Origin of the sequence: Bacillus sp. ILBB4, from assembly GCF_035064545.1 — a bacterium.
GTDB lineage: Bacteria > Bacillota > Bacilli > Bacillales > Bacillaceae_H > Priestia.
Window position 1 is genome coordinate 864,681 of sequence record NZ_JAIQVD010000001.1, and the last position, 115,343, is coordinate 980,023.

At 39.0% G+C, this 115,343-nt stretch carries 115 protein-coding genes, 1 other RNA gene and 4 other annotated features (2 of these 120 cut by a window edge); of the genes, 13 read left to right on the forward strand and 103 right to left on the reverse strand.

Going from position 1 to position 115,343, the window contains the following annotated elements; translation table 11 throughout:
- Positions 1–36, reverse strand: partial view of a YqeG family HAD IIIA-type phosphatase gene (locus tag LAV82_RS04640; protein ID WP_013059263.1) — the 5' end (the start) only. Its footprint begins 477 nt before the window's first position; 36 of the gene's 513 nt are visible here — the first part of the coding sequence; it begins with the start codon at positions 34–36; its stop codon lies beyond the left edge, outside the window.
- A 549-nt stretch (positions 37–585) separates the two neighbouring features.
- Here LAV82_RS04640 and LAV82_RS04645 point away from each other — a divergent pair.
- A complete protein-coding gene (locus LAV82_RS04645; RefSeq protein WP_013059264.1) occupies positions 586–726 on the forward strand; it encodes a sporulation histidine kinase inhibitor Sda in 141 nt (46 codons plus the stop codon).
- A gap of 73 nt (positions 727–799) precedes the next feature.
- Here LAV82_RS04645 and LAV82_RS04650 read toward each other — a convergent pair whose 3' ends face one another.
- Positions 800–1,582: a phosphatidylserine decarboxylase gene (locus LAV82_RS04650; RefSeq protein ID WP_499715689.1), complete on the reverse strand. Its 783-nt coding sequence runs from the start codon at positions 1,580–1,582 to the stop codon at positions 800–802.
- 114 nt (positions 1,583–1,696) lie between these two features.
- Between LAV82_RS04650 and pssA the strand changes: the two genes are divergently transcribed.
- Entirely contained in the window at positions 1,697–2,236 is a 540-nt protein-coding gene (gene pssA, locus LAV82_RS04655) for a CDP-diacylglycerol--serine O-phosphatidyltransferase (protein WP_013059266.1), read from the forward strand.
- A 175-nt stretch (positions 2,237–2,411) separates the two neighbouring features.
- Here the strand turns inward: pssA and LAV82_RS04660 are convergent, their stop codons facing one another.
- The gene (locus LAV82_RS04660) at positions 2,412–2,558 is read right to left on the reverse strand and encodes a hypothetical protein (protein ID WP_013059267.1); all 147 of its coding nucleotides are present in this window, start codon (positions 2,556–2,558) and stop codon (positions 2,412–2,414) included.
- Positions 2,559–2,773: 215 nt separating this feature from the next.
- On the opposite strand from LAV82_RS04660, the gene sigK reads away from it, so the two are divergent.
- Complete coding sequence (gene sigK / locus LAV82_RS04665) at positions 2,774–3,502, forward strand: RNA polymerase sporulation sigma factor SigK (protein WP_013059268.1); 729 nt, start codon at positions 2,774–2,776, stop codon at positions 3,500–3,502.
- A gap of 170 nt (positions 3,503–3,672) precedes the next feature.
- On the opposite strand, the gene LAV82_RS04670 is transcribed toward sigK, so the two are convergent.
- The 6 genes from LAV82_RS04670 to LAV82_RS04695 form a co-directional block, all read right to left on the reverse strand.
- Positions 3,673–3,813, reverse strand: a complete 141-nt coding sequence (locus LAV82_RS04670) for a YrzI family small protein (RefSeq protein WP_013059269.1) — start codon at positions 3,811–3,813, stop codon at positions 3,673–3,675.
- A gap of 389 nt (positions 3,814–4,202) precedes the next feature.
- Positions 4,203–4,433, reverse strand: coding sequence for a YrhC family protein (locus LAV82_RS04675; RefSeq protein ID WP_013059270.1), 231 nt, complete (start codon positions 4,431–4,433; stop codon positions 4,203–4,205).
- Positions 4,434–4,514: 81 nt separating this feature from the next.
- Positions 4,515–5,648, reverse strand: coding sequence for a bifunctional cystathionine gamma-lyase/homocysteine desulfhydrase (locus LAV82_RS04680; RefSeq protein WP_013059271.1), 1,134 nt, complete (start codon positions 5,646–5,648; stop codon positions 4,515–4,517).
- Position 5,649: 1 nt separating this feature from the next.
- Complete coding sequence (locus tag LAV82_RS04685) at positions 5,650–6,573, reverse strand: PLP-dependent cysteine synthase family protein (protein ID WP_499715690.1); 924 nt, start codon at positions 6,571–6,573, stop codon at positions 5,650–5,652.
- A 142-nt stretch (positions 6,574–6,715) separates the two neighbouring features.
- On the reverse strand, positions 6,716–7,411 hold the full coding sequence (gene mtnN, locus LAV82_RS04690; RefSeq protein WP_013059273.1) for a 5'-methylthioadenosine/S-adenosylhomocysteine nucleosidase: 696 nt from the start codon (positions 7,409–7,411) through the stop codon (positions 6,716–6,718).
- A 17-nt stretch (positions 7,412–7,428) separates the two neighbouring features.
- Positions 7,429–8,070 carry a class I SAM-dependent methyltransferase gene (locus LAV82_RS04695; protein WP_013059274.1) on the reverse strand — a complete coding sequence of 214 codons (642 nt, stop codon included), beginning with the start codon at positions 8,068–8,070 and terminating at the stop codon, positions 7,429–7,431.
- A 139-nt stretch (positions 8,071–8,209) separates the two neighbouring features.
- Between LAV82_RS04695 and LAV82_RS04700 the strand changes: the two genes are divergently transcribed.
- Positions 8,210–8,425, forward strand: a complete 216-nt coding sequence (locus LAV82_RS04700) for a DUF2536 family protein (RefSeq protein ID WP_013059275.1) — start codon at positions 8,210–8,212, stop codon at positions 8,423–8,425.
- A gap of 13 nt (positions 8,426–8,438) precedes the next feature.
- On the opposite strand, the gene LAV82_RS04705 is transcribed toward LAV82_RS04700, so the two are convergent.
- The 22 genes from LAV82_RS04705 to cymR form a co-directional block, all read right to left on the reverse strand.
- Complete coding sequence (locus tag LAV82_RS04705; RefSeq protein ID WP_499715691.1) at positions 8,439–9,104, reverse strand: YrrS family protein; 666 nt, start codon at positions 9,102–9,104, stop codon at positions 8,439–8,441.
- Between the two features lie 117 nt (positions 9,105–9,221).
- Positions 9,222–10,988, reverse strand: a complete 1,767-nt coding sequence (locus tag LAV82_RS04710; protein ID WP_499715692.1) for a peptidoglycan D,D-transpeptidase FtsI family protein — start codon at positions 10,986–10,988, stop codon at positions 9,222–9,224.
- A gap of 122 nt (positions 10,989–11,110) precedes the next feature.
- Entirely contained in the window at positions 11,111–11,668 is a 558-nt protein-coding gene (locus tag LAV82_RS04715) for an isochorismatase family protein (protein WP_028410598.1), read from the reverse strand.
- Between the two features lie 119 nt (positions 11,669–11,787).
- Positions 11,788–12,264, reverse strand: coding sequence for a transcription elongation factor GreA (gene greA / locus LAV82_RS04720; protein WP_013059279.1), 477 nt, complete (start codon positions 12,262–12,264; stop codon positions 11,788–11,790).
- 218 nt (positions 12,265–12,482) lie between these two features.
- Entirely contained in the window at positions 12,483–13,118 is a 636-nt protein-coding gene (gene udk / locus LAV82_RS04725; protein ID WP_211077268.1) for a uridine kinase, read from the reverse strand.
- Between the two features lie 7 nt (positions 13,119–13,125).
- Positions 13,126–14,388 carry a peptidase U32 family protein gene (locus LAV82_RS04730; RefSeq protein WP_013059281.1) on the reverse strand — a complete coding sequence of 421 codons (1,263 nt, stop codon included), beginning with the start codon at positions 14,386–14,388 and terminating at the stop codon, positions 13,126–13,128.
- A gap of 39 nt (positions 14,389–14,427) precedes the next feature.
- Entirely contained in the window at positions 14,428–15,357 is a 930-nt protein-coding gene (locus tag LAV82_RS04735) for a peptidase U32 family protein (protein ID WP_057233377.1), read from the reverse strand.
- On the reverse strand, positions 15,354–16,010 hold the full coding sequence (locus LAV82_RS04740) for an O-methyltransferase (protein WP_013059283.1): 657 nt from the start codon (positions 16,008–16,010) through the stop codon (positions 15,354–15,356). The genes LAV82_RS04735 and LAV82_RS04740 overlap by 4 nt, the downstream gene beginning before the upstream one ends.
- Before the next feature lie 181 nt (positions 16,011–16,191).
- Positions 16,192–17,295 carry an endolytic transglycosylase MltG gene (gene mltG, locus LAV82_RS04745; RefSeq protein WP_057233375.1) on the reverse strand — a complete coding sequence of 368 codons (1,104 nt, stop codon included), beginning with the start codon at positions 17,293–17,295 and terminating at the stop codon, positions 16,192–16,194.
- A 411-nt stretch (positions 17,296–17,706) separates the two neighbouring features.
- Positions 17,707–17,991: a DUF1292 domain-containing protein gene (locus LAV82_RS04750; protein ID WP_013059285.1), complete on the reverse strand. Its 285-nt coding sequence runs from the start codon at positions 17,989–17,991 to the stop codon at positions 17,707–17,709.
- 153 nt (positions 17,992–18,144) lie between these two features.
- Positions 18,145–18,561 (reverse strand): Holliday junction resolvase RuvX, encoded by a 417-nt coding sequence (ruvX, locus tag LAV82_RS04755; protein WP_013059286.1) that lies wholly within the window; start codon positions 18,559–18,561, stop codon positions 18,145–18,147.
- Positions 18,562–18,831 carry an IreB family regulatory phosphoprotein gene (locus tag LAV82_RS04760; RefSeq protein WP_013059287.1) on the reverse strand — a complete coding sequence of 90 codons (270 nt, stop codon included), beginning with the start codon at positions 18,829–18,831 and terminating at the stop codon, positions 18,562–18,564.
- 84 nt (positions 18,832–18,915) lie between these two features.
- Positions 18,916–21,549, reverse strand: a complete 2,634-nt coding sequence (gene alaS / locus LAV82_RS04765) for an alanine--tRNA ligase (protein WP_499715693.1) — start codon at positions 21,547–21,549, stop codon at positions 18,916–18,918.
- Positions 21,550–21,739: 190 nt separating this feature from the next.
- Positions 21,740–21,874, reverse strand: coding sequence for a hypothetical protein (locus tag LAV82_RS04770; protein WP_255219740.1), 135 nt, complete (start codon positions 21,872–21,874; stop codon positions 21,740–21,742).
- A gap of 63 nt (positions 21,875–21,937) precedes the next feature.
- Positions 21,938–22,999 (reverse strand): AI-2E family transporter, encoded by a 1,062-nt coding sequence (locus LAV82_RS04775; protein ID WP_057233371.1) that lies wholly within the window; start codon positions 22,997–22,999, stop codon positions 21,938–21,940.
- 114 nt (positions 23,000–23,113) lie between these two features.
- Positions 23,114–23,248 carry a YrzQ family protein gene (locus LAV82_RS04780; RefSeq protein ID WP_013059291.1) on the reverse strand — a complete coding sequence of 45 codons (135 nt, stop codon included), beginning with the start codon at positions 23,246–23,248 and terminating at the stop codon, positions 23,114–23,116.
- 25 nt (positions 23,249–23,273) lie between these two features.
- A complete protein-coding gene (locus LAV82_RS04785) occupies positions 23,274–23,465 on the reverse strand; it encodes a YrzR-like zinc ribbon domain (RefSeq protein WP_013059292.1) in 192 nt (63 codons plus the stop codon).
- Positions 23,466–23,606: 141 nt separating this feature from the next.
- Positions 23,607–25,964 carry an SF1B family DNA helicase RecD2 gene (recD2, locus tag LAV82_RS04790; protein WP_499715694.1) on the reverse strand — a complete coding sequence of 786 codons (2,358 nt, stop codon included), beginning with the start codon at positions 25,962–25,964 and terminating at the stop codon, positions 23,607–23,609.
- Positions 25,965–25,988: 24 nt separating this feature from the next.
- The gene (locus tag LAV82_RS04795; RefSeq protein ID WP_499715695.1) at positions 25,989–26,648 is read right to left on the reverse strand and encodes a tetratricopeptide repeat protein; all 660 of its coding nucleotides are present in this window, start codon (positions 26,646–26,648) and stop codon (positions 25,989–25,991) included.
- Between the two features lie 157 nt (positions 26,649–26,805).
- Complete coding sequence (mnmA, locus tag LAV82_RS04800; protein WP_057233366.1) at positions 26,806–27,918, reverse strand: tRNA 2-thiouridine(34) synthase MnmA; 1,113 nt, start codon at positions 27,916–27,918, stop codon at positions 26,806–26,808.
- Positions 27,919–28,024: 106 nt separating this feature from the next.
- Positions 28,025–29,167 (reverse strand): cysteine desulfurase family protein, encoded by a 1,143-nt coding sequence (locus LAV82_RS04805; protein WP_025750574.1) that lies wholly within the window; start codon positions 29,165–29,167, stop codon positions 28,025–28,027.
- A 23-nt stretch (positions 29,168–29,190) separates the two neighbouring features.
- Positions 29,191–29,607 carry a cysteine metabolism transcriptional regulator CymR gene (gene cymR, locus LAV82_RS04810; protein WP_013059297.1) on the reverse strand — a complete coding sequence of 139 codons (417 nt, stop codon included), beginning with the start codon at positions 29,605–29,607 and terminating at the stop codon, positions 29,191–29,193.
- Positions 29,608–29,833: 226 nt separating this feature from the next.
- Between cymR and LAV82_RS04815 the strand changes: the two genes are divergently transcribed.
- The gene (locus LAV82_RS04815; protein ID WP_057233364.1) at positions 29,834–31,111 is read left to right on the forward strand and encodes a replication-associated recombination protein A; all 1,278 of its coding nucleotides are present in this window, start codon (positions 29,834–29,836) and stop codon (positions 31,109–31,111) included.
- 46 nt (positions 31,112–31,157) lie between these two features.
- Here the strand turns inward: LAV82_RS04815 and pstA are convergent, their stop codons facing one another.
- From pstA to LAV82_RS04855, 8 genes are all read right to left on the reverse strand, one after another.
- On the reverse strand, positions 31,158–32,087 hold the full coding sequence (gene pstA, locus LAV82_RS04820) for a phosphate ABC transporter permease PstA (RefSeq protein WP_211077262.1): 930 nt from the start codon (positions 32,085–32,087) through the stop codon (positions 31,158–31,160).
- Entirely contained in the window at positions 32,084–32,971 is an 888-nt protein-coding gene (gene pstC / locus LAV82_RS04825; RefSeq protein ID WP_057233360.1) for a phosphate ABC transporter permease subunit PstC, read from the reverse strand. The genes pstA and pstC overlap by 4 nt, the downstream gene beginning before the upstream one ends.
- Before the next feature lie 124 nt (positions 32,972–33,095).
- Positions 33,096–33,980 (reverse strand): phosphate ABC transporter substrate-binding protein PstS family protein, encoded by an 885-nt coding sequence (locus LAV82_RS04830; protein ID WP_057233358.1) that lies wholly within the window; start codon positions 33,978–33,980, stop codon positions 33,096–33,098.
- Between the two features lie 423 nt (positions 33,981–34,403).
- The gene (locus LAV82_RS04835; RefSeq protein WP_013059302.1) at positions 34,404–35,168 is read right to left on the reverse strand and encodes a tRNA threonylcarbamoyladenosine dehydratase; all 765 of its coding nucleotides are present in this window, start codon (positions 35,166–35,168) and stop codon (positions 34,404–34,406) included.
- Between the two features lie 162 nt (positions 35,169–35,330).
- Positions 35,331–35,512, reverse strand: a non-coding RNA gene (gene ssrS, locus LAV82_RS04840) — 6S RNA.
- A 118-nt stretch (positions 35,513–35,630) separates the two neighbouring features.
- The gene (aspS, locus tag LAV82_RS04845; RefSeq protein WP_499715696.1) at positions 35,631–37,409 is read right to left on the reverse strand and encodes an aspartate--tRNA ligase; all 1,779 of its coding nucleotides are present in this window, start codon (positions 37,407–37,409) and stop codon (positions 35,631–35,633) included.
- Positions 37,410–37,421: 12 nt separating this feature from the next.
- A complete protein-coding gene (gene hisS / locus LAV82_RS04850; protein WP_016765628.1) occupies positions 37,422–38,690 on the reverse strand; it encodes a histidine--tRNA ligase in 1,269 nt (422 codons plus the stop codon).
- 68 nt (positions 38,691–38,758) lie between these two features.
- Positions 38,759–38,991, reverse strand: a binding site (T-box leader).
- 87 nt (positions 38,992–39,078) lie between these two features.
- Positions 39,079–39,255, reverse strand: coding sequence for a hypothetical protein (locus tag LAV82_RS04855; protein WP_013059305.1), 177 nt, complete (start codon positions 39,253–39,255; stop codon positions 39,079–39,081).
- A gap of 166 nt (positions 39,256–39,421) precedes the next feature.
- On the opposite strand from LAV82_RS04855, the gene LAV82_RS04860 reads away from it, so the two are divergent.
- Entirely contained in the window at positions 39,422–40,306 is an 885-nt protein-coding gene (locus tag LAV82_RS04860) for an N-acetylmuramoyl-L-alanine amidase family protein (RefSeq protein ID WP_375346050.1), read from the forward strand.
- On the opposite strand, the gene dtd is transcribed toward LAV82_RS04860, so the two are convergent.
- The 6 genes from dtd to LAV82_RS04890 form a co-directional block, all read right to left on the reverse strand.
- Positions 40,297–40,758 (reverse strand): D-aminoacyl-tRNA deacylase, encoded by a 462-nt coding sequence (gene dtd / locus LAV82_RS04865; protein ID WP_499715697.1) that lies wholly within the window; start codon positions 40,756–40,758, stop codon positions 40,297–40,299. The genes LAV82_RS04860 and dtd overlap by 10 nt on opposite strands.
- A 15-nt stretch (positions 40,759–40,773) precedes the next feature.
- On the reverse strand, positions 40,774–42,972 hold the full coding sequence (locus LAV82_RS04870) for a RelA/SpoT family protein (protein WP_013059308.1): 2,199 nt from the start codon (positions 42,970–42,972) through the stop codon (positions 40,774–40,776).
- A 185-nt stretch (positions 42,973–43,157) separates the two neighbouring features.
- A complete protein-coding gene (locus tag LAV82_RS04875) occupies positions 43,158–43,670 on the reverse strand; it encodes an adenine phosphoribosyltransferase (protein WP_013059309.1) in 513 nt (170 codons plus the stop codon).
- A gap of 15 nt (positions 43,671–43,685) precedes the next feature.
- Complete coding sequence (gene recJ / locus LAV82_RS04880; RefSeq protein ID WP_499715698.1) at positions 43,686–46,028, reverse strand: single-stranded-DNA-specific exonuclease RecJ; 2,343 nt, start codon at positions 46,026–46,028, stop codon at positions 43,686–43,688.
- Between the two features lie 140 nt (positions 46,029–46,168).
- A complete protein-coding gene (gene secDF, locus LAV82_RS04885) occupies positions 46,169–48,406 on the reverse strand; it encodes a protein translocase subunit SecDF (RefSeq protein WP_499715699.1) in 2,238 nt (745 codons plus the stop codon).
- Positions 48,407–48,543: 137 nt separating this feature from the next.
- Entirely contained in the window at positions 48,544–48,837 is a 294-nt protein-coding gene (locus tag LAV82_RS04890; RefSeq protein WP_013059312.1) for a post-transcriptional regulator, read from the reverse strand.
- A 123-nt stretch (positions 48,838–48,960) separates the two neighbouring features.
- On the opposite strand from LAV82_RS04890, the gene spoVB reads away from it, so the two are divergent.
- Positions 48,961–50,511: a stage V sporulation protein B gene (gene spoVB / locus LAV82_RS04895; protein WP_029320125.1), complete on the forward strand. Its 1,551-nt coding sequence runs from the start codon at positions 48,961–48,963 to the stop codon at positions 50,509–50,511.
- 20 nt (positions 50,512–50,531) lie between these two features.
- Here the strand turns inward: spoVB and LAV82_RS04900 are convergent, their stop codons facing one another.
- A complete protein-coding gene (locus tag LAV82_RS04900) occupies positions 50,532–51,185 on the reverse strand; it encodes a DUF421 domain-containing protein (protein ID WP_029320123.1) in 654 nt (217 codons plus the stop codon).
- A 146-nt stretch (positions 51,186–51,331) separates the two neighbouring features.
- Between LAV82_RS04900 and LAV82_RS04905 the strand changes: the two genes are divergently transcribed.
- Positions 51,332–51,715 carry a TIGR04086 family membrane protein gene (locus LAV82_RS04905; protein WP_013059315.1) on the forward strand — a complete coding sequence of 128 codons (384 nt, stop codon included), beginning with the start codon at positions 51,332–51,334 and terminating at the stop codon, positions 51,713–51,715.
- A 35-nt stretch (positions 51,716–51,750) separates the two neighbouring features.
- On the opposite strand, the gene yajC is transcribed toward LAV82_RS04905, so the two are convergent.
- From yajC to LAV82_RS04940, 7 genes are all read right to left on the reverse strand, one after another.
- Complete coding sequence (gene yajC, locus LAV82_RS04910; RefSeq protein ID WP_013059316.1) at positions 51,751–52,014, reverse strand: preprotein translocase subunit YajC; 264 nt, start codon at positions 52,012–52,014, stop codon at positions 51,751–51,753.
- A gap of 72 nt (positions 52,015–52,086) precedes the next feature.
- On the reverse strand, positions 52,087–53,226 hold the full coding sequence (tgt, locus tag LAV82_RS04915; RefSeq protein WP_013059317.1) for a tRNA guanosine(34) transglycosylase Tgt: 1,140 nt from the start codon (positions 53,224–53,226) through the stop codon (positions 52,087–52,089).
- A gap of 23 nt (positions 53,227–53,249) precedes the next feature.
- On the reverse strand, positions 53,250–54,278 hold the full coding sequence (gene queA, locus LAV82_RS04920) for a tRNA preQ1(34) S-adenosylmethionine ribosyltransferase-isomerase QueA (RefSeq protein WP_013059318.1): 1,029 nt from the start codon (positions 54,276–54,278) through the stop codon (positions 53,250–53,252).
- Positions 54,279–54,301: 23 nt separating this feature from the next.
- Positions 54,302–54,502, reverse strand: a complete 201-nt coding sequence (locus tag LAV82_RS04925; RefSeq protein ID WP_013059319.1) for a DUF2905 domain-containing protein — start codon at positions 54,500–54,502, stop codon at positions 54,302–54,304.
- Positions 54,499–55,500: a Holliday junction branch migration DNA helicase RuvB gene (ruvB, locus tag LAV82_RS04930; RefSeq protein WP_013059320.1), complete on the reverse strand. Its 1,002-nt coding sequence runs from the start codon at positions 55,498–55,500 to the stop codon at positions 54,499–54,501. Before ruvB ends, LAV82_RS04925 begins: the two co-directional genes overlap by 4 nt.
- A gap of 16 nt (positions 55,501–55,516) precedes the next feature.
- Positions 55,517–56,128: a Holliday junction branch migration protein RuvA gene (ruvA, locus tag LAV82_RS04935; RefSeq protein ID WP_013059321.1), complete on the reverse strand. Its 612-nt coding sequence runs from the start codon at positions 56,126–56,128 to the stop codon at positions 55,517–55,519.
- A gap of 321 nt (positions 56,129–56,449) precedes the next feature.
- Positions 56,450–56,962, reverse strand: coding sequence for a BofC C-terminal domain-containing protein (locus tag LAV82_RS04940; protein ID WP_081252168.1), 513 nt, complete (start codon positions 56,960–56,962; stop codon positions 56,450–56,452).
- A 290-nt stretch (positions 56,963–57,252) separates the two neighbouring features.
- Here LAV82_RS04940 and LAV82_RS04945 point away from each other — a divergent pair, with 290 nt between their 5' ends.
- Entirely contained in the window at positions 57,253–58,332 is a 1,080-nt protein-coding gene (locus tag LAV82_RS04945; protein ID WP_499715700.1) for a YsnF/AvaK domain-containing protein, read from the forward strand.
- A 103-nt stretch (positions 58,333–58,435) separates the two neighbouring features.
- On the opposite strand, the gene LAV82_RS04950 is transcribed toward LAV82_RS04945, so the two are convergent.
- From LAV82_RS04950 to nadB, 6 genes are all read right to left on the reverse strand, one after another.
- Positions 58,436–59,095 carry a YhcN/YlaJ family sporulation lipoprotein gene (locus LAV82_RS04950; protein ID WP_013059324.1) on the reverse strand — a complete coding sequence of 220 codons (660 nt, stop codon included), beginning with the start codon at positions 59,093–59,095 and terminating at the stop codon, positions 58,436–58,438.
- 94 nt (positions 59,096–59,189) lie between these two features.
- Positions 59,190–60,155: a phosphotransferase gene (locus LAV82_RS04955; protein ID WP_228541022.1), complete on the reverse strand. Its 966-nt coding sequence runs from the start codon at positions 60,153–60,155 to the stop codon at positions 59,190–59,192.
- Positions 60,145–61,425 carry a SafA/ExsA family spore coat assembly protein gene (gene safA / locus LAV82_RS04960; RefSeq protein ID WP_211077256.1) on the reverse strand — a complete coding sequence of 427 codons (1,281 nt, stop codon included), beginning with the start codon at positions 61,423–61,425 and terminating at the stop codon, positions 60,145–60,147. The genes LAV82_RS04955 and safA overlap by 11 nt, the downstream gene beginning before the upstream one ends.
- A 214-nt stretch (positions 61,426–61,639) precedes the next feature.
- Positions 61,640–62,740, reverse strand: coding sequence for a quinolinate synthase NadA (gene nadA / locus LAV82_RS04965; protein WP_055992468.1), 1,101 nt, complete (start codon positions 62,738–62,740; stop codon positions 61,640–61,642).
- Positions 62,697–63,590 (reverse strand): carboxylating nicotinate-nucleotide diphosphorylase, encoded by an 894-nt coding sequence (gene nadC / locus LAV82_RS04970; protein ID WP_499715701.1) that lies wholly within the window; start codon positions 63,588–63,590, stop codon positions 62,697–62,699. Before nadC ends, nadA begins: the two co-directional genes overlap by 44 nt.
- A 36-nt stretch (positions 63,591–63,626) precedes the next feature.
- Positions 63,627–65,171, reverse strand: coding sequence for an L-aspartate oxidase (nadB, locus tag LAV82_RS04975; protein WP_499715702.1), 1,545 nt, complete (start codon positions 65,169–65,171; stop codon positions 63,627–63,629).
- A gap of 89 nt (positions 65,172–65,260) precedes the next feature.
- On the opposite strand from nadB, the gene LAV82_RS04980 reads away from it, so the two are divergent.
- Complete coding sequence (locus tag LAV82_RS04980; RefSeq protein ID WP_053487747.1) at positions 65,261–66,397, forward strand: IscS subfamily cysteine desulfurase; 1,137 nt, start codon at positions 65,261–65,263, stop codon at positions 66,395–66,397.
- 15 nt (positions 66,398–66,412) lie between these two features.
- Positions 66,413–66,958 (forward strand): transcription repressor NadR, encoded by a 546-nt coding sequence (locus tag LAV82_RS04985; protein WP_013059330.1) that lies wholly within the window; start codon positions 66,413–66,415, stop codon positions 66,956–66,958.
- A 29-nt stretch (positions 66,959–66,987) separates the two neighbouring features.
- Here LAV82_RS04985 and pheA read toward each other — a convergent pair whose 3' ends face one another.
- The 23 genes from pheA to LAV82_RS05100 form a co-directional block, all read right to left on the reverse strand.
- Positions 66,988–67,860, reverse strand: coding sequence for a prephenate dehydratase (gene pheA / locus LAV82_RS04990; RefSeq protein WP_013059331.1), 873 nt, complete (start codon positions 67,858–67,860; stop codon positions 66,988–66,990).
- Positions 67,861–67,888: 28 nt separating this feature from the next.
- Positions 67,889–68,338: a transcriptional regulator ThrR gene (thrR, locus tag LAV82_RS04995; RefSeq protein ID WP_013059332.1), complete on the reverse strand. Its 450-nt coding sequence runs from the start codon at positions 68,336–68,338 to the stop codon at positions 67,889–67,891.
- A 33-nt stretch (positions 68,339–68,371) separates the two neighbouring features.
- Positions 68,372–69,658, reverse strand: coding sequence for a GTPase ObgE (obgE, locus tag LAV82_RS05000; RefSeq protein WP_013059333.1), 1,287 nt, complete (start codon positions 69,656–69,658; stop codon positions 68,372–68,374).
- A 51-nt stretch (positions 69,659–69,709) separates the two neighbouring features.
- Positions 69,710–70,246, reverse strand: a complete 537-nt coding sequence (locus tag LAV82_RS05005; RefSeq protein WP_029320103.1) for a Spo0B C-terminal domain-containing protein — start codon at positions 70,244–70,246, stop codon at positions 69,710–69,712.
- 171 nt (positions 70,247–70,417) lie between these two features.
- Entirely contained in the window at positions 70,418–70,711 is a 294-nt protein-coding gene (rpmA, locus tag LAV82_RS05010; protein WP_013059335.1) for a 50S ribosomal protein L27, read from the reverse strand.
- 16 nt (positions 70,712–70,727) lie between these two features.
- Positions 70,728–71,060, reverse strand: coding sequence for a ribosomal-processing cysteine protease Prp (locus LAV82_RS05015; protein WP_013059336.1), 333 nt, complete (start codon positions 71,058–71,060; stop codon positions 70,728–70,730).
- 9 nt (positions 71,061–71,069) lie between these two features.
- Positions 71,070–71,378: a 50S ribosomal protein L21 gene (gene rplU, locus LAV82_RS05020; protein ID WP_013059337.1), complete on the reverse strand. Its 309-nt coding sequence runs from the start codon at positions 71,376–71,378 to the stop codon at positions 71,070–71,072.
- A 14-nt stretch (positions 71,379–71,392) separates the two neighbouring features.
- Positions 71,393–71,464: a sequence feature (ribosomal protein L21 leader region), on the reverse strand.
- A gap of 78 nt (positions 71,465–71,542) precedes the next feature.
- Positions 71,543–73,012: an Rne/Rng family ribonuclease gene (locus LAV82_RS05025; RefSeq protein ID WP_211077252.1), complete on the reverse strand. Its 1,470-nt coding sequence runs from the start codon at positions 73,010–73,012 to the stop codon at positions 71,543–71,545.
- Between the two features lie 83 nt (positions 73,013–73,095).
- Positions 73,096–73,962, reverse strand: a complete 867-nt coding sequence (locus tag LAV82_RS05030; protein ID WP_053487751.1) for a M50 family metallopeptidase — start codon at positions 73,960–73,962, stop codon at positions 73,096–73,098.
- Positions 73,955–74,737, reverse strand: a complete 783-nt coding sequence (locus tag LAV82_RS05035; protein ID WP_211077251.1) for a M23 family metallopeptidase — start codon at positions 74,735–74,737, stop codon at positions 73,955–73,957. The genes LAV82_RS05030 and LAV82_RS05035 overlap by 8 nt, the downstream gene beginning before the upstream one ends.
- Positions 74,738–74,857: 120 nt before the next feature.
- Positions 74,858–75,658: a septum site-determining protein MinD gene (gene minD / locus LAV82_RS05040; RefSeq protein WP_013059341.1), complete on the reverse strand. Its 801-nt coding sequence runs from the start codon at positions 75,656–75,658 to the stop codon at positions 74,858–74,860.
- 2 nt (positions 75,659–75,660) lie between these two features.
- On the reverse strand, positions 75,661–76,344 hold the full coding sequence (gene minC, locus LAV82_RS05045; protein ID WP_211077250.1) for a septum site-determining protein MinC: 684 nt from the start codon (positions 76,342–76,344) through the stop codon (positions 75,661–75,663).
- A 116-nt stretch (positions 76,345–76,460) separates the two neighbouring features.
- Positions 76,461–76,979 (reverse strand): rod shape-determining protein MreD, encoded by a 519-nt coding sequence (mreD, locus tag LAV82_RS05050; protein ID WP_013059343.1) that lies wholly within the window; start codon positions 76,977–76,979, stop codon positions 76,461–76,463.
- A complete protein-coding gene (mreC, locus tag LAV82_RS05055) occupies positions 76,979–77,860 on the reverse strand; it encodes a rod shape-determining protein MreC (RefSeq protein ID WP_013059344.1) in 882 nt (293 codons plus the stop codon). The genes mreD and mreC overlap by 1 nt, the downstream gene beginning before the upstream one ends.
- A gap of 19 nt (positions 77,861–77,879) precedes the next feature.
- Positions 77,880–78,905, reverse strand: a complete 1,026-nt coding sequence (locus LAV82_RS05060; protein WP_013059345.1) for a rod shape-determining protein — start codon at positions 78,903–78,905, stop codon at positions 77,880–77,882.
- A gap of 229 nt (positions 78,906–79,134) precedes the next feature.
- Positions 79,135–79,821: a RadC family protein gene (radC, locus tag LAV82_RS05065; RefSeq protein ID WP_211077249.1), complete on the reverse strand. Its 687-nt coding sequence runs from the start codon at positions 79,819–79,821 to the stop codon at positions 79,135–79,137.
- 15 nt (positions 79,822–79,836) lie between these two features.
- Positions 79,837–80,406 (reverse strand): Maf family protein, encoded by a 570-nt coding sequence (locus tag LAV82_RS05070; protein ID WP_013059347.1) that lies wholly within the window; start codon positions 80,404–80,406, stop codon positions 79,837–79,839.
- A gap of 110 nt (positions 80,407–80,516) precedes the next feature.
- Positions 80,517–81,590: an SPOR domain-containing protein gene (locus LAV82_RS05075; RefSeq protein WP_211077248.1), complete on the reverse strand. Its 1,074-nt coding sequence runs from the start codon at positions 81,588–81,590 to the stop codon at positions 80,517–80,519.
- Between the two features lie 83 nt (positions 81,591–81,673).
- Positions 81,674–82,465 (reverse strand): prepilin peptidase, encoded by a 792-nt coding sequence (locus LAV82_RS05080; protein WP_499715703.1) that lies wholly within the window; start codon positions 82,463–82,465, stop codon positions 81,674–81,676.
- Entirely contained in the window at positions 82,462–82,656 is a 195-nt protein-coding gene (locus tag LAV82_RS05085) for a hypothetical protein (RefSeq protein ID WP_013059350.1), read from the reverse strand. The genes LAV82_RS05080 and LAV82_RS05085 overlap by 4 nt, the downstream gene beginning before the upstream one ends.
- A gap of 185 nt (positions 82,657–82,841) precedes the next feature.
- Positions 82,842–83,399 carry a DUF420 domain-containing protein gene (locus tag LAV82_RS05090; protein ID WP_013059351.1) on the reverse strand — a complete coding sequence of 186 codons (558 nt, stop codon included), beginning with the start codon at positions 83,397–83,399 and terminating at the stop codon, positions 82,842–82,844.
- Between the two features lie 156 nt (positions 83,400–83,555).
- Positions 83,556–84,854 carry a bifunctional folylpolyglutamate synthase/dihydrofolate synthase gene (locus LAV82_RS05095; RefSeq protein ID WP_499715704.1) on the reverse strand — a complete coding sequence of 433 codons (1,299 nt, stop codon included), beginning with the start codon at positions 84,852–84,854 and terminating at the stop codon, positions 83,556–83,558.
- A gap of 96 nt (positions 84,855–84,950) precedes the next feature.
- Complete coding sequence (locus LAV82_RS05100; protein WP_211077246.1) at positions 84,951–87,593, reverse strand: valine--tRNA ligase; 2,643 nt, start codon at positions 87,591–87,593, stop codon at positions 84,951–84,953.
- An 82-nt stretch (positions 87,594–87,675) separates the two neighbouring features.
- Positions 87,676–87,920, reverse strand: a binding site (T-box leader).
- A gap of 230 nt (positions 87,921–88,150) precedes the next feature.
- On the opposite strand from LAV82_RS05100, the gene LAV82_RS05105 reads away from it, so the two are divergent.
- Positions 88,151–88,348, forward strand: a complete 198-nt coding sequence (locus LAV82_RS05105; protein WP_013059354.1) for a YszA family small membrane protein — start codon at positions 88,151–88,153, stop codon at positions 88,346–88,348.
- A gap of 11 nt (positions 88,349–88,359) precedes the next feature.
- On the opposite strand, the gene ysxE is transcribed toward LAV82_RS05105, so the two are convergent.
- From ysxE to hemA, 8 genes are all read right to left on the reverse strand, one after another.
- Positions 88,360–89,409, reverse strand: coding sequence for a spore coat protein YsxE (gene ysxE / locus LAV82_RS05110; protein ID WP_013085128.1), 1,050 nt, complete (start codon positions 89,407–89,409; stop codon positions 88,360–88,362).
- Positions 89,410–89,486: 77 nt separating this feature from the next.
- Complete coding sequence (spoVID, locus tag LAV82_RS05115; RefSeq protein ID WP_211077245.1) at positions 89,487–90,632, reverse strand: stage VI sporulation protein D; 1,146 nt, start codon at positions 90,630–90,632, stop codon at positions 89,487–89,489.
- A 147-nt stretch (positions 90,633–90,779) separates the two neighbouring features.
- Positions 90,780–92,069, reverse strand: a complete 1,290-nt coding sequence (gene hemL, locus LAV82_RS05120; RefSeq protein ID WP_013059357.1) for a glutamate-1-semialdehyde 2,1-aminomutase — start codon at positions 92,067–92,069, stop codon at positions 90,780–90,782.
- 16 nt (positions 92,070–92,085) lie between these two features.
- A complete protein-coding gene (hemB, locus tag LAV82_RS05125) occupies positions 92,086–93,066 on the reverse strand; it encodes a porphobilinogen synthase (RefSeq protein ID WP_013059358.1) in 981 nt (326 codons plus the stop codon).
- 17 nt (positions 93,067–93,083) lie between these two features.
- A complete protein-coding gene (locus LAV82_RS05130) occupies positions 93,084–93,857 on the reverse strand; it encodes a uroporphyrinogen-III synthase (RefSeq protein WP_499715705.1) in 774 nt (257 codons plus the stop codon).
- A complete protein-coding gene (gene hemC, locus LAV82_RS05135) occupies positions 93,857–94,789 on the reverse strand; it encodes a hydroxymethylbilane synthase (protein ID WP_053487758.1) in 933 nt (310 codons plus the stop codon). The genes LAV82_RS05130 and hemC overlap by 1 nt, the downstream gene beginning before the upstream one ends.
- A gap of 13 nt (positions 94,790–94,802) precedes the next feature.
- Positions 94,803–95,636: a cytochrome C assembly family protein gene (locus LAV82_RS05140; protein ID WP_013059361.1), complete on the reverse strand. Its 834-nt coding sequence runs from the start codon at positions 95,634–95,636 to the stop codon at positions 94,803–94,805.
- 14 nt (positions 95,637–95,650) lie between these two features.
- On the reverse strand, positions 95,651–96,991 hold the full coding sequence (hemA, locus tag LAV82_RS05145) for a glutamyl-tRNA reductase (RefSeq protein ID WP_013085134.1): 1,341 nt from the start codon (positions 96,989–96,991) through the stop codon (positions 95,651–95,653).
- Positions 96,992–97,320: 329 nt separating this feature from the next.
- Here hemA and LAV82_RS05150 point away from each other — a divergent pair, with 329 nt between their 5' ends.
- Positions 97,321–97,806: a LiaF transmembrane domain-containing protein gene (locus LAV82_RS05150; protein ID WP_013059363.1), complete on the forward strand. Its 486-nt coding sequence runs from the start codon at positions 97,321–97,323 to the stop codon at positions 97,804–97,806.
- Positions 97,807–97,899: 93 nt separating this feature from the next.
- Here the strand turns inward: LAV82_RS05150 and yihA are convergent, their stop codons facing one another.
- From yihA to ilvB, 13 genes are all read right to left on the reverse strand, one after another.
- Complete coding sequence (yihA, locus tag LAV82_RS05155) at positions 97,900–98,487, reverse strand: ribosome biogenesis GTP-binding protein YihA/YsxC (protein ID WP_013059364.1); 588 nt, start codon at positions 98,485–98,487, stop codon at positions 97,900–97,902.
- Positions 98,484–100,808 (reverse strand): endopeptidase La, encoded by a 2,325-nt coding sequence (gene lon, locus LAV82_RS05160; protein ID WP_016765665.1) that lies wholly within the window; start codon positions 100,806–100,808, stop codon positions 98,484–98,486. The genes yihA and lon overlap by 4 nt, the downstream gene beginning before the upstream one ends.
- Positions 100,809–101,067: 259 nt before the next feature.
- A complete protein-coding gene (lonB, locus tag LAV82_RS05165) occupies positions 101,068–102,735 on the reverse strand; it encodes an ATP-dependent protease LonB (RefSeq protein ID WP_029320070.1) in 1,668 nt (555 codons plus the stop codon).
- A gap of 152 nt (positions 102,736–102,887) precedes the next feature.
- The gene (gene clpX, locus LAV82_RS05170; protein WP_013059367.1) at positions 102,888–104,153 is read right to left on the reverse strand and encodes an ATP-dependent protease ATP-binding subunit ClpX; all 1,266 of its coding nucleotides are present in this window, start codon (positions 104,151–104,153) and stop codon (positions 102,888–102,890) included.
- A 384-nt stretch (positions 104,154–104,537) separates the two neighbouring features.
- A complete protein-coding gene (gene tig / locus LAV82_RS05175) occupies positions 104,538–105,824 on the reverse strand; it encodes a trigger factor (RefSeq protein WP_016765666.1) in 1,287 nt (428 codons plus the stop codon).
- A 221-nt stretch (positions 105,825–106,045) separates the two neighbouring features.
- Positions 106,046–107,047: a tetratricopeptide repeat protein gene (locus LAV82_RS05180; protein WP_499715706.1), complete on the reverse strand. Its 1,002-nt coding sequence runs from the start codon at positions 107,045–107,047 to the stop codon at positions 106,046–106,048.
- A 101-nt stretch (positions 107,048–107,148) separates the two neighbouring features.
- Positions 107,149–107,739 carry a 3-isopropylmalate dehydratase small subunit gene (gene leuD, locus LAV82_RS05185; RefSeq protein WP_211077241.1) on the reverse strand — a complete coding sequence of 197 codons (591 nt, stop codon included), beginning with the start codon at positions 107,737–107,739 and terminating at the stop codon, positions 107,149–107,151.
- A 14-nt stretch (positions 107,740–107,753) separates the two neighbouring features.
- A complete protein-coding gene (leuC, locus tag LAV82_RS05190) occupies positions 107,754–109,169 on the reverse strand; it encodes a 3-isopropylmalate dehydratase large subunit (protein ID WP_499715707.1) in 1,416 nt (471 codons plus the stop codon).
- 58 nt (positions 109,170–109,227) lie between these two features.
- Positions 109,228–110,337, reverse strand: coding sequence for a 3-isopropylmalate dehydrogenase (gene leuB / locus LAV82_RS05195; protein WP_499715708.1), 1,110 nt, complete (start codon positions 110,335–110,337; stop codon positions 109,228–109,230).
- Positions 110,338–110,356: 19 nt separating this feature from the next.
- On the reverse strand, positions 110,357–111,892 hold the full coding sequence (locus tag LAV82_RS05200; RefSeq protein ID WP_211077238.1) for a 2-isopropylmalate synthase: 1,536 nt from the start codon (positions 111,890–111,892) through the stop codon (positions 110,357–110,359).
- Entirely contained in the window at positions 111,879–112,904 is a 1,026-nt protein-coding gene (gene ilvC / locus LAV82_RS05205) for a ketol-acid reductoisomerase (protein WP_013085141.1), read from the reverse strand. Before ilvC ends, LAV82_RS05200 begins: the two co-directional genes overlap by 14 nt.
- 63 nt (positions 112,905–112,967) lie before the next feature.
- Positions 112,968–113,480 (reverse strand): acetolactate synthase small subunit, encoded by a 513-nt coding sequence (ilvN, locus tag LAV82_RS05210; protein ID WP_013059375.1) that lies wholly within the window; start codon positions 113,478–113,480, stop codon positions 112,968–112,970.
- Positions 113,477–115,204: an acetolactate synthase large subunit gene (ilvB, locus tag LAV82_RS05215; protein ID WP_155660677.1), complete on the reverse strand. Its 1,728-nt coding sequence runs from the start codon at positions 115,202–115,204 to the stop codon at positions 113,477–113,479. The genes ilvN and ilvB overlap by 4 nt, the downstream gene beginning before the upstream one ends.
- Positions 115,205–115,272: 68 nt before the next feature.
- Positions 115,273–115,343, reverse strand: a binding site (T-box leader) (it continues 183 nt past the right edge of the window).

A 115,343-nucleotide genomic window follows, 5' to 3' on the forward strand; every position in this document is an offset into this window, starting at 1 on the left:
GTTTTTCACATGTTCATTTGGTAAAAAAAGTTTCAACACGTATCATGCACCTCGAATATATAGTTACATACTAAAATTAACGCCGTCTATCATTATAACGACTTCTTGTTATTTTCCAACCTAAAATTTTATTCTCTTCAAAAACAGGTCTTTTCTTAGTATAAAGGATATGCCTTGTGAATGCTTTAACTTTATACAGAAAGTTATTGACAAAAGGTAGTAAAACTCCATTTGTTCGTGAGCTTACGATATATTCACCCACTGCAAACTTAAAATAAAAAATAGTGCAGAAAACGTTTATTACTTATCAAATAGGGTAAGTGGTAAACAAATTCCGTTAAAAGTTTTCGACAAAAATTGATAAGCCCGATTATGTGGATAAGGTTATACACATTATCCTCTGTTATAGTTCAGCAATTAATGGTAATTATAAACAACATACCCACATTTTATCCACCGAAAGCTGTGGATAACAGAACGATTGTTCCTTTATTTGATTCATGTTAGATTATAAATAAGGAATTTATTAGCATTTAAATATAACTTTTTAGGATATTTATTTTAGTAGGAGGTGGCGGCAATCTTATGAGAAAATTATCAGATGAGCTGCTTATTGAATCATACAGCAAAGCAACTGAACTGCAATTAAGCCCTGATTTTATAAAATTAATTGAAGAGGAAATTGAAAGAAGATCATTAAAGATTAGCATACAAATTCCTTCTTAACGAATAAAAGAGCCTTCTTAATAAAAGAAAGCTGCATCTTCATTTATCTATCTACTCTTTTATTATATAGGCTCTATTTTTTCAAATGAGCAATTGGTTCTCCACATTTTACGTAAGAACCTGAGTAAACATTAGAAGCAAAAGTGATTGAGTTCTTCTCAAATAATAAAATGACAGTCGAGCCAAACGTGAAGTAAGCCATTTCTTCCCCTTTTTCGACTACTTCTTTTTTAGAAACCGCTTCAATACTGTTGATAAACATGGCTCCTACTTTTACCATCAGCATGTGACCATTTTCAAATGTTAACTCCGTGAGCTTCCGGAAATTTTTCACAAGCGGTTCTTTCCCGTATTTGATTCCTAATGAATTTACTGGATAAGACTTTTGTCCAACGGTCCACGTATCCCCCACCTGGGCTTTAAGAGGGCTGTGAATGCGATGATAGTCTTTCGGACTAAGGTAGAGGATAATAAACTGTCCCTCTATATATTTTTCAAGAACGAGATCATTTGAAACCATTTCCTGTATAGAATAAGGTTTGTTTTTTACAATCATTTCTTTTTGAGGCGTAATGACTCCATATGCTTCTATCTTTGCATCTACAGGACTGACAACGCTGTCTTTCTGATGATCGACCGGACGGGCAGAAGGTTTCAAACGGCGAATAAATAGCTCATGTAAGTTTTGATAGTGATGCAGAGGCTTGTCCATTTCTTCTTTATTTACTTTAAAAACTTTTGTATAGGAGGGTATAACAAACCGACTCCATTTAGAGAAAGTGAATTTTCGAATGAGCTTCGATGATCCTTGGTGATTCGTAAGCTCAATAAACGTTCGATACAGGTGCTGCAACAATAATTTTACCTCCACATACTGAATAGTTCTTTACTAGAATAAGGTTTGCGTCTACAATGAAATTACCATTATTTTTACCTTTAGTTCATTCCATCCTTTAAAGGAGTGAGGAAATTGTTTTTATTAGACTATCTAGATCATACAATTAAAAAGCTGAGATCCCAAGCGGCAAACTCCTTAACGATTGTTAATTTAAGTTTAGGAAGCTTTGCTATTTTATTTGTCATGAAAAATGAACTGAACTTAAGTTTATTACTAATTTTTTTAGCAGCGTTAGCAGACCGATTCGACGGCATGGTAGCCAGAAAGCTGCAAATTGAATCTGAACTTGGAAAACAACTGGACTCCATGTGCGATATTATATCATTTGGCATCGCTCCAGCTCTACTACTTTATCAAAGTATTTTATCTCACTTTGGTGCTGCAGGTTCAATTGTTACCATCTGTTACATTGCTTGCGGAGCACTTCGTCTTGCCCGCTTTAACATCACAGAAAATACTGGGTATTTTACAGGGCTCCCTATTACCGCAGCAGGTTGTTTATTAACTCTTAGCTACTTAGGCGTCCCTTATTTGCCTTCACACTTTTATATGTTTTTAATTATCGTACTCGCTTGCTTGATGATTAGTACTTTCAAGCTAAAAAAAGTATAGAGCTCTACTTACTTTTATTGAGGAATATTATCGTCTTGCTTCTTTTCTTAATTATAGAATAAATCATCTTCTTTAAGAAACAAAGCGAAAATTCCTTAAGAATTCTTAAAAATGAATGGTTCTATTCGGTAGGATATGTCATCTAAAAAAACTCATGCGCATGCATGAGTTTTTTTTAATACCAGCAGCTAAACCAATAGAAGCTTCCGAAAATTAATAACAGGACAAACAGAACAATCAACAATCCAAGTCCCCAGCCGAAGCCTCCTCCACATGGGTAAGCTGGATAATTAGGATAACAGCAGCCTCCGTAACCGTACATACTCTCCCTCCTTACACTATAAACTACTACTAGCGTATGTACATACTTTTCCCCTGTATAGGCTGGTAACTATCTCTAAAGAAAAATCTGTGGACTTTTTCAAACTCTCTTGTCCCCGGGGGAATTTTAAACGTACAGGCAAAGACATCCTTCTTTTTACATATAGTGTAATGTTAGTCTCTCACAGGTTGATATCCCCTTATGGAGGTGAAGAGATGTCTGCATTATTTACCGCACTAGGCTATTTCTTTAAAGAATTGGTTTTCCTTGTTTCCTACGTAAAAAACAATGCGTTTCCTCAACCCTTGTCTGCTGCTGAAGAAAAGAGATATTTATCTTTAATGGAACAAGGAGATCAAGAAGCGCGAAACCTTCTTATTGAACACAATCTCCGGCTCGTTGCGCATATTGTTAAAAAGTTTGAAAACACGGGAGAGGATGCGGAAGATTTAATTTCAATTGGGACAATCGGTTTAATTAAAGCAATCGAAAGTTATTCGCAAGGAAAAGGAACAAAATTAGCTACTTATGCCGCACGATGTATTGAAAATGAAATATTGATGCACTTGCGAGCGCTCAAAAAAACAAAAAAAGATGTGTCGCTCCATGATCCAATTGGCCAGGATAAAGAAGGAAATGAAATCAGTTTGATTGATGTATTAAAATCAGAATCAGACGATGTAATTGATATGATTCAACTAAATATGGAATTAGAAAAAATAAAAGAATACATCGATATTCTCGATGATCGAGAAAAGGAAGTAATTGTTGGCCGCTTCGGTTTGGATCTGCAGGATGAAAAAACCCAGCGAGAAATTGCAAAAGAATTAAATATTTCAAGAAGTTATGTTTCGCGAATTGAAAAGCGAGCGCTGATGAAAATGTTTCACGAATTTTACAGAGCCGAAAAAGAGAAAAAAAAGAGCGGAAAGAAGGAGAATTAATCCTTCTTTCCGCTCTTTTTTTAAAATAATTTCCAAATAATAATCCGTAGCAAACACATCATTACTCCCCCTACTAATCATTTAGGTGGAATCTTTCTCCACAAGCAGCCATACAACGATATATCCTTTTTGATTAATCATCATTCATCCACTCCTTTCCACTGTTCAAATTAGAAATGACGATAAAACTCATACTTGCGGTCTTTTATTTCTTCTTCTAATTGTCTTACATACTGTTCATGCTTAATTTCTGCCTCTGAGTATTGACGGGACTTTATGGTAATAGTTAAAAAGAAAATGTTCAGTGTCATTACAATCACCTCCTTATACACAAAAAAGCCACAGTAATGCATAAGCATCCTGTGGCTGAAAAATAATAAAAACCACAGGGCTACTATTCGCACCTGTGGTGAATTAACGTGTTTTAATGATCAAAGTAAGAAAGTTACTTGATACAGGAACACGGCCGAATAGTATACGTATATAGACGATTTTTGAACATAGTTGAAACTGGATGACCCATAACTGATAAACGTCTTAACATATGACTCGACCTCCTTTTAATAAAGTATTTTCCTTACAATGGTAATTATATCCACGGACTCATAAAAAGTAAACTGTTTTTTTGAAAAATAGGGAATTTTTTTATTTTTTCAACCCTCATAAAAAAAGACGATGTATAATCGCCTTTTTACATCTATTATTCTTTTTCTTTCATTAGTTCTTTTTTCAGTTTTTTAGTTTGATAACTAAAATAAAAGGCAAGGGCGGCAAAAAGAATAACGATTGCTTCCATTATTCCAAGCTGCATATCACTTTTTTCACCTTGGCCAATCATAACACCAATGTACAAGAATGTACTTACGGCTAGAAGGACGTAAATAAAGCGGCTGTAATCTTCAATTTTTGCTTTGATGTGTTGAGCTTTCATACAATCACCTTCTCAGTAGAATGTTATAACTCTACTCTATCATAGATCTATAGGTCTATAAAAATCCTATTTTTACCATAATCATTTCAATGCCTCTTCTAAGTCTTCAATTAAATCTTCTACATCTTCAAGGCCTACAGAAATACGAATTAATCCATCTGTAATTCCTAGCTCTTTACGTCGGTCGCTCGGTATAGAAGCATGAGTCATTTTAGAAGGAATGGAAATAAGGCTTTCAATGGCTCCTAAACTTTCTGCTAATGTAAAATATTTCACTTTGCTCAGTACTTGTTCCGCTTTCTCTTCGCTTCCCACATCAAAAGAAACCATTCCCCCAAAACCTCTTGCTTGCTTTTTAGCAATAAGGTGGTTTGGGTGGGTTTTTAATCCTGGATAATATACTTTTGTAACAGCAGGATGAGCAAGTAAAAATTCTACTATTTTCCCAGTGTTGAATTCATGTTCTTCCATTCGTATTCCTAATGTTTTAATCCCCCTCATCAAAAGCCAAGAATCTTGGGGTCCTAAAATGCCTCCAGTCGCATTTTGAATAAAATGAAGGTCTTCTGCCAATTTAGGCGAATTCACAACAGCTAGCCCTGCTACAACGTCACTGTGGCCGCCTAGATACTTAGTTGCACTGTGCAGAACGATATCCGCACCTTTTTCGATAGGGTTTTGCCAATACGGGGTACTGAATGTGTTATCAACGATGGTAAGTAAATGATGCTGTTTAGCTACTGAAGAAGCCTGCTGCAAGTCAGTAATTTTTAGGAGAGGATTCGTGGGAGTCTCGATATAAATAGCTTTTGTGTTGGGGCGAATTTCTTTCTTAATATTTTCGATGTCGCTTGTATCAATAAAAGTAGCTTCAATGCCAATACGGCTCAGCACTTTTGTAATCACTCGGTACGTTCCTCCGTATACGTCATCTGTAATTAGCACATGATCTCCGCTGTTAAACAGCATGAATACAGCAGTAGTAGCTGCCATACCAGATCCAAACGCAAACCCCGCATATCCTCCTTCAATTTCTTTGATAAGTTCTTCTAAGGCGTGTCGTGTAGGGTTACCGGTTCTCGAATATTCGTATCCCGTATGTTTTCCAGCTCCCTCTTGTTTATAAGTGCTCACTTGATAAATAGGAACAGAGACAGCACCCGTCTGTTCATCGCCAACAATTCCACCATGAATTAATTGTGTTTTACGTTTCATCTTATCTTCCTCCACTGTAAATATTTTTACTTAAGTACCGTTCGCTGCTATCGGGAAAAATGGTGACGATATGAGCGCCTTTTTCTGCATTTTTTGCTTCGAGCAGGGCTGCTTCGAAGGCTGCTCCTGAAGAGCTCCCTACTAGTAACCCTTCTTTTAAAGCCAGCTCTTTCACTCTTTGAAAAGCATAAACATCTTCAACAGTATGAATAGCATTAAAATAAGACCGCTCCATATAATCAGGGATGAACTCCATTCCAATTCCTTCAGTTAAGTGAGGGCCGGATTTCCCTCCGTTTAAAATCGAACCTTCTGGCTCCACAATGACTGTTTTTAGAGAAGGATTTTTTTCTTTCAAAAATTTTGCTGTACCCATAAATGTTCCACCTGTACCTGCTCCAGCTACAAACACGTCGATTTTTCCATCAAGCTGTTCATATATTTCTGGCCCTAAGGTTTTGTAATAAGTCATAGGATTGGCCGGATTAGCAAACTGCTGAGGACAATAAGAACCAGGTATTTCACGCAGCAGCTCTTGAGCCTTGTTTATAGCACCTTTCATACCAGCTTCAGTAGGTGTTTGAACCACAGTTGCCCCCAAAGCCTTCATAAGCTGCTGTTTTTCAATACTGAATTTTTCTGGAACACATAGTATGACGTTTATTTCGTGCTGAAGAGCAGCTAAAGCCAGCCCAATCCCCGTATTTCCAGCAGTAGGCTCAACCACCGTTCCGCCTCGCCTCAGTCTTCCAGAGCTAAGAGCTTCTTGCATCAGTTCTTTTCCTAAACGATCTTTTACACTTCCTCCTGGATTAACATATTCCAGTTTAGCAAATATCCTGATTTCTCTAGGTAAATCAAATTGTGTAATCTCAATCATAGGTGTGTTTCCAATCAATTCATGAATGTTTTTGGCTACCTTCATAATCTTGAACACCTCGCTATCAAATAATATAACTTAACCTATAAATAAAGTCGGAATTAAGGTAAAAATATAGTCTACACCCCATGTTATGATAAACGATGCAGAGTGTAGACGAAAACAAACTCTATATTTTACGAACAGCTTATTTTAATTTTGTAATAAAATTCAATACTAATTTCGTTGAATTAACAGCTGCTTTTTCTAAAAATTGCTCAAAAGAAACATTTGATTCTTTGCCGGCGATGTCAGAAAGAGCACGAAGAATAACAAACGGTACGCCAAATTGATAGCATACTTGAGCAACAGCCGCCGCTTCCATTTCAGCTGCATACAGGTCTGGAAACTTAGAGCGAACAAACTCTACGCGCACAGGATCGTTCATGAACGAATCTCCTGTAGCAATTAGTCCTTTTACAATTTTCATATCCGTTACTTCAAGAGCACTTTCTTCAGCAAGACGAACTAGTTTGTCATCTGCTTTAAAAGCTGCAGGCAAGTTTGGCACTTGACCGTATTCATAGTTGAATACCGTTACATCTACATCATGATGACGAACTTCTGTTGAAATAACCGCATCCCCTACGTTTAACTCTGGATGGAAGCCGCCTGCTGATCCTGTGTTAATAACGTAATCAGGTTTGAACTTCTCTAGTAAGATGGCTGTAGATAACGCAGCATTTACTTTTCCAATACCTGATTTTAATAATACAACCTCCACACCGCTAATTGTTCCTGTTGAGTATTCACATCCTGCGATTACTGTTTCTTGACGATTTTCAATTTTATCGCGTAAAATCGTCACTTCTTCTTCCATTGCTCCAATGATTGCTACTTTCATTTTAAAACCTCTTTCTACTATTGTTTCGTTGCCTCCAATACCCACACAAAGTGATTAAATTGTGTAAAGGTTATGTGAAAACCATTGCTTTCAAAGATTTGCTTTAAGACGGGAATCGTTGTATAGTATTCCCTCTCTAGATCTTCTGCTAGTTGCGTATATCCTTTTTGTTTTGCCTGAACAATGGTATCAGCAAATGAATCCGCTGTTTCAAACATTGTATCAGCAAACACTATTTTACCACCGGTTTGAAGTAACTTTCCATAGTTTATCACAGCTTCTTCTTTTTCTTTATCTGTTAAATGATGAAAAGCATACGTACTAACTAAGCTCTCTGCTGGAAACAATGATGTATCAAATTGTAAAAAGTCTCCTGGTGTGACTAAAACATCTGCCCCTAATTTCTGGTGTGCCAATTGTCTCATTGGTACTGAAGGTTCAATTCCTACTACAGTCAGTTCTTTTTCTAACAGTTTTTTTGTTAAGTTTCCAGTCCCTGTTCCAAATTCTATCACATGCCCTATTGAACGGTCTGCTACATATTCTAAGATTTCATTATAATTGCGAAACACTTCTCTATACTGTTCATCTTTCCCGCTTACCGATGCATCATACTCATTCGCCCACTTTTCAAAGATATCTAAAAACTCTAGACCCATAAAAAACGCCTCCTCATAACTAATAATTCTTATGGATATAGTATGTTTTTAGCTATCGTTTGTTCTTCATTTACAAATTATTTTAAGCTTTTAACTTTCTATTTGCTATACTATAGTAATGAAATAAGGAGGTCGTAAGATGAACTTTGAATTTGAAATGATTGAAGATAAAATAGAATTTTTTGAAGCGCCTGATGTTAAAATACTTGAGAAACAAATTGCTGAAAAAATTGATCAAAATAAAGCGATTTTGCTTGAGGTGCACAGCGTATCTCATCAAATGTCTGTGGACTATGAACAAGGTAAAAAACTGTACTCTGCAGTTGTTCATTTCAAATTAAAAAAGCAGCGCTAGCGCGCTGCTTTTCTTATTGAAGCTTGTCTACCACTGCGGGCTTCCAGCCTTCTCCATCTACCCATTCAATTTGAACGCGGTATTTTGTTGAGGAGTTGCCTTTAGGACTAACCGTAGCTACCGCTTTACCTACACCACCGTTATTCCCTAAACGCCATACGGTCATGTTGCTTGGGCTAATGCCTGACCCTTCGCCTACAGCTTTTAGCATTTCGTTCCAATCCGTTGATCCTTTTTTATATGTTGCTGCAGGTGCATCTTGTGACGTACCTACTGAATCCCATGAAGGATCTACCTTGCGTTCTGCCACGCCAGGCTCTGGATTTTTCTCTACTTCAGCCTGTGAATCTGAGTCGTTTGATTCTTCATCTGTTGCTTGATCATCTTCAGAGCTTTGGTCATCTTCAGAACTTTGATCATCTGTTGCTTGATCATCTGTTGCTTGATCATCTTTCGAAGAATCATCGTCTTTTTTAGCCGTCTTGTCCGTTTTTTGGTCATTTGTTTGCGGATTGTTTTGAGTTGTTTCCGCTTGGTTATCCGATTTATCCTTGTTTCCAAGAATCATCGTACCACCGACAAATACAATTAAAACTGCTACGACAGCAATTAACAGATTATATAATCGGTTTACTTTTTTTTCTTTGCTTTCGTGTCTTGAAGAACGATTGTTATTCATTGCTACAATTTCCTCCAACTTTTATAATGCTTTATTCTAACATGTGTTTTCTTATACATGAAGCATCAAAATTTATTTGAAGTATATTTGTAATATTTTTTACAAATTCTTCTTGTTTTAACGTGTATTTAAGTCATACATCCCTTTAACAATATCATAAAATACGCTGTTTGTGGGAGATATCGCACTTTTTGTATTTAAATCCACTACTACCATTGCATATTTTGGATCATCTGCAGGAAAGTAACCGGCAAACCATTTATCGACGATATCGTCTTTCACACTGATTTCAGCAGTTCCTGACTTTCCTGCCACTTCATAAGGAAGCGTTTGAAATCTTCTTCCTGTTCCTTTTTCGCTCTGTACGACACCTTTTAAAAGCTGCTGCATAGAAGCAGCTGTGGCTTTATTAATGGTATCTCCTTTTAGCTCATGCTCTTTAAACGTATACAATGACGTGTTGTTTTTATACTCTAGCGCATCTACAGCTTTTACCTGTTTCTTTTCTCCTCCACGTGCAATCGTCGCCATCATATTTGCTACTGCAAGCGGAGTCACTTTTACATCAAGCTGCCCAATTGCCGTTTGCGCTACAGCATTTGGTACTTTTTTTTCTCTTGTATTTGTCCAAACTCTTCCCGATTTTTCTCCTAAAAACTGCTTAAAATGTTCAAAGTGGAACACATCACCTGTCCATCCTACAGGCTGAATAAGCCCTAACTTATCAGCATATTGTTCAAGGATATTCGGATTAGATATTATCATTTCTTTTGCTAGCTGGGCAAACGTTGCATTACAACTTTGCGCGAAGCTTTCTTCAAACGTCAGCTGCCCTTTTTGATGATCTTCTTCTACATTATTGCCATAAATACTTTTATCGCAGTTATAGGTCAAAGAAGGCTGAATTTTATTTTGTTCAAGCGCTGCAGCAGCTGTTACGGTTTTAAATATAGATCCAGGAGTTTGTGGCGTCAGCAAACGATTTTCTACGCTGTCTGAACCATTTTGCTTTTTAAATGGATCTTTCTTATTAATCGAAGGCCTGCTGGCCATCGCAATTACTTTATTATTTTTTATATCAATTAAGACAGCTCCTCCGTCTTTTAACTTATAATGATTTAATGTATTCTCCACCAGCTCCTGAGCAGACAAATCAAGCGTCGTACGCACACTGACTGGATAATAAGGGTTAGCTGTACCCGTGTATTTTACATCGATGCCAAACATAGGCCCACCTAGGCGATCAACATGATAAAGGAGCTTAGACTCCTGTTCAGGCAGTAAAAACTCGTCAAAAGCCCTCTGCATCCCTGAGATACCTACAGGCGTAGTTGATTTAATTGCTCCATTTTTCAATTTGTCACTATACTTCTCTTCAATTATTTGTTTGCTTTGTGCCTCTAGTCCGATTAAATGTTCAGCAAGAGGAACTGGACGCTCATCTTTTAGAGGAATTCCAAATACGCCAGGTACCTTTAATGCATTTATTTTTTCGACTTGTGCATGGGATAATTCTTTTGTAATAACAACCGGTGTTTTAGCATTCGCTAGTCTGTTCGTTAGTTCCTTTGGTTGCATTCCCACGATTTCACTTACTTGCTGAACAGGCCACTTCATTTTTTCTAAAAATGGAAACAGGACTAAGCGATTATGCGTGATAGATGTTAAAGACTGTCCATTTTTATCTTCAAATTTCCCTCGCCCGTCATCTACCACCATTTCCTGCGTACGCTGCTTTACGCTTCCTTCAATTAAGTTAATCTTTTTGTCAGTAAAAGATTCTGTGCTGACAAGCTGGAGTTGAACAAGCCGTGCTCCCAGTCCACTAATTAATAATAAAATAAAAATAAGAGTAATATAAATTCGCTTGTGAATTATTTTCATGACTACACCTCACTCTTTACAAGTGTCGACGTTGCCATTACTTTTAAAACCATTATCTTAAGAAATATTCATTCTTTTTTTCATTTCACAAAAAAACTTGCTGATTCAGCAAGTTTTTATTATTAATTTTCTGTTAAAAATTGTTGAGTTGTTCTTAGCTTTCCTATTTTCGGAAAGATGTAAGAAAGAGTTGCTTCATGCTCTTCTTTTGTAAATGTCGCCATGGCATCCGTGATAAAAATTTGGTTATACCCATACTGAAATGCTTCACGAGCTGTGCTTTCCACACCAATATTTGTTGCAATTCCGCAAAGGACAATTGTATCAATTCCTCTTCGGCGAAGCTGAAGGTCTAAATCTGTCCCAAAAAAGGCTCCCCACTGACGTTTTGTCACAATGTAATCATTCTCTTGAACATTAAGTCTTGGATCGAATTCCGCCCAGTCTGCAGGTCTTTCTTGAGGAGCAGATGGCTTTTGATCCGTTTCTGGCGTCAACGCATCTTTTCCATCTTGAAAATCTACTCGTACAAAGCTAATAAATCCATTTTGTTCGCGGAAACGATTCACAAGCTGAACAGATTTCTCCACAATTTCGTCTCCTCCAATTGGAACAATCCCTTTTTGTAAATCAATTAAAACAAGCGCTGTTTTAGTAAAATCGATATCTTTCATTTTCATCTTTCCTTTCTTACATATCTTTTCTATTCTCTCCGCTTTTTAAAATCATATAAAAAAAGCTGACGCGTGTCAGCTTTTTTAATTACGAGCATTCAGTAGAACGCTTCCAACCATATGTTTTACTTAACAGATACAATTTTCACTGACATATCTCCACCAGGAGTTTGAACAGTTACTTGATCTCCAATTTGTTTGCCCATTAGACTTTTAGCAATTGGCGAATCATTTGAAATTTTCCCTTCAAACGGATCTGCTTCTGCACTACCTACAATTGTATACGTTTCTTCGTCACCATCTGGCAACTCTACAAATGTTACAGATTTACCTAATGATACAATAGAAGAGTTTTCTACATCTTCTTCAATAATTTTCGCATTGCGAATCATATTTTCAAGCGTTGTAATACGGCCTTCTACGAAAGCCTGCTCGTCTTTTGCAGAATCGTACTCAGAGTTCTCCGATAAATCTCCAAAACTGCGGGCGATTTTGATACGCTCTACAACTTCTTTACGTTTTACTGTTTTTAAATATTCTAGCTCTTGCTCTAGCTTTAGCTTTCCTTCTTCTGTCATTGGAAATACTTTTTCTTGTGCCATAATCCCTTCACTCCTTCTTGAACTCAAAATCTCTAGTGTATACAGTCCATTTCTGTATGTACAAAAAATTTTCCACTCTGTGGAAAAATCAGTTAATAGAGAAATGACAGCTTCAAAATAGAAGCTGCTCGTTTCTCTATTCTTTATAATGTTTGTGTTTAGTTAGCAGAATATGTCTGCATTGTCTTCAAAAAAATTCCTGCATCTATGCTATGTTATTATAAAATGGCATTTTGTTCAAGAATTGTTTGAATTTTAGTGACCATCAAGTCAATCGCTACGTGGTTTTGACCGCCTTCAGGAATGATAATATCTGCATAACGTTTTGTTGGTTCAACAAACTGATTATGCATCGGGCGAACGACAGATACGTATTGATCAACAACTGACTCAAGCGTACGCTCTCGTTCTTTAATATCACGAAGCATACGACGAATGATACGAAGATCCGCATCTGTATCTACGTATAGCTTGATATCCATTAAATTACGCAAGCGCTGATCTTCTAGTACAAGAATACCTTCTAAAATAATAACATCTTTTGGTTCTTCTCTAATTACCTTTTCAGAGCGCGTATGAATTGCGTAATCATATACCGGTTTGTCAATGCTCTCATAATTTAATAAGTTTTGCAAGTGTTCAATCAGCAAATCATTATCAAATGCTAAAGGATGATCGTAGTTTGTTTGCAAACGCTGTTCAAACGCTACATCGCTTTGATCTTTATAATAATAGTCTTGCTCAAGAAGCATAATAGAATGCCCTTTAAAATACTCATAAATAGCTTTGGTTACAGTTGTTTTACCAGAACCGGATCCACCAGCGATACCGATTACAACGGGCTTTTTCCCCATTTTATATTTAAATCCCCTTTCGCATCATGTTATATGAAAATAGAGGTTGGTCCACTTTAAATTTCACAATTTGCAGCGGATGACGCGCAGCATCTAGTTCATTGCCATCTTCGTCCCAAATTTTATCTATTTTTTGCGTAAAATTTTTAATTTCCGGACCGAAAAATTCCACTTCTTCTCCCGGTTTAAAATAGTTACGCTGTTGCAATGTCACGATGCTTGTTTCTTCATCATAATTCAATACTAAACCAGCAAAATCAAATTTTGTTTTCTTGCCGTGTACGCCGAACATTTGCTCATCCACTCCAGGAACCCCTTCAAAAAAGGCAGGAGCGGTATCGCGGTTTGCACATTTGTCTAGCTCATCAAGCCATTCTTTTTGAATCACAAAATTCTCAGGATCTGCACAGTATGCGTCAATCACCTTGCGATATACGCTCACCACTGTTGCAATATAGTGAATCGACTTCATACGTCCTTCAATTTTCAAGCTATCAATACCCAGCTCAATCATTTGAGGGATAGATTGAATTAAATTTAAGTCTTTTGGACTCATTGCAAACGGATCGTCTTGCTCATCAAATAAAGCCGTTTCCGTTTTACCGTCTTCTACTTTAAATAAATCATAGTCCCAACGGCATGATTGACAGCAGCCTCCGCGGTTTGAATCACGCGCTGTCATATGATTACTTAGCACGCAGCGGCCTGAATAAGCAATACACATCGCTCCGTGAATAAAAGCTTCAATTTCAATATCCACTTTTTCTTTCATTTCGCGCATTTCTTCAGCACCCGTTTCACGAGCAAGTACAACACGTTCTAATCCTTCTTCTTTCCAGAACTGAACGGCTTTCCAGTTTGAAAGTGATTGCTGCGTACTTAAATGTACTTCAAGCTTAGGCGCAACGCGTCGACAGGTTTCGATAATTAACGGATCAGCTACGATGATTCCAGAAACACCAGCGCGCTCTAATCCCATTAAATAATCTTCAAGTCCGTCCATATTTTCATTATGAGCAAAAATGTTTGTTGTAACGTAAATACGTGCGCCGTATTTGTTTGCAAACTGAACACCTTCTGCCATTTCTTCAAATGTAAAGTTATCTGCATTTGAACGAAGGCCAAACTCTTTTCCTCCGATAAATACAGCATCTGCTCCATAGTGTACGGCAACTTTTAATTTTTCAAGGTTACCGGCTGGAGCTAACAACTCAGGCTTCTTAGTAATAACTCGTTTACCTTCTACTACAGTATCGATTTGAACAGCCATCGTTTGTACCTCCTTTGTTTATCTTTCTTTGCAAGCTTTTTAATATACCGTTTCTTTAAAGAAAAACCCTGTGTCTAACGGGCGGTTAATTGGCTGCAAGCTTTCAATGTCTTCTAACAAATCGTCTTTAACGTTTTCGTATTCTTCACGGTCATCTACACATAAATCAATCGCTTGACGATATTTTTTTGTTACTTCTAAAATATATTGCGGTGACTTTAATACGCCTTCAATTTTGAATACATCTACTTCAGCGTCAATCATTTCCGACAGCTCATCGATAATGCACATATCATTTGGACTCATAATGTGCGTTCCATTTTCATCTTCGAAAATTGGATACTTATTGTTTCGCTCATTATCAAGTAAAAACATATCTTTTTCTACTTTACGATTTTCAATTTCCATGACTTTTCCTTGATACTCAAAGTAGTTGCCAAGAAGTGAACGTTTTGATTGGAACATACACGTCATGCCATGCACCTGAACTTCAATTTCTACTTCGGCTTTTTCTTTGATATCAATGATACTATCCATGCTTAGCTCACGGGCAAGAACTGCACGCTTAGCTCCTTTACGCCCCCAGTAGTTACATGAATACCAGTTTGTTCCCGTTGTTTCAGTACTCCAGTGCATCTTCATTTCTGGAGCTGTTTCACGCACTGCCATCAATACAGCAGGATCTCCAAATACAATCGCATCCACGCTTGCTTCTTTTAAGAATAAAATATATTCATTTAGTTCGGCGATTTTATCATTGTGAAATAATCCGTTCATCGCTACGTAGACTTTTGCATTATGCTGATGAGCAATATTTACAGCTTCTACGATATCTTCACGTTTGAATTCACCTGCTAAACGCAAACCGTAGCGCTGTTCACCAACCATAACAGCTGTTGCTCCAGCTTGTAGTAATGATTCAATTTCCGAAACTGCAGTGGGTGTCACTAATAGTTCTGGTTTTTTCATTCTTGGTCACCTCTTTTAATACTAATCGCGATTCCGTCTCCAATAGGGAGAATAGTTGTATAATAATCGGGATGATTCATCAGCCACGTATTGTATGCCTGAATTTTTTTAATTAAGCTGCGGCGTCGACGTGTTTCTACTTCCGCCAAATCGGTCGCTACGTGACCTTTAAATAGTACGTTATCCGAAATAATCATTCCTTTAGAAGATAGCATCGGCTCATAATGTTCAAAAAAACGCTGATACTGACCTTTAGCTGCATCAATAAAAACTGCATCATAAGGACCATGACGTTCAATCTCATCTCTAAGCTCTAGTGCATCTCCAAACAACGACACAATTTTATCTTGTTTTCCCGCCCGTTCAATAAATTCTTGCGCTTTTTGGTAACGCTCTTCATTTCGTTCTACCGTAACCACTCGTGCCTCTGGAAGCGCATGGGTCATTCGAATAGACGAATATGCAATCGCTGTTCCAATTTCTAATATATGTTTTGGCTGATGAAGACGAAGAATTTGCAATAGCGTTTCAACACCAATCAATTCCATAATCGGAACGTGATGTTCTTTTGCATAAGCTTCCATTTCTTCAATAAGCTCCTGGCGCTTAGGAATAAGCTTTTCCACATACTGCTCTACGTTTTGTAAAAGCAAAACACTTCCTCCGTTCTCAGAAGTACATTTTACATTATGTTTTCATAACGTTTCATTACTGCAAAATAGTAAGACAACTAGTCTATTATAAGTTTTTTTCGTTTTTACGTAAACCCGATATATTTTAACATAAAAGATGGGGAATGCGAAGTATCGCGATTCCCCAATTTTAAATTTCCACTTATTTTTCGGTATTTTGCTTTTCTTTACCTGTAATATGCTTGGCTTTTTCTTTGTTATGTTCTTCTAACGTTTTGGTAAAAATAACTTTTCCTTCAGGTGTGGCCAAGAAGTATAAATAATCTGTATTGGCTGGATGTAAGGCAGCTTTGATTGACATTAAACCAGAGCTGGCAATTGGTCCTGGAGGCAACCCTTTTACTTTATACGTATTGTAAGGAGAGTCCACTTCTAAATGCTTATAGAACACGCGGTCTTTATGCTCTCCTAAGGCATATAAGACGGTTGGATCCGTTTGAAGAGGCATATTTTTTTCAAGGCGATTATAAAAGACGCTGGCAATTTTTTCTCGGTCGACTTTCGCAGTCGCTTCCTCTTCAATGAGAGAAGACATTGTTAACAATTTATGAGCACTGAATTTTTTCTTCTTCATTTGCCCACTGTACTGACCTAATACATTATTTGTTTTCCCTACCATTTTATCCAATATTTCATCTAACGACACATTTTCATCATAAAAATCATACGTAACGGGATATAAATAACCTTCTAGCGGATGTTTAATATCTTTTTGCATCACTTCATCCGTTACTAAATCTGGATATTTTTCTTTCATTTTATTGACGAATGCCTTATCGTCTAGCTTTTTCATGACTTCGTCTTTTGTAAACTTTGTATTTTTAGCAATGATATCAGCAATTTCGACAAGCTGGCGTCCTTCTGGAATGGTGACACGAATATCAGGTTGTTTTGAAACCTCGCCTTTTTCCATTTTTTCAACCATTTCCCCTAAGCTCATGGAAGGAGAAAATAAATACGTTCCAGCTTGAAATCCAGACACATGGGTTAATTTTACGTAATAGCGAAATGCACTTTTACTTTTAATTAAATCTTCTTTTTTCAATACCGTACCAATCGATTGGACGGAAGAACCTTGTGGAATGGTCACATTTACTTTTTTATTGCTGTTTCGATCCACGGGCGTTAAGCGGGATTGAGCATAGAAAAATGCACCGCCAGCTAGTAAAAGAAGTACGATAATTGTAATAAAAATAACTCGTTTTTTTCTTGAACGATTAGGTGGTAAAAATGTTTGTTGCGACAAGCAGCTTCCTGGTTAAATCTACTTCTGTAAAAGAAGATACAACCAGTTTCACCTCTTTTCTTCTTGATTTTTTATAAGTATGAACAGAGAGGAGACATGAGATTGCGATTCATTCGTATCGCCTATAGGTGTGAGATGGTATCGCTTCCTTAAACTCTCGCCTCTTCTAAAATTTTTCCATGATTTATGTTATTGTCTGCCCAAAGTCTAGTTTCATCCGTTCAAACAATGAATTCTTTTATTAAAATGCACTCTCACACGCAGGAATTATTATACTACAATTTATCTTATTTTTCGTCATTATCATACAATCTGCCCTAAGAATGCAAGGAAAAACCTTTTTATATCTAAAAAAACAGCTGCTATGTAAAAAAAAGCTGATAACGATTGTCATCAGCTTTTTCACTATAATTATTCGCCTTCTTCGTCAAGGAATGTATTAACCATTTCCTCAACCATGTCCCACTCTTCTTCTGTTTCAATCGGTTGAAGCTCACCGTCTTGACCATCTTCACTTGGTGTGAAAGCAGATGCATGAATTTCAATTTCCTCTTCATCATCTTGGTCTGCTCCGATTGGATAGTAAATTACATATGATTTGTTATATTGATCAGAATCAAATGTGAATAAAATTTCGCATAGCTGCTCATTTCCATTCTCATCGACGATTGTAATTTTATTTTCTTCTACGCTCATGTTTGCACCTCATTTTATATTGTAAGCTCTTAGCTTAACTTTTTCTTCAGCGAAAAGCAAGCTGTTCAGTTATTTCACTTCCCTTTTACGTACAAAAGAATATGCAAAAGGGAAATTCATAACTTGTCAGCTTAAGCAAAGCCTACTCTTTTCTTATTGCTTGCTGTCTAAGTATCCTTGAAGAATCATAACAGCTGCCATTTTATCGATTACTTTTTTGCGTTTCTTGCGGCTCACATCGGCAGACAGCAGTACTCGCTCCGCTGCCATCGTCGACAAGCGCTCGTCCCACATCATCGTTTCAATGTTAAGTTTTTCTTTGACATTGTCAGCAAACTCAATGCACGCTTCACCTCGAGGGCCAATCGTGCCATTCATATTTTTAGGAAGACCCACTACGATTTTCTCTACGGAATATTCGTCAATTAACTGCTGTAAACGAGGATATGATTGCTCCATCTGCTCATCTGCAATTTTAATTGTTTCAATTCCTTGCGCTGTCCATCCCATTTCATCACTAACTGCCACACCAATTGTTTTGGTTCCTACATCTAATCCTAATACGCGCATTTATGAATCCTTTCGATGCTGTTGTAAATAAGATTTAACAAGTTCTTCAATGAGCTCGTCTCGCTCTAACTGGCGAATTGTGTTTCTCGCATCGTTATGACGAGGAATGTAAGCAGGGTCTCCTGATAACAAATACCCAACGATTTGGTTGATCGGGTTGTAGCCTTTTTCTTGCAGTGCATCATAAACCGTAAACAATACTTCATGTACGTTTGTTTCAGCTGGCTCATCTTGAAAATTAAATTGCATGGTTTTATCAAATGAACTCACGGTCCCACCTCACTCTCTTAATTTGTGAACACATTGTGCACTATGCTAAGTCTTATTTATATTGTACACCAAGAAAGAGGAGAATTAAACGGATTTAACCCATTCTTCTACAGTGCCAAGTGCTTTTTCAATTTGGCTAGCGTCTTTTCCTCCAGCTTGCGCCATGTCAGGGCGTCCGCCTCCGCCTCCGCCGCAAATCGTCGCTACTTCTTTAACAAGTTTGCCAGCGTGATGGCCTTTAGCAATTAAATCTTTTGTTACACCTGCAATAATATTTACCTTTTCACCTTGTGGAGAAGCTAATACGATCACAGCGGATTCTAATTTTTGTTTTAAATCGTCAACCATTGCGCGAAGGTTATTCATATCCGTTGCATTCACTTTTGCTGCTAGTACATTCACACCATTAATGTTTTGTACGCGGTCAACGAGATTGCCAGCTTCAATATTGCCAAGCTTTGTAGATAGTGAATCATTTTCACGCTGAAGATTACGAATTTCTTCTAGTAACCCTTCAACGCGCCCTACTAAATCACGCGGGTTGGATTTTACTTTTGCCGCAGCTTCTTTTAGTAAGCCTACTTGATCGTTCATTAACTGATAGGCAGCTTTTCCAGTTACAGCTTCAATGCGTCGAGTACCTGCACCGATTCCCGATTCTGATACAATTTTAAATAAACCGATAACAGATGTATTTGGCACGTGACATCCACCACATAATTCTAAGCTGTAGTCGCCTACTTGTACTACGCGCACGATATCTCCGTATTTCTCACCAAATAACGCCATTGCACCCATCGCTTTTGCTTCGTCAATTGCTTTGTTTTCAATTTGTACAGAGATGCTGTCCCAAATCTTTTCATTAACGATTTGTTCAATTTTCTCAAGCTCTTCTTGTGTCACTTGACCAAAGTGAGAGAAGTCAAAGCGCAAGCGATCCGCTGTTACTAAAGAACCCGCTTGATTAACATGCGTTCCTAACGTATCTTTTAATGCTTGATGCAATAAATGCGTTGCCGTATGGTTTTTCACAATCGCACTGCGGTTTTCTTCATCAAGCGTCGCCGTGTATGTTTCACCTTTTACAAGCTCACCGTTTGTTACAGCTACCGTTTGGACATTTTGGCCGTTTGGCGCTTTTTGAACGTCTTTTACTTCCGCTGTTCCTGAAGCACTCTGGATTGTACCTTGGTCCGCAATTTGACCGCCGCTTTCTGCGTAGAATGGCGTGTGGCTTAAGATGACTTGCGCTTCTGTTCCAGCTTCAGCGCGGTCAACAAGCTCACCGTCTACAATAATTGCTTCAACAACTGTTTCTACTTCATTTTTATCATAGCCAACAAACTCACTTGCAACGGTTACTTCACCAAGTACGCCGCCTTGAACTTGCATAGAACTAGAATCTTGACGAGCAGCACGCGCACGCTTACGCTGTGCTTCCATTTCACGTTCAAAACCTGCATGATCAATTTTCATGTTCTCATCTTCTGCATATTCTTCCGTTAATTCAACAGGGAATCCATACGTGTCATATAAACGGAAAACATCTTCGCCTTGTACCGTATCACTGTTTTGCGCTTTTTCTTTTTTAATAACGGTTGCCAAAATAGCTAGTCCGTCATTTAACGTTTCGTGAAAACGCTCTTCTTCATTTTTTACTACGCGCTGGATAAAATCCGTTTTTTCCTTTACTTCCGGATAGAAATCAACCATGATTTCACCTACTACCGGCACTAGCTCGTACATGAACGGACGATTAATATTTAACTTTTTAGCATAGCGAACTGCTCGGCGTAACAAACGGCGCAGCACATACCCACGGCCTTCATTTGAAGGGAGCGCACCATCACCTACAGCAAATGTTACCGTACGAATATGGTCAGCAATGACTTTAAATGCCGTATCTTGCTCATCATTTGTACGATATTTAGCGCCTGAAATGTTTTCTGTTGCTTCAATAATTGGCATAAACAAATCTGTATCAAAGTTTGTTTGCACGTCTTGAATAACAGAAACCATACGTTCTAAGCCCATTCCCGTATCGATGTTTTTCTTTGGAAGCGGCGTGTACGTGCCATCAGGATTGTGGTTAAATTGAGAAAATACAAGGTTCCAAATTTCTAAATAACGCTCATTTTCTCCACCTGGATATAATTCCGGATCAGTTAGGTCACTTCCATATGCTTCTCCGCGATCATAAAAGATCTCTGTATTTGGACCACTCGGACCTTCTCCTATATCCCAGAAATTACCTTCTAAACGAATGATGCGCTCTTTAGGCACGCCCATTTTTTCATTCCAAATCTTAAATGCTTCTTCATCTTCAGGGTGAACTGTTACAGATAGTTTATCTGCGTCGAATCCAATCCATTTATCGCTCGTTAAGAATTCCCATGCCCATTGGATTGCTTCTTCTTTGAAATAATCACCGATAGAGAAATTACCAAGCATTTCAAAAAACGTATGATGGCGAGCCGTTTTACCTACGTTTTCAATATCGTTTGTACGAATGGATTTTTGTGCGTTACAAATACGCGGATTTTGAGGAATAACACGACCATCAAAATATTTTTTTAATGTAGCTACTCCACTGTTAATCCATAATAAAGATGGATCTTCATGCGGAACTAAAGATGCGCTTGGTTCTACATCATGGCCTTTTTCTTTAAAGAAATCTAAATACATTTGACGAACTTGTGCTGACGTCAGTTTTTTCATGATTGGTCCTCCTTTAATACTCTTCTTATTTATAGACAAAAAAATGATGACATAAAAGCATCTATTTTCTCTGTGTACAAAAGCAATTGCTAGTTATTTGCACACAAAAAAACTCTCATCCCTGTAGCAGGGACGAGAGTTGAACTCGCGGTACCACCCTGATTATAAATGCCAAAAGCATTTATCACCTTCATAGCGTTAACGTTGCTGACACGGCAGGTTTTAGCCTGCACTCTGGACTAGCGTTCAGCTGCTCTTTGTTTAGCGCTTCTTTCAGCCAAGGAAGCCCTTCTCTAAAAACCAGTGTGCAACGTACTCGATCCATCATTGTGTTCAAAATATGTAGCGTTTTCTTATGGCGATATTATGACAAATTAACCGCTCTTTGTCAATGTTTGAGCGTATAAGAGCGGATATGCAAAATAGATATTTTAATGACTGCTAAAATTGGCACAGCCAAAATGAGACCCAATACTCCTCCAAATTCTCCTCCCAAAAGGAGCGCAAGCATGATAAACAAAGGATGAATATGAAGACTCTTTCCTACGATAAGCGGAGACAGCACATTTCCCTCTAGAAACTGCAGCACAAAGATTATAATGACAATGGTAATAACCAACTTTATCGAGATTGTGGCTGCAATAATAGCCGCTGGAACCGCACCAATAATCGGGCCAAAATAAGGAATGATATTCGTTACGCCAATAATGAAGCCTAAAAGAAGTGCATAAGGTACATGAAAAAACCACAGTGCTGCTGTTGCAATCACACCAATAATGAGACAAACAAAAAATTGCCCTCTAATGTAATTGCCGAGCGATTCATTCACATCCGATAAAAAACGTTCGCCTGGTTTGTGCCACTTTTCAGGTGTGACATAAGCTGTTGCTTTCTTAATAGAGGAAAAATCCTTCAGCATATAAAAAACAATAAATGGAATAATGATTAAAATCAAAAAAGAGGTAATCAATGACTTTAATCCTTCCGCCACTTTTGTAAGCCACACGGTGAGCGTAGCCTCTACATCATCAATGCTGCCTTCAATTTTCTCATGTACACCGTTTGGAAGTGAAGTTGTACGATCATGAATCGATTCTACCCAATGTCTATATGTATTCGTAAAATGAGGCAGCTGTTCGTTTAAATCTTTTACTTGTTCCACAAAAATAGGGTACGACTTATAGGCTCCAAACCCGATTCCTCCAAAAAAGATGATGTAGATCAGTAAAATAGCTAGAGGACGAGGCACGCCTTTATCATGCGTTTTTTCAATAAGCGGATGAAGTAAATATGTAATGAATGCTGCAATAAAAAAAGGCAGCAGTGCTTTTAAAAACATGTAAATAACAGGAAGCCATAAAAACTGGACTTTAAAAAAGACTAATATGCACAGCAGCGCTAATAACAGCAGTCCGAATCTATAGAACCATTTGAATGAACTATCTTTCAACGTAAACTCCTCCTCTCTTCTATTTTTTGATAAAGAAAGGAGTTTATACATGCAGTTGTCTCTTCTGTCTGCAAAAAAGCACTATTGCAGCTCAGTGCAATAGTGCTTTTTTTATTAGTGAATAGCTTTCATCATACGTTTACGCATTTTTTTCATATTTCTTTTTGTAAACATCTCTCGATCATCTGCCATTTTAAATGCATAAGCTCCAAGACCGAAAGCGACTACTGACGGAATGATTCTGCCCATTGCTCTTCCTCCCGGTAAAAAAGAATTAGAAATTGATTGTGCGCTCGTCGTCTGAGAACAAATCATCAAGCGAGCTCAATGTTCCATCTTCTTCTACTTGGTGAGTATTAATTTGTCCTTTTGAAATAGTCATTTCAATAAAACAATTCCAGCAGTAATACTGATTTACACCAATTTTGCCAACGTCAATACTTTTACAGTTTGGACATTTAAACAAAGTCGACACCTCTTTATACGTTCTACTTATATAAACGCATTATGTCCACTTCTTTCCATGTCCATACTTTATTTTCTGACAATTAGCAAAGAAGGATGGCAACAAAGGAGTTTATTTAACTCTTTGTTAGCATGCGAAAGGTTACATGAAATCATACGGCGTAACGTTTTCCATCCCAATATTTGCATCTTTCATAAATGGAATTTCGGAATCTTCTATGTCGTTATCCAAGCTTTCTCGAAGCAAGGGCTGTAAATTCGTTTGGCGAACGCTGTCTTCATTTCGGCTGACTCCAAGCTGAAACGCTTCGTCTTCGCCGCATAAAATTAAAAACTGTTTGCTTCGCGTAACGGCGGTATAAAGTAAATTGCGTCGCAGCATCCGGTAATAGCTTTTGACAATTGGAAGCACAACAATGGGAAATTCACTTCCCTGTGATTTATGAATGGAACAGCAGTATGCATGAGTTATTTGATTAAAGTCTTGCTTTGTGTAAGTTACTTCATTTCCTTCATATGAAATAACCAGCATATCCTGTTTTTCCGTATTTTCTTTTGCAAAGAAAACCGAGACGATTTCTCCCATATCTCCGTTAAATACGTTGCTATCCGGCTGATTTACAAGCTGCAGCACTTTATCTCCGACTCGGTACGTAATATCTCCGTGCTTAAGCTCTCTTCTTTGCTCAGAAGCCGGGTTAAATAATTCCTGAAGAACTTCATTCAGTTTATCAATCCCTGCAGGACCTTTATACATAGGAGCTAGAACTTGAATATCTTTAGCCGTATAGCCTTTTTTTAATGCATTCCCGCAAACTTGTTGCACGACGTTCGTGATGTGCTGTCCTTGACAACGAATAAAGGAACGATCTCCTTGCTGCCTCGCTAAGTCTTCCGGAAGCTTTCCTTTTTTTATTTCATGAGCCAAATCAATAATTGACGATCCTTCCGCTTGCCGGTATACATCTGTCAGACGGACGGTAGGAACTACTTCTGAACTCAGTAAATCTTTTAACACCTGTCCCGGACCTACTGAAGGAAGCTGATCTTCGTCTCCAACTAAAATAACCTGTAAATTAGCAGGAAGAGATTTAAACAGCTGATGAGCAAGCCACAAATCTACCATTGATACTTCATCCACAATCAGTAATTTTCCGTCAATTGGATTCTCCTCATTATGATCAAATCCTTCTTGTCCGTTCCATTTTAATAATCTGTGAATCGTAACTGCTGGAAGTCCCGTCGCTTCGCTCATTCGTTTAGCAGCGCGTCCAGTAGGTGCCACAAGTAAAACAGGAAAAGCTTCATCTTTTTTATAATCCCCTGGATTTAACGAACATCCGTGAAGTTCTGCATAGAGTTCGACTATTCCTTTAATAACCGTTGTTTTCCCTGTACCTGGTCCACCTGTTAAAAGAAGCATTGGAGACATTAAAGCGGTTTGTATGCCCTTGCGCTGAGACGGTGCATATTGCACATCTAATCGCTCTTCTAGTTCACCCAGAGCCAATAAGAATTCTGATTCTGGAAACTGCTCTTCGTACTGCGTTTGAGCCATAATTTTTTGAATAGCTTTAACCAGCCCTTTTTCAGCATAGAAAAGGGGAGGAAAATAAATTTTTTCGTCTTGAATGATAAGCTTTTTGTCTGCTTTTAATGCATCCACTTCTCTTGTAAGATCCATTTCAGACAGATTCTCATGCCTGCTTTTTCGAAGAAGCTCTGCTGTTTTTCCATACAGCTGATCTGCCGTGACGTATACATGTCCCATTTGATTGCATTCTTGCTCAATGACATATAAAATACCTGCACGCAAACGATCAGGATGATTGGTTGCCATACCAAGCCTCTTTCCAAGTTCATCGGCCCTGCTAAAACCAATACCTTGAATATCTTCTACGAGCTGATAAGGATTATTTTGAACAATTTCAAGCGCTTCTTGTTTGTACGCTTGGAAAATCTTCATCGAAAGCTGCGGTCCAAACCCGAGGTCTGTCAGCTTTACCATTACTTCTTCTAACCCTTGATGTTCACGAAGCTGCGTGACTAAAGCTTCTGCCTTGTCGGCTGAAAGCCTCGGAACCTCTTTTAGCACAGACTCATTTTGCAAAATACGAAAAATAGCACGTTCTCCTAAAGCGTCCACAATGTTTTCAGCGGTTTTTTTACCGATTCCGTGAAATAAATCGCTAGACAGGTACTGAACAACCCCTTGCCTTGATTGCGGAAGTTCTTTTTTAAACTGTTCAACATGAAATTGCAGACCAAACTTTGGATGCTCTTTGAAGTCTCCATAAAACGTGTATACTTCATCTTCATTGAGCTTAGGAAAATAACCTGTGACGACCGTTTCTTTATCTTCAATCTCTAAATTTGTTTTTTTGATCCGTATCCGCGTAACGTTATATAAGTTTTCTTCGTTATGAAAGACCGTTACAATCGACGTGCCGCTTATATAATGACGTTCTGGCTGTGAAGGGTTCACTTGTTCTTCGTTCATGTTATCCTTCCTTTACCCGCTTTCTTAATGTTCTAATGTAGACAGAACTCGTTTGGCATTTTCTGCCATTACGTGATCTGACTGCACGTTTAAAGCTTCATCTAACATCTCAATCGCCTTGTCTTTGTCATCTTTCATAGCATACGCTACGCCTAAATTATAAAAAGCATCGGCATGTTCTGGCTCTTGATTTACTACCTTAAGAAATTCAGCAATCGCTTCATCTACCATTTCGAGCTGTGCTAAACAAAGACCGTACTGAAATTTTGCTTCTACGTCATGTTCGTTTAGTTCTACCGCCCGCTGAAGATAAGGCATCGCAAAACGAATTTCTTCCATATGAAACAGCGTTAAACCAAGCATAAAGTACGCATCAGATGAATCTAATCCTTTTTTGATTGCTAAATCAAAGTAGTGCTTTGCCTGCTCAAGCTGCTCTGCATTAAAATAAATATTTCCTGCTCCGTAATACGCTGTTGCCGTTTCTTCATCTAATTCAATCGCACGTTCATAAAATTTCAAAGCACGATCCATCTCACTAACAGCCGCTAACAAATTACCAAAATTCACATACACAATTGGATCTTTTGGATTATCTTCAATTGCTTCTGAAAATGTTTTAGCAGCCTCTTCAAATTTCCCTTCCTGCATATACTGAATTCCTAGCTGATTTTTATCTGTCATTTTTTCGTTCACTCCACTGTTTTAGTTATGATTTAAAAGATTTTCACATCATGAAAATCTAGAATATGTAAGTTATTAGTTTACCCAATAAGTAAAGTATATCATAGAAAAACCTCAGCTATATACGGCCGAGGTTTTTCGTTCTTGCTTATATGAATTATACATACCAGATTTGCTCTTCTTCTTGAAATACTTTGTCAATTGTTGCTCCGCCAAGACATTCATCATCTTTGTAAAACACAACTGCTTGACCTGGTGTAATTGCGCGAACAGGTTCAGCAAAAATAACTTTAATTGTATGATCATCGACTTTTTCAACGGTTACTGCTGAATCGGTTTGACGATAGCGGAATTTTGCTGTGCACGTCATTGGTGACGACCAGTCACGGTCGCTTACCCAGCCGACATTGGTTGCTGTAAGAGATGTAGAATAGAGTAGCTCATTGTGAAAGCCTTGATCGACGTACAAAACATTTTTTTCTAAATCTTTTCCGACTACAAACCAAGGTTCACCGCTGCCTCCAATACCTAAACCATGGCGTTGGCCAATCGTATAGTACATGAGACCGTCGTGCTTGCCTTTCACTTCGCCGTCAAGCGTTTGCATCACACCTGGCTGAGCAGGAAGATACTGACTTAGAAATTCTTTGAAGTTGCGTTCACCAATAAAGCAAATACCTGTGCTGTCTTTTTTCGTTGCTGTAGCAAGGCCTGCTTCTTTCGCAATTTCACGCACTTTTGATTTCTCAATTTCACCAATCGGGAACATTACTTTGGACAGCTGATCTTGTCCTAATTGATTTAAGAAATACGTTTGATCTTTATTTCCATCTACGCCTCGAAGCATTTTATACTCCCCGTCGCGGTACGCAACGCGTGCATAATGTCCTGTCGCTAGATAGTCTGCTCCTAACGTCATTGCATGCTCTAAAAAGGCTTTGAATTTAATTTCTTTATTACACATTACATCAGGATTCGGTGTACGACCTGCTTTATATTCATCTAAAAAGTAGGTAAATACTTTATCCCAATATTGTTTTTCAAAGTTGACTGCATAGTAGGGAATACCAATTTGATTACATACGCGAATAACATCGTTATAATCTTCAGTCGCAGTACAAACGCCGTTTTCATCCGTATCGTCCCAGTTTTTCATAAAGATTCCGATCACATCGTATCCTTGTTGTTTTAATAAAAGAGCTGCTACAGATGAATCAACGCCTCCGCTCATTCCGACTACTACACGTGTATCTTTAGGTGATTTTGTCAACTTCGCCACCTCCGTTTTCTTCATTTTAATTAAATTGTTCGCTAAAAAGCGAAAGAAACGACACAAACCATCAGTGAGGGATGAAGACCCTACTGATGGCTGCTATTTACATCGTTAGTCGCTTAACGATGTTTGCTGTTTGACGTGCGGTTTTTTCAATTTGCTCAGCTGAGTTTCCTAGGCCAAAGCTAAATCGAATAGAAGTTGTTAAACGTTCAGAACCTTTTCCAAACATAGCAACAAGCACATGAGAAGGATCGATTGCTCCCGCTGTGCAAGCTGAACCGCTCGATGCCGCAATTCCTGCTAAGTCTAAATTTACGAGCATCGATTCAACATTTGTTTTTGGAAATGATAAATTTAACACATGTGGCAGAGAATTTTCAAGATGTCCGTTAATTTCAAATGAAATACCTTCTTCTTTCAACACAGCTACCATTATTTCTTTGTATCTTCTATATTCATCTGCACGTGTTTGCAGCGTTTGTTGCGAAATTTTCACAGCTTCTTCAAACCCGACGATACTTGTCATGTTCTCAGTTCCAGCTCGTCGTTTGCGCTCTTGTTCTCCTCCAAATAGCAAAGGAGACAGTGAAACGTGAGCAGCTGCATACAAAAAGCCCATCCCTTTTGGTCCGTTAATTTTATGAGCCGAAACGGATAAAAGATCGACACCTAATTGTTGCACATTTAACGGAATTAATCCATAAGCTTGCACTGCATCCGTGTGGAAATATGCTCCATGCTCTTTTAATAGAACTCCAATTTCTCCAATTGGCTGAATAGCACCTACTTCATTATTTCCAAACATCACCGACACAAGAATTGTTTGATCCGTTAGGGCTGATTTTATTTCATCCACAGATACTTGTCCGTACTCGTTAACTGGCAAATACGTCACTTCAAAACCCTGTGTTTCTAAATATTCACACGTATGAAGCACAGCGTGGTGTTCAATTTGCGTGGTAATAATATGATTTCCTTTATGGCGGTTTGCAAGAGCGACTCCGATCAGTGCCATATTATCTGCTTCTGTCCCACCACTTGTAAAAATCAGTTCATTTTCGTGTGCTCCAATACTTGCTGCAATCGTTTGGCGAGCTTCGTCTAAATAGCGTCGACTTTCCCGCCCGTAGTGATGAATACTAGACGGATTTCCAAAGTACTCATGCATAAAAGTCGTCATTTTCTCAACGACTGCTGGATGTATTGGAGACGTTGCTGCATGATCAACATAAATACGTTCCAAAATAAACGCCTCCTAGCTCATTATTAAATATAAAACATATAAGACGCTTGATCATCATCAGAATGATTTGCTAAATCTTCAAGCGTTGTACTATCTAGCACTTCTTTAACTGCATCTCGAATACGAATCCACAGCTCGCGTTTTGCAGGCTCTTCATCTTCAATTCCTTCTACAGGACTAATAGGACCTTCTAAAACAGAAATAATATCGCCAGAAGTAATGTTAGCAGGTTCATGTGCTAAGATGTAACCTCCATAAGCTCCGCGCACGCTTTTTACAAGCCCAGCGTTACGCAGCGGTGAAATAAGCTGCTCTAAATAATGTTCAGATAAGTCATGCGTTTGAGCAATAGTTTTAAGCGAGATGGGACCTTCGCCAAAGCGCTTCGCAAGCTCAATCATAATCGTTAAACCGTAGCGTCCTTTTGTTGAAATTTTCATACGATACACTCCTTCAATACACTTTTTTTATTTATGAAAAAAATAAGACTCTCACGTTGTCACTGAATGCTGTGATGAGTCGTTTTTTACTAAGCTATATGAACTTCTCTATACGCGTTTCTTGCAAATGCAACTGTTGATATTATAACATACTATGCCTATAAGATAAATTTCCACCACCTATTCACCTCTTGTGATACAGTGAAAGAAAAGAAAGGAGAAAAACATGGCTACAAAACCTCTCGCATTTCGAATGCGTCCGACTCATTTAGATGACGTTATCGGGCAGCAGCATTTAGTTGGCAAAGATAAAATGATTTATCGAATGGTAAAAGCAAATCACTTAAGCTCGATGATTTTATATGGGCCTCCAGGCGTTGGAAAAACAACAATTGCCACAGCTATTGCAAAAACAACCAACACGGCGTTTCGTCAGTTAAATGCCGTTGTAAACAATAAAAAAGATATGGAAATTGTCGCCGAAGAAGCCAAAATGTCAGGCAAAGTAATTCTGCTGTTAGATGAAGTTCATCGCCTTGACAAAGCCAAGCAAGACTTTTTGCTTCCTTATTTAGAAAACGGCATGATCATTCTAATCGGAGCGACAACAAGCAATCCTTATCACGCGATTAATCCTGCTATTCGAAGCAGATGCCAAATCTTCGAATTAAAATCTCTTACGCCAGATGATATCAAAATGGCGCTAACAAGAGCACTCAACGACTCATCCAACGGATTTGGGGATAGAAAAATCATCGTAGAAGATGACGCCATGAACCACTTTGCCAACAGCTGTAACGGTGACGTACGCTCGGCTTTGAATGCTCTGGAACTGGCTGTTTTATCAACAAGTGAAAGCGATGGTAAAATCGTTATTACCTTACAAACGGCAGAAGAATGTCTGCAGCAAAAATATTTTTCACATGATAAAAATGGTGACGCTCACTATGATGTATTATCGGCTTTTCAAAAATCGATTCGCGGCAGCGACGTAAATGCCGCTCTTCACTATTTGGGACGGCTACTTGAAGCAGGAGACTTGATCAGCATCAATCGTCGCCTTTTAGTCATTGCCTATGAAGACATTGGACTAGCTGATCCGGATGCTGGCATGAGAACTCTAGCAGCTATTCAAGCAACTGAGCGGTTAGGACTCCCAGAAGCACGTATCCCGCTTGCAAACGCGGTTATTGAGCTTTGCCTATCACCGAAGTCCAACGCTGCTTACAAAGCATTAGATGAAGCGATAAGTGATATTAAAAAAGGGCTGTCCGGCGACGTTCCCCCTCATTTGAAGGATGCTCATTACAAAGGAGCAGAGAACCTTGGCCGAGGCGTTGAATATCAATACCCGCATGATTTTGATAACGGATGGGTCCCTCAACAGTATTTACCGGATCGCATCAAAAACAAACAATATTTTCATCCTAAACAAAATGGACAAGAAAAATACTTTTCAAAAGTTTTCAATCGTTTAGAGACATTAAAAAAAGAAAATGGCTGAAACTGTTGCTCAGTTTCAAAGCCATTTTCTTTTTTGTCTTTATCTATTAAGCTGCACTTTTAACGTCTTTTCGTTTTTTCGTTTTTGTTGAACCTTTAAAGTAGCTGTCTAGAAGTTTTGCTACTAAACGAGCGACTACGTTAAACAACAGAACCATAATGATTAGAATAGCAGCTGACTTTGTTGCAATCAATCTTGCATCAGGTACGATTCCTTCAGAGTTTAATTTCCAAATGTGGACGGCAAGCGTCTCTGCTGGTCGAAAAATATTAAACGGGTTTACAGGACTCGTTAAGTCAGCATTTGAATTTAACATCGGCGTCGTTAGGCCAGCCGTATAAATCAACGCAGCTGCCTCTCCAAAGATTCGTCCCGCTGTTAAAATAACGCCTGTGATAATTTGTTGAATCGCTGATGGAATGACGACTTTGACAATTGTTTGCCATTTAGTCGCACCTAAACCTAAACTTGCTTCTTTTACACTCGCAGGAACAGATGCAATCGCACTTTCACATACGCGCGTTAAACCCGGTAAATTCAAAATCGTAATCACGAGTGCTCCGCCGATAAGCGTATAGCCCCAGCCGGAAAATGTGACAAAAATTAATAATCCAAATAAACCAACTACAATGGACGGTAATGACGCCATTGTCTCAATACATAAGCGGACGAAATTTAAAAAACGACCTTGCTTCGCGTACTCCGCTAAATAAATTCCGGCTCCTAAACCAAGAGGAATAGAAATGATCAGCGTTAAAACAAGCATGTAGAACGAGTTAAACAGCTGCGGTCCGATACCGCCTCCTGCCATCGTATTGCTCGGCTTTCCAAATAAAAAGTTCGGATTCCAAAATCCCCAGCCTTTAGCAATAATTTCAACAACTAAATACACTAATAGCGCCACAACTAGAGCGGCAATGCCATAAAAAATACCTGTCCATATATTATTTACTGTGCGTGCATTTTTGTTTCTCATTGATGTGCACCTCTTTTCCCAATTGCTCGGATAATTAAAATGAACACGAAAGAAATAAGCAGTAAAATCATGGCTAACGTCCACAGTGCGTTATTCCATGCCGTTCCGTTTAACGTATTAGACATATCCATTGTTAAAATACCCGTTAATGTTGCCGTTGGGCTATATAAGCTTTCAGGAAGCTTAACCGTGTTTCCGATAACCATTTGAACAGCTAGCGCTTCTCCAAATGCGCGAGCAAGCCCTAACACGATACCTGTTAAAATACCTGTTTTAGCAGATGGAATAATGACTCGGCTGATTGCCTGCCATCTTGTTGAACCTAATCCATAAGAAGCTTCTAAATATTCAGGTGCTACGCTTCGAACTGCATCGTCAGCAATACTTGCAATTGTCGGAAGAACCATGACGCTTAATACAATAATTCCGGCAATCAAACTAAAGCCCACTCCGCCGAAGTTATCGCGAAGAAGCGGCACTAAAATTGTAACCCCTAAAAGACCGTATACCACTGAAGGAACTCCGACTAAAAGTTCTAAAACCGGTCGTAAAACCGTTGAACCAAATTTAGGCGAAATATAGTTGTTAAAAATGGCGATAGCAATTCCAATTGGAGCACTTATAATAACGGCTCCGATTGATACAAGCATGGAACCCAGAATAAACACAAGTGCCCCGTATTCTTTATTGTTTGGGCTCCATTTTGTTGAAGTCAACATTTCACCGATTGATATATTACTTTGTAAAAATGACTGTATGCCTTTTTCACAAATAAATACGATAATAGCTAACGTAACAAGTACAATTAAAATACCGCAAAATGTAGAAAGCGTACGGCCAATGTATTCGCTTTTTACATAATTGATGGATTTTTTCCCCTTCATCGCTCTGTCTCCTTACATATTCAGTATATATTCGCTTTTCTTTTTATTCGCTATATACTTTATTAACATTCAAATAGAATAAGACTGACTGTGTTAGTCAGCCCTATTCTTTTTAAAAACACTCTTATTTTTTGAACTCATTCATTGGGATATATCCCATATCTTCTACTTGCTTAGCAAAGTCTTTACCAGCTACGTAGTCAATGTACTCTTTTGCACCATCTTTTGGCTCACCGTTTGTAATCATGTACTCATAAGACCAGAACGGATATTTTTTAGAAACAATATTTTCTGTTGTTGGCTCCACACCATCAATATTAAGCATTTTTAAACTTTCTTTTTTATCGCCGATTAAATACGACATAGCAAGGTAACTTACTGCTCCTGGCGTTGAGTTTACTGATTGCTCAACCGCTCCGTTTGAATCTTGAGCTGTACCAACGCTGTCATTTACTTTTGCGTCACCCATTAATGTTTTCTCAAATGTAGCACGTGTACCAGATGATGCTGGACGGTTGATTACGTTAATTTTTTCGTCGTTTCCGCCAACTTCTTTCCAGTTTTTAATTTCACCAGAGAAAATCTTTTGAATTTGCTCTTTTGTTAACGATTCTACTTTTACATCTTTATTTACAACAAGTGCGAACCCAATGCCCGCTACTTTCGTATCGACAAGTTTATCTGCTTTTGATTTATCTTCAATTTTATCGGCTGCTGGAACGTCAGAGTTTCCAATATCAACTGCTCCTGATGCTACTTGGTTAACACCAGTTCCACTACCTCCACCTTGTACCGTTACTGAAAGGTTTGGATATTTTTCAGTAATTCCATTCGCAGCTTCTTCTGCAAGTGGTTGTAAAGCTGTAGATCCCGCCGCTGTTAACGTACCTGACACTTCTTCTTTGCTGCCCGAACCACTGTCGTTGCTTGCTCCCTCTTTACCACATGCTGCTAGTGCTCCCACCATTAAAAAAGCTGCTAATGTTACTTTAAAACTCTTTGTTTTCATTGCATTACCCTCCAATAAATGTATGTGTAATTAGTACTAGTCCTTTGTACTCGAACAACAGGTACAAGACACATTATACGAGTAGATTGTTGTCTTTATATGAAGTGAATTTTAAGTTACTGTAAACTTATTTATTTGGGGTTTATTTTTTCTTATTTCTATCAAAACCCTTGATATATAAGGCTTTCTGAATGTTACTGTATAAGATACAGAAGAAAGAAAGCGAAAACGTAAATTTTATGTAAATAAAGCGTTAAATAAATTTACATAAATCTCTTTTTTTAATACAGTGTAAATTCACCATCAGTCCATATTTTTCAATTTATTAGTACTTTTTATACATATCACATAGAAGATTCCATCCAAAGCATAAATAGAACAGATATTTCCATAAAAAAAAAGAAGGCTACAATGGCCTTCTTTTTATTCATCACCTACGCGACGAATCTTAATATCACTTAATAATTCATTGATAACATGACCGCCCATAATTAATCCTGCTACAGATGGAACAAAAGCATTAGAAGATGGAGGCATTTTCGCTTTGCGAATTTGCGCTTGATCGTTTCCTACTTCTTTGCGAACTTCTTCGCGAATAACGATTGGACGTTCATCAGAAAAAACGACGTTAATTCCTTTGCGAATTCCTTCTTTACGCAGACGAGTACGAACTACTTTTGCAATTGGATCTGTATGTGTCTTTGAAATGTCTGCAATTTTAAAACGTGTTGGATCCATTTTATTCGCAGCACCCATACTTGAAATAATTGGAATATCACGTTTTAAACATTCTTTCATTAAATGAATTTTATACGAAATCGTATCGGATGCATCCACTACGAAGTCCGGTTTATAACTAAAGAACTCTTCATATGTTTCTTCCGTATAAAACATTTGAAGAGAAACGACGTCACAGTCTGGGTTAATATCTAAAATACGCTTTTTCATTAATTCTGTCTTGGGCTGACCTACCGTAGAAAGCAGCGCGTGAATTTGACGATTTACATTGGTAATATCAACATCGTCTTTATCTACAAGAATTAAACGCCCTACTCCTGACCTAGCCAAAGCCTCAGCAGAAAATGACCCTACTCCCCCTATCCCTAAAATAGCAACTGTGCTGCCTTTTAAAGTAGCTAGCCCTTCTTTTCCTATCGCCAGCTCATTACGCGAAAACTGATGCAACATGTTAAAACACTCCTCTATTAAATACACCAACGTGTATGATTAATTCAAATAAACAACGAAATTGACTATACCATATTTTTAGCAAAACGAACATGAGCATTCGTTATTTATCCATAAAAAAACTCTATGCAAATAATTACATAGAGGATTTCTTATATGTATGCTAGTCCCGATCGTGCCGTCTCGAGTGCCTTCGTTTTGAACCCGCTCTCGGCAGGTGGGTGCTCTGCTTTAACCATTGTAAGTCCTCGAGATGAGGCATGTACGCTCGTTAAAAACTCCGAGCTCCCAAGCAAAAAATTGTTCGGTCAAAACTGGATTAAGGACGAACACATCAGGACTATTTAGTTCTTGAAAGTATCTTATCACAGAAAAAATCACTTTGCAATTAATAAGTAAAACAAAAAAATCGAGCCTGTCACGTTCCAGTGACAGGCTCGATTTAACGGACGGTTCAATCGATTACGCTTCTGTTTTTTGCTTTTTTACCTGCAAATGCAGCTCGTCTAATTGCGCTTCACTTACTTCACTAGGTGCGTTTGTTAATAGACAGCTTGCACTTGCTGTTTTAGGGAAGGCAATTGTATCACGCAAGTTTGTGCGTCCTGCTAGAAGCATGACCAAACGGTCAAGACCTAACGCAATTCCGCCGTGAGGAGGAGTACCGTATTCAAATGCTTCAAGTAAGAAACCGAACTGCTCATATGCTTCTTCTAATGTAAATCCAAGCGTTTTAAACATTTTTTCTTGAATATCACGCTCGTAAATACGTAAAGATCCTCCGCCAAGTTCGTAACCATTCAATACTAAGTCATATGCTTGTGCACGGACTTGTCCAGGATCGCTTTCTAACATTGGTAAATCTTCACGAACTGGCATTGTGAATGGATGATGAGCCGCGTAGTAACGGTTGTCTTCTTCGTCATGCTCAAGAAGAGGCCAATCTGTTACCCATAGGAAGTTAAATTTCGTTTCATCAATAATTCCTTGTTCTTTTGCAAGCTTTAGACGAAGAGCGCCAAGTGCATCTGCTACAACTGACTTTTTATCAGCTACAAATAAAAGTAAATCTCCTTCTTCCGTTTGAAGAGCTTCAGCAAATTGCTTTTGCTCATCTTCATTGAAGAATTTTGCAATCGGTCCTTTTAAGCCGTCAGCTTCAACTTTCAGCCATGCTAACCCTTTAGCACCGTAAATTTTCACGAACTCTGTTAGAGCATCGATATCTTTACGTGAATAGCTAGAAGCGGCACCTTTTACGTTAATTGCTTTTACTTCTCCGCCGTTTTCAACTGCTGCGCTAAATACTTTGAACCCGCAGTCTTTCACAAGCTCTGATAAGTTGACTAGCTCCATTTCAAAACGTGTATCCGGCTTATCTGAACCGTAGCGACTCATCGCTTCATCATATGACATGCGCGGGAAAGGCGTCGTTACATCTAAATCTTTTACACGCTTCATTACTTTAGACATCATTTCTTCCGTCATTGTCATGATGTCCTCTTGAGATAAAAATGATGTCTCAATATCGATTTGAGTAAATTCAGGCTGACGATCTGCACGCAAGTCTTCATCGCGGAAGCAGCGAGCAATTTGATAATAACGCTCAACTCCGCTTACCATTAGCAGCTGCTTAAAGATTTGCGGCGATTGAGGAAGAGCATAAAACTCCCCTTCGTGCACGCGGCTTGGCACAAGATAATCACGCGCGCCTTCTGGCGTACTTTTCGTTAGAATAGGTGTTTCAACATCTAAAAAGTCATTTTGATCTAAGAAGTCACGAATTGTTTTTGTAATGTCATTGCGCATTTTAAGCGTGTTAAACATCTCAGAACGTCGAAGGTCTAAATAACGATATTTTAATCGAACATCTTCTGATACTTCCGTTTGATCCGCAATAGCAAAAGGAGGTGTTTTGGCTTTGTTTAATACCGTAATCTGCTCAGCGTGAACTTCAATTTTACCTGTTTTTAAGTTCGGGTTAACGGTTCCCTCTTCACGAGCTACAACAGTTCCTTGCACTTCCAGTACGAATTCATTACGTACATCTTCAGCAATTTTTAGCGCTTCAGCAGATTTTTCAGGATTAAATACAACCTGTACAACTCCGCCGCGGTCGCGTAAGTCAATAAAGATTAATCCCCCTAAATCACGGCGTTTTTGAACCCATCCTTTTAATAGAATTGTTTCGCCAGTTGCTTGTTCTGTTACATCTCCACAGTAGTATGAACGTTTTGTCATCATGGTTCCCCCTTATACTTGTTTTTGCAAATAGCTGACCAATTGATCAATTGATACTTCTTGCTGTTCGCCAGATTCCATATTCTTTACGTTTACAACTTGTTTTGCTAGCTCATCTTCACCTAGAACAACAACAAATTTTGCTTGTACACGATCAGCTGCTTTGAACTGAGCTTTCATTTTTTTATCTTGATAATCTTTATCAGCTACAAAGCCTGCGCGTCGAAGCGTATTTACAATTGAAACGGATTTTTCTTTTGCTTCATCGCCCATGGTTACTACATAGCAATCTACGCCTGTTTCTACCGGAAGCTCAATTCCTTCTGCTTCCAATGCAGATAATAAGCGTTCGATACTTAAAGCGAATCCGATACCCGGTGTTTCAGGTCCGCCGATTTCTTGAATCAGCCCATTATAACGGCCTCCGCCACAAAGAGTTGTAATGGCGCCAAATCCTTCTGCTTCACTCATTAGTTCAAATGCTGTGTGATTATAATAATCTAACCCGCGTACTAGCGTCGGATCTACAACATAGTCAATGTCTAAATCGGTTAAGTACTGCTGTACTTTTTCAAAATATTCTTTTGAATAGTCGTTTAAATAATCAAGAATAGACGGCGCTGTAGCCATCAGCTCATGGTCACGATCTTTTTTACAGTCTAAAATACGAAGAGGATTTTTCTCCAATCTGCTTTGGCAGTCGCTGCAAAACTCTCCAATGCGAGGTGCAAAGTGGTCAATAAGCGCTTGACGGTGAGCTTGACGACTTTCTGTATCTCCTAAACTGTTAACAACCAACTTTAATTTTTTCAATCCAAGCGATTGGTAAAAGCTCATTAACAGGGCAAGAACTTCAGCATCAATAGCTGGATCATTTACCCCTAATGCTTCTACGCCAAACTGAACGAATTGACGGAAACGTCCCGCTTGAGGTCGTTCATAGCGAAACATAGGACCAATATAAAACAGCTTTGTTGGCTGCGTTGGATTTCCAAACATCTTATTTGAAACAAATGATCGTCCAACTGCAGCTGTTCCTTCTGGACGAAGCGTTAAGCTGCGGTCACCTCGATCTTTAAATGTGTACATTTCTTTTTGCACGATATCTGTTGTTTCTCCCACTCCGCGCAAAAATAATTCAGTGTGTTCAAACATTGGTGTACGAATTTCTTGGTAGTTGAACGCACGGCAGATTTCTCTTGCTCGCTGTTCAACAAACTGCCAATATTCTACTTTGCCCGGTAAAATATCTTGTGTGCCTCTAGGTATTTGAACTGACATAACGTGATATGCCTCCTATTTTTAAAATTTACAATACAAAAAAACTCTCGCCTCTACTATTTTTCCATAGTAGGGACGAGAGTTAATCTCACGTGGTACCACCCTAATTGAAACATATGACATGTTTCCACTCATTTCGTTAACGCACGAACACGTTCATCTCCTACTAAGTTTCCCTTTTCAGAGTGAAGCCTCCTGAGTGTTCTTTCATAAAGTCATCATGTAGAAATGCTTTCAGCCTAAGACATTTCCTCTCTAGCCATGTGTCATCTTTACTACTTTTCTCGATCTTTGGCTTATCAATATAAAAATGTTATACATTCATTTTAATTTAGCAATTGCTTTCTATATTACGAATGAAATGAGCAGTTGTCAAGCACCTTTCATGTTAAGAGCGGTCTAATTGTTTTCTTAGTTTCTGAATATCTCGAAGCGTTAAACCAAATTCAGAAGCCAATTCAAGGGATGAAGCTTCACTTTCTCTGTCAATAAAATCATGAAAATGAATGCCAAATACCGGATTTACCTGCTGAAATGATTGTTCACCTTTTTCACTAAACTTCATCGTTTCTTCCTCCCTGCCTACACTTACTTATCCTTTTATTAGCATTGCCCAAAAAAGATGTTTTTACATAAGAGAAAGGATTTTTTTTATTTTCATCGAATACTCTATTTTGTTATAAAAAGGAGGTCTATCTATTCGCCATCTAAACATGAAGTCTGTATCTGTTTTGGCTGCAAGTATCCTTTTATTACTGTGCTCTTCCTCATTTGAGCGCCAAAATGTACCGGTCCATCAACCCATTATTGTAACAGCTGACTCTCTTCATGTACGGAGCGGTCCAGGACGTTCATTTTCAATTACAAATAAATTGACGAAGAATACAAGACTATCCGTTTCAGACCGTCAAGGAGATTGGTATTATGTAGAAAGCTCGGATATTCAAGGATGGGTGTTTAAAAAATTCACGAAAACCGTAGCGCTTCGCAGCGTTCAGCCTAGCATGCAGGTAGCGCAGCGTGAGCCTGTTTATACGCTGAGTAAAAGCTTGCGGCACCTAAAGGGCAAAACAATTATTATTGATGCAGGCCATGGAGGAAAAGACAAAGGAGCCATCGGCACACAGGGCACATATGAAAAAGACCTCACTCTCCGAACAGCACTTATTTTACAAAACAAACTTCAAAAAGAAGGCGCACACGTCATTTTAACCCGCACCCATGATGAGTACCTTCTACTTTCACAGCGCACGCTGCAATCGACTAAAGCAGATGCTTTTATAAGCATTCACTACAACAGTACGAACAGCTCACAGCTAACTGGCCTTATGACGTATTATTACCATCAGCATCAGGACAGTCCACTCACACATTCTATTCATCAGTCCCTTATTAATCATGCAAAATTGAAAGACAAAGGAGAACGTTTTGGAAACTATTATGTTCTTCGCGAAAATACACGTCCGAGTACATTAATTGAACTGGGCTTTTTAAGCAACGAACGGGAAGAAACGTATATTAATTCCATCAGTTATCAGCAAATGATTACGTCCGCTATCGCTGAAGGATTAAATCACTACTTTCAAAGCAAAGAAAAAACGCAGACTCATCTGTGAGCCTGCGTTTTTTCTTTGCTTTCTACAATAAGCGTGACCGGTCCGTCATTTGTAAATGATACGTCCATCATTTCACCAAATGCGCCGGTTTCTACTCGAACATTTTTTTCTGATAATACTTTATTAAAATAGTTGTAAAGCGTTACAGCATGATCTGGCCTAGCAGCTCCCATAAAGTTTGGTCTTCTGCCTTTTCGGCAATCTCCGTACAGCGTAAATTGAGATACCGATAAAATTTCTCCTTCTACATCTAGAAGCGACAAATTCATTTTGCCAGACTCATCATCAAACACTCGCAAATTCACAATTTTATCCGCTACATACTCTGCATCAGCTTCAGTATCGTCATGGGTAATGCCCACTAAAAGCATATATCCGTGCTTAGTCTCACCGACCGTCTCACCTGCAACAGTTACTTTTGCATTCCTTGCTCTTTGTACGACTACTCTCATCTATAACGACCTTTCTTAATGCATAATTCGGCGAACTGAATAAATGTCTCGAAGCTGCTTAATGCGCTCAACCACTTTATGAAGGTGACTGATGTTATGAATAGAAATTGACATATGAATCGTAGCCATTTTGTTTCGGTCCGATTTTCCTGAAACGGCTGAAATATTCGTTTTAGTCTCGTTTACAACCTGCAGAACTTCATTTAGTAAGCCTCTGCGGTCGTATCCGGAAATTTCAATTTCCACGTTAAACTCTTTGCCTTCTTTAATATGTGTTTCCCACTCTACAGGAATAAGGCGGCTTTCAGCATCATCTGTGTGAACGTTTAAACAATCTGCTCTATGAACAGATACTCCTCGCCCCTTTGTAATAAAACCAACAATCTCATCTCCAGGAACTGGATTACAGCATTTAGACAAGCGAATCAGCATGTTCTCTACACCCGGTACGATAACTCCGGAATCTTTTCGTTTATGCTGGCGAACACGCTTAGCCGCAGTATCGCGTGCAATATCATCAATTTGGATCTCTTGTTCTTGATCGCGCTGCTTTCTCCACTTCTCGGTTAAACGATTAGCTACTTGAGCCGCAGTTAATCCGTTATACCCAATAGCTGCATACATATCATCTTCGTTTGAGAAATTAAACTTCTCCGCTACTCGTTTGATATTATCAGCTGTTAATACTTCTTTTAAGTCAAACTCCATTTGACGAATTTCTTTTTCAACCAGCTCTTTGCCTTTTTCAATATTTTCATCGCGGCTTTGCTTTTTAAAGAATTGGCGAATTTTATTTTTGGCTTGAGACGTTTGAGCAAGCTTTAACCAGTCCTTGCTTGGACCATACGAATGCTTAGACGTCAAAATTTCGATAATGTCCCCCGTTTTCAAACGGTAATCAAGCGTAACCATCTTGCCGTTGACTTTTGCTCCAATGGTTTTATTTCCGATTTCAGAATGAATACGATAGGAAAAATCAATTGGAACAGAACCCGAAGGAAGCTCAATGACGTCGCCTTTTGGCGTAAAAATGTAAACCATGTCAGAAAACAAATCAACTTTTAGAGATTCCATAAACTCTTCTGCATCGTTTGCGTCATTTTGAAATTCTAAAATTTCTCTAAACCACGTCAACTTTTCTTCAAATGAAGCATGCTCAGCTGTTTTTCCCTCTTTGTAAGCCCAGTGAGCAGCAATTCCATACTCAGCAATTTGGTGCATGTCAAACGTTCGAATTTGAACTTCTAACGGATCACCTTTTGGTCCGATAACCGTCGTATGAAGAGACTGGTACATATTTTGTTTTGGCATTGCAATATAATCTTTGAAACGTCCTGGCATTGGCTTCCAGCACGTGTGAATAATTCCTAACACCGCATAGCAGTCTTTAATGCTATTTACAATAATGCGCACAGCTAGTAAATCGTAAATTTCATTAAACTGCTTGTTTTGCAGTGCCATTTTACGATAGATGGAATAAATATGTTTTGGACGTCCTGAAATTTCAACTTTAATCGACACTTCATCTACTTGCTCTCGAACTTCATCAATAACTTCAGCCAAATACTGCTCGCGTTCCGCACGCTTTTTCTTCATCAAATTTACAATACGATAATACTGCTGAGGATTTAAGTAACGTAAAGCTGTATCTTCAAGCTCCCACTTAATTTTTGAAATACCAAGACGATGAGCAAGAGGAGCAAAAATTTCAAGCGTTTCATTTGAAATGCGTCGCTGTTTTTCCTGCGGTAAATGCTTTAGCGTACGCATGTTATGAAGACGATCCGCAAGTTTGATCAGTATGACTCGAATATCTTGAGCCATTGCTACAAACATCTTGCGGTGATTTTCAGCCTGCTGCTCTTCTTTAGACTTATATTTAATTTTTCCCAGTTTCGTTACGCCGTCTACTAACATTGCTACTTCTTCATTAAAAGCTTTTTCTAAATCTTTTAGTGTTATCTCTGTATCTTCAACCACATCATGTAGAAATCCAGCTGCAATTGTTGCTGGATCCATATCTAGATCAACTAAAATTCCTGCGACTTGAATCGGGTGGATAATATATGGTTCACCCGACTTGCGATATTGTTCTTTGTGAGCTTCTTTTGCAAAATCATATGCTTTTTGTACAAAAGCCACGTCTTCTTCATTTAAATATCGCTTCGTATTGTCAATGACCTGTTCCGCTGTTAGGACTTGCTCATTTGCCATGAAATCACCTTTTATCAACTAGCATTTTTAATTCATATTGTAACTATTATCTTGAAAAAATCCAAGGATGTAAAGCCTTTGCGTTTAATTTATCAAATTTACATCATTTCCATTTTACGTATTAACGTTTTTTAACGAAAAAAGAGCACCTGTATCAGGTACTCTTTTTTATGTGATCGTTCTTCTTAATACGTCATTAATGTGAATACATCGTAACCGTCTAGTTTGTCCCGGCCGTCAAGGTAAGAAAGTTCAATTAAGAACGCAGCTCCAACAACAATTCCACCTAATTCTTCGACAAGCTTAATTGTCGCTTCAATTGTACCGCCTGTTGCTAATAAATCATCTGTAATCAACACGCGCTGACCTGGCTTAATTGCATCTTTGTGAATCGTTAATACGTCTTTACCGTATTCTAAACCGTAATCTACTTTGATTACTTCACGCGGTAATTTTCCTTCTTTACGAACAGGTGCAAAACCGATACCTAACGCATATGCTACTGGACAACCAACGATAAATCCGCGAGCTTCTGGCCCTACAATAATATCAACTTGTTTATCATTCGCATATTTTACAATCTCATCCGTTGCGGCACGGTATGCATCACCATTGTCCATTAATGTTGAGATATCTTTAAATGTAATACCTGGTTTTGGCCAGTCAGGTACAATTGTAATATAATCTTTAAAATTCATTCTAATGTTGCCTCCTCATTCAATCGAACGCTTAAAAATATCTTGAAATTGATTCTTAAGCTGTACATATGACGTATAAATAAAGTTTTTTTCTATTTCAATCTGCTGCTGCTTTTGGCGATAAGTCGCAGATTCTATTAAATCACGTTTCGCAGAATTTTTCACTAACGAAATTAAGCCATTGTTTATTGTAACAAATTCTAACTCAAAAAACACCTTTGCCATAAAATCAATCGTTTCTTTTGACCAGCCCTTATGAATCGCTAAATCTTCTTTGTAGCGTTTTAAATCAAATGGACCCTTTTTCGCTAAAAAGCCGTAAAACCATTTAAAATGATCGCGAGTTGGGATTGTATCAAAATAATGGTCTTCTTCCGTTAAGAAAATAGCGTATATTCTAGAAGGGATACCTTGGACAAACAAACATTCAAGCCATTTCTGTGAAGGAGGCAAATCTAATAAAACGATCTGTTCCCCTGCAAACATACATGCTTTTGCCTGTTCTTCATCTTGAATAAGAACAACATGCTCCATCGGCACCAGCGACTTGTATTTATCAATTGTTGAAGCGTGAAAAGCAACAACTTTCATTTGATCCGTAAATACCTGCTGAAAGAAACGTTTTACATCAACTGCACTGCGATAATCAAACATCTGCCATTCATCTACAGAAATATCTTCCACCATCAGCTGCGGCTTGCGCATATTATTCCACTCATTAATAGATAGTTCACCTACTAATGATACTTTAGCTATAGGAGATACTTCATCTAATATATAGCCTAACCCAAATCCTACTGCATCAACCGATACACCGCTGTCTTCAAATACGAGTTTTAAATGATTTTTATTAGCACCAATTTTTCGCATAGATGTTGTATGAACATCTTTAATGAGAACTTTTGGCTTCGGGTTATGCATACCAAATGGAGCAAGCGCACTCATTTGTTCAATGTTTTCCAGCGTAATTTCCTCTGTTGTGCATACTGTATCAACTGATGTAATTGGAATAAAATCCTGTTCGGTTAACACGTTGCTTGCTTGTTCATTAAGACGTCTGCGCAGCTCTTCTACATCATCGCTGTTTAATGTCATGCCGGCTGCCATTGGATGCCCTCCAAAATGCGGCAAAATGTCACGGCACTTAGATAAGTTCGCGAATAAGTCAAAACCTTCGATACTTCTTGCTGAACCTTTGGCAATACGGTTTTCAGAGTCAATACTTAGTACAATTGTTGGTCTATAGAATTTTTCTACGAGCCTAGAAGCGACAATTCCAACAACGCCTGCATTCCATTCTTCTCCCTCTACAATAAGAACGCTGTTTTCATCTGGAGGATACATACTCTCAACAAATTCAACGGCTTCCTCTGTAATATCGTTTACGATTTGCTGCCTTTCCTTGTTTAACGCATCAATTTCTTTAGCTAAGCCTTTTGCCTCTTCAGCATTTGTCGTCATAAGCAAATGAACAGCTGGATCGGCATCTTGAAGACGTCCTACTGCATTAATGCGAGGAGCCATCGCAAATCCAATTGTATCCTCATTAATTTCTTCACGTTTTACTCCACATACGCTCAGTAGCGCTTCAATTCCGGTGCGCTTCGTGAGCTTGAGATAATCAAGACCTTTGCGAGCAATTAAGCGGTTTTCGTCGACTAAAGGAACTAAGTCAGCAATCGTCCCAATTACTGCTAGTTCTAACAAATGTTCCGGAAGCTCCCCTAACAGCGCATGAGCGAGTTTAAAAGCCACTCCTACACCTGCCAGTTCTTTAAATGGATATGTACTTCCCGGCAGCTTTGGATGAATAATTGCATAAGCATCCGGTAAAACCGGCCCCGGCTCGTGGTGATCGGTAATAATTAAATCAAAATTTAATTCACGTGCATACGCAGTTTCTTCGACTGCCGAAATACCTGTGTCTACCGTAATCACCAGCTGATAGCCGCCTGCGCTTATTTTATCAAATGCCGCCTTATTCGGCCCATAACCTTCTGTAAAGCGATTAGGAATATAAAAATCAACATCAGCGCCAAGCTGCTGTAAAGCAGATAACATAACAGAAGTGCTGCTGACGCCGTCAGCATCGTAATCTCCATAGATCATAATTTTTTCATTATGATCAATTGCCTGCTGAATGCGAGCTACTGCTTTGTCCATATCGTGCAATAAAAACGGATCGTGGAACGTTTGTGCATCAACGTGTAAAAACTCACGTGCCGCTTCTACTGTTGTCATGCCTCTATTAAGTAATAACGAAGCTACTAGAGGTGTAATATTGAGGTTTTCTACAAATTCATTAACAAGTTGTTCATCACATTCTTGAACATTCCAACGTTTTTTTGACTGTAACATGTCTCTTCACCCCTTAACCCACATTATTATACTAGAGTGGATGAAATGGAGCAACGAAAGAAAATAAGCACATTTTTCTGACAGTACGGCTTGAATTTTAACGCACAAAAAAACGTGCGAACACTTCGCACGTTTTTGAATTATTTGCTTTCTACTTCTTTTTGTTCCTCACGCTTCAACTGTTTTCCTTTCCACACAAGCCATAGCTGAGCAGCAATAAACACAGATGAATATGCACCAAGGATTAAGCCTACTAACAGGGCAATTGAGAAGTTTTGAATCGATTCACTTCCGAATAGAAGAAGTGCTACAACTGCAATTACAACTGTTAACACGGTGTTCATTGAACGAGTAAACGTTTCACGCAAACTTAGATTTACGATAAACGCCAAATCGTCAAACGATTTGGATTTAAATTTCTGCATATTTTCACGAATGCGGTCAAACGTAACGATCGTATCGTTAATTGAGTAACCAACAATCGTCAAGATAGCAGCAATAAACGTTAAATCAACCTCTAACTTCGTTAAACTAAAGACCGTAACGATAAAGAACGCATCATGCAACAGGGCAAGCACGGCTGCAAGCGCCATGTAAAATTCAAATCGAATCGTTACATAAATGATAATTCCGATTGAAGCAATTACAATCGCCATCATTGCATTTTTCGCCAGTTCTTTTCCTACTGTCGGTGAAACGGTGCTTACATTTGGTTCAGAACCGTATTTATCTTTAAAGTGATCTTTTAAATTGGCAATTTCTTTTTTATTCAAGACCCCAACTACACGTACGACACCCGTATCATTACTTTTCCCTGTAATAACTACGTCATCTGTTTTGATATCGAGAGACTTCATTTCGCGCTGTATCTCAGCCTGCGTAACGGTATGATTTGCCGGAATCTCTATGCGAGTTCCGCTCGTAAAGTCAATACCGAGGTTCAGCCTGAACACAGCAACCGAGATAATACCGATAATCACAAGCACGCTTGAGAACGTGAAAAATGCTTTACGGTATTTAACAAAGTCAATTTTATCCCACGCTGTAGGTAAAACGGTTGTGCCGTCATCTTTGCTTAAATCGTGAATTTGCTCTTTCTTCACGCCAAAGTAGCCTGGTTTTTTATCAAACCAGCGGCTGTTTACTAAAAGACTCATTAGTAAACGAGTTCCATAAACAGCAGTTACAAAACTTAGCACAATCCCGATCATTAACGTTGTGGCAAATCCTTTTACTGAACTTTGACCATAAAAGAATAATACAAGAGCCGCTAACATCGTTGTAATATTGGCATCAAAAATGGTCGCAAGTGAACGACGATTCCCTGCCCGGTAAGCCGATATAACAGACCTTCCTGTTTTCAGTTCATCTTTAATCCGCTCGTAGGTAATGATATTCGCATCTACTGCCATACCTACACCGAGAATAAGAGCCGCAATACCTGGAAGCGTCATAACCACGTGCATCCAGTCAAATACCACTAAGTTTAAGTAGATATAAAAACTGAGTGTAATAACGGCAATAAGCCCCGGTAAACGATAGAAAAACAGCATGTAAAGGAAGATAATTCCGATGCCGATAATACCCGCTAATATAGTCGTATGAAGAGCTTCTTCTCCAAACTGTGCTCCAACGGATGTAGAGTATAACTCATCTAATTTAACCGGCAGCGACCCGGCATTTAGCAATTCCGCCAGCTGCGTTGCACTTTTCACTGTGAAGTTGCCACCTGAAATCTCAACATCTGGCTGTGTTAACACGCTGCTAACAGAGGCTGCAGATAGATACTTCGGATTTTGTTTTGTCGCTTCTTTTTGGTACGAGTCTTTTCCTTCTTCATAATCCAGCCAAATGACAATTAAATTGTTAGGTGCTGGTTTTTGAGAAAGCTCTCGCGTGATCTTTTCAAATTTTTTCGCATTTTTTAACTTTAGTGAGACGCTAGGCTGATTGCTTTGGTCAAACGATTGCTTTGCTCCGCCTTGCGCTAAGTCTGTACCATCCATCAGCACCTTATCGTTCACGTCACGGAACGTTAAGTTTGCTTGAGTTGATAACAGATCCCTGGCTTGCTTTTGATTCGTGACACCAGCTAGCTGAACGCGGATGCGGTCGTTTCCTTCAATTTGAATGCTGGGCTCACTAACTCCCAGTACATCGACACGTTGACGGAGCGCTTCAACCGTGCTGTTAAGTGCCTTTTTGTCAATGACATCGCCTTTTTTAGCTGGACTGACTTTATATAAAATTTCAAATCCACCTTGAAGGTCGAGGCCAAGTTTAATATCTTTTGTAATTCCAGTCATCGTTGTTCCGATTGTACTAAACACAAGCAGTACTAAGAGGAAAAAGGCAACGATACGTCCTCTTTTAACCATCGACAGAAAATCCTCCTTCTTATGTAAAAAACATGAAATGATAACAATAGATAAATGACCAATCTAATTATCATTCATAACCTAATGTCTGTCAAATAAAGACCTTATCAAATTTTAATACATGTATTTTACAAGCTCTACTTTAATAATTCTTTCCAGTCTTCTCCATTATTAACACTTGAGAACATATCAGATTTATAAGATTCAATTGTTACATAACTCATCACCTGCGTGATCTTAACAGATAAAATATCATTTACAACTTGATGGAGAGATAGCTCCCTTTCTTTTTTCCATTTTTTCATTTCTAAATAACTCAATAAATCGTTCTCCGTTACTTCTTCATATCCAAGCATATGAAATTCTTCCATTTTGCTGGATAAGACAGGCTGTATAAGTTCTTTCGAAGCTGAAATAAATGGATGTGTCATATCGATCCTCCTTTCCGTTTGACATTTTGCGTAAAATTTCTTTCTCGTATGAGGAATACTTGTCATGCTTGGACACCGGGGGCGCATATATTCACTGTATAAACCTCAAGAAAGAGTGAGTATATGTCTAAATTTTTACAGGGAACTATTATTTTAATAATTGCTGGCTTAATTACACGTGTACTCGGGTTTGTCAATCGAATTGTGGTGGCTCGAATGATTGGAGACGAAGGTGTGGGACTTTATATGATGGCGGTCCCCACGCTGGTATTAGTAATCACCTTAACACAGCTTGGGCTACCGGTTGCCATATCCAAGTTAGTGGCAGAAGCAGAAGCTTTAGGTGACAGGCATAAAATAAAAAAAATACTTGTCGTCTCTTTAAGTATTACGTGTACGCTGAGCATTTTATTTACGCTCGGACTAATATTATTCGCTCCCGTTGTAGCAAAAACCTTCTTTACAGATTCACGTACGATCTATCCGCTGCTTGCGATTATTCCAGTTATTCCAATCATCGCCGTCTCGTCTGTCATCCGCGGATATTTTCAAGGAAAGCAGCAAATGAAGCCTGCCGCTTATTCTCAAATTATCGAACAAGTCGTGCGCATTACGTTAATTGCCGTATGTACAAAAGCATTTTTGCCTTATGGAATTGAGTACGCTGCGGCTGGAGCTATGCTATCTTCCGTATTTGGAGAACTAGCTTCACTGTTTTATATGGTGTTTATGTTCAAGCGAAAGAAGAAAATAACGGTAAGACGAAAATTTTTTGCTTCTTTACATGCGGGCAAAGACACGTTCTTTGATTTAATGCGAATCGCTCTTCCCACGACAGGAAGCCGCATGATTGGGTCAATTTCTTGGTTTTTAGAACCGATTGTAGTAGCTCAAAGTTTAGCAATTGCAGGAGTAGCGACAGCTGTAGCAACGAAGCAGTACGGAGAATTAACAGGCTTTGCACTCCCTCTCCTGATGCTGCCTTCTTTTGTAACGGTGTCTCTATCCACTTCTTTGGTTCCCGCAATCAGTGAATCTCTTGCACAGAATCAAATGAAACAAATCGAATATCGGCTTCATCAAGCTCTCCGCTTGTCGTTTGTAACAGGCGGACTGGCCGTTGTTGTTCTTTATGTATTTGCTAATCCGGTAATGGAATTGATGTATGGTTCTGACAAAGCTGCTATTTTTGTCAAAGTAATGGCGCCTTTTTTTATCTTTTATTACTTTCAAGGGCCGCTTCAAGCTGTTCTGCAGGCGCTAGACCTTGCAAAAGCCGCCATGATTAACAGTTTTATAGGAGCAGCGGTCAAAACATCTCTTATCTTCTTACTCGCAACTCAGCCCAATTTAGGCATTATGGGAGCTGGCCTTGCGATTGTTGTGGGAATGATGCTTGTCACTCTTTTACACCTGTCTACCGTCATGAAACAAATTACGTATAAGCTTCATGTGTTTGAGTATCTTCGCAGTTTTTCTGTAATGGGAATATCAGGTTTTACCGGACACTTCGCTTATATGAACCTTTTCACTTCCATCCCTTTGAGCTTACGAACCGTTTTATCGATTGCACTTACAAGTTTTGTATACGTACTGTTTTTGCTGCTTTTTAGACTGATAACAAGAGAAGAATTAAACCGTTTTTCTGTTTTACGCTATTTTAAACGAAAATAAAACGCGGAGCAATCCGCGTTTTATTGTTTCACATCTACTAAATCTATAAAAAATTTTCCTTTGTCGTAACTACAATATGAAATCTTATCTAAGTTTGAATACCCTAGCTTTGCCAGCTCTGTCCTTAACCATTCCGTCGTTTTATGTTCATGCAGCAGATGCTCTTCTTGAATAATGCCGTCAATGATAAAAGGCAAATTCAAATTGCCTTTTTCACCTGATTGCTGATCTTTTTCAAACACGGATAGCCTTCCTGAAGATTCTAAAATAGCAAATTCAACATCAGCTACATTTTTTATATTTTTATCTCGCAGCTGCACGAGCAAATCATTGAAGTTATATCGCTGCCTTTTCATTTCATGTTCGTTTATTTTTCCATTTTCAATAATAATGCTAGGCTTTCCATCAATAAAATTTCGCATTCGATTGCTTTTAAGAGACCATATAGCTAAGCCAATTTGAATAATAAGAAGCGTTAACATCGGAAGAATTGAATGCAGCAAAGGATCTTTTGGATTTTCAATAGCCATTACTGCCATTTCAGCAATCATAATAAAGACCACTAAATCCAATATGCTCAGCTCCCCTATTTCCCTTTTACCCATAACGCGAAAAATAATTAAAACTACTACATATAAAAGAACGGTTCGCGCAACCATGATCAACAACTCCACCGCAAAGACCTCCTTTATGTATTCCCTTGTAGTTTGTACCATTTATTTTAAAATAGCCTTACTTTTACGCGTCTATTTTGAAGGTCTCTCGAATATGCTCGTACTAAGGGTTCACCTATCTTTTTATTTCATGAGGGGGAAACAAGTTGGGTGCAAAACGAATGAGCAACGCTGTATTTGCAGGAGTGGCAACAGTCTTGGTGATGGGTTTAGCAATTAGCATTATCTTTTCGCTTATTTTAAAATTTACATCGGTTGAAGAACAGTCGGTCCGTTTATTTTTACTTATTCTCTCATTTATCACACTGTTTATCGGAGGATTTATCGCGGGAGGAAGAAACGGCTCAAAGGGACTTCTTGTTGGAGGAGCCACTGGTGTTTCTTATTCTTTTTTAATGTTTTTACTACAATTCCTCGGCTATAGTCACCTGTTTTCTGCACAGCAGCTGTTATTTCACGCTGGATTTATTGGAGTCGCTATTCTCGGGGGAATTGTTGGCGTAAACATTGCCGGTTCACGAGAAGCATAAAAAAACGTCACGTACATGTACGTGACGTTTTTTTATTAATCTACGCTTCTTACTTCACGAATAGCATTGCGATCAAACGTTAATTTTGAACCGTCAGTGCTGCGAACCACAACTTGTGACTCATCAATTGCGTCTACCAAACCGTGCATACCGCCAATTGTAACAACCTTATCACCTTTTTTAAGTGCTGATTGCATTTGCTGTACGTTTTTTTGACGTTTTTGCTGTGGACGGATTAACAAGAAATAGAAAATGACAAACATTAAAAGTAATGGCCAAATATTTTGTAAAACACCCATGAAAACTCCTCCTTTTATTTATATTATCAACAGGTACTCATTCATAAATTTGATGAAAATTCCTGTAGTGACCTAGAAATTCTTTGCGTCCGGGCCGTTAAACCCATATTTTTCAAAGAACTCATCGCGGAAATCGCCAAGTCGGTCTTCGCGAATGGCTTCACGGACTTGCTCCATTAAGTTTAGCAGAAAATATAAGTTATGGTAAGATGTTAAACGAATTCCAAACGTTTCATTGCAACGAATTAAGTGGCGAATATACGCTCTTGAATAATTTTGACATGTATAGCAGTCACAGTTTGGATCAATCGGACCGAAGTCTTCTGCATATTTTGCATTTTTAACAACAAGACGACCTTCGCTTGTCATAAGCGTTCCGTTACGTGCAATACGCGTTGGTAATACGCAATCAAACATATCGATTCCGCGAATCGCTCCATCAATTAACGAGTCAGGTGATCCTACTCCCATTAAATAACGTGGTTTGTCGGTTGGTAAGTATGGCGTCGTAAACTCAAGCACACGATTCATTACATCTTTTGGTTCTCCAACTGACAGGCCTCCCACAGCATAACCTGGGAAGTCCATTGAAACTAAATCAGCTGCACTTTGACGGCGTAAATCTTCAAACTCTCCGCCTTGAACAATCCCAAAAAGACCTTGGTCTTGAGGGCGGCTGTGAGCCTCAAGGCATCGCTCTGCCCAGCGGCTTGTGCGTTCAACTGAACGTTTTAAGTAGTCATATTCTGCTGGATAAGGTGGACATTCATCAAATGCCATCATAATATCAGAACCAAGCGCATTTTGAATGTCCATCGCTTTTTCTGGAGATAAGAAAAGCTTGTCTCCATTCAAATGGTTGCGGAAATGAACTCCTTCTTCTTCAATACGGCGCAAATCACTTAAGCTAAAAACTTGGAAGCCGCCTGAATCCGTTAAGATGGGACGATCCCAGTTCATAAATTTATGAAGGCCTCCCGCTTTTTTAACAATTTCATGACCCGGACGAAGCCATAAATGATACGTATTACTTAAAATAATGCCTGCTCCCATTGCTTTTAAATCTTCCGGAGACATTGTTTTTACTGTAGCTAATGTGCCTACTGGCATAAAAATAGGCGTTTCAAATGAGCCGTGAGGCGTATGGACAATCCCTAAACGCGCTCCTGTTTGTTTACAAGTTTTTATATGTTCGTAACGAATTGCTGTCATTGATGTATTCCTTTCATGTTAAATTACAAAATTAGCATCGCGTCGCCGAAGCTGAAAAAGCGATACTTCTCTGCTACAGCTTGTTCATAGGCAGAAATGACGTTTTCCCTTCCTGCTAAGGCACTTACAAGCATAATGAGCGTAGATTTTGGAAGGTGGAAATTTGTAATCATTCCATCAATTGCTTTAAATTCATACCCTGGAAAGATAAAAATATTGGTCCAGCCTGAAGAAGCAACAAATTTGCCGTTATGCTCAGTTGCAATCGTTTCAAGGGTACGGGTAGAAGTTGTGCCTACTGAAATAATGCGACCGCCTTTTTCGCGTACGCTGTTTAGTAAAGCAGCGGTTCCTTCACTCACTTGATAAAACTCTGAGTGCATATCGTGCTCTTCTAAGTCGTCAACGCTGACTGGACGGAATGTACCCAATCCGACATGAAGCGTTAAAAATGCAATATGCACACCTTTTTCTTTTAACTGTTCAAGCATCTCTTCTGTAAAGTGAAGACCTGCTGTTGGCGCTGCTGCAGAACCTTGTTCGCGAGCAAAAACCGTTTGGTAGCGCTCTTGATCATCCAAGCGTTCTTTAATATAAGGCGGCAGCGGCATTTCTCCCAGTTGTTCCAACACCTCATAAAAGATGCCTTCATAGTTAAATTCTAACAAACGTCCGCCTTGGTCGCTCGTTTCTTTACATACAGCTGTCAGACGTCCGTCACCAAACGAAATAACCGTGCCTTCTTTTACTCGCTTAGCCGGTTTTACAAGCGTCTCCCACGTATCGCCTTGTGTTTGTTTTAAAAGCAATACTTCAATATTAGCACCTGTATCTTCTTTTGTCCCAAATAATCGTGCAGGAAGAACACGCGTGTCGTTTAACACTAAACAATCTCCTTCTTGCACATAATCAAGAAGGTCATGAAACATATGATGCTTCACACTTCCTGTTTCCTTGTTTAATACCATGAGTCTTGACGCATCTCGCTGCTCAAGCGGCGTTTGGGCAATCAATTCTTCTGGTAAATGAAAATCAAATAAATCTACTTTCAAAATGTTCACCTGTTTCTACTTAATTATTTAAATTTGCCAATTACATAAAAAATAAGTGATAACACAACGCTTACTAGAATACATGTCACAATCGGGAAATAAAAGGTTGTATTTCCTTTTTTGATAAAAATATCGCCAGGAAGCTTGCCAACAAACTGCCATAATAGCCCAATGACGACTAAAATGCCCCCTAATGTGATAAGCATCTTAGGCATATCATTCACTGATCAGGCACCTCCAGCTGAAAATGATCATAAACCAAAGGCGTCACAATTCGTCCTCGCGGCGTTCGCTGCAAAAAGCCGATTTGCAATAGATACGGCTCGTATACGTCTTCAATTGTGTGAGACTCTTCACCAATAGTAGCCGATATGGTGTCTAACCCTACAGGTCCGCCCCTAAATTTTTCGATAATCCCTCTTAATAATTTATGGTCAATATGATCAAGACCTAAACGGTCCACCTGCAACATTTCTAATGCTTCGTTGGCAAGCCTTTCGGTTATGGCTCCGTCTCCTTTGACCTGAGCAAAATCTCTGACTCTTCGAAGCAAGCGATTCGCAATACGCGGGGTTCCCCTAGCACGCCTAGCCATCTCAAACGTAGCTTTCTCATCAATCTCTACATCTAAAATAGCGGCTGTCCTTTCTACTATCGAAGCAAGATCTTCTTCTTGGTAATATTCTAAACGGCTTAAAACGCCGAAGCGATCACGCAAAGGAGAAGATAAAAGCCCTGCTCTTGTCGTTGCACCTACTAGCGTAAACGGAGGCAAATCCAGACGGACGGAACGTGCACTCGGTCCTTTTCCAATAACAATATCTAAACAGAAATCTTCCATTGCTGGGTATAGTACTTCTTCAACCGAACGATTTAATCGATGAATTTCATCAATAAAAAGCACATCTCCAGGCTCTAAGCTAGTTAAAACTGCGGCTAAGTCTCCTGGACGCTCAATAGCTGGTCCTGAGGTCGTTCGGATTTGTACGCCCATTTCATTAGCGATAATAGTAGCAAGAGTTGTTTTCCCCAATCCTGGAGGACCATATAAAAGCACGTGATCTAACGTTTCGCTTCGCATTTTGGCAGCTTTAATAAAAATGTCAAGATGGGATTTTACTTTATGCTGACCAATGTACTGCTGTAAGGTTTGCGGCCGCAAACTTTGCTCGATGATTTCTTCTTCACCAAGAACATCTCCCGTTACAATACGATCGTCCATTTTACTCCTCCCTTACTTATTGTTTCAATAATCGTTTTAACGCTTCTTTAATATACTGATCCGTTGTCATCGTTTCCTTCATTAAAGCCGGAACAATTTTTTTGATTTCTCTTTCTGCATAACCTAATACTTTCAGTGCTTCAATCGCTTCATCGAGTGCTTCTGAACTTTGAGATTTGACTTCTTGTGCGTCCAAATCTGCAAATAAAGAAGGAACGGCATCTGGTACAATATCATGCAGTTTTCCTTTTAAATCTAGAATCATCTGTCGAGCTGTTTTTTTACCTACTCCTGGAAACTTAACTAAAAACTTCTCGTCTTCCTCTTCCACAGCTTGGACAACCTGCGCTGGATTACCTGACGCTAAAATAGCTAAACCGCCTTTTGGGCCGATTCCTGACACGCTAATTAACTTCATAAATAAATCCTTTTGTTCTCGGGAAGCAAACCCGTAAAGTGCAATTACGTCTTCTCTTACATATTGATAGGTGTAAACCGTCTTGGGTTGTTCATCAATTGAAAATACATATGGATTCGGCGTAAAGACTTGATAGCCTATCCCGTTGTTTTCGATTACTACATACTCAGGATTTATATATGTAACAGTGCCTTTGATATAATCAAACAATAAGCTCTCTCCTTAATCACGTACGCGCGGGCAGTGATCTTCAACTTTGCCTACGAAGAATCCTGCCCGCATCGTTCTCTATTTTCCTTTAAAGCTGCTTTTTAAAAAGACGTTCAAGAGAACGTTTGCCTCTTTTCATCTTTGTCAACCTATTTTTACAATAGCTGTAAAAAATAGAACCGCCCACTTCTATTGATGAATGACCTTTTAAAATATATACAATACTAGACTGCTGAATACCATTTTAACATATCGCCAAAAGCAAATAGAAGCAATTTAGAATGTTGAATTCAATAATTATTTTACCATACTAAAAAACGGCTACTTGATTGAAAGCGGCCGCTGCTGGAGCTGATAGATTTTATAGAAATTAATGAGAGAAAGATATTCATCTTTTGATTGAACGCGAATACCTTTCTTTAATTGTTCATGCTGATAACTCTCAAGCCTTTTGATGTCAATTTGAAAAAACGACTGTATAATGTGCTGCGACGAAGCTGGCTTGCCTTCAAATGCTGAGAGAATACCGTTAACAGAAAGCCCTACATAACCGTTTTCTTTTAAAATAGGTGAAATATCGTCTATGCTTGTTCTAAAAACTAGCTCTTGATCCGTTTCTTTAAGCAGTCGCCAATTTTTATATTTTTTCATTAATTGTTTTTTCGTCATAGAAGGGCTTTTGATCATCTCTTGACTTACGACTCCATCCACATACACGCACTCAAGAAATAATGTCATCGGCTCCTTTTCATTCGCATCTGCACGGTATGGCATTATACAAAGCACAATACTTACTAGCATTAAAAAAGCTGCTTGATGAATGACTTTCTTCACTCACCTTCACCTCACACGTTAATCATACTCTTTTTAGTATTATCTAAAAAGGTTTTGTGAAAATCTACACTAATAGTTTGACCTACTTATTTTCTTTTATCCTCTTATTTTATGAAGCAAATCCCTTTTACGATATTATGTTAAGAAAACATGGAGTATTTGTTACATTTGCACACTATTTGTAAAATTTTCTCTTGAACGTTTTAATTAAATTTTCGAAGGGTATGTACATAGTGGAAGTAATTGTAAGGACTTCTATTATCTATTTTCATAAAAAGGGAGCTGAAGTAATGAGAATGAATAAACGTGTAGTCGGAACTTTTTTTTCAGAGAAAGAAGCTTTAGATGTTATCCATAATTTAAAGCGTCAAGGTTATCGAGAAACAGACATTATGGTCATTTCTAACAGTAAAAGCAATACATTTCAAATAGGTCACGATACAAATGTAATTATTGAAGCTGGTTCACCTGCCGTAAGTTCATTAGCTGGCGTCATGATGGATAACTTTTTTACCATGATGACAGGCGGCATGGGGCTCAAACAAGGAAACGGCTTGAAATCAAAATTAATCCGCATGGGCATACCAGACTTCTCAGCCGTGCAGTGCGAGACAGATGTAGCTGCTGGTAAAATTCTAATCTTGATAGATGCCGTAAGCTCTGAACAAACTCCAGCGTACGGAACCTATACGGAACACAACGAGCATAGAGCCGTCCAACTACGTGAAGAAAAATTAGATGTCTTAAAAGAACGCGTCCAAGTCGGTGAAGTAAAACTCCACAAAAAAGTAATAGAGGAAGAAAGAACTGTACACGTTCCTGTTACGAGAGAAGAGTTTTATATTGAACGTCGCCCTGTAGTTGACGGAGACTATAACGCTGGGCCACTTACAGAAGATGAAATTATTCGTGTTCCAATCATGGAAGAACGAGTAGAAATAACCAAAAGACCAGTTATTGTTGAAGAAGTAATTATAGGAAAAAAACTTATTCAAGAAACAAAAGAATGGACTGAAACGATTAAGAAAGAAGAAGCAAGCGTAGAACCTGAGGGACTCGCGAGCCCTGAAGTATACGAAAATATGATGAACTATACAGACCATACTTACGCTCAAGTTTCTGCAGCTCTAGCAAGCGACGTGGAAGCTGAATACGAAAATAGTCAGACAACTAACAACGAGAAGCCAAACACACAAGCTAATGAGACAAGCTCTTCTGCAAAAAATGTAAAAAATACAAAGAGTGTCGCTACGGCACCAGCAGATACGAAAAAAAGAGAAGGTCGCCTCAAACAAAATGAAACTAACGCTCAAAAGGAAGAAGCAGAATCCAGAACAACAAACAAATCTGCTTCTAACAAGAAAAATTAATAGTTACATGTTCGAGGAATAGCTGCCTGGCTTCAATGGCAGCTTTTTTATATGTCTTCTCATCAAAAAAACAGCCGTCCTTCACAGACAGCTGCTTCTTCATTTAACGATGTTTATGATTGACATTCTCATCGACTGATTCAAATAGACCATTGAAATTAGTTTGAATCGTATTTCGGTCTTTTCCATTTCGAATATCGTCATCAAGAGAGCGAGCGTTCATAAATACATCATGATCTACTTTTACTTGAACATTGTAGTCCTTTGCAATAGGCTTTACTTTATCGAGCACGTTTTGTTTTAAACGGCCGTTATTTATGTCTTTGGCCGGATCCACAGCAACTAATAGCTGATCTCCACGGACAACGGCGCGACTATTTTCTACACCTTTAACGCTTGCAGCCCGATCAGCCACTTTTTCTGTAAAGTCTCTTGGATAATCTTCACCATAATACATATTAGCAACACCATTTGTACGATCATTTGTATTATTGATGTTTCCATAAGGGTTTGTCGGATTGTCAAAACGTCCATCACTTACGTTTAATGGATAATTAGGTGTTCCATTCCCATCTAAAACTTCAGTCATTGGACCTTTCGGATTATCTACGCGATGTTCATTCGCTTTTTCATTTGTATGATACCCAACAGGCTGTGTCGTATCTGTATAGCGCTGTTCCATACCTTGGTCTTTGTTATTGCAAGCGCCAAGTCCCATCATACATGCAAAAGCTAAAGAAGTTGCTACATACCTATTCAACATAATCGCCCCCTAATTTAAGCTCTATTTACTCTGAGCTTACTATTAGGATTAAAAGACGAGCCGTTTCTTATTCGATGAAGTGTTTATAAACTCTTTACATGTCATGTAGGTTTTGTAAGTGCTGGTAAATCACTCGATAAAAATGTGTACGCTGTGACCATTCTTCGACTGATTGCTGCATTAACCTTTGGCGATTTGCCCATGATAAAGCAGAGACATTTACATTCCAGTTTCTCATCAGCATCGATGGAAATAGTAAAGAAGCAAGAAAAAAACGCTGCTTGCTTAATTCTTTTATTTTCGAGTGTTGAAGTAGTTCTTTCATCGACCACTGGACGTAAGGCAAAAAGCGCTGGACAAGCTGAACATAGTCATAAAGAGCAGGAGCTTTAGCCGATAAGTCAAAATCAATCATAACAATACCCAAGTGGTTTGTTTTCAAGAAATTATGTGAAGCAACGTCACCGTGAATAATGGAACAGTTCAACCCACTATCTTTGAAACGTTCCATTAAGACTAAAGCTTTTTCTCCCCAAGTCACAATGTCTTTATATACATGAAATTGATTAAATTCCCTAAATATATGTGAGGTTTCTCGAAAAGAGGAAAGCCGCTTTTTCCATTTTAAAATAAGATCATACTCAGAAAGCTTTGTATACGCGGCTATTTTCTTTTTATGAACTTCTCCATGATAGCGGATCAATGCTTGTAATACTTCTTCACGATCCTGAAAACTTTCATACGTTACCTCTTTTACTTGCTTAACAAAAGGCATCATCGCCCAATACAAATGACGGTCCTTTATATAAAGTTCCCCTTCTGGGTAAGCTTCGAAATTAACAGCGTACCCTTGTTGAATCTGAGATAAAAAATGATAAACATGTTCAATTTTACCTTTGTCTCTGTATGCTTTTATTACTTTTTTTCCTTTATTCGTATCCGCTATGATGACATGAGGCTTTTTCATACGGTAGGTCTCAACGTGAATATCTCTTTTTTTCAAATAGAGAAAGAGACGATTTAAATTAAAATCGTCTCGTCTATAATAATCAATCTTCATCTTCGTCGTACTCATCATATTCTGGAATACTAAATGCATTTGGGTCAAACGCAGGATACGAAGGTACACCAGTCATGCCATATGGGGCTAGATAGGGTGCCCTTGGGTCCTGAAAGCCATAAGGTACCTGCTGTTGGTACTGTGGATAAGGCTGCTGTGGTGCATAGTCGTCAGGTCTTGGTTCACCGCATCCGCAGTCTCCTTGCTGCTGTGGCGCATATTGCTGCCCATAATGGTAAGGTGCGTTTCCAAAACCATCGGAAGAACTTTCATAATGGCCACCTGTCATAGCTCCTTGTACTTGTGGATACATCGGTGCTTGATGATAGGCCGGATAAACGGGCTGCTGATATCCCCATGGAGGCGGACAAGGAGAACATTGTACCGGTCCATAGCAGCTGTGTGGCATCATTGGATACATTGGCATCGGTGCCATGTGAGCGCCCATTGCATGTTCTTCAAACGATTCGTTTTCATAACCGTGATGATACATTGGAGCCTGTTGATACATTGGCATTGGATATGGCTGCGGTGCATACATTGGCGGATGACACGGCATATAATTAAATCCGTAGCCTGGCATCACAGGCGATATCGGCATGATTGGGTAACATGGCATTTGAGGAGGCATTTCTATACTCTCCATCTCAGGACTTTCTGGCGATTCATGCTTGGGTAGTTCTTTTGGTGCTTCTTTTTTTGGAGCCTGCATCGCCATATTAACGGTGTAATAATTGTTAATATCAATCTCAGGTGCAATTGGCTTTAATTTAGGAAGCTTTGGCGCAACTGGCATTTCTTTTTTAGGCTGCGCAATTGGTGCTTCTTTTTTAGGCTGTGCGACCGGTGCTTCTTTTTTTGGCTGCGCAATCGGCGCTTCCTTTTTCGGTTGAGCAATCGGTGCTTCTTTCTTTGGCTGCGCAATTGGTGCTTCTTTTATCGGTTGCATAAACGGTGTTTGAGCAGGCTGATTAGCTGACTTTTTCTCATCTGGACTTTCATCAATTTCCGTTACTGGATAAGCTTTTGTGGATTGGTCACTATAAGGATGTTGAACTTTAGGCATTTCTTTTATACCAGGTGAAGGAGCTCCTTCTTTTTGAACAGGCACTCCGCTTGTCGGAACTTTAATTTTCATTCCAGGCATGATCATGTCTGGATTGCTTAATTGAGAATTCGCTTTTTTTAACTCTTCAAAATTAACCCCATACTTTTCAGCGATTTTCCAAAGGGTATCCCCTTTTTGAACGATATGGATTTTCAACGTCATTCCCCTCCCGAGTAGAGTCTCTGCCATCTATATGTGCAAAATCAAAGTAAGTTCTGTTTGTTCATCACAAGATATGCCTTGAACCATTTTTTTATTCATTTCGCCCACAGTTTGGTTCAAGTTTTTATGATAAAGAAAAAAAGACTTATCAACACAAACAATATGTCAATAAGTCTTCTTTTAGACCTTCTCTTTTTAATTGTCTTAAAAATTTTTATGCTCGTTCTAACATATTCGTTAGCGCTTTGATCGCCCCTTGCGCTGTATGTTTATCCACCTTGATTTGATTCACTTCTGTTCCTTCTTCGATGCTTTCTAAAGCCCACAGCAAGTGAGGCAAATCAATTCGGTTCATCGTCAAACAAGGACACATATAAGGATTAAGCGAAACAATTTCTTTATCCGGATGACTGTTGATAATCCGTTTCACTAAGTTCATTTCCGTGCCAATGGCCCATTTAGAGCCTGAAGGAGCTTTTTCAATTGTATCAATAATATATTTTGTAGAACCTGCATAATCTGATTTTTGCACCACTTCATAAGAACACTCCGGATGAACAATAATATTCATATCAGGCTGCTTCTCGCGTAAATAATCAATATTTTTAACCGTGAAATTTTCGTGCACAGAACAGTGACCTTTCCACAGAATCACCTTGATGTTGTTTATATCCCCTTCATATTCAAGCATTTCTTCAATAGGATTCCAAATGGCCATTTCATCTAGTCCAACACCTAAATCATAAGCAGTGTTTCTGCCTAAATGCTGATCTGGCAAAAAGAGAATGCGCTCTTTTTTAGAAAATGCCCACTCCACCATATTTTTTGCATTTGACGATGTTACTGTTGCACCATCATGTTCGCCTACAAAAGATTTAATTGCAGCTGTAGAGTTCACATACGTAAGCGGAATAATCGTATCTCCGAAAAGATCCTGTAAGACAGGCCATGCCTTTTCTGTTTGCTGAATAGTAGCCATATCAGCCATTGAACAGCCAGCGCGCATATCGGGTAAAATGACTTTTTGATTTTCAGCTGTTAAAATATCAGCTGTTTCTGCCATGAAGTGAACGCCGCAAAACACAATATGCTCAGCTTCTCTATTTTCAGCTGCTATTTGAGCCAGCTGTAAGGAGTCTCCTACCGCATCTGCAAATTCGTACACTTCGTCTTTTTGATAATGATGGCCGAGCAGAAACAATTTGCTTCCGAGCTTTTTCTTGATTTCTAATACTCTTCTTTTCATTTCATTTTCTGTGAGCTGCGTATATTTAGCGGGCAGCGTTTGCTGCTGAAGCGTTTGTAATAAACTCATGATTTCCTGTTCCCCTTTCTGTTAGTAAGTCCAAGCTGATATCGATAGACCCTGCTGAATGCGTTAAAGCTCCAAGTGAAATATAGTCCACTCCGCTGTCTCTAAAAGAATGGAGCGTGCCAAGCGTAATTCCACCGGATGCTTCTGTGACAATATGAGCGGGAACCAGCGGTATCCAATCTTTAATGACTTCTGGAGAACAGTTATCGAACATAATGACATCTGCTCCTGCCTCTATTGCTTCTAGCAATTGACTTTTGTTTTCAATTTCTACTTCCACCTTAACCATATGTCCAACCTGCTCTCTTACTTTCACAACAGCGTCTAGAATAGATCCTGCATGTGCAATATGGTTATCTTTTAACATGACGCCATCGTACAATCCAAAACGATGATTATAACCTCCTCCAGCACGAACAGCATACTTTTCTAACATTCGCATACCAGGCGTTGTTTTTCGCGTGTCACATATGCGCGTATGTGAGCTGCCAAGCAGCGCTACGGCTTTGTGCGTCATCGTGGCAATGCCACTCATTCTTTGAAGTAAGTTTAAGATTACCCGTTCACCGGTCAAAATAGATCGCACGGGTCCTGAAACGGTAGCTATTTTATCGCCAGGCTTAAGAACATCTCCATCTTTTTTCTCGAAATTCACTTTCACGTCAGGGTCTATTAAATGAAATCCTTCTTTAATCAATTCCACTCCTGCGATAATACCTGATTGCTTTGCCGTGAACACAGCTTTCCCTTGGTCAGACGGAGAAAAAATAGCTTCACAGGTTATATCTCCATCTCCAATGTCTTCTATAAAAAAAGACTGCAATATTTTTTGTAATTTCAACGTGTTCATTGTGCTACCTTCACCTTTCTTTTTAAATTTCCTTGCTTATAAAATCAATGACTGTTTTGTTGAAGCAGTAGACTGCTTAATAATTCGCTTATGCTCCCATTCTTGGTTTTCATGCGGAAAGTCACTTCGGTAATGTCCTCCTCTACTTTCTTTTCTTGCAAGAGAGGACTCTGCAATAAGCAGACCTGCAGTTAGCATATTGCAGATGGTCGCAGCTTCCCTCGAATATATAACTTCTTGATCAAGAGGTATTCCATCCAGAAAATTTGTGAATTCATGCACAATAGTAGCCAATTCGTTTTCATGACGAATGATTCCTACACAATCCATCATTTTATGCTGAATTTGTCTTGTGGCAGGCAGTATTTTAGGCATGCCTTTATAGACGTAATGGACGGGGACATAACGAGATACCGTTCTCGCTTTATGTAAAATATGACGCCCTGTCCGTTTTCCAAATACAAGACACTCTAACAATGAATTGCTTGCTAGACGATTTGCTCCATGAACGCCTGTAGAAGAAACTTCCCCCACAGCATACAATCCTTCAACACTTGTTTGTCCGTAACTATCTACTTCAATTCCACCCATTAAAAAATGTGCGCCGGGAGTAACAGGTATTCGTTTTTTGTCCAGTTGAATTTTATACTTTCGACACAGTGCCGTAATCGTAGGAAATTTCTGTTGGAAATGAGCCACTTTTTCAATGTCTAAAAATATGGATCTTCCTTTTTTCATTTCATTAAAAATTGTCCTTGCTACAACATCTCGCGGTGCTAAATCCTTAAAGGGATGAACGCCTTCCATTATGCGTTCATTCCATTCATTTACCAGCACGCCACCTTCCCCTCGAACCGCTTCGGATACTAGACCTTTCGCTTCCTTTTGATACAAAAGCGTCGGATGAAACTGAACAAATTCTAAGTCCGCTAATTTTGCTCCAGCCCTGTACGCAAGCGCTAGCCCATCTCCTGTCGCAAGCGGCTGGTTAGATGTATGCTTGTACAAAGCGCCGATTCCTCCGGTAGCAATAACCGTTTGGCGAGCATGATATATAGTAATTTTGTTGTTTTCACCTTGTCCGATAGCACCTCTGCACGTTCCATCTACAGTTACTAAATGCTGAATCATTTCGTTTTCAATCACTGTAATATATGGCAGTACTTCTTTTTTCAAAAAAGCGAACAGCGCTTGTCCTGTTGCATCGCCACCTGCATGCAGAATACGATTCATACGATGGGCTCCTTCTTTTCCAAAATGCAGCGTACCATCTGGATTTTTATCAAACTTCATTCCTTTATGAATCAATTCATTTACTACAGCCGCACCTTCTTCCACTAAAGTGCGTACCGCTTGTTCATTGCAATGCTTACTGCCCGCAACCAACGTATCATAGAGATGTTCACTCCAGTGATCGCTGCTTCCAATAGCAGCTGCTACTCCGCCTTGAGCAAGAACTGAGTTATTGCGGTCAATTTTCCCTTTCGTTACCATTACAACTCTGTTATGACGACACAGTTCATAAGCTGCAGAAAACGCTGCTAATCCGCTTCCAATAATTAAAACATCCGTCTCTAACATTTTACACCTCTTTATTTACATGTGTCTTGACACCTATATTTACATATTATTAAATGAAAGACAAGAAGTTTTTTTATCGGAGGGAGAAAATGATTTATCTGGACTATGCAGCAACAACGCCAATGAGACAAGAAGCAATTGAAGTATATACTGAAGCGGCAACAAGCTATTATGGAAACTCCAGCAGCCTTCACACACTTGGAACACAAGCAGAGAATTTACTTACGCTATGCAGAAAAAAATTAAGCCTGTTAGTAAATTGTCGAGAGGATGATCTTTTTTTTACAAGCGGGGGAACAGAAGCTAATTACTTAGCTATTCATTCTCTTTTAAAAGGAAAAAATGACGAAAGAAAACATATAGTGACAACGAAGCTTGAACATTCTTCGGTTCTTCATACGTTGCAGCAGCTTGAAAAAGAAGGATTTTCCCTATCTTACGTACCTGTAGATCAAAACGGAGTTGTGTCTGTAGACGACTTAAAGAAAGCTATTCGACCTGACACTGTGCTAGTAGCCATTCAGCATATCAATCATGAGCTCGGTACAATTCAGCCAGTTGAGGATATTGGTCATTTTTTATCTAAAAAAGAAATTCTCTTTCACTGTGATTGTGTTCAATCTTTCGGTAAGCTTCCTATTGATGTTAAAAAGCTGAAAGCTGATAGCATCTCAGTCTCTAGTCATAAAATTTACGGACCAAAAGGTGTAGGAATGGTATACATGAATTCAAGTTCTTCTTGGAAGCCTATTTACCATAAAGCAACTCATGAAAAAGGCTTTCGCCCTGGGACTGTAAATACAGCGGGCATTGCTGCCTTTACTGAAGCAGCTGAATGCGCATATGCAGAAATGAAGACCGCCCGAAGCCATTATGAGCGCTTAAAATCGTACTTACTGGAAAACCTAGAGCCTCTTGCTCCTTTTATAGAAGTAGAAGGTCTTGGGAACTCTCATTTTCCTGGAATTATTGGACTGACGTTTTCAAACATACAGGGTCAATATGTTATGTTACAATGTAATCGTCACGGAATTGCTATATCTACGGGAAGTGCCTGTCATGTAAATCAGCAGGAACCATTAGCTTCTCTACTTGCGATTGGGAAATCGACTGCGAATGCTAAGAACTTTGTACGTATTTCATTCAGTCAACATTCAACGTTTAAGCATATTGATCGACTCATATCCGTTTTTCATTTATTACAGCAAGAATTTATGACAGTGTAAAAGGAGGGATTAAAGGTGCCAGGAACTCAAAAGAAAATTCTTGGAGAAGAAAGAAGAGAACTTATTCTACAATGGTTACAAACAGAGAATAAACCAATGACAGGCAGTGAGCTTTCGAAACGAACAAACGTTAGCCGCCAAGTCATTGTACAAGATATTTCACTGCTTAAAGCTAAAAATGAGCCCATTATCGCAACAAGCCAAGGATATATTTATATTCAAAATCCATCTCAAACTACCGTGCATCAGCGAATTATTGCCTGTCAGCATACGCCAGAAGATGCTGAAAAGGAGCTTCTCCTGCTTGTTGACCACGGCGTTCTCGTAAAAGATGTAACCGTTGAACACCCTGTGTATGGTGAATTAACGGCTTCCGTTATGATTCAAACCCGAAAAGAAGTAGAAACGTTCATAGAAAAAATTCAAGAAACAAACGCAACTTATTTATCTCAGCTAACAGATGGGATTCACCTTCATACGATTGAAGCAGATACAATTGAAAAACTGAATGCTGCCTGCTTAGCTCTTGAAGAGGAAGGCTATTTAGTTTCGAATGAATAAAAAGGTGTTATAACAAAAAAAATCCCGCTTTAAAGCGGGATTTCTGTTTCAAGTAGTGTATGGGGATAGCTTCCTAAAAGCTCTACGCTACAGCCTAGTGCCTCAAGTTCAGCCATAGCCCCAGGGATTAATACTTCATCCATTTTTTGTTCAATATCAACGATAAAGAAATAGTTTCCAAGCCCTGTTTTCATAGGACGGGATTCAATTTTAGACAGATTTAGCTTACGCCAGGAGAAGGCTGAAAGCACTTGATGAAGCGCTCCTGCCTGATCAGATGGAAGTGTAATCATTAACGTTGTCTTGCACCCGTTTCCAGCTAAAAATGGCACCTCTTGCCCTCCATCTTTATGCAAAATAACAAATCTTGTTGTATTATGATCATAATCATGAATGTTCGGGCAGGCAATATGTAATCCATATTCATGGGCTGCTAACCCATTCGCAATAGCTCCAATATTAAGCTCAGGGTGTTCGCTTACATACTTCGCAGCAAACGCCGTTGATGTCATCTCTTCTACTGCAGTTGACGTACATTCTCCGTGTAAAAATTTATGACACTGCGCAATTGCATGAGGATGAGAATAAATCGTTTCAATGTTTTTCCACTGTTTTGCACGAGATGGATGAACCATTAAATGCTGACGAATTGGAAGCACAATTTCCCCAACAATCGGCAGACGACGTTCATGAATAAGATAATCAAGTGTTAAATTTACAGATCCTTCAAGTGCATTTTCTAACGGTACAATTCCATACTCAATTTCTCCGTTATCCACTGCATCAATGCATGCTGGAATTGTTTTGTATGGAATATGGTCGTGCTGTTTAAATACGCCTTGGACGGCTACATGTGTAAATGTTGCCTTTGGTCCTAAATATCCTACTTTCCCCACAATCATGCCTCTCCTTATCTATATCTGTTTGCCATTATGCCCCTGAACCAAGCACGTCCACTTTATCTACAAACTCTAAGCTTTTCAGTCTTCGCAGCATTTCATTTAATTCAACATTCATGCTTGCTGTATCTAATGAAAGAGTTACGTTGGCACGCCCTTGTAAAGGGATGGTTTGGTGAATCGTTAACACATTGCATCCCGATGATGCAACGGTGCTCAATAAATGTGATAAAGTTCCTGATCGATCTTCAATATGAAAAAATAGTGAAATAATTCGCTGTTTGACAACCGTCTGAAACGGAAAGACCGTGTCGCGGTACTTATAAAAAGCACTGCGACTCAAGTCTACGGCTTGTACAGCATCTGCTACCGATTCAGCTTTTCCCCGTTCAATTAACAGCTTCGCATCCAATGTTTTTTTCATCGCTTCTGGTAATACATCTTCGCGAACTAAATAAAACTGCTTATCGCTCTTATGCAAGTAAAGCCCCTCCCCTTATCCTATGAACAACAATTAGTCAATAAATTCAAATTCATATTCAAACAGCTTTACAATATCGCCATCTTTTGCTCCTCGTTCACGAAGGGCTTCATCGACGCCCATGCCTCGAAGCTGGCGCGCAAATCGACGAACTGATTCTTCACGTGAGAAGTCAGTCATCTTGAATAATTTTTCGATTTTTTCACCGCTTAATACGTATGAGCCATCACTATCACGCGTAATAACAAATTCCACTTCTTTCTTTTCATGCTTGTACAGTACGCGGTGCATAGATAGATCTTCCTCTTCTTGCATTGGGAATTCCGGCGTAGTTTCTACAAGATCAGCTACTGTAAATAACAGTTCGCGGATTCCATCACGTGTTGCTGCAGAAATTGGAAAGACTTTCACTTCGTCTCCTACTTTTTCTTTGAATGCAGCTAGATTCTCTTCAGCTTGCGGGATATCCATTTTATTTGCTACCACTACTTGCGGACGTTCTGTTAAACGCATATTATATTGACGCAGCTCTTCATTAATGGTTAAGTAATCTTCATATGGATCACGGCCTTCTAAACCTGACATATCGATTACATGGACAATAACGCGGGTACGTTCAATGTGACGTAAAAACTGATGACCTAATCCTACCCCTTCATGTGCACCTTCGATTAGCCCTGGTAAATCCGCCATCACAAAACTGCGATTATCTTCTGTTTCAACTACTCCTAAATTCGGATTAATTGTTGTAAAATGATATTCAGCAATTTTTGGCTTTGCAGCAGACGTTACGGATAATAACGTTGACTTTCCAACACTTGGGAAACCAACTAATCCTACATCCGCTAATACTTTTAATTCAAGAATTACATTTCTCTCTTTACCTGGCTCTCCATTTTCTGAAAGCTCCGGTGCTGGATTTGCAGGTGTAGCAAAACGCGTATTCCCACGCCCTCCGCGTCCACCTTTAGCAATCACTGCGCGCTGGCCGTGCTCAACTAAATCAGCAATCGTTTCGTTCGTATCTTCATCTAACACAACCGTACCTGGTGGAACTTTTACAACCATCGGCTCAGCGTTACGTCCGTGCTGTCCTTTTGACATTCCATGTTCACCGCGGCTTGCTTTAAAGTGACGCTTATAGCGGAAATCCATCAGCGTACGTAATCCTTCTTCTACTTCAAAGATGACATCTGCACCGTGACCACCGTCACCACCTGCAGGACCTCCTTTTGGTACGTACTTTTCGCGACGAAAGGCAACCATTCCATTTCCTCCGTCGCCACCTTTTACATATACCTTGACCTGATCTACAAACATTTCTTTTTCACTCCGTTCTATATCTTAGCTCCTGCAATAGCAAAAGCGCTGTTAACTTATTGTGAGCATAAGGCTAAATTCATCTTCAGACATATGCTGTTCAACCAATGCAACTCCTTGAGCGCACTCATAACATTGTAGCTTGTTTTGTAGCTTCTGTATATCTGTTAGTATTCCACTAAAGTCAAAAAAGAAACGAATTCCCCGTTCTTCAATGCATACTGAAATACTCAAATAGTTTTCTGCATGATAATCAACATATTTTTCGAGTGCTTCTGTCAAATAGCAACACCAGTTGTATACGAACTCATCGTATTGTGATAAATCCTTCAATTCTCCGAGCACTTCCACATCTAAGCGAACAGCATGGTTATTCCAATGATAGGTCATAACAAAGCCCGCAAACAGTCGCATATTGATGTTTGTTAACTTGGATTCATGTTTGGATTCATTTACAATTTCTTCAATGATTTCATTCGCTCGATCAAGCCGATTCAACGCTAGATTGCCTTTGATTAATTGCAGCTTATTTAACCAATCATGCCGCGCGTATCTTAATACCTCTACGACATCCCATTCTTTTTCCATCTTAGCACTCCTAACTTTGACTCGAGCATAAGTATTTCACAACGCTGACAAACATCTCGTATCAATCTTCTTAGATATGTTCGATTATAACAAATTCCAATGGGTAATAGGTGAAATATTCTACAAAAAGAAAACTCTAACCTACTTGGGTTAGAGTTTTCTTTTTGTATCTTATGCTTCTTGAGCAACAGGGTATACAGATACTTTTTTACGGTCACGACCGAAACGTTCAAATTTAACGATACCGTCGATTTGCGCGAATAAAGTATCATCTCCACCACGACCTACGTTTGCACCTGGGTAAATTTTAGTACCGCGTTGACGGTATAAAATTGAACCACCAGATACGAATTGGCCATCAGCACGTTTAGCACCAAGACGTTTCGAGATTGAATCACGACCGTTTTTAGTACTACCTACTCCTTTTTTAGAAGCGAAGAATTGAAGGTCTAATCTTACTAACATGACATCCACCTCCTGTTTAGTTGTCGTTAATTTTTATATAATTACTGTAATCTAATTCGATCGTTTTCAGTGAAACAACCATACCTTCTAATAGCAATTGAATCTGTTCCAATGTGAACGAATCCACATCTTTTGGAATCTCACAACGGAGATACCCACCATCTCCACCTTGCTCTAAGTGCGGTTCAACCCCACTTATTGAAAAGATAGCATTAATTGTCCCAAATGAAACTGCAGATGCTCCCGCACAAACAAGATCTTTTCCGTGTTCGGAAAAGTCAGCATGTCCACTCATCGTGAACCCGTCAACTTTCTTATTTGCATCACGAGAAATCGTCACCTTAATCATTTGTTATAATTACGCGTTGATAGCGTCGATTACAACTTTTGTGTAAGGTTGACGGTGACCTTGCTTACGACGATAGTTTTTCTTTGCTTTGTATTTAAATACAGTGATCTTTTTAGCGCGACCTTGTTTTTCAACTTTAGCCGTAACTGTTGCACCTTCTACGAAAGGAACACCAACTTTCACGCTGTCGCCACCTACAAATAATACTTTGTCAAAAGTAACTGTTTCGCCTTGTTCACCAGCAAGTTTTTCAACGTAGATTGCTTGACCAGCCTCTACTTTAATTTGCTTACCACCAGTTTCAATAATTGCGTACATTCTCTGCACCTCCTCTAAAAACTAAGACTCGCCATCACAGGTGTTCAAGTGAACTTAAAACCTGTTCTGAGCGGTTGTAGCACGGGTGCTACAAACCAACATATTAAATCTTACTACAAATCAAAGGTTAGTGTCAATTGGAATTCATGTTTTCTTCTAAAATTTTATATAGAAGCAGAGACCCTTTTTTGGATCTGCTCATTCGACCCCAATTGACGCAAAACAAATGCGTTTGTATAATCATCGCTTGGTGTAAGGTATATGGTTTTTTTTACCATTTCCTCTAAAGCGTTGAGAAATCCTTGAGCCTTCATTTCATTTATAACATCACTTCGCGTCTCAATCCAAATAGCCTCTTCTTCCGCGCCGCGATGTTCCCAAATTACACGTTCAATTTGAAAAGCAGCCGTTTTGGAATCAATCATTTTACCGGTTCCTTCACATACTTCACAAGGCATAGTTAATGTTGATCCAATACTATTGCGCACTTTCTTCCGCGTTAATTGCAATATGCCAAGCTCTGTAAAGCCAACTATATTCGTCCGCACTTCATCTTGTTCACATAGCTTTTTCATGTATCTTTCTACTTCTGTCCGATCTTCTTTATGAGGCATATTTATAAAATCAATTAAGATCATGCCGCCTAAGTGACGTAATTGCATCTGTTTGGACAGTTCATACGCAGCTTCCATATTTGTTTGAAGCATTGTCTTTCGAATATTATCTTTTCCTGAAAACTTCCCCGTGTTCACGTCCACGACCGTCATCGCTTCCGTTTCGTCAATAACGATATAGCCTCCGCTTTTGAGCCACACGATTCGCTTTAAAAGCTTCTCTATTTGCCGTTCCAGATCGTAAAAAGAGAAAATATTTTCATTTCCTTTATAGTACTCTATTGACAAGTTAGAGTAGGTAGTTTGAAGATGCTGATATAGGTCGAAGTCATCTACTACTATCCCATCAATTCCTTGTTGAAGTGCAGCTTGCACTCTTGTTTCGAGAAAATCTTGTCCTTTGCTGACTAGGGCAGGAGCTTTCATTCCCTGTGTCTGTCGTTCAAGGCGCTCATATTTTTTCTGTAGCTCTTTTATTTTATGTTGGACCGCGGCTTCTGATTTTTCTGCAATCGCTGTTCGAAATAAAAAGCCTTCCATCCCCTGTTTTAACCGCTCACCAAGCTGTTTCCACTGTTGTCGTTTTGGCTCAGCTATTTTTTTGGATACAGCGACATAGTTTCCGTGCGGTAAATATACAAGCTCATCAGAAGAAAATTCAATGATACCCGTCAGCTTGGGCCCTTTTGTCCCAATGCCTTCTTTTACAACTTGAACCAATACTTTTTCTCCTTCACGAATAAAAGCAGACATCGGCTGCTGATCTTTGTGAGGATTCTCTGACTGCTGATAGGATACAAGTTCATTTCGATGAATAAATCCGTTCATTGATAAACCGATATCGATAAAGGCTGCTTGCATATGCGGCAGTACTTTTACTACTTTACCCCAATATATATCACCAATAATTTGATTCTCGCTTTGTTCTTCTAAATAGATTTTTTCTAGTGCTTTATCGTTTATCACGGCTATACGTTTTGAAGAAGTAGCCGCGTTAATAATACATGCCTTCACATACATTGCCTCACTTTAATCTAAATTCATAGGAAAAAGTTCGGTCAGTGCAACCTAACTTTTTTCATTCTATTCTATGTTACTAGAAATCAGTAAACTGTTACAAGTTCGTCTAGTTGGCTATTTGTTCTTTTTTCTACAAAGTAAGCGTGTAAAAGTTCATTTTCATCAATCTGTACATGCTCGCCTGTTTGAGATGTAGCAATAATCATATGCTTACAACCTCTTTGGAATTTTTGCAGAACTTGATGGAGCGTCTCACTGGTTGATACACTTAACGTTTTTAACGCTCCAATTGGATGCTCTTTGCCATGATATCTCTCCAACAAAAAGCGCATGTAGACAAATTGCCTGCTCTTCCATTCCAAATATCCGGATATAATTAAAAATGAAATAACAATCCATAAGTGCAGCTGAAAAGGATACATAATGACGGCGTAAATAATACCGACAGCTAAAAAAAACGTTGATAACCGGAGCGCGAGCTTATGCGCTTCTAAAAATGGTAAAGACCGACTGCAAATTAAAAAAAGCAGCTTCCCTCCGTCCAATGGCCAAATGGGCAAAAGATTAAACAGTAAAATCACCGTGCATTGAAACATAAATTGCTCATACGTTTCCAAAGACAACACATTTATTTTCATTAATAAGAAAGCAGCTCCAAACATCCAGAGATGCTGAAGAGGTCCACTTATTGTCACAATAAACTCTTCTCGAAATGGACGATTCCCATGTTCATCTACTTCTGCTACTCCCCCAAAAGGTAAGAGCATAATTCTGCGAATCCGCCAAGAAAAACACTGAGCCGCTACGGCGTGGCCCAGTTCATGAATAATTACAATAATAAATAACAAAAAAAGCTGCTTTACCGTAGCCGTTAAGATACCAATTACGAAAACCCCCCAAAACAATGGATGAATGTGAATTTTCATCAATAACGAAAAAGCACTATTCAAATTGAATCACCTGACTAGGATCCACAAACTTATCGCCTTTTTTAATAGCAAAATAGAATGTTCCAGCATCGCCTTTTTTACTGTTTTCCACAATTCCTACTTCTTTGCCTTTATTTACAAAATCATACATACTAACATTGATTTTTTTGAGCTGTCCATACCAAGTTTCGGTTCCATCGGCATGTTGAATAATAACGGTATTCCCAGTATCATCACGTTTTCCTACATACCTTACGATACCTTCACTCATTGCTTCTACAACCGAATCCACTCCTGTTTGAACCGTCACGCCTTGCTTACTTTGAGCAAATGTTTCCGTTACTTTCCCTGAAGCTGGAGTAGCATATTCTCCGCTTACACTTTGCTCCGTTTTGCTAGACTCTTTATTCGGCAATAGCGTTAACGGCTTCCCAAACTTATCTTCGTACCAGGAGGAAACAGCTGCAAACTGAAATTCTTTATCCATTGTTTGTTGAACCACCACTCTGGCCTGTTCAAAAGTAGGAGAAGCGTTCTTGAACATAATCCCTACAATTAACACTAAGCAGGCTGAAGCTAAGATTTTAAATAAAAAGCGTTCTTTTCGAAATAACGGGTGATATTCCTCTGCTGATGGTGTGTATTCAACCGCAGAATAATCCATCGATCCATATTTTTCTTCTTCGCTCATTAAGGACGTATGAAGAGGTTCTTGAGGAAGACGCTTCGTTGTATTTAATTGTTTTCGCTTACGCTCAGCAATTCGTTTACGGATTTCATCAGCACGTCGATTCATGATTCATCATTCTCCTTGTTCTTATCGTATAATCAACTATATGACTTGTCCGTGGAGCTTATGACAGCTTGACTCTACAAAATCACACAAATAAAAAAAGCTTCCTCTATCGGAAGCTTTTTAAGAACGAACACCAAAGAATCGTTTAATACGTGCAAACATTCCCTTATCTTCTTCATCTAACGATTGAAGAGGAACCGTTTCACCTAGAATACGTCTTGCAATATTACGATATGCAATTGATGCTTTGCTTGATGGGTCCATGACAATTGGTTCACCGTTGTTAGAAGCACGAATAACATTTTCATCGTCAGCAACGATTCCAATTAAATCAACAGCCAGAAGCTGAGAAATTTCTTCCACGTCCAGCATGTCTCCATTTTTCATCATATGACTACGGATTCGGTTAATAACCAGTTTTGGAGACTCGATATCCTCTTGCTCCAATAATCCAATAATACGGTCAGCATCACGAACAGCTGAAACTTCCGGTGTTGTCACAACGAGTGCCTTATCAGCGCCAGCTACGGCATTCTTATAGCCTTGTTCAATACCAGCTGGGCAATCAATAACCACATAGTCATAGTCTTGCTTTAACTGAAGAACTAACTCTCTCATTTGTTCTGGTTGAACAGCTGTTTTGTCACTCGTTTGAGCAGCAGGAAGTAAGTACAAACATTCAAAACGCTTGTCCTTAATCAAGGCTTTTTGCGGTTGGCATCGACCTTCTACCACGTCTACAAGATCATAAATAATACGATTTTCAAGCCCCATTACAACATCCAAGTTGCGTAAGCCGATATCAGTGTCTACTAGACACACGCGCTTTCCAGCTAATGCTAGAGCAGTACCTAAATTGGCTGATGTCGTTGTTTTTCCAACTCCACCTTTACCAGACGTAACAACAATAGCCTCTCCCACTGTCAAATTCTCCTTTCTACCCTGGTCAAATTCGGTCTTAGATGCGGTAAAGTTTGCACGCGATCTATCACCATTTGATCATTATCATCTAAGTATGCACATTCCATTATATTCTCTTCCTTCTCACTGCGCTCTTCTTCTGATCGGGTAATGATATCAGCAATGCGCAGCTGTGAAGGTTTCATTAACGATGCAGCAATAACGGCGTTTTTATTGCCTCGATATCCTGCATGAGCAATTCCTTTTAAAGCACCTAATACAAATAAATTTCCTCCAGCTACAATGGTTCCTCCGGGATTTACGTCTCCGACTAGAAGCAAATCGCCTTCTACATGGAGAACCTGTCCTGAACGAACTACCTTTGTAACAGATACTAATTCACTTTCTTCTCTTACTCGGACTGCATCTTGCTTTAAAATAACGTTACTATCAATTTGTTTAACTACTAAATACTGATTTTCTTCTATGAGCGCCTTCAATTCGGTTTCCTGCTCTGTAGTTAAATAACGATTTCCGATTTTGACATACACTGTGACGATCTGATCGGCATCGCCATGCTTATTTGTCAAAAGCTTCGTCTTAAGTTCCGTCAAAAGCTCTGCAAATGAACATGTATCATTGAGATGCAACGTTAATCCATCTTTTGTTCCTTTAATTGTCACATTTTGTTGCTTTTGTTTATTCAAGACGCTCACCTCAACGAATATATAATTTCGACAGAGACTTACTCAATTCCTTTTTTTCGTTTCTTCAATCAGCATTTTTATCCTATCATGAACGAGAAGCGTAATATATGTTCCGATCAGCGTTCATCGATAAATTTAGCGAAATATTGAAAACATCTTTGAAGCGGAAATGCAAAAATGAGTGCAAATATGGCATTTAAAATGATGGTTGCGTAAAATCGCTCTTGCAAGAAGCGACCAATGGTCATATCAGATATATTAATAATGCTATTAATTCCATATACATAAAACTCAATAATGGCTACAGCTAATAGCGACATGCAGATTACGATAAGCGTATTTTGCTGAAAAATCTTCATTAGTTTTGATACGATATAGCATACGGCCGGCAATCCAAGCGCGTATACTCCTAAGACATCCGTAAAGGCAATATCGTACATGAATCCAAGGATTACCCCATATAGCATCGCTTGCTTTGGGTGATAATACACTGACATAAAAGCCAGTACCACTACAACAAAATGAGGCGATAGAATCCAGTCTCGCCATGGTGATGCCATGGCGACAAAATTAACAAAGATACTTTCAAACATAAAAACGACAAGCACGAGAATAGGAAGGACAAACCGCTTCATCAGTTAGCCTCCTCCGCCCCTAAATCGTCTTCAGCAGCGGGCGCACTTCTTTTAGCTACAACTACGTTATCTAAGTCATACAAGTCAGCAGCAGGTTTGATATAAGCTTTTTTCGTTAATCCATATTCATCAGGCTCAATTTTTGTGATAACGCCAATTGGAAGATTGCTAGGGAAAATACCGTCTTCTTGTCCTAGACCAGACGTTACTACTTTTTGCTTTTCTTTAATATCAGCATCAAATGGAATACGACGCATAACAAGCGCCTGTTCTTTATCATCATAGCCTTCAATTAAACCAAACACTTCTTTTTTAGCCTGAATTTTAGCAGATACACGGTTTGTACGATCTGATGAACTAATTAACTGCACAGTAGATGTGAACTTAGATGCATGCTTCACTTTACCAATCAGCCCTTCAGGAGTCATAACAGCCATATTTTCCTGCACATTATGAACCGTCCCTTTATCAATGGCAATTACCTCATGCCAACGGTCTGGATTACGAGCAATAACTGTTGCTTCGATTGGGTTGTATTGACTTAAATCCGTTTTTTTGTCGAGCTGTGCTCTTAATTTTTTATTTTCTTGCTGCAAAGCGTTGGCTTTCGTTTCTAATTGCATGCGTTCGTCTAAACGGGCTTTTAATACCTCGTTTTCTTCGTATGTACGCTTTAAGTCACCTACATTCTGAAAGAAACCCGCTACAAATTGTGCGGGTTCATTAAAGGTAGCCTGAACAAGACCAACCGTATCTTTGACAAACTGTTCAGGCCACGTTACATTTTTACGACCATTTAACGAAAAACCAATCAATGCCACTAATACAATAATACTGACTAATAAAATAACTAAACGTTTATTTAAGAAAAATTGTGGCACGATCTACACCTCTTAATATTTAGCGATATGAATCGCTTGTACGATTTTTAAATAAATCAATGTGTTCTAACGCTTTACCAGTTCCAATTGCAACACAGTCAAGCGGATCTTCTGCGATGACAACCGGCATATTTGTTTCCTCACTAATAACTTTATCTAAATTACGTAGCAATGCGCCACCGCCTGTTAATACAATACCGCGATCCATAATATCCGCCGCAAGTTCAGGTGGTGTTTTTTCTAATGTACTTTTTACTGAATCTACAATAGAAGCCACTGTATCTTTTAGCGCTTCTGCAATTTCTTCTGCTGAAATTTCGATTGTTTTCGGTAGACCTGTTAGTAAGTCACGTCCGCGAATTTCCATGTTTTCAATACCTTCTGGAATTCCGGCAGAACCGACTTCTACTTTTAATGCTTCTGACGTACGCTCACCGATCATTAAATTGTAATTCTTGCGAATATATTGAATAATCGCTTCATCCATCTCGTCCCCAGCGATACGGATTGACTGACATGTTACGATTCCTCCTAAAGAAATAATCGCAACTTCTGTTGTTCCTCCGCCAATATCTACTACCATACTTCCCGTTGGCTCCCAAACCGGTAGATTGGCGCCGATTGCTGCAGCAAACGGTTCTTCAATTGTATACGCATCACGCGCGCCAGCCTGACGAGTCGCATCAATAACGGCACGTTTCTCAACAGCTGTAATGCCAGAAGGTACACAAACCATTACATACGGCTTACCCGCAAACAAACTTTTTGTTTTTTGAGCTTGATTGATGTAATATTTCATCATCGTCGCAGTTGTTTCGTAATCTGCAATAACTCCATCTTTCATTGGACGAAGGGCTACTACGTTCCCAGGTGTACGACCAATCATATTTTTTGCATCGTTACCTACCGCAACGATTTGTTTTGTATCAGTTTGCAAAGCCACAACAGACGGCTCACGCACAACAATTCCTTTTCCTTTTACATAAACGAGCGTATTTGCAGTACCCAAATCTATTCCAAGGTCTCTAGTACCGATTCCAAACATGTGTCTCTTCCTTTCTCTTACCAAAATGCAAAGGTAAAAATTCCATAATTCAATTTCTTCATTTCATAAGTAACATTTTTTATTTTCTATACTTTTTTCATAGATGTCAACGCCAAATATTGTATGATAAAAAGTCATACTTTGTCTATTAATAACGAATGATTGTAAAGAACTTGTCATTTAAAATCATGACTACTATTATAACCCAAGGATTTTAAAAAGCATAGCCTTACATGTATCCTTTTTCTTTTAAACTAATATATTTTCGATCTCCGATAATTAAATGATCTAACAATTCAATTCCTATGATAAATCCGCACTCTTTTAAGCGCTTCGTTACCTCTATATCTTCTCTGCTGGGAGTAGGGTCGCCGGAGGGATGATTATGAATACAAATAAGGGATGCAGCTGAACGACGAAAGGCTTCTTTAAATACTTCTCTTGGATGGACAATAGATGAATTGAGGCTTCCGATAAAAATGGTTTGCTTGTGGAGAACTTGATTTTTCGTGTTGAGGTATAAACAGACGAAATGCTCTTGAGACAGCACGCGCATTTCTTCCATCACATAATTAGCTCCGTCTTCAGGGCCATGAATGGTATATCGCTGACTAGATTTCCGCTGTACAATCCTCTTACCTATTTCAATAGCCGCTATAATTTGAATTGCTTTTGCAGATCCGATACCTTTAATATTCATCATTTCATCAAGCGATGCATGCTGCAAAAGTTGAAGACCTTCAAAATGCGTTAATATGCGATTGGACAGCTGAAGAACAGATTCATCTTTAGTTCCAGTGCGCAGCAAAATAGCAATAAGCTCGTGGTTAGAAAGACTAGAAGCACCCATTGACACAAGGCGCTCTCGAGGTCTTTCATCTTGAGGGAAATCTTTAATTAACAATGATTGATCCAATTTCGCCACTCCTTTTTAGTAAACGAAACCGTATTGTTTTAGCTCACGTATTGTTCGGGAGAGCGGCAAGCCCACCACGGAGAAATAGTCTCCTTCAATTTTTTTAACTAGCGCAGCACCGAGACCTTGAATTCCATAAGAACCCGCCTTATCCATAGGCTCTCCTGACTCTACGTACTGTACGATTTCATCTTGTTCAATCGGCCAAAACTCTACATCTGTTTGTTCATAAAACGTATGAACTTTTGCATTTGATACGAACGCTACTCCAGTTAATACCTGATGTTTTTGACCTGACAGCATCGTAAGTGTTTCAATCGCTTCTTGTTTCGTTTTTGGCTTTCCTAAAATACGATTGCCATATACGACAACTGTATCGGCACCTAGGACAATATCCTCTTTATGATGCGAAGCAACGTCCACTGCTTTTTGCCTAGCTAAATCCATTACTACCTCGGACGGAGTGTATGATGGATTGACGATTTCTTCAATTGTACTAACGTGAACGGTAAAGGGAATGTGAAGCTGCTGAAGTAATTCTTTTCGACGAGGAGAGCCTGAGGCTAAAATTAATGTTTGTTTCATACATCTCACCTTTGCATTTTGATTTAAAAAAGAAGGACACACCGTTATTTTAGCAATTTCATCTCCAAAAGACAATAAACAAGTGAGGCAGCATTGCACTACCTCACTTGTTAAGACGTTACAAGGCTTTCATACTGCTGAAGAGCTTTTAACACGTATCGCTGAGCAAGCCAAGCATCTTTACTGCTTTTATTGTCTTCATATGAAGAAAGAGAAGCAGCAGCTTTTTGAAGGGTGCTCACCATGGTTTTAATGTCTTCATTTGACGCTTCTTTCTGAACTTTTGTCAGCTCTTTTTTCAGAGATTTGATATCGGCTACCCGCTGTCCTTCAATCGCTTTAGCAGATTGATCTAAGAGATTAGCCATAAACGGCTGCGCTGTTGTTATAACCGTTTGATCTTTTTTCCCTAATTCGCTAGTGGGCTTAATTTCATAAGACTTTACATATACATCTTTACCTTGTTGTTTATACGTTTTACTAAGTGCGTTCGCTTTTTCTTCTCCAGTGGCAGCACCAACGACAAGAGAATAGGTTTTAGGTGAAAAGATCTCGCCTGCTTCGTTCTCTTCTTTCCATTTATCCATTGCTTTATTTGCAGCAGTTTTTGATGAAAAAGCACCTGCTTGAACAATGTAAAAGGAAAAAGGTTCTAAAGTAGAAGCAGCAGCTGATGTCCCCTTCGATTCCTGTTCGCTTTTCTTTTCAGCTTCACCAACACTTTCAGTGGTAGACACTGTTTGAGAAGCTTTTTCTTCTTTCGTTTGCTCACTTGTTTGTGCTTTGCTTACAGGCTGTTCGCTTCCTGTCATCATTTTCACACCAACCATACCGATGCCGCTGCCTATTCCGACTGCTAGCAGTACAATCACAGCTGTTCGTTTGATCACACCGCCGTTTACCGTTTTAATCGAAACATTTTTAGGATGTAATCGCGGCTTTTTCTTTTTTTCATTTCTTACATCTTCAATAAACACCACTTTATTTTCTTCCACATGAGAATCTGTGGATCCCGGTTCCGGAAGAACCCACGTAAACTCGTCTTTTTCTGGCGCTTGTTCTTCCTTGGATTGACCGTTGATTTTAATTGAAATTTTTCGTTCCTGCTTGTCCACTGCCCCACCGCCTTTAGTTAACGTAGTCTTAGTACCGGTTGCAAGCTGAGGTAAACCGACATAAAACATACACTTTTTTCCATGCTATCATAGAAGAAAAAAAAAATAACAAGACATTTGTCGTCTTGTTACAAAAGGTTTTCGCTATTTAGTTACAGAAATTTTAAATTTGTCGAAGACTTGAAGCTCAATAAAAAATAGTTGCTAACATACCAATCTATCAATTCGTTTCCATGAAAATAAGCAGCGATTGTGCCTATAAAAATAAATGGAACGAAAGGAATTGGTACACCTACCTTTGCCTTTTTCATTAATAACGCTCCTATACTAACGGTTCCGCCTATTAATATAGCTAAAAAAAGCGATAGCAAAACAAGCTTTACTCCAAGCACAATACCAATCAAAGCATACAATTTAATATCTCCTTCTCCAAGCCCTCCTCTGCTGAGAAATGCGATTAGAAAGAGGAGAAAAAATGCGATTCCTCCTCCCATTAAGGAATCACTCCACGAATTTAATGGAATGAAAAGACGCTCAAGTAGAAAGATAGGCAAAAAGAAAAGCAGCACCTTATTTGGGACAATCATATAGGCTATGTCTGAGACAACTATAATTGTTAAAAAAGAAACAAAGGTTAATATGACAATCAGTTCTAACGTCATATTCAATCTAAAAAAAGCATATACAAATAAACTTCCTGTCGAAAATTCTATGAATGGGTAGATGAAGGAAATTTTTTTGCGACACATACTACATTTTCCTGCATTTTTAATGTAGGAGACTATGGGAATTAATTGTTGTGGAGAAAGAACGTATAAACAGTGTGGGCAATGAGATCTTGGAGATAAAATAGATTTTTTCTGAGGTATTCTAAGTCCTGCTACGTTATAAAATGAACCTAACGTGATACCTGAAACAAATGCATAGAGGTAAATTAAACTCATACTATTTCTTCCATCTCAGGCCTGCTGCTTACTAATTGTAGGTTTTCTTTTGAGTGAAGGAATGTATCTCGTTCCCTTAAATAGCTGCCAATAAACGGAATGAGAAAAGCTGCTAGAAGACCTATTACGATAACCAGTATGATCACTTTCATTAGAGAAATTCCTTTATTCCTCGTTGACAGTTTATCCATTTCAATATCTCTCCTTTATGGATTAGTATCAAACAGCACCTTCGTTAATAAACTGAATCATAATACCCATAAAAGTCATATTCTGTATGCCTCCTTCCTTAAAACACACTTTTTATAGGTAATAAGGATTATACCACTAAAAAACAAAAACAACATAAAAAAACGTCTGCAAAAGCAGACGTCTTTTAATAGTAAGGAGCCATAAATAAGTAGACAATTACACCTGTAAGACTTACATAAAGCCAGATTGGCATTGTCCATCGCACAATTTTTTTGTGTTTTTCAACTTGCATTGTCCAGCCCCACACAAGTGCAAACAGTGCCAGCGGAACAATAATCGCTGCTAGGAAACTGTGTGTGATCAAAATAAAGAAGTAAATGGGACGAACGATTCCTTCTCCACCAAACGTAGCTGTTTCTGTGGAAATGTAATGGAACGTTAAATATGAAACTAAAAAGAGCAGTGTGGAAGTGAATGCTGCTAAAATAAAACCTTTATGAGCATTAATATTTTTCCTGAAAATTGAAATCAACGCTGCAACTAAAAAAATAAACGTAAAACTATTCAAAATAGCATTTAACCGTGGAAAGATAGTCAAATCAAAACTTACTTTTCCTTGATAGCCAATATTCGAAAAGAATAGCAGTAAAATAATAACATTCGCTATCACTGAAAAGGTAAGAATAATACCAGTAAAGTTTTTATTACTTTTCGGTACAATTTTTTCATTATTCTTACTCATGTTAACAATCTCCTTATTTAGTGATGTACATGTTTATTATATATCACTTACCTAAGGGGTGAAAGTGACAATACTTTGAACTTAGTGCTTCCTTATTATCCGTATCCCTTCCTCACATTATGTTAAAAGCAGCAAGATTTCACTTGCTGCTTTTGCTCATTTTAGAAGAAAAGCCCGCACTTCTGATATAAAATACAGAGACCCTGTAATCACGACCATGTCTTGTTCACCTGTCGCCTTTTCTTTTACGTAAGCAATTGCTTTTTTCCACTCCTCGTCCATATGCTTATTATGATGAGTACTCATCTCATAAAGCTCTTGAGCTGGGCGAGCACGAGGAAAGTCAAACGACGTAAATGTAATACTTGCAGCGATTGTTTCAAGTTCTTGGACCATTCGATCAGCGCTTTTATCATTTAAACAGCTGAAAACTAAATGAATGCTTCGATCTTCATAATGAAGGCGTAAAGTAGATAACAAGCTATCAATGCCTTCTGCATTATGAGCCCCATCAATAATCGTTAAAGGATGCTCATTTACTATCTCAAAGCGGCCGTTCCACTTTGTATGCTGAACCCCTTTTATCATTTGCTCCTTGGAGATAGAAAGCTTTTTCTTTTCTTTTAAATAACAAACGGCCATGACAGCCAAAGCTGCATTTTTTACTTGATGATAGCCAAGCATATTTAATTCTAAATGTTCAAATGTGCCATACGGCGTTTTTAACGCAAAGCCTTCCCCATTTGCTAAGGGCTCATAGTTTTTAATGTCAAAATCTTTTCCTAACACAAATAACGAAGCCTGCTTTGACTTTGCTTCTTCAGTAATGACATCAAGCGCCTTTACTTGCTCTGCACCGGTAATAATAGGGACTTCTTTTTTAATAATCCCCGCTTTTTCTGCTGCAATTTCTTCTACCGTATCTCCTAGTATTGCCATGTGATCAAATCCAATGTTTGTAATAATACTCACCATAGGATTCACAACGTTTGTTGAGTCATATCGTCCTCCAAGACCTGTTTCAAACACAGCATAGTCAACTGACTCATGATAGCCGAAATAAAGAAAAGCCATGACTGTAATCACTTCAAATTCCGTTGCTGATCCTAAATTTGTATGTTCTAGTCGCTCCACAACAGGCTTTATTTCCTGAACAAGAGCGGTCATTGCTTCATTTGAAATAGGCTTTCCATTCACGCTGATCCGTTCATTAAATGTTTCGATATAAGGAGAAGTAAAGGTTCCAACTTTATACCCTGCTTCTTCTAACATGTTTCGCAAATAAGAAACGGTAGAACCTTTACCGTTCGTACCAGCAACATGAATAGCATTTAAATTTTGCTGCGGAAAATCAAGCTGCTCTAGCATCCATTCCATTCGTTCTAACCCCGGCTTGATTCCAAAGCGAAGCCTGTTATGAATCCAATCAAGCGCTTCTTCATATGTCGTTATCATCTTTTATTCACCTTTCTTTTCCATCGCTATTATTATGTAAAGAAAAAGCGTCGCTATACAAGCCACGCTTTTTCTGTTGGTTCATTAACCCATTGATTATCCGCGTAATTCAGCAATACGAGACTGAACAGCTTCGCGTTTTTCAACATAATCCTGCTCTTTTGCACGCTCTTCTTCTACTACTTTAGCAGGCGCTTTTGCAATAAAACCTTGGTTGTTTAATTTCTTTTGTACACGTTCTACTTCTTTGTTTAACTTGTCGTATTCTTTTTCTAAACGCGCGATTTCTTCTTCGATATTAATTAAACCTTCAAGAGGTAAAATTAATTCTGCGCCTGTTACAACAGCAGTCATCGCTTTTTCATCTAATGAAACATCTGTTGAAATCACAAGCTCACTTGGATTACAGAAACGTTCTACATACGCACGGTTCTTTTCGAGCTGGCTTTGAATATTTTCACCTTTAGCTTTGATAAATAATTTTACTTGTTTGCTCATCGGCGTGTTCACTTCAGCACGAATGTTACGAACAGCGCGGATAATATCTACAAGTAAACGCATATCGTTAGCAGCTTCTTTATCAGAAAGCTCAGGGCGTACTTCCGGCCATTTAGCTACTGTAATTGATTCGCCTTCATGCGGCAAGCTTTGCCAAATTTCTTCGGTAATAAACGGCATGAATGGATGTAAAAGTCGCATTGTATTATCAAGTACATAAGCTAAAATTGAGCGAGTTGTCTTTTTAGCTGCTTCATCTTCTCCGTAAAGAGGAAGTTTAGCCATTTCAATGTACCAATCGCAGAAATCATCCCAAATAAAGTTATAGAGAATACGTCCAACTTCACCGAATTCATATTTGTCAGCTAATTTTGTTACGTGCTCAATCGTTTCATTTAAGCGCGTTAAAATCCATTTATCAGCAACAGACTTTTCGCCTGATAAATCAAGCTCTTCAAATGTGATGCCGTCCATGTTCATTAATGCAAAACGAGAAGCATTCCAAATTTTATTTGCAAAGTTCCATGTCGCTTCGACTTTTTCAAAGCTGAAGCGTAAATCTTGTCCTGGTGAGCTTCCTGTAGATAAGAAGTAGCGAAGAGAATCTGCACCGTATTTCTCGATTACTTCCATTGGATCTACACCGTTACCAAGTGATTTACTCATTTTACGACCTTCAGCATCTCGTACAAGACCGTGAATGAGTACATCGTCAAACGGACGTTTACCCGTAAATTCAAGACCTTGGAAAATCATACGAGATACCCAGAAGAAAATAATATCGTAGCCTGTTACAAGCACATTTGTTGGGTAGTAGCGTTTGAAATCAGCTGCATCCACATCGGGCCAGCCCATTGTTGAGAATGGCCATAGCGCTGAACTGAACCATGTGTCTAATACATCTGAATCTTGTTCCCAGTTTTCGATATCTGCTGGAGCCTCATGATCTACGTATACTTCTCCAGTTTCTTTATGATACCAAGCTGGAATGCGATGTCCCCACCAAAGCTGACGCGAAATACACCAGTCGCGAATATTTTCCATCCAGTGTAAGTATGTCTTTTCAAAACGATCAGGCACAAAGTTTACTTTTTCTTCTTGTTTTTGAAGATCTACTGCTTTATCTGCTAACGGCTGCATTTTTACAAACCACTGAGTTGATAAATAAGGTTCAACAACGGCACCGCTTCGTTCACTGTGACCTACTGAATGCATGTGGTCTTCAATGTTGAACAATACACCGTCTTCTTGAAGGTCTTTAACAATTTGCTTACGGCAAGCAAAACGATCCATTCCTTCATATTTACCTGCTTTGTCGTTCATCGTACCGTCTTGATTCATCACTAAAATACGCTCTAAATTATGGCGGTTTCCAATTTCAAAATCGTTCGGGTCATGAGCAGGCGTGATTTTCACCGCACCAGAACCGAATTCCATATCTACATAATCATCGCCTACGATTGGAATTTCACGCCCTACAATCGGAAGGACAACCTTTTTGCCAATTAAGTGCTTATAGCGATCATCTTCAGGGTGAACAGCTACAGCCGTATCTCCTAGCATTGTTTCAGGACGAGTTGTTGCGATTTCAATATGTCCAGAACCATCTGCCAACGGATAGCGCATATGATAAAACGCACCTTGTACATCTTTGTAAATAACCTCGATGTCTGAAAGAGCTGTTTTTGTAGCTGGATCCCAGTTAATAATATATTCTCCGCGATAGATTAACCCTTTTTTGTAAAGCGTTACGAATACTTCGCGCACTGCTTTAGAAAGGCCTTCATCAAGCGTGAAGCGCTCGCGTGAATAGTCTAAGCCAAGTCCTAGCTTCGACCACTGCTGGCGAATAAAGCTTGCATATTCTTCTTTCCATTTCCACGTTTCGGCTACAAAATTTTCGCGGCCTAGATCGTAGCGGCTTTTCCCTTCGCTGCGAAGCTTTTCTTCTACTTTTGCCTGCGTTGCAATCCCCGCATGGTCCATGCCAGGAAGCCATAAAACGTCATAGCCTTGCATGCGCTTCATACGCGTTAAGATGTCTTGTAACGTTGTATCCCAAGCGTGGCCTAAATGCAGCTTGCCCGTTACGTTTGGGGGTGGAATTACAATTGTATATGGCTCTTTTTCAGGGTCATTTGTTGCTTCAAAAAACTTCCCGTCTAACCAATACTGATAACGATTTTCTTCAACGGCTTTTGGATCATACTTCGTTGGAAGAGTCACTTCTTTTTCAGACATAATGTATACCTCCATAATATAAAGTTTCAGTCTTTAGAAACTGTGTAAAGCTTTTATAAACATAAAAAAACTCCTTTCCTAATAAAAGGACGAAAGGAGTTGATTTCGCGGTACCACCTTTTTTTATAGACGTATCCCGTTTGATAAGCCTATACACTTCATTTCATAACGGTTGATTAACCGGCTTTTTCTACTGAGCTATGCAGCTGTTCAAAAAAGCTACTCATAGGCGACATTCCGAGTGCACATTCTTAAGAAATCTCACAGCAACTGATTTCTCTCTCTGAAAGACGAACATCCCGTACTCTTCCTATTCACTGTATTTATGTATGAATTTCTCTTAATTATACTATATGAAAAAATGTTGAATCGTCAATAATCTTCTCCATTTTTTTATGATTATATTCATAATTTTTTTGTTCTGCTCTTTATTTTTTCATTCGCTCGCTAATTTTGGAAATAAAATGAAGAGCCCACTCAAAAAAATGTCACCATTTCTTTCTTTTTTCATATACTTACTTTAACCTGGGCACGTGGATTGAAAGGGGCATGTACAAATGAAGAAACGAATAAATGTAAATTCGTATCAGCTGCAGCGGTGGCTCAAAACAGCAGGAGCGGCTTGTGGACAGTTTATTGTTCCTTTAACAATTTTTCAAGGTATACGTACACTATTTTTCCCTACAACCTTTGATGTACTGTTGTTGGCATTGCTTGCCATACTAGCGGTTGCTTTATATTCCGACTGGATTTAAAAACCCAAGCGCTATTCGTTCGCTTGGGCTTGTGCAGCTGCTTCCGCTGCCATTTTTTTTTGCTGATCTACTTCAAATATTTTAATATTGAGCTGTTCAATGTTTTTCGTCAGCCAGTATGCTCGAATAAATGACTGCATATGTTCAAGCTCTGTTTTACTTTCTTTATGTTGCCTATATTGAACGATACACTGATACAAGGGTTCTGGAAACGCCAAATAACTGTGTAAAAGCAGCCGTTCCTCTTCTCTGAGAGCAAAATGTTTTTCATACGTACTAAACCACTCATAGCTGTCATAGGTAGTTACTGGGTATGTGCGAAGAGTACGGAAATAAAATGAGACCAAATCATAAATCGGTGAAGCATCTTTTGCATGTTCAAAATTAATAAAAAAACCATTTCCCCGCTCGTCATAGATAAAATGTTTAGCCGATAGCTTTCCATGAGAAGTAACCAGCCGGATCTTTTCCTTTTCTTCCATTTCATCGTTCCACTGATCGAGCTTTCCAAAACCAAATTCAAGCGCTCTTGTCATTTCATAATAAAATGTACAGTAATGCAATTCAAACGGGGACATATAAACTTTCTTCTCGCATTCTACTACGTACTGCTTCAGCTCTTCCTGACGTTTTTCCCACGTTTCTTTCATCGATGTATAATGATTTTCTATATCTTCTTTTTTCACTTCTACTTCCTGCGCCGAAGCGCCGTGAAGCTTAGCAAGCTCTTGAAATAATTTATGATATCGAATATCACGCTCTTCGGTCGGATTATTTGGGAGCCACGGCATTAAGTAATACGAGCCGCTTTCATCTGAAACAATGGGCTGAGAACGCTTCGTTTGATAAATAGGGACAAATCCCATCCATCCTTTTTGATACACGTTCTGCAGCTTTTGAATGAAGTTTTGATTTCGTTCTTGATGATTCGCCATTTCTTTAAGCGCAAACACGCCGGTTTTCGTATAGACTTTTTTTACTTTTCCGTAGTCTTCGATAAAGTCAACATCTAAGTCATATTCTTTTAACAATACTTTGTAGTCTGCTACTGTCCGCTGCATCTATATTCTCCTTCCTCATAAAAAATAAAGAAAACAGTTAAGACATTATATGCGTCAAAACTGTTTTCTTTCCGACTTTAACGAACGGGAATATTTAAGATGCTTCCTTCTTCCAGCTCATATTCATCTTCTAAATTATTTACTCGTAAAATGTTTTGTACATTCGTATTATAGCGGTTTGCTATCGTATCAAGCGAATCTCCGTCTTGAACAATACAAAGCTTCCACGTTGAAAAAGCTTCTTCTTGCCGCGAAAAGAGCTTTGTTAAATAAAGGGCGTTTTCATTTCGGCCGCTTTCATTTTCTTCTTTCCGAAATTCAACAATAATCTTTTCCTCTTCTTGTTCAGCTTCTTCTTGCTCAGTCTCTTGTTGAACGTCAGCATACGTATTCAATTCACTAGCTTGCGATTCTTCGAAGCTTTCTTGCTCTTGACGAAGCTGAAAGAGCTCAATCACGTTGTCTTCTCTTTCTTCCTCGATTTGGGCCTCTTTTTTCACTTCGACTTCAAATGGTTCATATGCTTCCTCTTCATATTCCACGACCGGCTCAGCACGAGATTCTTTTTTAAATACAGATGAAAAATAACTAGGGGGCTCTTCTGAATGCTCTTCTTCAATAGCCTCTGCTTCTAAAAGTGCGGGAGCTTCACGATAGCTTACGTCAAACTCTTGTTCTTCTTGTTCCTCTTCTTGAGCAACGTTTTCAGTATATACTTCTTCAGCATCGTCCACTTCTTCATAGGAGACGATGTGCTGTTCCTCCGAAAACTCTTCCTCTTCTTCTCGTTCTTCATGCTGTTCTCCGTACAACCCTGTGATGGACAAGTCAGCCATTAGCTGCAGCTGATTTGTGCCCGGCAATTCATAATCAAATAAATCAATAGATACATATACGTCTTCAATACTTTGAATACGATTTTTAGGAATGGTAATATCAACAGGAAATTGATGTGATAATTCAGCCGTTCCGTCTTCACGGACAGAGATAGATTGCACTTGATTCTCATTTGTATATTCGCGTAACGAGTGCTCTCCCTCGTACGTTTCGTATTCACCTGTTAATTGTAATGCTCCTCGAATAGACACGTATTGGTCATATTCTTGAATAGATACTTGAGGCTCTAAGGAGATAGACAAAAGTTGTGAGACTTCCTGTCCTTTTTGAAACCATACTGATTCTTCTACGGAAAAACGCAGACATGATAAATTATCCTGCGACAAATTGTTCTCCCCCTTCCAACACCCGCCAGGTAATAGCGCGGTCATTAAAGATGTATGAACAAATAAATTAAAATATGTCTTTAAAACTAAAAAAGCTTACGGAATACTCCGTAAGCTTTGATATAAAAGTCAATCTTATTTATCTGTTTATCCACGTAACTTCGAAAAAGCTTTTTCAGCTGCTGCAATTGTATGTTCAATGTCTGCATCTGTATGAGAAGTTGATAAAAACATTCCTTCGAATTGAGAAGGAGGTAAAAACACGCCTTCATTAGCCATTTCACGATAGTAAGCTGCAAAATAATCTAAATTCGATGTTTTCGCTGTTTCGTAATTTATTACCTGTTCGTTTGTAAAGAAGAAACCGATCATTGAACCAGCTCGGTTCACCGTAAACGGCACATCATATTTTTCAGCTGCTGCCATCAATCCTTCTTCTAAGCGATCTGCTTTACGAATGAACTCATCGTAGGATTGAGGTGTTAGCTGCGTTAACGTCTCGTATCCAGCTGTCATCGCAAGCGGATTACCTGATAATGTACCTGCTTGATAAATCGGGCCGCTTGGTGCAACTCGCTCCATAATTTCAGCTTTACCACCGTAAGCACCTACTGGTAAACCACCACCGATTACTTTTCCTAAGCAAGTTAAGTCAGGCGTAATGTTATAGTAGCCCTGTGCACAGTTGTACGCTACGCGGAACCCTGTCATTACTTCATCAAAAATGAGCAGTGAGCCATATTCTGATGTGATATCACGAAGCCCTTGTAAGAAACCTGGCTGAGGCGGTACCACACCCATATTTCCTGCTACCGGTTCAACGATTACTCCGGCAATGTCATCTCCGAATTCTTTAAAAGCATATTGTACGCTTTCTAAATCATTGTACGGCACTGTAATCGTGTTTTTAGCGATTCCTTCAGGCACTCCCGGGCTATCTGGTAGGCCTAACGTTGCAACGCCTGAGCCAGCTTTAATTAGAAGAGAGTCACCGTGTCCATGGTAACAGCCTTCAAATTTTAAAATTTTGTTGCGGCCCGTATAGCCACGTGCTAAACGCAGTGCGCTCATCGTTGCTTCCGTACCTGAACTCACCATACGGACGATTTCGATTGAAGGAACGCGCTCAATAACAACCTTAGCAAGCTCATTTTCAATTAATGTTGGTGCACCAAAGCTTGTACCAGATTCCGTTACTTTTTTTACTGCTTCAACTACTTGATCGTTGGAATGTCCGTGAATTAAAGGTCCCCATGATAAGACGTAGTCAATATATTTGTTGCCGTCAATATCGTAAATCGTAGCGCCTTTTCCTCGTTCCATAAAAATAGGATCCATATCTACTGATTTAAATGCACGAACAGGACTGTTTACTCCACCCGGCATTAATTGCTGCGCTTCTAAAAAAGCTGCTTTTGACTTTTCATAACTTCTCATGTGTAAGCCTCCTTAATTACTTGTCAGATAACCAGCGTGCTGCGTCTTTAGCATGATACGTTACAATTAAATCCGCTCCTGCACGCTTCATGCTAATTAATTTTTCAAGAACAATCTCTTTTTCATTTACCCAGCCGTTTTGAGCTGCCGCTTTAATCATTGAATATTCACCGCTCACATTATAAGCCACTACCGGTAAATTAAACGTATTTTTCACATCGCGCATAATATCTAAATATGATAGAGCTGGTTTTACAATTAAGAAATCTGCTCCTTCTTCGACATCAGATTCCGCTTCTCGAAGTGCTTCTAAGCGATTGGCTGGGTCCATTTGATATGTTTTACGGTCTCCAAATTGAGGAGAAGAATGCGCTGCATCGCGGAATGGTCCGTAAAAAGCAGATGCATATTTAACAGCATAAGACATCACGGGCACATCTTCAAATCCACCTTCGTCTAGACCGTGGCGAATAGCTGCCACGAAACCGTCCATCATGTTTGAAGGCGCAATAATATCCGCTCCTGCTTTAGCTTGACTAACCGCTGTACGCGCTAATAAGTCAAGGCTAGGATCGTTTAAGATTTTTCCGTCTTCAATTACACCACAGTGGCCATGATCTGTGTATTGACATAAGCATGTATCTGCGATAACAACAAAGTCTGGAAAATTTTCTTTAATTTGACGAATACCTTTTTGGACAATTCCGTGGTCATGGTATGCCTGTGAGCCCACCGCATCTTTTTCAGCGGGAACACCAAATACCATAGCTGACTTGATTCCTAAATCGACTAACTCTTGGATTTCATCATTCAAGTAGTCTAAAGAAATTTGATCCACACCTGGCATTGATTTTACAGCATTTCTTTTTTGTTCACCTTCTACAATAAAAATAGGATATATAAAGTCTTCAGGATGTAAATGTGTTTCGCGTACAAGCGCACGCATATTTACAGAATTACGAAGACGACGATGACGTGTAAATTGTAAGTCTTTCATGTTAAAATCCTCCTTTATTATTCAAAACAACTAACCAACATATCTATCATACCATTTATTGTGTATGTGTTAGGAACAAGATGCTTAATTCCATACTCGCTCGCTGTCTGACTCGTAATAGGACCGATGCAAACAACTTTGGTTCTATTTATAAGCTCAAGCCAATTCGGAATATCTTTAACTGACTCGACAAAAAATCTCACTGTAGAAGAACTTGTAAAAGTAATGGCATCAATTCCTGTTTCTAAATGTTGCTTAACCAAGCGTTCAGATTCTTGATTTTGAATGGTATGATATACAACTAGATCCGTTACCTCACACTCTTTTAACCCATCTTTTAAAACAGAGCGGGCTAATTGTCCTCGTACAAGGAGAACTCGCTCGTGATGTGACACATTTGCTTTTAACGACTCAAGAAGTGATTCCGCAACGTATTCTTTTGGAACAAGTTGCACATTAACATCGTGTTTTTCTAGCAATTTTGCGGTTTTTTCTCCAACCGCAGCCACTTTTAATCTTTTTAAAACACTCCAACTGATATTTAACTCTTTTAGCCATTCAAAGAAAAAAGAAATGCCGTTTTGACTTGTAAAAACAATCCAATCAAAACAGTCAATCGACAGCAGGACATCTTCCACTTCTTTTTCATTGTTAGAACGTACGAACGTGAGGACTGGTAAGCTTAAAGGTATGCCTCCAAGCTTTTTAACCTGCGCTGCAAATGAATGAGCCTGCTTCGCTTCTCTTGTAATCAAAACTTTTTTCAAAAAAAGAGGAGCCTCATGACTCATTATTTGTCCAGCTCCTCTTTTACACGGTCAATTAAAAGCTTAGCTCCTTGAGATGTTAAGCGCTCAGCAGCTTCTGAACCGATAGCAACGGGGTCTTTTCCCGTAATGTGCTCTTTGTAAATCGTTTTGCCATCAGGAGACGCAACTAGCGACGTTAGCTCAATGTTTCCACCGTCCAATATACGCCCATAACCCGCAATCGGCACTTGGCATCCGCCTTCCATCTCTTTTAAAAATACGCGTTCAGCTCTAACAGCACGAGCGGTTTCATCATGATTTAGAGCTTGAAGAAGCGATAATAATTCATGGTCATTTTCTCGGCATTCGATAGCTAAAGCTCCTTGTCCCACAGCGGGAACGCTTATTTCCGGCTCTAGGTACTGAGTGACCGTATCTTTCGACCAGCCCATACGAGATAACCCTGCAGCTGCCAAGATAATCGCATCGTAATCTTCATTTTTTAATTTCTCTAGGCGTGTATCGATATTTCCTCGAATCCATTTAATTTCGATATCTGAACGCATAGATAGAAGCTGTGCCCCTCGACGCAAGCTGCTTGTCCCAATCACAGCACCGCTTGGTAGCTCCTCAAATCGCTCACCATTTTTTGAAATAAGCGCATCACGATGATCTTCTCGTAAAGGAATACATCCAATCGTTAATCCTTCTGGCAAAACAGCCGGCATATCTTTCATACTATGAACGGCCATATCAATTTCTTTATCTAACATGGCTTGTTCAATTTCTTTTACAAAAAGACCTTTACCGCCTACTTTGGACAGCGTTACATTTAAAATTTGGTCCCCTTTTGTAACCATTTCTTTAATTTCAAACTCAAAAGGAAGACCTTGTTTTTTTAACTGTTCAATGACCCACTTGGTCTGTGTTAACGCAAGTTTGCTTCGACGAGAGCCGACAATAATTTTTCGCATGTTGTCCTCCTAATTACGAACCCCAAAAGTGAAAATTCGATAAACTGCCAAATAAAAAGAAATTAATAAGTAAGACTAAGAACAATCCAATATTCCACATTGCGATTGCCTTTCCTTGAATACCTCTACGCAGTCTAGCATACAAGTAAGCGCTGTATGCAACAAACATTAAAAATGAACCTAACACTTTTGTATCGTACCAATGAAAATCTACGTATTTAATATAAGCCCATATGATTCCTAAGATTAACGAAAGCAATAACAGCGGTACACCAATTAAAATTAATACATAGGACATGTAATCTAGCTTTGTTAAATCTTCAATTCTTAGCAAGCGCTTGCCCCACTTCTTCTTTTTCAATAAATTATACTGAACAAGATACAGGGCGGAAAAAACAAAAGAGACTGAAAAAGCGCCGTAAGATAAAATAGCCATAGTAATATGAATGATTAATAATTCTGACACAAGGCGCTCCGACTGGACAGCAGTGTATGTTTCAAGTGGAGCAAACGTATGAATAGCCATAATTAAGAAACCAATCACATTTGTAAAAAACACCATAAAATCAACGCGGAACAGGCGATTAATCACAAGTGAAAGAGTAATTAAGACCCACGCGTAAAAATACAGCCCTTCAGAAACGGTCAGAATAGGAAACCTTCCCGTCTCAAACATTCGTAAAATTAAAAAGGCTGTTTGCAAAACCCACACAATAGAAAGTAACCAGAAGGCTATCGAGTTTGCCTTCCGGTTATTTTGTACAAAATCAATAAAATATAATAAAACGCTCACCGCGTATAAAATCACAATCAATTCATAGATTCTGGTTAATTCCATATCAACCATTATTCAATCCTCACTTAAGACTGATAAGCTACTGAATGAGACGTAATCGATGTATGAAGCTGCTCTTCTTTTTCTTTTTGTAAAGCAACTTCCTGTTCAATATTAAAAATCTTCATGAACAGCTCTAAAGACTCTTCAGCATGTTTCTCTCCAGCCAATTCTTTCGCGTGTAAAATTGGATCGCGAAGAAGTTGATTAATTATACTTTTTGTATGTTTATTTAAAACTTTACGCTCACGCTCAGATAAATCTGGAAGCTTACGATCAATGCTTTTCATCGTTTCAGCTTGAATGGTAAGTGCTTTTTGACGAAGTGCAGAAATAACAGGCACAACGCCTAATGTACCAAGCCAAGACTTGAAAGCAACAATTTCAGCTTCAAGCATAATTTCAATTTCATCCGCAGCTTTTTGACGCTCTTGCAAATTGGATTCTACAATCCCGTTTAAATCGTCGATATCATATAAAAAGACCGTCTCTAGCTCGTCTAGTTCTGGATCTAAGTCACGCGGAACGGCGATGTCTACCATAAACAATGGACGACCTTTACGCGTACGCTCGGCTTCACTCATCATTTGTTTCGTTACTACATAGTCATTAGCCCCTGTTGAACTAATTAAGATATCTGCTTCGCTTAAAGCATGTTGAAGATCAGCAAACGGTTTGGCTTCTCCAGAAAAACGGTTTGCTAGCTCTTGTGCCTTTTCAAATGTTCGATTCACTACCGTTACTTTTTTAGCTCCGCTGCCATATAAATTCTGTACGGCAAGCTGACCCATTTTTCCCGCACCAAGAATCAACACATGTTTGGATGATAAGTCTCCAAAAATCTTTTTAGCAAGCTCTACAGCTGCATAGCTGACAGAAACTGCATTCGCACCAATTTCTGTTTCATGATGAGCTTTTTTGGCTAATGTCACAGCTTGTTTAAACAGCTGATTAAAAACCGTTCCAATTGTTTCTTCTTCTTGAGCAAGCAAAAAGCTTGAACGCACTTGTCCAAGAATTTGTGTTTCACCAATCACCATTGAATCTAATCCACATGCTACTCGGTATAAATGTTCGATGGCTCCATCATTTTCATAGATGGTTAAATAAGGCGAAAACTCTTCTTTATCTATTCCGAACCATTCAGCTAAAAATGCTTTTACATAATAACGGCCCGTGTGTAATTGATCAACAACAGCATAAATTTCCGTACGATTGCATGTTGAAACAATGATGTTTTCCAAAATACTTTTTTGGCCGCTTAACGTTTTCATGGCAGATGCTAGTTCTTGCTCATTAAAACTAAGCTTTTCTCTTATTTCAACAGGGGCTGTTCGAAAGTTTAAGCCGACTGCTATAATATGCATTTGTACATACCCCCTATAATTGAAATGTGCTTATTTATCCGAATTTGACGGGCAGTAACCCCTAAAATTCCAAAGAGCTACAGTGAGATAACTGCCCGTAAAATCCGGCGTTCTTCATTCTACTATTCGTAAAAAGCGGCGGACATTACACAGGTGTAAGCTTCGCCTTATCTCTAACTATTATAACATGTTCTATAAGTCATTCGAAAAAAAAATGTGAACAGTCTTTGAAAACATGTGTTAAGATATTAACTGTTATTCCGTAATAAATTGTATCAAAAAAGCAGCGTTTTATCACGTTTTCTGTTTTGAAACACCTGGAGGTTACTATGAAAAAGCAATCAATGTTTTTTGGTGTCTTACTAGTTGGATTTGGAATCTTTTTCTTACTGAATGAACTACATATGAGCATTGCAGCAAAGGTATACACGTGGCCTGTACTGTTAATTTTAATAGGAGCAGCCCTGTTAACTGAGTCTGCTTTATCTCAAGATCATTCAAACTTGCTTGCAAGCTACATATTAATCACTTTAGGTATTCATTTCTATGTAAGTGAACAAATTCCCTTTTGGCCTACGAATATTAGCATGGTCGTTTTTATGGTGGCCATTAGCTTTTTACTCAGTGCTAGAAAAGCCAAATCAGGCTTTTTCCAAGGCGGCACCCTTTTAATTATTGCCATTTTAATGATGTTTTCAGACCGTCTTAAACTATTTTTGCCAAAAGTTGAAGACGGCGTAAATTATTTAACAACCTTCTGGCCTATTTTATTGTTACTAGTTGGGCTATATTTATTATTTTTCAAACGCAAGTAATCTATGTAAACAAGTTAAAAAAATGGAACGTTTGACTCACTTCCTGTTAGAGTGATGATAAACGTTCCATTTTTTTAGATTCTATTCCTTTGTTTAGTGAGTCATGCGATACTGCAAAGATTTCCACGCTTTATCTTTTCCTTCACCTGTTTCAGATGAGAAATGAATTAATTCATCATTTGGATCTAAGTCCAGCGTTTCTCTCACTACTTTTAAGTGCTTTTGCCATTTTCCTTTAGGAATTTTATCAGCTTTCGTCGCAATAACCATAACGGGAAGGTCATGGTGCTTCAAAAACTCATACATCATAACGTCATCCTTTGAAGGGGCATGGCGTAGATCAACAATCATTAACACAGCTTTAAGCTGCTCACGATTTGTTAAATACGTTTCAATCATTTTCCCCCATGCTTCACGCTCTTTTTTAGACACTTTTGCAAATCCGTAGCCAGGTACGTCTACAAAGTGAAGGATTTCATTAATTAAAAAGAAGTTAAGCGTTTGAGTTTTTCCGGGCTTAGACGACGTACGCGCTAAGCTTTTGCGATTGAGCATCTTGTTAATAAAAGATGATTTTCCTACATTTGAACGGCCTGCTAACGCAAACTCTGGCAGGTTTTCTTTAGGATATTGTTCAGGGCGTACGGCACTGATGACAATATCGGCTTGAGTTACTTTCATTTTACCTCTCCTACTAGCGCATGTTCCAATACTTGGTCCACATGTGACACAAGAACGATGTCTAATTCCTCTTGTACACTGTCAGGGATATCTTCAATATCACGTTCATTATCATGAGGGATTAATATTTTAGTTAATCCGGCACGATGTGCACTAAGTGACTTTTCTTTTAAACCGCCGATTGGTAATACGCGACCTCTTAGTGTAATTTCTCCTGTCATTCCTACTTCTCTGCGCACTGGTTTACCCGTTAGTGCTGATACTAGAGCAGTGGCAATGGTAATTCCTGCAGAAGGTCCATCCTTTGGTACAGCTCCTTCTGGAACATGGATATGAATATCATGTTTTTCATAAAACTTTTCATCAATCCCTAGTTTCTCTGCATTTGAACGCACGTAGCTAAATGCTGCCTGAGCTGATTCTTTCATTACGTCTCCAAGCTTTCCGGTTAGCACTAGTCTTCCTTTACCAGGGGACAAGCTTACTTCAATGGCTAGCGTGTCTCCTCCTACAGTTGTGTAAGCAAGACCTGTAGCAACGCCGACTTGATCTTCCGTCTCAGCCTGTCCGTAACGGAACCTAGGCTTACCAAGGAATTCTTCAAGCGTTTTGGCCGTCACCACCACGCGCTTTTTCTCGCCAGAGACTACGATACGAGCTGCTTTTCGGCAAATGGAAGCAATTTCGCGTTCAAGGTTACGAACACCAGCTTCTCTCGTATATAAACGGATGATTGCTGTTAACGCGTCATCGCGAATCTGCAAATTGCCCTTTTGCAATCCGTGATTTTCTAGCTGGCGCAGCAATAGGTGACGCTTCGCGATTTCAAGCTTTTCCAGCTCCGTGTAACCAGCAATTTGAATAATTTCCATTCGATCGCGCAGCGGTCCCGGAATCGTAGCTAAGTTATTAGCTGTAGCCACGAACATCACTTTTGATAAATCATACGTTTCTTCTATATAGTGATCGCTGAAATTATGGTTTTGTTCAGGATCCAATACTTCTAACAAAGCAGAAGACGGGTCTCCACGGAAATCATTTGACATTTTATCGATTTCATCAAGCAGAAATACCGGATTAATCGTTCCTGCTTTTTTCATTCCTTGAATAATGCGTCCAGGCATAGCTCCCACGTACGTGCGACGATGACCGCGGATTTCTGACTCATCTCTCACGCCGCCTAGAGACACTCGTACAAAATGACGATCTAGAGACGTAGCAATTGAACGGGCTAGGGATGTTTTCCCTACGCCAGGAGGTCCTGCTAAACATAAAATAGGGCCTTTAAGAGATTTTGTCAACTGCTGCACAGCTAGATATTCTAATACGCGTTCCTTCACTTTTTCAAGGCCATAGTGCTCATCGTTCAGCACTTGTTCAGCATTATGAATATTGAGCGTATCTTCCGTTTCATTTGTCCAAGGTAGCGCAATCAACCACTCGATATAATTTCGAATGACTGAGCTTTCAGCGGAGGTAGCAGGAATTTTTTCATAGCGATCCAATTCTTTAAACGCCACTTGTTTGACATGGTCCGTCATCCCACTTGCTTCAATTTTTTCGCGAAGTGTTGCTACTTCTCCCGTCTTTCCTTCTTTGTCTCCAAGCTCTTTTTGAATCGCCTTCATTTGCTCACGAAGATAATACTCTTTCTGAGTGCGTTCCATTGATTTCTTTACACGCTGTCCAATTTTTTTCTCCAGCTGCAAAACTTCTTGCTCGTCTTGAATATGAGAAATGATCGTATTTAATCTTTCTTTCACATCAGTTATTTCTAAAATTTCTTGTTTAAGCTGAATTTTTATTGGTAAATGAGAGGCTACAATATCCGCTAATCTTCCTGGTTCTTCAATGTCGCTTACGGTTGAAAGAGTTTCAACGGACACCTTTTTGGAAAGTTTTATGTATTGTTCGAAATAGTCTAAAAGCGTGCGCATCAGCGCTTTATCTTCTACATCAACCTGATGTTCTTCGTTTTGCTTTTCCACGTGCACAACAAAATATTCTTCGCTGTCTTCAAATTCTGTAACGGTTACACGATTTAGTCCTTCTACTAAGACGCGCATCGTTCCATTCGGCAACTTTAGCATTTGTTTAATTTTTGCTAACGTACCGGTTCTATATAAATCCTCTTTTGTTGGTTCATCGATACCCATATCTTTTTGTGATACTAAACAAACTAAGTGATCATCCATCATTGCTTTTTCTAATGCTTGCACAGATTTATCTCGCCCAACATCTAAATGAAGCACCATTGTCGGATAGACGATCAAACCTCGTAAAGGCAATAGCGGCATTGTCAATTTTTCTTTTTCTGCCATGCAATGAACACCTCCAATGCTCGTCAATTAAAGTATGTAAAGTGTGAATTCTTTTAACAATTTTATCTCATTTGTATACACATGTCTAACAATAGTAATTACTAATTGTACCATGAGAAAGAATTAAAAGGCAAAATATATCTTTTTAAGCTCTTTTCATAAAAAAACGCCTTTTTCGTTGGCTGTGTATAAAGGTTTTATACGCGAAAAAGGCGATGAATATTCATCTGACCATTAATTTTTAATTATCATGATAGAATTAGCTAGATTCTCTATTTGAAATAGCTGGATCTACCGACAAATGTGCAACATGCTCATGTACAGACAATAGTGCTTGTTCGAACACCTCTGTTAAATGATGGACAGGAATAATATCGATACCTTTTACCTTTTCTACCATTGCATTCATATTTTCCTTTGGCACAATCACCGTCTGAACGCCCGCTTGTTTTGCTGCCTTGATTTTTGGAATCACACCGCCAATTGGCTTTACGTTGCCGTGCAGACCAATTTCTCCTGTCATTGCTACCGTATGTTTAATTGGCACTTCATAAATCGCTGAGTAGATACCTGTTGCCATCGCAATACCAGCAGAAGGTCCATCAATTGGCACGCCTCCCGGAAAGTTTACATGAATATCATACTCATCGGCTGGAACATCCATTGAACGAAGAACCGTTATGACATTTTCAATTGAGCTTTTAGCCATACTTTTACGGCGGATAGACTTCCCTTGAGTCCCTATACTTTCCTCTTCAACGATACCTGTAATAATAATGTTCCCTTTCTCTTTTGCAGGAATCGCTTTGACTTCAATTTCTAAAAGTGCTCCAGAGTTGGGCCCGTACACCGCTAATCCATTAATAAGTCCCACTTTTTCCTCATCTGCAATTTTCGGATCGTGTCTTGGAGATAGTTGACTAGAATGAACAATCCATTCAATATCTTCATTTTTAATGTCCGTTCGTTCCTCTGATATCGCTAATCCAGCCGCAATTTGCATCATATTAACCGTTTCACGTCCATTGCGTGCATATGTAGAAAACAGAGATAAACCTTCTTCTGATATATCCATTCTTACTTTATTTGCTGCTTTTTTTGCAACTGTAATAATTTCGTCACGATCAAGCTCACGGAAAAATACCTCTACGCATCTGGAACGAATGGCAGGCGGAATTTCATTAGGCGTTCTAGTCGTCGCACCAATCAAGCGAAAGTCTGCTGGCAACCCATTTTGAAAAATATCGTGAATATGTGTCGGGATTTGTGTGTTTTCTTCGCTGTAATAGGCGCTTTCCATAAACACTTTTCGATCTTCTAGAACCTTTAACAGCTTATTCATCTGAATAGGATGGAGCTCTCCAATTTCATCAATAAATAAAATTCCCCCGTGTGCATCTGTAACCGCTCCTTGTTTTGGCTGCGGAATTCCAGCTTGGCCCATGGCACCTGCTCCTTGGTAAATAGGATCATGAACAGACCCAATCAAAGGATCAGCAATGCCCCGCTCATCAAAACGCGCCGTAGTTGCATCTAACTCTACAAATACAGCCGATTGTTTGAAAGGTGATTTTTTATTTTTTTTTGCTTCTTCTAACACTAAACGTGCTGCTGCTGTTTTTCCTACTCCAGGCGGCCCGTATACAATCACGTGCTGTGGATTAGGGCCGCAAAGGGCCGCCTTTAGTGACCGAATTCCATCCTCTTGTCCGACAATATCGGAGAAGCTAGACGGCCTTACACGTTCGGCAAGCGGCTCAGTTAAAGAGATGGCTCTCATTTTCTGCAATTGCTCCATTTCTTTCTTTGAATCCCGGTCAATTGAGACTTTTTGCGTACGCTGATTGCGTAATAAATTCCAAAAATATAAGCCAATGATGATACCAAAAAAGAGTTGGACCATTAAGGCAATATTCGTCCAGTTCATAGATAAACCTCCTGCGCAGTTTAGTAAGATAATTATCAGTTATTATCTCCCTGCAGCAGTAGGAATAAACAAGATTCTAGTAAAAAGTAAAATTTAGTTGTGCTTCATCAACAGAAAAAAGCCGGATACTCAATTTGAGTACCCGGCTTTTTTTATGCTGATGTTTTGCTGCCTTCTTGAATAGTAGATCCGTCTTCTAATACGAACTTAGGAGCCGCTTGATCACGAACAGTTTCACCTGTGATAATACATTTTGTAATATCATCACGTGAAGGAAGATCAAACATTACATCTAACATAATACCTTCAATGATTGAACGTAGACCACGAGCACCTGTTTTACGCTCGATTGCTTTTTTAGAAATTTCTACTAAAGCCTCGTCTTCGAACTCAAGTTCAACGTCATCAAGTTCAAGCATTTTTTGATATTGTTTCACTAGTGCATTTTTCGGTTTTGTTAAAATCTCAACTAGTGCTTCTTCATCAAGAGGCACTAAGCTAGCAGTAACCGGTAAACGACCAATAAACTCTGGAATTAAACCAAATTTTAATAAATCTTCCGGTAATACTTTTGCTAGTAACTCTTTTTCTGTAAAGTCTTGTTGTTTTGTTTCTGAACCGAAACCAATTACTTTTTTACCTAGACGACGCTTAATAATAGGTTCAATTCCGTCAAATGCACCACCGCAAATAAATAAAATATTTGTTGTATCAATTTGAATAAATTCTTGATGAGGGTGTTTACGTCCACCTTGAGGAGGAACACTTGCTACAGTACCTTCTAAGATTTTAAGAAGAGCCTGCTGCACACCTTCACCTGATACATCACGTGTAATAGATGGGTTTTCAGACTTACGCGCTACTTTATCAATTTCATCGATGTAGATGATACCTTTTTCAGCTTTCTCCACATCGTAATCAGCTGATTGAATTAATTTTAATAAGATGTTTTCAACATCTTCTCCTACATAACCCGCTTCTGTTAGAGATGTTGCATCTGCAATCGCAAACGGTACGTTTAAAATACGAGCCAATGTTTGAGCTAGTAAAGTTTTACCGCTTCCTGTAGGTCCAATTAATGCAATATTACTTTTTGATAACTCAACGTCATCAATTTTACTGTTTGAATTGATTCGTTTGTAATGGTTGTATACCGCAACGGATAACGATTTTTTCGCATCCTCTTGACCAATTACATACTCATCTAAAATGTCACGAATTTCTTTTGGTTTTGGTACATCTTTAAATTCTACTTCTTCTTCTGTACCTAACTCTTCTTCTACGATTTCCGTGCAAAGTTCAATACATTCATCGCATATGTAAACACCTGGACCCGCAACTAACTTGCGTACTTGTTCTTGTGTTTTACCACAAAATGAGCATTTTAACTGCCCTTTTTCATCGTTAAATTTAAACATAATTTTCACCCCTTGTAGTATTTACTAAAGTGCTCGAAGCTGATTTCTATCCGCGCTATAGCCCAACAACATGAACAACTCATCTATTTGTAGGTAAATGCCCCTCTTTATCACATAGTAAAAGCGCTATGAAAAGATTTGTATTGCATTTTACCATACATTTTCTTGAATAGATACTAAAACGTTTTATGTATATGTTGTTGATGAGCATAACAGAATGGAGATCTGCTATTATATAGTGTCCTCTTATTGGGCCTATTTCATAACCACGGATTTCAAACAATGGGTTAAAGCTGCTTCTACGGTGTTGGTTATGATATAAAAAAACTATTGAAGTTTATAAAACAAGGCACGATCAAGTCGCGCCTTGTTTCTTACTTACTATTATGCAACAGCTTTGCTGTTTTCTACAAGAAATTCAACTGCTTTACGTACTTTCATGTCTTCTTTAATGCTATCAAGACTGCCAAGCACTTTCTTAATTTCTTCGACAGGCATGTTGTACATTCCTGCCATGTTTTCTAATTCTTTTTCTACTTCTTCTTCGCTCACTTCAAGATTTTCAGCTTTTGAAATAGCTTCTAGCGTTAAGTTGATTTTCACACGCTTTTCAGCATCCGGACGCATTTGGTCGCGAAGAGCTTTTTCATCTTGACCTGAGAATTGGAAGTAAAGTTCAAGGTTAAGACCTTGCATTTGTAAACGTTGTTCAAACTCTTGCATCATACGATCCATTTCAGTATTGAACATTGCTTCTGGAATTTCTACTTCAGCGTTTTCAGCAGCTTTTTCTACTAAAGTGTCGCGAAGAGCTGATTCCGCTTGATTCTCTTTATCGCTTTGTAATTTTTCTTTTGTTTTTGCTTTTAACGCTTCTAAAGTTTCTACTTCTTCATCTACGTCTTTTGCAAACTCATCGTCTAAAGCTGGAAGCTCTTTAGATTTGATTTCGTGTAATTTCACTTTGAATTTAGCAGCTTTACCAGCTAGCTCTTCAGCGTGATACTCTTCAGGGAATGTTACTTCCACTTCTTTTTCAGCGCCTACTTCAAGACCAACTAGTTGCTCTTCAAAGCCAGGGATGAATGTGTTAGAACCGATTTCTAAAGAATAGTTTTCGCCTTTTCCGCCTTCGAATGCTTCGCCATCAACGAAACCTTCAAAGTCGATTACAGCTGTATCACCTTCAGCTACAGTTCCTTCTTCTTTAACAACTAGTTCAGCGTGACGCTCTTGAAGTGTTTTTAATTCTGCTTCAACGTCTTCGTCTGTTACAGTTGTATCTACTTTTTCTACTTCTAAGTTTTTGTATTCGCCTAATTTAACTTCAGGCTTAACAGTTACTTTAGCAGTGAAAACTAGAGGTTGTCCTTTTTCGATTGTTTCAACATCGATTTCTGGACGATCAACCGGCTCGATACCAGCTTCAACAATTGCATTGCTGTAAGCCTCAGGTAATAAGATGTCTAGTGCATCTTGGTATAAAGATTCTACGCCAAAACGTTTTTCGAAAAGTGGACGAGGCATTTTACCTTTACGGAACCCTGGTACGTTTACTTGTTTTACAACTTTTGTGAATGCTTTATCTAAGGCTTTATCAAACTCAGCAGCTTCAACTTCTACTGTTAAAACGCCTTGATTTCCTTCTTGTTTTTCCCATTTTGCAGACATGAATGTTTCCCTCCAAAATCATTTTAAGTAGTGATTTCTAAATTAGATAATGCAGATAGCCTATCAGTTCAACCCTCAATCATTATCTATTTAACTCCCTATTACTTTAAAGTAAGTAGGAATGTAATGTAAAGATGAAATTCTACTATACGTATTTAAGTGCATTTTACAACCATTATATTATAACATACAACAATGACGTTTCAACTAAACACCACATTTTATATAAAAGAAATTTCTTCAATTTCTTTTAGCTCTTTAATTGCCTTTCTTAATTCAGCTTCGGAGAAACTTCCGTCTTCCTCTGCTACAGCTGCATCTGACTCTTCTCCTTGCATCAACAGACTAATAGCATACACCGCTTCTGTCCAAAGTTTTACATTATCACCCGGTAAAAACGGAAATGTAATAAATAAATGACGCTTCCATATCTCAACGGCAACCTGCAGCAATGTAGGATTTTCATGTTCCAGCTTTTCCGTCAGCTGCGCTTCTACTTGCTCGGCAAAAAAATACGGTGTTGTTCGTTGAAGCTGAAGCGCATTTACTTTTTTCGTCTCTCCAAACTTAGTAATCATAAAATCAACGTCTACTTCTTCTTCCATGACTGTTTTTAAAGCGACTGTTTTTACAATAGGGTGAACAGCTTCGGATGAAAATAGCTGTTCCAGAAAGAAGCGCTGCTTTTCAATTCTCTTTGTTTTTAATGAATGAACCCATTCAAGCTGATCTTGAATATTGTCTAGAGCTGTGAATGATTTAAACTGCTCTAGCTGTTCTTCTTCTGTTTGTTCTTCTATGACTTGTTCTTGATTCATTCTATTCTTACAGAACTCCAATAGCTGATAAAGCTGTTCAGCATGTTCAGAAGGGAGTTTGTGTTCTTGAATAACTGCTTGTAGAGTGACATATCCTTCATGATAGTGACCAAGCTGAATTAACACCATGAGGTACATTTGCAAATTATGATAATAATCGCCAATATCTTCTTTCAGCATTTGCTCACATAATTCCTTAGCTATGCCTGCATCACCGAGCTCCACGTGACAAATAACAAGGCCAAGCAAAATTTCATGATGCTTATTATCAAGTTCGTAGGCCTGCTCAAATAAAGGAAGTGCTTCTTGAAATTGCTTGTGCTGCATATGATCTGTAGCTTTTTCAACCAACCGTTCTTTTAATAGAGGAAAAGCTACAATTTTGTTTTGTTGTTCATTCGACATGTTTTCTCCCCACTTCGCGGTCCATTTGCTTTACAGTTTAGCAATTCGATTAACGGAACGCAAAAAAATCGAGCAAAATCATAATTTTGCTCGATTTTTGGTTAATATCTTACCGTTTTTGCTTCATAAGCAGAAATGTCGTCTTCAAAAGAAAGCGTATAGCCAATTTCATCATATCCGTTAACAAGCATATATTTCCAATGGCCATTGATATCAAACGTACGTTCAAAACCTGCTTCATCGGTAATTTTTTGCTGATGAAGATCGATTGTACAGGCGTAAGAAGCACTTTGAGACTCTTTCATTAAATAGGAAACATCTTCTTTTGGTAAAACAATAGGTAAAATACCATTTTTCAGACAGTTTTGTTTAAAAATATCCGCAAATGAAGGTGCGATAATAGCACGGAACCCGTAGTCTAAAAGCGCCCATGGAGCGTGTTCACGTGACGAACCACATCCGAAGTTCTCGTCGGCTACAAGAATTGTTGCTCCTTGATTTTGAGGGTGATTTAATTCAAACGTTTCATTTAACGTCTCATCTTCATTATATCGCCAATCAAAAAATAGAAATTGGCCAAAGCCAGTACGCTCAATTCTTTTCAAAAATTGCTTTGGGATAATTTGATCAGTATCTACGTTTGCTCGGTCGAGACCTGCTACTTTCCCTGTATGGATTGTAAAAGCATTCATCTGTGTTCTCCTCCTTATCGCACCGCTTGTTCTTGTAGTTTGCGTACATCAACAAAATGTCCATATACCGCTGCCGCTGCTGCCATTACCGGGCTTACTAAATGCGTTCTGGCGCCTTTTCCTTGACGTCCTTCAAAATTCCGGTTAGAAGTGGACGCACAGTGTTCGCCTTGTGGAACTAAGTCAGAGTTCATGCCTAGACACATGCTGCAGCCGGAGTCTCTCCAATCAAAACCTGCTTCAATAAAAATAGCAGATAGCCCTTCTTCTTCAGCCACTCGTTTTACTTTTTGAGAACCTGGTACAATGATCGCTCGCACATCTGGTGACACTTTCTTTCCTTTAATAAAGGCTGCCACGTCACGAAGATCAGACAAACGAGCATTTGTACATGAACCGATAAATACATGCTGAACTGGAATCTCTTCTATTGCCATGCCAGGCTGTAAGCCCATATACTCAAGTGCTCGTGACAAAGACTTTCTCTCAGCTTCTGTTTTACACTCTTCTAATGTAGGAACTTGCTTGCTAACATAAGAACTCATCGCCGGGTTTGTTCCCCATGTTACAACAGGTTCAATTGTATCTGCATCAATTTCCAGCGTTTCATCGTACGTTGCACCTTCATCTGTTGCTAAAGCTGCCCAAGCTTCCACTGCTTTTTCAAACTGTTCTCCTTTAGGAGCATACTGACGTCCTTTAATATAAGAGAACGTGACATCGTCTGGACTGATTAAACCAGCTTTTGCACCGGCTTCAATAGACATATTACAAATGGTCATGCGCTCTTCCATTGAAAGATCGCGAATACATTCGCCCGTAAATTCCACGATTGAACCCGTTCCAAAATTCACGCCGAATTTTTGAATTATTGCTAACACAATGTCCTTAGCATAAACGCCAGGCTGCTTTTTTCCATTCACTTTCACTTGTAGCGTTTTTGGTTTCGCTTGCCATAGCGTTTGTGTTGCTAAAACATGCTCTACCTCACTAGTTCCTATTCCAAAAGCAAGCGCTCCAAATGCACCGTGAGTAGATGTATGACTATCTCCGCACACAATGGTTTTTCCAGGCTGAGTTAATCCTAATTCCGGTCCAATGATATGCACAATTCCTTGCTCTTCACTTGTTAAATCTAAAAGCTTCACACCAAACTCATGACAGTTTTCAGATAGTTTGTCTACTTGTTTCTTTGCAATCGGATCTTTAATATTAAAACGGTCAACCGTTGGAATGTTGTGATCCATTGTAGCAAACGTTAAGTCTGGACGCTTCACTTGGCGACTTGCCACGCGAAGACCTTCAAATGCTTGAGGAGACGTCACTTCATGAATAAGATGAAGATCGATATATAATAAGTCAGGCTTCCCCTCTTCTCGACGTACAACATGTTGTTCCCAAAGCTTATCAATAATTGTTTTTGGTTTCATACTGCTCCTCCTTTCTGATTATGAAAAACGTTTCTCACAAAACGTGAGAAACGCATGATTAACTGTAAGCTGTCATAATGCTTGAAATGGCAGAATCATTGGCAATTACCGCAGTTATCGCCTCCACCATTTTATCGGTACCTAAATAATGATTACCGTCTGCTAAGTCAGCTGTTCGATGACCTGCATGTAATACACTTTCAACCGCTTGTTCAATCACTGCTGCTTCTTTTTCTAATCCCAATGAATGTCTAAGCAACATTGCTGCAGATAAAATAGCAGCAATCGGATTAGCTTTGTTTTGACCAGCAATATCTGGTGCAGAACCGTGAACCGGTTCGTATAGAGACGGACCATCAGCCGTTAAGCTGGCAGATGGCAACATTCCTAACGATCCTGTCAGCATAGAAGCCTCATCACTCAAAATATCACCAAACATATTTTCAGTTACCACTACATCAAAATACTTCGGATTACGAATTAACTGCATAGCAGCTGAATCTACAAGCATATGCTCAAGCTCTACATCCGGGTAGTCTTTTGCTACTTCTTCAGCTACTTCACGCCACACTCTACTAGACTCAAGCACATTCGCTTTATCAACAGACGTTACTTTTTTACGTCGATTTACAGCCGTGTCAAATGCTTGGCGAATAATTCTTTCTATTTCTGTACGCTTATAAAATAATGTGTCGACAACTGTTTCTTCATTTCCTTCTGTTCGGCGCTCGCTAGGCTTACCAAAATATAAGCCTCCTGTTAGCTCACGGACGATAATGAAGTCAACACCTTCAATGTATTCTTTTTTCAGAGGAGAGGCATCCGCTAAGCTATCATAAAATGTCACCGGACGAAGATTAGCATATAAATCCAGTTCTTTTCGAATAGCTAGCAAACCTTTTTCCGGTCGCAAATGTGAAGGGTTACGATCCCATTTTGGCCCTCCAACCGATCCAAGTAATACAGCATCTGCCTGCTTACAAGTCTCAATTGTACTTTCTGGAAGAGGGGTGCCCGCCTCATCAATTGCAGCTCCGCCAATTAGTCCATACGTAAACTCAAATTGATGATCAAAGCGCTCTCCAATTGCTTTTAAAACGGCAACAGCGCCTTTGGTTACTTCTTTTCCTACGCCGTCACCCGGTAATACAGCGACTTTTTTTGTCATGGTGGTCTCTCCCTTCAGTTCACATTACTTCTTGCTTTGTACGATGCTGCTGAATAGCGATTAAACGATTAATGGCGTTCAGATATGCTTTCGCTGATGATTCTAATACGTCAAATGCTACTCCGCGTCCGCTTGCTTCAGTTCCTTCGCTTTCAACCTTCACAAATACTTCAGCCAGTGCATCCGGCCCACCGTTAATAGACTGAATACGATAGTCTAATAGTTTTACATCCTGTTCAACACAGCGCTGTAGGGTATTATAGATAGCTTCCACGCTTCCAGATCCCGTAGCTGCTTCTTGAATCTCTTCGCCGTTTTCTTTGCGAAGCGTAATCGTAGCCGTTGGAATATTGTTCGTACCATACTGAACTTGCAGACTTTCAAGCTTATATTCACTGTCTTTGCTAACTTGCTTTTGAATGACTAATGCCAATAAATCATCATCGGTAATGTCTTTTTTCTTATCTGCTAAGTCTTTAAACTTCTCAAAAAGCACGTTTGCTTCTGTATCTTCCAATGTGAATCCAAGCTCTACTAAGCGTGTACGGAACGCATGACGGCCTGAGTGTTTACCAAGCACAATTGGATTTTGTTTAACACCCACAAGTTCTGGGGAAATAATCTCATATGTTAACGGATTTTTTAAGACGCCATCTTGGTGAATACCTGATTCATGAGCAAAAGCATTTTTTCCGACAATTGCTTTATTTGGTGCAATATTCATTCCGGTAAGCTTACTGATAATGTCACTCGTACGCTTAATTTCAGGCAAGATAAGACCTGTGCTCGCTTGATAGAAATCTTGACGGACATGAAGCGCAAGTGCTACTTCTTCAAGAGCTGCGTTACCCGCACGTTCTCCGATTCCGTTAATCGTTCCTTCAATTTGCGTAGCTCCTGCTTCAATCGCAGCCATTGAATTGGCCACAGCTAGCCCTAAGTCATCGTGACAGTGAGCTGACAAATCAACTTTATGAATATTTAACACATGTTCTTTTAAGTAATTAAATACTGATTGATAGTCACCAGGAGTGATAAATCCTACTGTATCTGGAATATTAACGACTTTTGCACCAGCATCAATAACTGCTTCTACAATTCTTGCTAAAAACGGTAAATCTGTTCGACATGCATCTTCAGCAGACCATTGAACAACCGGGAATTTTTTACTTGCGTACTTCACCATTTCCACTGCTGTTTCAAGTACTTCATCAGGTGTTTTTTTCAATTTATGCTGCATATGAATTTCGGAAGTAGCGATAAAAACATGCAGTCTTGGTTCTGCACTTTCTTTTAACGCTTCCCATGCAATGTCAATATCTTTTGTAACAGACCTTGCAAGGCCTGTTACAGAAGAATTTTTGACAATAGACGCAATTTCTTTTACGGATTGAAAATCACCTTTTGAAGAAGCGGGAAATCCGGCTTCAATGATGTCGATACCTAATCGCTCTAACTGCTTAGCAATTTCAAGCTTTTCTTGTAGGTTCAAATTGACTCCAGGTGACTGTTCACCATCGCGTAGCGTCGTGTCAAATAGTTTAATTTTTTGCACTAGCGATCACCGCTTCTTTCTTTTGTTTTTTAACAAATGGCATCATTTCACGTAATTGAGCGCCAACTTTTTCAATTAAATGTTCGTTTTCACGGTTATTGATAGCTGTAAATTCCGGACGATTTGCTTGGTTTTCTAGGATCCAGCCCTTTGCAAATTTACCTGTTTGGATATCTTCAAGCACTTTTTTCATTTGTTCTTTTGAACGCTCATCTACAACGCGTGGTCCTGAAACGAAGTCACCCCATTGAGCTGTATCAGAGATTGAATAACGCATGCCTTCCATTCCGCCTTCATACATAAGGTCAACAATTAATTTTAATTCGTGTAAACACTCAAAATATGCAACTTCCGGTTGATAGCCAGCTTCTACAAGCGTTTCAAAACCAGCTTTAACTAATGAAGTTAACCCACCGCAAAGTACTGCTTGCTCACCGAAAAGATCTGTTTCTGTTTCTTCTTTAAATGTTGTTTCTAATACACCCGCACGAGCTGAACCGATTGCTTTAGCATAAGCTAACGCTACGTCTTTTGCTTCTCCAGTTACATCTTGGAATACTGCGAATAACGCCGGTACGCCAGCTCCTTCTTCATACGTTCTTCTTACAAGGTGACCAGGGCCTTTTGGAGCTACTAAGAATACGTCAACGAATTCAGGTGCTACGATTTGGTTAAAGTGAATGTTGAAACCGTGAGCAAATACTAAAGATTTTCCTGGTTTTAGTCCTGGAAGAATTTCTTCGTTATAAACTTTTGGCTGATACTCATCTGGAAGTAATACCATTACTACTTCTGCTTGTTGAACTGCATCTTTTACAGATAATACAGTGAAACCGTCCTGCTCTGCTTGATCCCATGATTTACCTTTACGTAATCCTACTACCACGTTTACTCCGCTGTCGCGTAAGTTTTGTGCGTGAGCGTGACCTTGTGAACCATAACCTACGATTGCTACTGTTTTACCTTGTAATAATTGATCCTTTGCATCTCCGTTATAATATACCTTTGTCATAATAAATCTCTCCTCTTAGTTTATATAGTTTTATATAGTTTACTTTTTAGTAACTAGCTAGAATTAAATGATTGATGAAAGTTTGGCTGCCGCTTTTTGTGTACCGCGCGGAACAGCTACTGTTCCCGTGCGCGTTACTTCTTTTAATCCATAAGGCTGAAGTAGATCAATCATCGCTTCAATCTTGCTGGATTCACCTGTTACTTGAATAATTAGGCTGTCGCGACTTACATCAATGATGGTTGCACGGAAAGGTTCAATTACTGCATAAAGTTCGTTACGGCTCGCTGGTGTAGAGGCTACTTTCATTAAAGCAAGCTCTCTTGACACCACAGCTTGATCCGTAATATCTTGAACTTTCAACACGTCGATCTGTTTGTTTAACTGCTTGATCACTTGTTCAGCAGCGTTATCATGCTCTACGTTCACAACAAACGTCATGCGTGATACATCCTCAGATTCAGTGTGCCCTACCGAAATACTCTCAATATTGAAATTTCTTTTTGTAAATAACCCCGTTACGCGATTTAAAACGCCCGCACGGTTTAATACAGTTGCTGTAATGATTCGCTTCATGGTTTCACCCCTACCATTTCATGTAATCCTTTTCCAGGTGCAACCATTGGATATACGTTTTCTTTAGGTGCGACAAAGAAATTTAGTAGAACAGGTCCATCTGTTTCCATTGCTTCTTTCAGAGCCGCATGCGCTTCTTCTTCAGTAGAAGCTTGTAAACCTTTAATGTCATAAGCCTCTGCAAGCTTCATTAAATTAGGCTGATTCGGAATTAAAGAGTGTGAGTAGCGTTCTTCATAGAAGATTTCCTGCCACTGACGAACCATACCAAGCGACTGATTGTTGAGTACAACCACTTTTACAGGTAAATTTAATTCTCTAATAACCCCTAATTCTTGAAGCGTCATTTGAAATCCACCGTCACCAACGACTGCTACAACTGTTTTATCTTTATTTGCCAGCTGAGCGCCGATTGCAGAAGGTAATCCAAAGCCCATAGTGCCAAGACCACCTGAAGTTACCCATCGATCTGGATTATTAAATGTGTAGTATTGAGCTACCCACATTTGATGTTGCCCAACGTCCGTTGTAACAACGGCATCTCCATTTGTATACTTGTGAAGCAACTCAACTACTTTTTGTGGTTTTAACACGTCCGCTGAGTTCTGATACCATAATGGATATTCTTGCTTCCACGCCGCTAATTTCTCATGCCATTTCGTATAATCTCCAACTTCTCCTTCTTGCAGAAGCAATTGCTTCAATACTTCTTTTGCATCTCCAACAATTGGAATCTTGGTTGGAACATTCTTTCCAATTTCCGCTGGGTCGATGTCAATGTGAGCAATTTTTGCATTTGGTGCAAAATGCTTTAAGTTACCTGTTACTCGGTCATCAAAGCGTGCACCGATACTAATGAGAAGATCACTCTCATAAATTGCCATGTTTGCTGTGTACGTTCCGTGCATGCCAGCCATTCCTAAATGAAGCGGATGATCTGCAGGAAAACAGCCCAACCCTAAAAGCGTATTAATAACCGGAATATTTTGACGCTCGGCATAATTTTTTAATTCTTCTGAACCTTTACTCAATAACACTCCCGCACCTGCTAGGATAACAGGTTGTTTTGCAGCTGCTACTGCGTCTGTTAATTTTTTAACCTGCAGCTGATTTGGAAAATAAGTTGGCTGATAGCCAGGTAAATCAATTTCTCCTTCATAGTTAAATGTTCCATCACCCTGTGCCATATCTTTTGGAATGTCGATTAAGACTGGACCAGGTCTTCCTGTTGTCGCAATATGAAATGCCTCTTTGATGATTCTCGGCATATCGCTGATATTGCGTACTTGATAGCTATGTTTTGTAATTGGCATTGTGATCCCTAATACATCTGCTTCTTGGAACGCGTCAGAACCAATTACACTTGAAGCTACTTGACCAGTAAAAACAACTAAAGGAAGTGAGTCAATCATCGCATCTGCCAAACCTGTTACGATATTTGTTGCGCCAGGACCACTTGTTGCGATAACTACACCGGGTTTGCCTGAAATTCTTGCGTACCCTTCTGCTGCGTGAATTCCACCTTGTTCGTGACGAGCAAGTACGTGAAACATTCCTGAACCATATAGCTTATCGTAAATCGGTAAAACGGCTCCCCCGGGGTAACCGAAGATGACGTCAACATTTTCTCTTCTTAGAGATTCAATCAACATGTCAGCTCCATTCATTTGTGCCCCAGTGCTTACAGGTTCTTTCGTTTGCATATTGGCTCCCACTTTTCTCATCCTTTCGTTTTCTAGATAAAAGAAAAAAGACTTCTCACCCCTAAATAGACCCTATCAAATGATATAGGTCAAGGGGCGAAAAGTCTTTTGTACTTTACGCGGTACCACCCTCGTTTGTAATCGTAATGATTACCTTATG

Excerpts from the sequence above, each read along its gene's own strand:
- LAV82_RS04645 (WP_013059264.1), top strand. The coding sequence starts at position 586 with ATGAGAAAATTATCAGATGAGCTGCTTATTGAATCATACAGCAAAGCA.
- LAV82_RS04660 (WP_013059267.1), bottom strand. The coding sequence starts at position 2,558 with ATGTACGGTTACGGAGGCTGCTGTTATCCTAATTATCCAGCTTACCCA.
- sigK (WP_013059268.1), top strand. The coding sequence starts at position 2,774 with ATGTCTGCATTATTTACCGCACTAGGCTATTTCTTTAAAGAATTGGTT.
- LAV82_RS04670 (WP_013059269.1), bottom strand. The coding sequence starts at position 3,813 with ATGACACTGAACATTTTCTTTTTAACTATTACCATAAAGTCCCGTCAA.
- LAV82_RS04675 (WP_013059270.1), bottom strand. The coding sequence starts at position 4,433 with ATGAAAGCTCAACACATCAAAGCAAAAATTGAAGATTACAGCCGCTTT.
- LAV82_RS04680 (WP_013059271.1), bottom strand. The coding sequence starts at position 5,648 with ATGAAACGTAAAACACAATTAATTCATGGTGGAATTGTTGGCGATGAA.
- LAV82_RS04685 (WP_499715690.1), bottom strand. The coding sequence starts at position 6,573 with ATGAAGGTAGCCAAAAACATTCATGAATTGATTGGAAACACACCTATG.
- mtnN (WP_013059273.1), bottom strand. The coding sequence starts at position 7,411 with ATGAAAGTAGCAATCATTGGAGCAATGGAAGAAGAAGTGACGATTTTA.
- LAV82_RS04695 (WP_013059274.1), bottom strand. The coding sequence starts at position 8,070 with ATGGGTCTAGAGTTTTTAGATATCTTTGAAAAGTGGGCGAATGAGTAT.
- LAV82_RS04700 (WP_013059275.1), top strand. The coding sequence starts at position 8,210 with ATGAACTTTGAATTTGAAATGATTGAAGATAAAATAGAATTTTTTGAA.
- LAV82_RS04705 (WP_499715691.1), bottom strand. The coding sequence starts at position 9,104 with ATGAATAACAATCGTTCTTCAAGACACGAAAGCAAAGAAAAAAAAGTA.
- LAV82_RS04710 (WP_499715692.1), bottom strand. The coding sequence starts at position 10,988 with ATGAAAATAATTCACAAGCGAATTTATATTACTCTTATTTTTATTTTA.
- LAV82_RS04715 (WP_028410598.1), bottom strand. The coding sequence starts at position 11,668 with ATGAAAATGAAAGATATCGATTTTACTAAAACAGCGCTTGTTTTAATT.
- greA (WP_013059279.1), bottom strand. The coding sequence starts at position 12,264 with ATGGCACAAGAAAAAGTATTTCCAATGACAGAAGAAGGAAAGCTAAAG.
- udk (WP_211077268.1), bottom strand. The coding sequence starts at position 13,118 with ATGGGGAAAAAGCCCGTTGTAATCGGTATCGCTGGTGGATCCGGTTCT.
- LAV82_RS04730 (WP_013059281.1), bottom strand. The coding sequence starts at position 14,388 with ATGGCTGTTCAAATCGATACTGTAGTAGAAGGTAAACGAGTTATTACT.
- LAV82_RS04735 (WP_057233377.1), bottom strand. The coding sequence starts at position 15,357 with ATGAAAAAACCAGAACTATTAGTGACACCCACTGCAGTTTCGGAAATT.
- LAV82_RS04750 (WP_013059285.1), bottom strand. The coding sequence starts at position 17,991 with ATGAGCGTAGAAGAAAATAAAATTACAATCGTCGATGAGAATGGAAAT.
- ruvX (WP_013059286.1), bottom strand. The coding sequence starts at position 18,561 with ATGCGCGTATTAGGATTAGATGTAGGAACCAAAACAATTGGTGTGGCA.
- alaS (WP_499715693.1), bottom strand. The coding sequence starts at position 21,549 with ATGAAAAAACTGACGTCAGCACAAGTTCGTCAAATGTATTTAGATTTC.
- LAV82_RS04770 (WP_255219740.1), bottom strand. The coding sequence starts at position 21,874 with ATGGATCGAGTACGTTGCACACTGGTTTTTAGAGAAGGGCTTCCTTGG.
- LAV82_RS04780 (WP_013059291.1), bottom strand. The coding sequence starts at position 23,248 with ATGGGCAGAATCATTCCGTCAGTAGTCGCTTTCGGTCTTGGAGCTTAT.
- recD2 (WP_499715694.1), bottom strand. The coding sequence starts at position 25,964 with ATGAACGAAGAACAAGTGAACCCTTCACAGCCAGAACGTCATTATATA.
- LAV82_RS04795 (WP_499715695.1), bottom strand. The coding sequence starts at position 26,648 with ATGACAGATAAAAATCAGCTAGGAATTCAGTATATGCAGGAAGGGAAA.
- cymR (WP_013059297.1), bottom strand. The coding sequence starts at position 29,607 with ATGAAAATTTCAACAAAAGGACGCTACGGTTTAACGATTATGATTGAG.
- LAV82_RS04815 (WP_057233364.1), top strand. The coding sequence starts at position 29,834 with ATGGCTACAAAACCTCTCGCATTTCGAATGCGTCCGACTCATTTAGAT.
- pstA (WP_211077262.1), bottom strand. The coding sequence starts at position 32,087 with ATGAGAAACAAAAATGCACGCACAGTAAATAATATATGGACAGGTATT.
- pstC (WP_057233360.1), bottom strand. The coding sequence starts at position 32,971 with ATGAAGGGGAAAAAATCCATCAATTATGTAAAAAGCGAATACATTGGC.
- LAV82_RS04830 (WP_057233358.1), bottom strand. The coding sequence starts at position 33,980 with ATGAAAACAAAGAGTTTTAAAGTAACATTAGCAGCTTTTTTAATGGTG.
- LAV82_RS04835 (WP_013059302.1), bottom strand. The coding sequence starts at position 35,168 with ATGTTGCATCAGTTTTCGCGTAATGAGCTGGCGATAGGAAAAGAAGGG.
- aspS (WP_499715696.1), bottom strand. The coding sequence starts at position 37,409 with ATGACAAAACGTTCATACTACTGTGGAGATGTAACAGAACAAGCAACT.
- hisS (WP_016765628.1), bottom strand. The coding sequence starts at position 38,690 with ATGTCAGTTCAAATACCTAGAGGCACACAAGATATTTTACCGGGCAAA.
- LAV82_RS04855 (WP_013059305.1), bottom strand. The coding sequence starts at position 39,255 with ATGAAGTTTAGTGAAAAAGGTGAACAATCATTTCAGCAGGTAAATCCG.
- dtd (WP_499715697.1), bottom strand. The coding sequence starts at position 40,758 with ATGAGAGTAGTCGTACAAAGAGCAAGGAATGCAAAAGTAACTGTTGCA.
- LAV82_RS04870 (WP_013059308.1), bottom strand. The coding sequence starts at position 42,972 with ATGGCAAATGAGCAAGTCCTAACAGCGGAACAGGTCATTGACAATACG.
- LAV82_RS04875 (WP_013059309.1), bottom strand. The coding sequence starts at position 43,670 with ATGAATTTTAAAGATTATATTACAATTGTACCTGACTGGCCAAAACCA.
- recJ (WP_499715698.1), bottom strand. The coding sequence starts at position 46,028 with ATGTTACAGTCAAAAAAACGTTGGAATGTTCAAGAATGTGATGAACAA.
- secDF (WP_499715699.1), bottom strand. The coding sequence starts at position 48,406 with ATGGTTAAAAGAGGACGTATCGTTGCCTTTTTCCTCTTAGTACTGCTT.
- LAV82_RS04890 (WP_013059312.1), bottom strand. The coding sequence starts at position 48,837 with ATGACACATCCATTTATTTCAGCTTCGAAAGAACTTATACAGCCTGTC.
- spoVB (WP_029320125.1), top strand. The coding sequence starts at position 48,961 with ATGTCTAAATTTTTACAGGGAACTATTATTTTAATAATTGCTGGCTTA.
- yajC (WP_013059316.1), bottom strand. The coding sequence starts at position 52,014 with ATGGGTGTTTTACAAAATATTTGGCCATTACTTTTAATGTTTGTCATT.
- tgt (WP_013059317.1), bottom strand. The coding sequence starts at position 53,226 with ATGACAGCAATTCGTTACGAACATATAAAAACTTGTAAACAAACAGGA.
- ruvB (WP_013059320.1), bottom strand. The coding sequence starts at position 55,500 with ATGGACGATCGTATTGTAACGGGAGATGTTCTTGGTGAAGAAGAAATC.
- LAV82_RS04945 (WP_499715700.1), top strand. The coding sequence starts at position 57,253 with ATGAGAATGAATAAACGTGTAGTCGGAACTTTTTTTTCAGAGAAAGAA.
- LAV82_RS04950 (WP_013059324.1), bottom strand. The coding sequence starts at position 59,095 with ATGTTGAATAGGTATGTAGCAACTTCTTTAGCTTTTGCATGTATGATG.
- LAV82_RS04955 (WP_228541022.1), bottom strand. The coding sequence starts at position 60,155 with ATGAAGATTGATTATTATAGACGAGACGATTTTAATTTAAATCGTCTC.
- safA (WP_211077256.1), bottom strand. The coding sequence starts at position 61,425 with ATGACGTTGAAAATCCATATCGTTCAAAAAGGGGATACCCTTTGGAAA.
- nadA (WP_055992468.1), bottom strand. The coding sequence starts at position 62,740 with ATGAGTTTATTACAAACGCTTCAGCAGCAAACGCTGCCCGCTAAATAT.
- nadC (WP_499715701.1), bottom strand. The coding sequence starts at position 63,590 with ATGAACACGTTGAAATTACAAAAAATATTGCAGTCTTTTTTTATAGAA.
- nadB (WP_499715702.1), bottom strand. The coding sequence starts at position 65,171 with ATGTTAGAGACGGATGTTTTAATTATTGGAAGCGGATTAGCAGCGTTT.
- LAV82_RS04980 (WP_053487747.1), top strand. The coding sequence starts at position 65,261 with ATGATTTATCTGGACTATGCAGCAACAACGCCAATGAGACAAGAAGCA.
- pheA (WP_013059331.1), bottom strand. The coding sequence starts at position 67,860 with ATGATTGTGGGGAAAGTAGGATATTTAGGACCAAAGGCAACATTTACA.
- obgE (WP_013059333.1), bottom strand. The coding sequence starts at position 69,658 with ATGTTTGTAGATCAGGTCAAGGTATATGTAAAAGGTGGCGACGGAGGA.
- LAV82_RS05005 (WP_029320103.1), bottom strand. The coding sequence starts at position 70,246 with ATGGAAAAAGAATGGGATGTCGTAGAGGTATTAAGATACGCGCGGCAT.
- rpmA (WP_013059335.1), bottom strand. The coding sequence starts at position 70,711 with ATGTTAGTAAGATTAGACCTTCAATTCTTCGCTTCTAAAAAAGGAGTA.
- LAV82_RS05015 (WP_013059336.1), bottom strand. The coding sequence starts at position 71,060 with ATGATTAAGGTGACGATTTCTCGTGATGCAAATAAGAAAGTTGACGGG.
- rplU (WP_013059337.1), bottom strand. The coding sequence starts at position 71,378 with ATGTACGCAATTATTGAAACTGGTGGTAAGCAAATTAAAGTAGAGGCT.
- LAV82_RS05025 (WP_211077252.1), bottom strand. The coding sequence starts at position 73,012 with ATGTATGTGAAGGCATGTATTATTAACGCGGCTACTTCTTCAAAACGT.
- LAV82_RS05035 (WP_211077251.1), bottom strand. The coding sequence starts at position 74,737 with ATGAATCGACGTGCTGATGAAATCCGTAAACGAATTGCTGAGCGTAAG.
- mreD (WP_013059343.1), bottom strand. The coding sequence starts at position 76,979 with ATGAAGCGGTTTGTCCTTCCTATTCTCGTGCTTGTCGTTTTTATGTTT.
- LAV82_RS05060 (WP_013059345.1), bottom strand. The coding sequence starts at position 78,905 with ATGTTTGGAATCGGTACTAGAGACCTTGGAATAGATTTGGGTACTGCA.
- LAV82_RS05070 (WP_013059347.1), bottom strand. The coding sequence starts at position 80,406 with ATGAAACAAACATTAATTTTAGCCTCAGGCTCTCCTCGTCGAAAAGAA.
- LAV82_RS05075 (WP_211077248.1), bottom strand. The coding sequence starts at position 81,590 with ATGTTTTATGTCGGTTTACCTCAGCTTGCAACCGGTACTAAGACTACG.
- LAV82_RS05080 (WP_499715703.1), bottom strand. The coding sequence starts at position 82,465 with ATGAGTTTAATTTACCTCTATGCATTTGTTTCAGGTATCACGTTAGGT.
- LAV82_RS05085 (WP_013059350.1), bottom strand. The coding sequence starts at position 82,656 with ATGGATAAACTGTCAACGAGGAATAAAGGAATTTCTCTAATGAAAGTG.
- LAV82_RS05090 (WP_013059351.1), bottom strand. The coding sequence starts at position 83,399 with ATGAGTAAGAATAATGAAAAAATTGTACCGAAAAGTAATAAAAACTTT.
- LAV82_RS05095 (WP_499715704.1), bottom strand. The coding sequence starts at position 84,854 with ATGATAACGACATATGAAGAAGCGCTTGATTGGATTCATAACAGGCTT.
- LAV82_RS05100 (WP_211077246.1), bottom strand. The coding sequence starts at position 87,593 with ATGTCTGAAAAAGAAGTGACTCTTCCAACGAAGTATGATCCAAAAGCC.
- LAV82_RS05105 (WP_013059354.1), top strand. The coding sequence starts at position 88,151 with ATGAAGAAACGAATAAATGTAAATTCGTATCAGCTGCAGCGGTGGCTC.
- ysxE (WP_013085128.1), bottom strand. The coding sequence starts at position 89,409 with ATGCAGCGGACAGTAGCAGACTACAAAGTATTGTTAAAAGAATATGAC.
- hemL (WP_013059357.1), bottom strand. The coding sequence starts at position 92,069 with ATGAGAAGTTATGAAAAGTCAAAAGCAGCTTTTTTAGAAGCGCAGCAA.
- hemB (WP_013059358.1), bottom strand. The coding sequence starts at position 93,066 with ATGAAAGACTTACAATTTACACGTCATCGTCGTCTTCGTAATTCTGTA.
- LAV82_RS05130 (WP_499715705.1), bottom strand. The coding sequence starts at position 93,857 with ATGAGTCATGAGGCTCCTCTTTTTTTGAAAAAAGTTTTGATTACAAGA.
- hemC (WP_053487758.1), bottom strand. The coding sequence starts at position 94,789 with ATGCGAAAAATTATTGTCGGCTCTCGTCGAAGCAAACTTGCGTTAACA.
- LAV82_RS05140 (WP_013059361.1), bottom strand. The coding sequence starts at position 95,636 with ATGGTTGATATGGAATTAACCAGAATCTATGAATTGATTGTGATTTTA.
- hemA (WP_013085134.1), bottom strand. The coding sequence starts at position 96,991 with ATGCATATTATAGCAGTCGGCTTAAACTTTCGAACAGCCCCTGTTGAA.
- LAV82_RS05150 (WP_013059363.1), top strand. The coding sequence starts at position 97,321 with ATGAAAAAGCAATCAATGTTTTTTGGTGTCTTACTAGTTGGATTTGGA.
- yihA (WP_013059364.1), bottom strand. The coding sequence starts at position 98,487 with ATGAAAGTAACTCAAGCCGATATTGTCATCAGTGCCGTACGCCCTGAA.
- lon (WP_016765665.1), bottom strand. The coding sequence starts at position 100,808 with ATGGCAGAAAAAGAAAAATTGACAATGCCGCTATTGCCTTTACGAGGT.
- lonB (WP_029320070.1), bottom strand. The coding sequence starts at position 102,735 with ATGAACTGGACGAATATTGCCTTAATGGTCCAACTCTTTTTTGGTATC.
- clpX (WP_013059367.1), bottom strand. The coding sequence starts at position 104,153 with ATGTTTAAATTTAACGATGAAAAAGGGCAGTTAAAATGCTCATTTTGT.
- tig (WP_016765666.1), bottom strand. The coding sequence starts at position 105,824 with ATGTCTGCAAAATGGGAAAAACAAGAAGGAAATCAAGGCGTTTTAACA.
- LAV82_RS05180 (WP_499715706.1), bottom strand. The coding sequence starts at position 107,047 with ATGTCGAATGAACAACAAAACAAAATTGTAGCTTTTCCTCTATTAAAA.
- leuD (WP_211077241.1), bottom strand. The coding sequence starts at position 107,739 with ATGAATGCTTTTACAATCCATACAGGGAAAGTAGCAGGTCTCGACCGA.
- leuC (WP_499715707.1), bottom strand. The coding sequence starts at position 109,169 with ATGAAACCAAAAACAATTATTGATAAGCTTTGGGAACAACATGTTGTA.
- leuB (WP_499715708.1), bottom strand. The coding sequence starts at position 110,337 with ATGACAAAAAAAGTCGCTGTATTACCGGGTGACGGCGTAGGAAAAGAA.
- ilvC (WP_013085141.1), bottom strand. The coding sequence starts at position 112,904 with ATGACAAAGGTATATTATAACGGAGATGCAAAGGATCAATTATTACAA.
- ilvN (WP_013059375.1), bottom strand. The coding sequence starts at position 113,480 with ATGAAGCGAATCATTACAGCAACTGTATTAAACCGTGCGGGCGTTTTA.
- ilvB (WP_155660677.1), bottom strand. The coding sequence starts at position 115,204 with ATGAGAAAAGTGGGAGCCAATATGCAAACGAAAGAACCTGTAAGCACT.